This window comes from Jeotgalicoccus nanhaiensis, from assembly GCF_015235105.1.
Lineage (GTDB): Bacteria > Bacillota > Bacilli > Staphylococcales > Salinicoccaceae > Jeotgalicoccus > Jeotgalicoccus nanhaiensis.
In genome coordinates this window covers 1-98,508 of sequence record NZ_JADGLW010000007.1, presented here as the reverse complement: position 1 = coordinate 98,508, position 98,508 = coordinate 1, and the positions used below count along the sequence as shown (strand labels likewise).

Below are 98,508 nucleotides of genomic sequence, written 5' to 3'. Positions count from 1 at the left end.
AATCCACCTTCGCCATTTAAATAATCTGTTACGACTGTTAACTTAAATTCAAAACTATGTTTATTATTTTTCATACAAAAACTCCCCTTAAGTTGAATAGTAAGTACAACTTAAGGGGAGCACGTCATTTTGAGAGGCTTATTTTTTAACTTCTATTTCAACCTTGCCAAATCCTTCAAATACTCCTTCATATTTTCCGGCTTCCAGCTTGACCGGCAGAATAAAAGTACCTGACGAAATAAATTGTCCCGCTTCAAGCCCTTTTCCCTGACTGCTGAGTTTTTCTATCAGCCATTTTACAGCATTAACCGGATGCCCCATTACTTCTGATGATTGTCCCCGTTTAATTTCTTCGCCGTTAAACAAAAGCCTGCCCGTGATATTATCGAGATCCTCGTAATCGGCAGATTTCGCTTCACCGATCACCACCGCTCCAGCCACCGCACAGTCAGCAACCACTTCATATTTCGATATATTCGGGAACCAGTTATTATATCTGCCGTCAGGAAGTTCAAGCGCCGGCGCCACAGTACATTTCGATAAAATACTTTCTGCATCGTCTGTGACACTCAATTTTTCGTTTACATAGAAAACCAGTTCCAGCTCCGCAAGCGGACTATTATAATCTGCCAAACTCATTTCAGTAATCACCTGGTCCGCAGTAAACGGACCGTAAACCGGTTCATTACTGTCAAACAGCGCCTGTGTTTCCGGGCTTGTCATACTGATTTTATAACCTTTTACAGTTTCATCCTGCATATTTAAAATTTCAGTCTGAATATTATAAGCCTCTTCAACAGTATCCGTTTTGATATCCTGTCCCGGCTTTAAAACAGTCCCGTATTTTCTTGCCTCATATAATCTTTCTGCATCTTTCATGCTACCCCTCCTGAATATTGCAATACAGTAAATATATCATAATATTCAGGTAATTCTAAAATATTATTGCCATCATTTTCAAAGGGGTATCTTCTGTATTTACCAAACCATGCGACTGTCCTTTCGTAATCACACAGCAATCCCCTTTTCCAACCGGTTTAAATTGTCCGTCCGAATCTTGAAATTCACCTTTTCCTTCTATTATATGATAAATTTCACTGTCATCGATATGCTGGTGGTAACCGATTGATGCATGAGCTTCAAGTTCAATTTCCAATACTTTACGAATTCCTTCGAAGTCTCTTTCCTTTATATAGGATGTTGAAAAAATACTGCCTTTACCATCAAATCTATTTTTTAATTCTATTGTTTCTTCCGGCTTAATAATCATTCAATCCGCTCCTTTATTTAAGTAAATTAGGTAAGAATGTTGAGATTGAAGGGATGAATATAATCAATACCACCATAATTCCTACAATTAACAGTACATGCAGTATATAAGGCAGCGTTTCTTCAATTCCCATCTTTTTATCTGTTACAGATGCGCCGGCAATCAATGAGAGCCCGACCGGAGGTGTAATATTCGCGAGGGCAAAGTTCATAATCATCACCATGCCGAAATGGACCGGATCGATACCGAATTCCATTGCAATCGGCATGAAAATCGGTGTTAAGAGCACAATCAGCGATGTGACTTCTGTCAGCATGCCCAATATTAATAAAATCAGTGACACGAGAAGCAGAAAGACCAGCGGCGAATCCGCAAAATTCAGGAAGAATCCGGATACTGCATCTGGAATATGATTCACAGTCAATACATATGTAAAGACATTAGCCATGGATATAATAATTAAAATTGTTGCCGATGTGACCGCTGAACCTGCCATAATCTCCTTAACCTTAGTCCAGTTCAGCTCTCTGTAAAACAGCGATAAAACAAATCCGTAAACGACCGCGATCACTGCTGCTTCTGTCGCTGTTGCATAACCTGAAAAGATACTGCCGAGAATAAATATAGGCGTCAGGAGCGGGAAGAACGCTTCTTTGGTTACTTTCCATAATTCCCGGCCGGATATTTTTTCCGTCCGGACTTCGCCGAATCCTTAAACCAGACATAAATACATAAGGCGAGCGCCAGCAGCACACCCGGTATAATTCCGGCAAAGAACAGGTCGCCGATGGAAATATTTGCGGTAATTCCAAGAATAACCATGGTGATACTCGGCGGAATAATCAGCCCGAGTACACCGGCCGGTCCGATAATACTCGCTATAAATGAGTTCGAGTACTTCTCTTCTTTCAATCTTGGCACAAGCACGGAACCGACAGCATAGGTGGTCGCGACTGTAGACCCGGAGACAGCTCCGAACAGAGCTGAGGTGACAACAGTCGTAATCGCTGTGCCGCCCGATAATTTGCCGACAAAAGCATTGGCAAAGGCCATCAGACGTTTCGTCAGACCCCCTTTCCCCATAATGTCTCCCGCCAGAATAAACAACGGAATTGCTAAATAAGAAAAATTATTAACTCCGGCAAAGCTGCGCTGAACAATAATTTCAAGCGGCACTCCGCCGATGAGCAGCATGACAAGACCGACAATACCGATAACAAAAGCAATCGGCATTCCGAGAAACAGCAGCAGAAAGAACAAAATAAGCATACTGACTGCGAGCATTATACCGCCTCGCTTTCATTCTGAGGTTTCCAGGCATTTAAGATTAAAAAGTACAGCGACAGCAGACTGCTGACCGGTATCGCCAGATAAAATACCGTCATCGGCAGCTGCAGCGTCGATGATGTAAAGTCGAGTGACTGATAAGAGAATATAAAGCCGTACACTGTCAGCACCAGAAAGAACAGGCCGAGCAGTATATTAACTGTTAAATATAAGTAAGGCCGCAAACTGTCCCCTGCGCGTTTTACAAAGAAATTTACCGCCAGATGCCCACGTTCATAAACAGCGACACTCATTCCAAGAAAAGTCATCCAGACCACTAAAAGACGGGACAGTTCTTCAGTTCCCGGCATGGAGTAATCAAAAAATCTCGATACGACCTGCGTCAGTACGATCAAAGTAAGCAGTGCAATCACAACTGCACATGCAATATATAAAACTTTCACCAATGCTTTCGTCATATTATTCATCTTCCCCCCATCCGGAATTTCTGCGGTACATATCCATCATTTCCTTGCCGAATACTTCCTCTTCCCATTTGTCATATACAGGCATCATTGCTTCTCTGAAGGCTTCTTTATCAACATCATCGTTAACTTCCATCCCATTTTCGGCAAGAAACTCTATATGCTCCGACTCTGTTTCGTCATTCGCTGCTTGAATTCCTTTCGAAATTTTATCGATTTCATCTGTGAGTATTTCCTGATCTTCGGCACTGATTTCCTCCCAGGTTTCTCCGTCGATTACAATCATGACCGTGTTATAAAAATGGCCGGTCAGCGATAAGTAGTCCTGTACTTCATTAAAACGCGGTGCAACGATATTCGCGAGCGGATTTTCCTGCGCATCAAGCGCGCCCTGCTGCAGTGCCCCGTATACTTCACTGAAAGCCATAACTGTCGGCAGGGCTCCGGCTTGCTCAAACGTATCGACGCGAAGTGCTGTTTCCGCCACTCTGATATTCATTCCCTTTAAATCTTCCGGCTGGACGACCGGTCCCTCATTGTTTGTTACGTGGCGGAAGCCCCATTCTAAATATCCCGCCGTATGCATACCATATTCTTCAACAATATCTGCTATGTACTCTCCAAATTCACCGTCATAAGCATCTCGCGCTTCCTGCTCGCTCGGCCACATGTACGGCAGATCTTCTATAGCCAGCCTCATATCCATAGTCTGCATAGAACCGACCATTACCGCAAGGCCGTTCATTGCCCCGACATCGACCTGCTGGAGCATTTCCGTTTCACTGCCGAGCTGTGAATTCGGATAAATTTCAAATTTCACCCTGCCCTCCGTCTCTTCTTCCACTGCTTCAGCCATTTCGTTGATTTGCATTGCCTGATTCGTATCCGGCGGCAAAGCGTGTCCAAACTGCAGCGTGATACTGCCGTCGTCCTTGCCGCATGCCGCAAGGAGCAGTAAAAATGATAAAACACCTGCCAGTAACGTATATTTTCTCATGACCCTGTCAGCTCCCCTTAGTTATTTTCTAATAATTATAAATTAAAATGCAATATTATACAAATAAGAATTCGATTTGCTTTTTATTAACTGAAAATTCTATAATAGATAGAATAGTTCATTATAGGAGTGAAACACATGCCAGAATTAAATCCGCGTGCGACAGCTTTATCCATCCCGGGAATCAGAGTCTTTTCAAACCAGGTTCAGCTTTTTCATGACGGTGTCAATTTAACCATCGGACAGCCTGATTTTCCTACACCTGAAAGTGTGAAGGAAGCGGCGATTACAGCCATCAGCAATAATAAAACCGGTTACTCTTTAAACGCCGGTATCGTCGAACTGCGGGAGGCCGCTGCAGACTTTTTTGCAGAGAAGTATAATGCGCATTACACTGCTGATGAAGTTGTCATTACAAACGGCGCGAGTGAAGCACTCGACTCAGTCCTCCGCACGATTTTAACCGAAGGCGATGAAGTCATTATTACCGCCCCTGCATACCCAGCCTACGAATCGCTGATTAAATTGAATGGCGGTGTTGTTAAATATCTCGATGTCAGCGATACACAATTCATTCCGGATATTGAAAAGCTGGAGGCTTTAGTTACTAATAACACTAAAGCTGTGCTCTTAAACTATCCATCTAACCCGACAGGCGCATCTTTATCGGAAAAAGACGTAAAAAATATTGCGGATTTTATCAGCAGCCAAAATCTTTTCCTCATCAGCGATGAAATTTACAGTGAAAATGTTTATGAGAATCAGCATATTTCGTTCGGCAGCATAGAAAATATACGCGATAAAACGATACTCATTCACGGTGTGTCGAAATCACACTCGATGACCGGCTGGAGAGTCGGCTATACATTATCACCAAGACATTTAAGCGATGAAATATTGAAAGTGCATTTAAATAACTCAATCTGTGCAGCGGTGCCGAGTCAGTATGCAGCACTTGAAGCACTGACGAATGCCCGCGATTATCCGAAAGTAATGAATAAAGAATTCTTGAAACGCCGTGATTATGTTTACAGCAGACTCATCAAAATGGGATGTACAGTCGAAAAACCGGGTGGTGCTTTTTACATCTTCCCCGACATCTCGTTTACGGGAATGGACGACTGGGACTTCGCGACAGCATTGCTGAAAGAAAAACATATGGCAGTCGTTCCGGGCTCCGCCTTCTCCGAACACGGCGCCGGCCACATCCGTATCTCATTTGCGAGTTCAATTGAAACACTTGAAGAAGGCATGAACAGGCTGGAAGCATTTGTGGAGAATTTAAGCTAATAAATACAAAAAGGTTCACCGGAAACTTTCGGTGAACCTTTTTGCGATTAAATAAGTCTATATTTCTCACGGCGGCGCGAGAATATGTGCTGTGTGCCGCCGCGGGGTTCTCGGTGGCACAAGATCACTCATTGTGTGCCGCCGTCAGTTTTCGGTGGCACGAACATTTAAATTAATAATTTTTTTAACTAAATTTGGAATTAAAACGCTGAGCAATTTCTTTTCCTATTTCAATTGAGCATGTTGCCGCAGGTGATGGTGCATTCAGCACATGAATACTGAGATCATTTTCTTCAAAGTAAAAATCATCCAGCAGTGTGCCATCCGGTTTCATTGCCTGAGCTCTGACCCCTGCTTCCATAGGTGTTATCTCACTCGCTTTAATAAGAGGTATTAATTTTTGTGCTGCTTTAACAAATGCTTTTTTATTAAACGATCTGTAATATTCTCCAATTGCTTCTTTAACGTTCTTTAATCCCATTCGATAAAGTCCAGGGAATGTTAATATTTCCAGAGTCTCTGATTTATCAAAACCGATTTTCTTGTAGGCTTCTTTTTTAAATCCAAGCACAGCGTTCGGACCTACATCCACACCCCCGCCAACCATATTTGTAAAATGCACTCCGAGGAACGGCAGTTCAGGGTTTGGTACCGGATAGATTAATGTTTTAACGTACTTCTCCACATCTTTATGCAGCTTAAAGTACTCTCCTCTGAACGGGATTATCTTAACGTCAGTATCAATCCCGCTCAACTTAGCTAGTTTGTCACTGTACAGACCTGCACAGTTAACAAGGTAATCTGCTTCATAAACGGTTTTGTTCGTCCTCACTTCAATCGTATCTGCGTTATTTTTTACCGCTTCAACTTTATTATTGTAATGAATTTCCCCGCCGTTATTTATAAATAGTTCACCAAATTTCTCAGTGACTTCACGGAAATTAACGATACCAGTATTTTTCACATGAATACCGCCGACAGTATTAACATACGGCTCGATTTTGCGTACCGTTTCTCCATCCAGCAGTGTAACATCCAGACCGTTTTCTACACCACGCTTATATAAATTTCGCATCCGGTCCAGTTCTTCTTCCTCAGTTGCTACGATTACTTTTCCGCACTGGTTATACTCTACATTATGTGTTTGACAAAACTCTATCATTGACGCCGAACCATTTTTCGCAAATTCCGCTTTATAAGAGCCCGGACGGTAATAAATACCGGAGTGTATTACTCCGCTATTATGTCCAGTCTGATGTTCGGCAGCTCTCGACTCTTTATCCAATACAATAATTTTTTTGGCAGGGTTCAATTCAGATAATTGATATGCCGTACTCAAACCAATTATCCCTGCACCCACAATTAAAATATCTGCTTTCACTTATTCCACCCCGCAAGCTTCTGCAATGACTTCTACTATGTGTTTCACTGCGATTTCGTTACTCAATCCTTCGCGTTCTACTCCCAGCTGCATCTGAATATGACAGCCCGGATTCGAAGTGATTATTAAATTCGGTTTTGATATTTTTACATTATTCATTTTTAAATCTAAAATCTGCATGGATTCATCGAAATGCAAAATATTATATATCCCTGCAGACCCGCAGCATAAAGATTTTTGAGGCATTTCTATATAATTAAGCTGCGGAATTTTGTTGATCAGTTTTAACGGATCGTTGAATACTTTCTGGACATTCTCAAGATGACATGAAGGCTGATACACTGCATTTTTATCGATACCATGGACTAGATCCAAATCGATTAATGCCATAATCTGCGAGATGTCTCTAACTTTATTCGTGAATTCCACGGCACGTTTATGCCAATCAGTTCCCGGCTCAAAAAGCTTATCGTACTCTTTTAAAGTTGCTCCGCACCCGCCGATAGTATTAACAATATAGTCAAAGTCATATTTTTCGTATGCCGCGATATTCTTCATGGCAAGTTCCACTGTCTGTGCCGTCTCTCCTGCATGATGCTGAAGTGCACCGCAGCATCCCTGTTTCGGTATATTCGTTACCTGTACATAGTGTTTCTTCATAATCTTAACGGCAAGTTCATTAATGTTTGCAAAGAATGAGTCCATGATACATCCCTGAAAAAAGCCAATCGATAAATCATTACGCCGAAACGGATTAATATTCCGTGTAATCCTTTTACTCAAAATAACATCCGGCATCGCTTTATTCATTTGGTTAAATTTCTTAACCGGCTTGAGCAGATTATAATTTTTAACGACTTTCTGCATACCCGATACCTGATAAGCGTACAGTCCTTTATTGATAATTCTTAATACGTTTTTGTTTTTCAAAGCAAACTTAAAAGCTGCTGTTCGATTAACCTTCTCTATGACACCCATGTCTTTATTCTCTTTTAATACTTCTACAGCAGACATCAGTATGTCTCCATATCTGACATTAGTCGGGCAGACTGTTTCACAGGCTCTGCAGCCTAAGCACAGATCAATCCCTTCCTGCATATCTTCAATGGTTATTTTACCTTTCGCAGCCATTTGAACAAGATTAATTCTACCTCTCGGTGAGTGTTTCTCTTTTTTGAACGCTATATATGTCGGACAGACTGGAAGGCAGTAACCACATTGCACACAGTCATAAGTAGCTTCAATATCCAGTTTATTCAATAATGCATTAGCCATTTCGCAACACTAACCTTTTTTCTCCTTTTTCAGGGAATATTTTGCCTGGATTTAAAATATTTTTTGGATCCAGGGCTTTTTTAATCGCTTTTTGAAAATCTAGACCATCATCGCCAACTTCATTTAGCATAAATGCTTTCTTCATCGTCCCTATCCCATGTTCTCCCGATAGCGTACCGCCAAGCTCAATCGCATAGTTAAATATTTCTTCAACTGCAAACTCAACTCTTTTCACTTCTTCTTCATCTCTCATATTTGTGTTGATTGTAGGATGTAAATTACCATCTCCTGCATGTCCGAAAACAACAATATTAAGATTGTACTTGTTCTTTATTTCATCAATTTTCTTAAACATATCCGGTATTTTACTTAGCGGTACTGTTGCGTCTTCAGATATTTTTGTATATCCGCTTGTCACAATTGCAGGAGAAACCAGTTTGCGCACCTGCCACAGTTTTTGTTCCTGCTCTTTATTTTCTGCAACCTGAACATTAGAAACTCCAATTTCTTCTAACGCTTTTTTGATAACTGCAAGTTCTTTCGGCAGAACTTCAGGATCGCCATCCACTTCAACAAGGATAATTGCTGCTGCATCTCTTGGAAGATTCAACTCTGCATAATCTTCTACTTTATTTATTGAATTTTGATCTAGAATTTCCATTTTAGAAGGTCTTACACCTGCAGTCAGTATTTTAGAAATTGATTTACCTGCGGTATATAAATCATCAAAAATAACCATAGCAGTCATCGTATCCAAAGGTTTAGGTATTAAGCGCAAAGTCGCTTCAGTAATAATTCCAAGAGTTCCTTCAGAACCGATAAGCAATTTGGTCAAATCATAGCCCGTCACGTTCTTTACAGTGCTGCCGCCTGTTCTAATCAGCTTTCCTGCAGCAGTAACGACTTCCAGACCGATAACATAATCTTTTGTCACACCATACTTCACGCCTCTCGGTCCTCCAGCGTTTTCAGCCAGATTCCCACCAATAGTACAAATCGAAGATGATGATGGATCTGGAGCGTACATTAAATTATAATGTTCAGCCAACCTATGAATATCGCCGGTTTTCACACCCGGGCTAACCTTTATAATCAAATCATCTGGATAAATCTCAAGTTTTTGAGTCCACTGGGAGAAATCCATCACGATACCGCCGTGAACTGGCAGAGGCCCGCCGGATAAACTGGTACTCGCTCCTCTTGGATAAATTGGAATTGCAAATTCATCAGCAATTTCAACAGTTTTTTGTACTTCTTCAGCACTTAATACCTGAACCACTAAATCCGGTATATGCTGGCCAAAAGAAGCGTCATAACTGTATGAAACTCTTTCGTCTACCGCCTTTAGCAATCTTTCTTTAAAAATCTTATTTAATTTATCTATTATTATCTTTTCCATATAAACCACCTAAATTCTATCGTCACCGAGTTTTCTTCTCATATTAAATAAATGTTCTTTCATTAAATTGGCTGAAAGTTCCGGATTCTGTTTTTTAATAGCATCATAAATAATTGCATGCTCATCATAAACCTGTTCTCTTTTTCTTGGTTTTCCGACATTTAATTTAAGAGAAAACTCAAGTGCATCACGGTGTACTGATTGCAGATTCTTAAATGTCTGAATCAGGTAATCATTCTGGGTCGAAATAACCACAGCTTTATGAAAATCATAGTCAGCTTCCATACCTATAATCTGCTGATTAGTAGTGATTTTCCTAAAATGATTTAAGGCTTCTTCAATTTTTAAAAGATCATCTTCAGTTCTGCGTTCTGCTGCGAAATATGCTGAGCGGACTTCTATTACCGTTCTCATTTCGAGTAAATCAAAGAGCTCTTTTTTATTGAAAGTTCCATAAGTAAATTTTTTGACCTGTTCCGTAACAGATGTATTTTTCACATACGTTCCTTTACCTTGGCTTGATTCTACATAACCAATGGAAATTAATTTACTTAATGCTTCCCTGATTGGTACCCGGCTGACCTTATAAAAATTAGCCAGTTCATTTTCGGAAGGGAGCTTATCGCCAATCTTATAATCCCCCCTTTTTATTTGTTCGACAAGGTTGCCGAATATCAAATCAGATAATTTCTCTTTTTTAATAGGCTCCATCGCTCGTTTCCACCTTTTTTCTGCTTCTTGCATAATGAATAATCATAACTGCAACGAATAAAATGATACCTATTACATCCATCATAGTATCAGTTGTAATCAATAAGAAAGCTACTGCTATCATTGCTATTTGTTCAACGATATTTAATCGTGTTTTAACAAATTTGCCTAAACCGACTGCCAGTGCATAAACCCCAATTAGAGCTGTAATAATAACGATTAACAGTCTAAAATAATCAATAGGCCCTTCTGTAGTATCCAGTAATAAAATAGGATCATACGCAATAATAAAAGGTATTATAAACCCTGGTAAAGCTAATCTGAGTGCGGTCCACGATGTCTTCATCGGATCAGAGTTGGCTATACCCGCCCCTGTATATGCTGCTAATGCAACTGGAGGAGTTACGTTTGACATTGCACCGAAGTAGAAGACAAAGAAATGTGCTGCAAGCGGTGTAATTCCTGCCTGAACAAGTGCCGGTGCTGCTGTTACTGCTACAACGATATATAAAGCCGTCGATGGCAAACCAAAACTAAGTACGATACACGTTGCCATTACCATCAGGAGAATAAGGAATAAATTCCCTCCAGCTATATCAATAACGTTATATGCCAGCATTGAACCAACACCGCTCATTGAAACTACGGCAATAATGATTCCTACAGACGCACAGGCAATTGCTACCTGCACTGATCCTCTCGCACCATCATTAAGTGCTGCAAAAAACTTGGTAATAGTAATTCTGTTCGATTTATCTCTCGTTAAATACGAAGTAATTATTGCAGCAATTATACCTGCAAATCCTGCCATTATTGCAGTACGTCCTGTAAGCAGCACTGCAAATACAACTAAAATCGGTATCAGCAGAGCTCCTCTCTCAAGCAGTACTGCTTTAACAGCAGGAATATTATCTTTACTTAAACCTTTCAGACCTAATTTCTTTGCTTCAGTATCCACAGCAAAGATTAGTGCAATATAATACAGCAATGCAGGAATAATACCTGCCACTACTATTACTGTGTAAGGCACACCTAAAAATCCTGCCATAATGAAAGCAGCTGCTCCCATAATAGGAGGCATAATCATACCACCTGTTGAAGCTGCTGCTTCAACACCTGCGGCAAAACGAGGTTTTAACCCAATGCTTTTCATTAAAGGGATCGTGAATGCTCCTGTTGTCGCAACGTTAGCAACAGCACTTCCGTTCAATGTTCCTGTTAATGCGCTCGTGATAACTGCAACTTGTGCCGGCCCGCCACGTCGCTGTCCTGCAATTGCAAGTGCTAAGTCATTAAACAATTTACTTGCTCCACTGGCGCTTAAGAACGCTCCAAATAATATAAAGAGTACAATATAAGTGGAAGCAATAGATAAAGTACTCCCGAAGATACCGTTTGATGTCATGTAAATTCTATATAACAGTCGTTCCAGACTGAAACCGGAATGTGCAAAATCTATTGGGAAGTAAGCCCCGTAAACTGCGTATATCATTGCAAGTACACTTAGGATTGGTATAAACCATCCGATTGAACGACGTGTGATTTCAAATAGTACTGCAATACATACTACGGCAAAAATGTAGTCTAAAGTGCTTGCTTGCGACATTCTTTCCACATGCAAATTTGTATAGTTTAACGTAATATATCCAATCGATATAATACCAAGTACAGCTAATCCTAAATCTAAATATGAAAATTTTTGTCCCGGTTTTTTCTTGTTCATAGGATAAATGAAGAAACCGAGAACGACGATGAGAATAAGAAAAATTGTATTTCTGTAAAACTCTTGTATATTTAAATAACTCGATGTTATTAATACAAATAGCGCAAGTATGATTCCGATAATTGCTGCTGCTTTAGCTGGCCATCCTTGTAAACGTCTTTCTCTGTATTCTTCAGGTGATATTTCTTCCGTTACAGCTTCTTGAATTTTACTCATCTTTCTCAGCCTCCTCTTCTAGTTCAGCAGGTTTTAGGTTTTCCGGAATGTCCAGACCCTGCTCTTCAAAGTACTTGTAAGCACCTGCATGAAGTGGAGTATTTAATCCTTCAAGTGCTGTTTCAACTTTCATTTCTCTCGCTGAGTTATGAACGCCAATCATAAACTCCTGATTCTCATAAAGAAGTTTCGTTAAGTCATAAACAAAATCTGTTTCCATCTCAGGTGTTGCAACAAGTACGTTTGGCTGGGCAATAGTCTGAATATCTTCTTCCTGCCTTGGATAAGTACCTGCTTCAATCGTATATGGATACCAGGCGTTAGCCACAGAGTTTATCTGTTCAAGCTGTTCGTCAGTTACTTCTAAAATACTTGCCTGTAAATTACTCGCAAACATGTCTGTAATTGCGGAAACCGGAGTTCCTGCCGGTAACGAGCCGCCGTCTAAGCGTCCGTCACGCATAGAAGAAATAGTATCATCATACCCGAGATACTCCGGCCTTATATTGCTCTTATCTAGTTCGATACCTTCCATCATGGTCAAGGTGGATTGTTCAGTACCGCTTGCTTGCGGACCAACAGAAAAAGAATTGCCTTCAATATCAGAAATGTTTCCGGAATCGATTTTATTGTTCATAATGACAAAGTGTTCAACATTCGGCCAAATCATTCCAATTGCCCTTAAGTCTTTATATTCGTTTCCTTCAAAAACACCGCTGCCTTCATAAGCTTGTGTCGAGATAAGATTCTGCAAAATGGACATATCAGCTTCTCCATTTTTCATTAAATCAATATTTTCAACCGATCCCGCTGATGATTGTCCATTAAATTTAATGTTCTGATCGCGATAATGTTCTGTCCAGAGCTGTCCCATGCCAACTCCTATTGGATAATAAGTTCCTCCTGTTGATGCTGTGGCAATATTATAAATTTCTTTCTTCTCAAAATTACAACCTGTCAGAACACTTAATGTTAGAAACAGAATCGTAATTATTGATAAACCTTTTTTCATAAGATTTATCCCCCCTTTTTTGTATGCGCTTACACTTGTAATACAATATGACAATCTTACAATAAGCTTTCAAAAAACTCAACCTGTTTTCTGACAATTCTTTTAATTATTTATTTCACAAAAAAACTCTTGGGAATTTACCCAAGAGTTTATCTTTTTTCATTATTTCCTCTTCCTATAAACAATAATACCGGTAATCACTGCCGCTATTACCGCAAGTCCTGCAACTATTTTTATAATCGTACTCTGCAGTTCCTGTTTTCTCGCTTCTTCAGCGGCTTTTTCACGTTCTTCCGCTTCAAGCTGCTCCTGTTTCTCTCTTTCCAGTCTTTCTTCTTCGGCTTTACGCTCTGCTTCTTCACGGGCTTCCTGTTCTTCTCGTTCCCGCTGTTCTTCCGCTTCGCGCTGCGCTGTTTCATCAGCTTCCCATGCTTCTTCCAGATTGCTGTTTAAATTATCGACTTCATCCTGTTTCAAATTGTAAACATCAGAAATATAACTTTTCGAATTAGCCAGGGCCCGGGTCAGTGATTCACCCATATCACGATTCTGATACGCTTCTTCAACTTCCGAAATCGTCGCTTCCAGTTCTGACGTATCCGCATCCGCAACACTGCCTGTCAGCGCCGAGCGCGTGTATGAAGTATACAGTTCCTGACCATTTCCATCTTTGGCGACAACATGAAAGTCATAAGTAGTGTCTGTATTTAAACCTTCAATTCTGAAGCTGCTGCTTGTCGTCGTTCCAACGGATTCTCCATTTCGGAACATTTCATACTCAGCCGCATCTTCATGAGCATCCCAGTACATCGTTGCGGTATTGCCTGTGACTTCTCCTGTCGATAAAATCCGGTGGTCAAAATCTTCGAAGAAAGCATAGGTTTTCGGTGCTTTCCCGGCTAATTCAGAACGTGAGTCATCAGTATAATAATACATCGCAAATGCTTCCCCGAAATACTCTTCGGCCATATTGTAATATTCACGCTGCGAACTGCCGCCGAACAGCTGGTCCACCTCTTCTGCATGTATGGCTCTGAATTCTTCAGTCTCGCTGACCTGGACTCCCACTGTAAATGAATCGACAACATGGCCGTATTCATGGAGTTCCAAGTTAATTGTCGAATGTCCTTTGCCGTATTCACTGTAGCCGATACGCGCCATCGAAACGTGGCCGCCGGCTCCCGGAATCTCATCCCAGGAACTTGTATGTCCTCTCGGCACCACGCCTTTTAAGTGGGCGAATTCGGGCTGATCTGTAATCGGTGTATCCGCTAAAATAAATACTGCACCATTATTGCTCGTCTGATATAAGATACTGTTTTCAACGTGATTCATACGGCTGATCATTCTCTGTGCTTCCTGCCAGCTTTCATCAGATGATGCCCGTACATCGACCATATTCTGCAAATACGGATTGATTGCCTCTTCGGCGTGAATCCCCGGCGCCCATAACAATAATATTCCCGCTATTAATAATGTAATTCTCTTTGCTGCATTCATCCTTATCACTCCGAACTTTTAAAACTCGTAATTTGTTTCCATATCCCATTCATAAATTTCATAATCTCTCGCCCCAAGCGAAATGTAGGGATCCTGCTTTACGAGTGCGACCGCTGACTCCGTGTCTTCTGCACGATAAATTATAAGACCGCCGGCACCGTCGGTGAACCGCCCGTTCATCAGTACGCTGCCCGCTTCTCTCTGACGCGCTAGGAATTCCAGATGCTCCGGTCTATGTACACGCGATAATTCTTCATCTTTCATCGATAAAAACACTGCGAAATACTTCATTGCTTCATCTCCTTAACAGTAATATACACTAAATGAAAACAGACTGGAAACTCCAGCCTATTTCAATGACTCTATTCTTTCAGTTAATATTCTGCTGATTTCTTCTTTGCTCTGGTCTGCCGGCTTATATTCCGTGAGGTGTTCCCCATTAATAAATACTGTCGGAACGATTTTCAGCCCGCGTTCATTAAAATCTTCAAGCACTGCTTCACCGCGTTCATAGGCTGCCATTTTTTCAGGCAGTCCGAGTGTATCTTCACACATTTCAAGTGTTTTCCTGAAGCTCTTCACCCAGGATTCCTGTGTCTGAAATAACTTTTTCAGCGCCTCAAATCCTTCTATCGGATCATCGTGATCGACGTAGTTATTAGCAACTGTTCCGCGGAGCAGCCGGTCTTTAGTCCGGTCAACATGCTTAATAACAAACTTTACATGTCCGCTGTCTGTATAAGGTTTAATCACTTCAGAGGCAATTTCAAAAAACTTGGCACTGTATGGACAGCCGAGGTTCACAAAAGCTTCCACTTCAATTGATGCATGCTCAAGTCCGACTGTTAAGTATTCAATATCCGCACTGTATCTGTTTTTCACAAAAACTCCCCCAATTTTTATTTCGCTTAGTACTAAACATACCCAAATTTCCTAGTGCGCAATCTCATTAATAAAAAGAAAACAGGCACCTTCCCGGGTGGAAAGTGCCTGTTAAGGGGTTATATATTTTAAAACAGCTAAGCAAATTTAATTATCTTCTAAAATATCATTCATTCTTTATTAACGTCAATACTTTTTCTGAAAATTCAGTCCCTTTAATTTACATCTAAATAATCATAAGCAAACTGGCTGAGTATCGCCGCTCCGTAATGCAGCGCATCTTCATCTACGTTGAATTTCGGGTGGTGGTTCGGATACGCGGTATCTTCACCGCCATTTGTTCCCAGTCTGAAGAATATACCGGGGACTTCACGTGCAAAGTAAGAGAAATCTTCGCCGCCCATGCTCGGATTAACATCGAGCAGCTGTCCTTCTCCTAGTATTTTATCGACTGTTGTTCTGAGTGTCGGAATTAAGGCCGGATCATTAAATACTGACGGATAACCGTATGTGTATTCCAGCTCATATGACGCTCCCATCCCGCTCGTGATACCATTTAAGTATTCATGCATTGTTTCTTTTACTTTCGGACGGAGTTCAGGGTTTAACAAGCGTACTGTGCCTTCCAGTGTAACTTCAGGCGCAATGACGTTTCTTGCAAAGCCGCCTTCAATTCTTCCTATCGTGAGCACAATATTTTCAAGCGGATCGATATTTCTGCTGACAATCTGCTGCAGAGACGCAATGACCGTTGAAGATATTGCTATCGGATCAATCGATAAATGAGGGTGTGCCGCATGACCGCCTTTGCCGATGATTTTAATGTCGAAAGAATCTGTACATGCTGTCGCAAACCCTTCTGTGATTGAAGTTTCACCGGTTTTAATCGTCGGATGGACATGCAGTCCCGCTACAGCATCCACATCGGGATTTTTCAAGGCGCCTTCCTGCACCATCACATCAGCTCCGCCGTATCCTTCTTCCGCCGGCTGAAACAAGAGCTTGATGTTGCCCCGTTCCGGCGGATTTTCACTGATGATATGAGCAGCTCCGAGCAGTATCGCTGTGTGAGCATCATGACCGCAGAGATGACCGACACCGTCCACGGTTGATTTATATTCCGTTTCGCCTTCTTCCTGAATCGGCAGAGCATCCATATCCGCACGCAGCGCGACCGTCGGCCCTTCAATTTTCCCTTTTAACGTCGCAACCAGTCCTGTTTTCGCTACCGGGTACTCAATTTCAAAATTGAGCTTCTCCAGTTTTTCTTTTACAAATTCCGCTGTTTTGTATTCTTCAAATGATAGTTCCGGGTGCTTATGCAAATGTCTGCGCCATTCTATGATTTTATCTTTTAACTCTTCTGCCTGAGATAAACTAGTGTGATTACTCAAATACTGCATCCCCTTTAATATTAATTTGACTTAAACCTACCTTAGGCGAATAATCATGTCAAACAATAGTCTGAATAATCCATCAAAAAGAAGAGTGAGATTTTACGGCTGCATTCCAATTCCGAGAACGAAGAGCCAGACCGGCAGAGCTATCAGGCTTAACAGCGTGGTGATAAAAGCCCCGAGGGAGACGGTGTCAGGCTTCGTATTGTATGCCGCAGCAATCATCGTAGCATTCGCAGCGACCGGCATCGCATTCAGGATAATAAATACAAGTTTAAACGTATCATCAACCGGCATGAAAAGCGTCAGTCCCATCGCAATTAAAGGTGATATTGCCATACGCATAACAACCAGACCCGTAACTTCTGTCATTCCGCTGTGGCCGAGTTTCATTTCGGCAAGCTGCATACCTAAAATCAGCATAACGATTGGAATGGATGCCGCACCGATCATTTCTATAATTTCCATAAAAGCTGCCGGAATTTCAAAGTTTATCAGCTGAAAGATAATTGCTGTTAAGACCGCATATATCACCGGCACGCGCATGACGCTCTGGACAGCTTCCCGCACGGTAATCGCCGCGCCGCTGCCGTAAGACGCAATAAAAATTCCAACGGTGCTGATAATGAATGTGTGAATGACGGTAAGCATAATGGCATAGTCAAAAGCCGCGGCATTAATCGCAAACAGTACCACCGGTGCTCCGTAGTTGCCGCTGTTTGGGAAAAGCACGCCGAGCAGCATGGCGCCGATTTCCGCTCTGCCGTACTTCAATATACGAGCGATTATAATAGTGATTACTGTTAAAACCAGCATTAATAACAGTGAATAAAATAAGGCATATAAAAATTCTCCGTCCAGCGGACTGGTGTAAAAGGTCGTAAAAGCCAAACAGGGAAACAATATGTAAAGCGAGACAGACGAAACTGATTTAATGTCCATTTTCAAAAGTTTCTGCGCGGTAAATCCGACTACAAAAACCAGGAATACAGGCACTACAATCATTAATAATGACAGCATTGGCATTCCCCTTCTATATAATATGATTATTTTATTCTAACATCCTTGTCAAAACGTAATGAAATTAAAATTCCTTAAATTTCATATTTGTATTTAATTTTTATAATTAAATTTCAGTTAATTATTTCACAATGATTTACAGAATACGCACATATGAACATTTCCTATATGTGAAAAAATATAGCCACCTGAAATACTCCTCCTACTATGATATAGTTATATAGTATAAATTTGCTCAACTTTATAAAGTAAAGGAGACAACTATGCTAAGTATTAAAAACCTAACTAAGATTTACGGCGGCAGTAAAAAAGCTGTCAACGACATTTCCCTCGATATTCAGGAAGGTGAATTTATCGCATTTATCGGTACGAGCGGCAGCGGAAAAACGACTGCACTCCGGATGATTAACCGGATGATCGAACCGACTTCCGGCACGATTACGATAAACGGTGAAGATATCACAAAGAAAAATCCGGTGGAACTCCGCCGCAGTATCGGTTATGTAATCCAGCAGATTGGCCTGCTTCCTCACATGACGATTAAAGAAAATATTACTCTGGTTCCAAAACTTTTAAAATGGTCTGAAGAAGACAAAGATAAGAAGGCGCGGGAACTAATTAAGCTCGTCGACCTGCCGGAAGAGTTTTTAGACCGCTATCCATCCGAGCTTTCAGGTGGACAGCAGCAGCGTATCGGTGTTGTCAGAGCACTCGCAGCTGAACAGGATATTATACTTATGGACGAGCCTTTCGGAGCGCTCGACCCAATTACGCGCGATACATTACAGGACCTGGTCAAAGAACTCCAGCAGAAACTCGGCAAGACTTTTATTTTCGTTACCCACGATATGGATGAAGCGATAAAACTCGCGGACAGAATTTGTATTATGAGCCACGGAGAAATCGTCCAGTTCGATTCGCCCGATGAAATTCTCCGCAATCCGGCAAACGACTTCGTCCGCGACTTTATCGGTGAAGGACGCCTGATTCAGGACAGGCCGAATATGCGCACCGTTGCTGATGCAATGATTACTCCGGTCAGCATTACGGTCGACAAATCGATTAACGAATGCATCGCTTTAATGCGCGAAAAACGTATTGATACAATTCTCGTTACCGACAGCCATAAGAAGCTGCTCGGTTTTATAGATATCGAAGATATTAATGAAGGCTACCGCAAAGGCATGGATATTGTTGATTTAATGGGCCGGGATATATACAAAATCGGCATCGATTCAAAACTTCAGGATTCAGTCAGAACCATCTTAAAACGGAATGTCAGAAACATTCCTGTAGTCGATGACAATAATACATTAATCGGATTAATTACACGCTCGAATCTGGTGGATATCGTGTACGATACAATCTGGGGCGAGGAGCCTTCCCGGGAGCTTGCGTCAGGAGCTGATGAAGCATGATGGAATTTTTAAATGCGAATGGCACGGAACTTTTCATTAAAACGTGGGAACACTTTTACCTGTCTATAATTTCATTATTTATCGGTATTCTGATTGCCGTGCCGCTCGGTATGGCTATCGCCAACACAAAAAAGCTCAGCGGCTATGTCCTGACAACCGCCGGTGTGCTGCAGACAGTGCCGACACTTGCGGTGCTTGCACTGATGATTCCGCTGTTCGGCGTCGGACGCATACCGGCAATTATTGCACTCAGCGCGTACATTCTGCTGCCGATTTTAAACAATACTATTATCGGCGTTAAAAATATTGATCCCGACGTAAAAGAAGCAGCAAAAAGTATGGGCATGACCCGCATGCAGCTGATCTGGCATGTTGAACTGCCTATCGCGGTACCGCTGATTTTAAGCGGTATCAGATTATCGTCGGTCTATGTCATTTCGTGGGCAACACTTGCGAGCTACATCGGTGCCGGCGGTCTCGGAGACTTCGTCTTTAACGGATTGAACTCGTACCAGCCCGAACTGATTATCAGTGCGGCAATTATGGTAACCCTGCTTGCGCTGATTGCGGATTATATTTTATCGCTGACTGAAAAATGGGCAACGCCTAAAGGCTTAAAAGTATCGAGATAGGAGGAGTATCATGAGACAAATAAAAAAATTATTAGCCGTCACACTGGTATCTCTGACTGTCTTAGCCGGGTGCAGCCTGCCCGGTCTCAGCAGCAGTTCCGGCGACGGTATCGCAATCACATCAATGACGACGACAGAATCACAGATTGCTTCCCATATGTCACGCTTAATGATTGAACATTACAGCGAAGGAGAAATTGAGCCGGTAATGATTAATAATCTCGGTTCATCGACAATTCAGCACAACGCCCTGCTCTCGGGAGATGCTCAGATATCCGGTGTCCGCTATACCGGCACTGACTTGACAGGTGTATTAAATCAAGAACCGGAGAGCGATCCGGTTACTGCTATGGAGCAGACACAGGAAATATTTGATCAGGAATTCGATATGAAATTTTACGATTCTTACGGTTTCGATAACACCTATGCTTTTATGGTAACCCGTGAAACGGCAGAAGAATATAACCTCGAAACAACATCGGATCTCGCGGAATATACAGATGAATTCGCAGTAGGCGTTGATACTTCCTGGTTCAACCGTCCCGGAGACGGCTATCCTGCCTTCCAGGAAGCTTACGGTTTCTCTTTCGGCAACATCCGCGCTATGCAGATCAGCCTGGTCTATGAAGCTCTCAGCACAGGCAGTCTGGACCTCGCGCTCGGCTATACGACGGACGGCCGCATTCCGGCTTATGATTTAGTCGTGCTGGAAGACGACCTTCAGTTCTTCCCGCCGTATGATGCATCACCGTTCGCGACCCATGCAGTTATTGAAGAATATCCGGTAATTGACGAGGCGCTGTCCCGTCTGACAGATACAATCTCAACCGAAACAATGCAGAACTTAAACTACCGGGCGGATGAAGAAGGTATTGAGCCGGCACTCGTTGCGGAAGAGTTTTTAGAAGAACATAACTACTTTGAAGAGGAAGGTGAATAAGATGACAGGTAATTTATTAACGGATTTATATAATTATTTCGTCAACAACTTCGCCTATCTGCTGAGTCTCTTTACAGACCACCTGCTGATGAGTGTTTACGGTGTACTCTTTGCTGCAATTATCGGCATACCGCTCGGGATTTTTATCGCGCGCTATGCGAAGCTGTCAGGTGTAATTATTACCATCGCGAATATTATCCAGACCATTCCGGCCCTTGCCATGCTGTCGATTTTAATGCTCGTTATGGGGCTTGGTACAAATACTGTTATTCTGACGGTTTTCCTGTACGCGCTTCTGCCGATTATTAAAAATACGTACGCAGGTATTACAGGTGTCGATAAAAATATTACCGATGCCGGGAAAAGTATGGGCATGACACGCAATCAGGTATTGCGCATGATTGAACTGCCGCTTGCCCTGTCGGTTATTATCGGCGGACTCCGCATTGCACTCGTTGTCGCGATTGGTATCGTTGCAATCGGGTCGTTCATCGGCGCGCCGACCTTGTCGGATTTAATTATCCGCGGGACGAACGCTACAGACGGCACGGTGTATATTTTAGCCGGTGCAATTCCTATTGCCCTGATTGCGATTATTATCGACTTCGCGCTTCGTTTCCTTGAACGGAAGCTCGATCCGACATATAATCCAGACGATAAAACACCGAAAGCTCAAACAGTTAACGATTAAATTTATGCAGTCCTGCCATTTTGGCGGGACTTTTTTATATTTATTAGTGCAAAATAAAATCAAAATTCACACTGAGTTATATTTTCCTCTTATATATTCGGACCGTACAGCCGTTTCGAATCGTCGACTGTTTCGCCGGAGAGCAGTTTATCGAGTGTGGCTTTCCAGCTCGGCGGTGTGTATTCACAATCCCTGAGATTCTCAAGCAGGCCGATATTGTCACGGTTGTGGTACAGCACTTCATTCATCCGGTCAATCGTCCACTCCGGGCACGGACGTTCAAGCAGTTTAAATGTATCTCCCGCCTGGATATTCCCCTCTTTAAGCACACGGAAATACCAGCCGGTGCGCCCCGTATCCTCAATTTTTTTCGCGAGATCAATATCGCCGTGACGCCGCGCCGGTTTCCAGCACGGGCGCCGCGGCTGAGACACCTGAATCATCGCGCCGCCAAGTTCATATATATCCGCGATATGTACGGTTGTTTCATCCATATGCATTACAGAAATATTCTCTCCGTTGCCGCCAGCCGTAATGTCGGAATTTCCGAGTTCACGCTGCCATTTATCGTAATGTGCGAGACTGTAAGCAAACAGCGCTTTTTCCGGCCCTCCGTGATTTTTCTTATCCGCACATTCATCGCCGGCGAGACCTTCTTTAGATAAAAAGACCGGCTTGTCCGTTTTTTCTTTAAACGCGCCTGTTTTCCACTGCTGATTCATCTTATTGTCTGCATCAGGATTTCCAACAGTTTTTATTCCTCCAGTATAAAGAGTATGAACTTTTCCATATATCGACATTAAACATCATTCCTTTTTAAAATGATTTGTCAGACGACCGAGCGTTTCTATTTCCACCGTCACTGTATCACCGTCTTTAATCCACGGTTTATCCGCTGTTTTATAACCTGAAGCGACACCTTCCGGTGTACCCGTCAGAATAATATCTCCCGGTTTCAGCGTCATATATTTTGAAATGTGACTGACGAGTCCTCTGCTCTTAAATACCATATCATTCGTGTTTGAATCCTGGCGCAGCTCGCCGTTGATATATGTCTTTATACGCAGCTTATGCGGTTCACCGATTTCACCAAGCGTTGCAATATAAGGGCCTACCGGGCAGAAACCGTCATAAGTTTTTCCCGCCAGCCATTGACTCGTCGCAAACTGCGAGCTTCTTTCCGAAACATCATTCGCATTAGCATAGCCGAACACATAATCCATCGCGTCTTCACGCGGAATATTGCGGCCCTCTCTGCCGATAATAATCGCAAGCTCTCCTTCGTAGTCAATCATATATGTGTCTTTCGGTATTGTAATCGTACTGTTGTGGGCGGTCAGTGTGTTATTAAACTTCGAAAAAATCACCGGCATCTCCGGTATATCTATTTTCATTTCTTCGGCGTGCCTTTTATAGTTTACACCGACACAAATAATTTTCTCAGGATTTGGCACAACCGGACCGAGTACCAGTTCATCGACACTCTTCAGTTCAATATAATCCGCTTCCAGATAGAATTCAATTAGCGCCTCTGCCTTGTCTTTGTTCGCCATGACCTCCTGCAGCGTTTCAAAATCCCCAGAAATATCCAGCACACCTTTCTCAGTCAGTACACCAAGCTTATATTTCCCGGTTGTTTCATCTACAAAAGTCAGTAATTTCATGTTCATTTTGCCCCATTTCTAATTGCCTTCTTTCTCTATCATACCCTTTTAACCAAAAACGATAAACTCCTTTGAAAAATTGCAGATAGAGAATGATATAATATCTTTAAGTTATTTTTAGGAGGAAATTTCATGAGCGTTTATGTAGCAGAAAAAGAAATCCAGATATTATATGCAGATACCGACATGATGGGCGTTATTTATCACGGCAGCTATATTAAATGGCTGGAACTCGGACGCATGCAGCTGATTGAAGATATCGGCTATGATTATTTAAAAATGGAACGGGAAGGATACCTCGCCCCCGTTCATAACGTCAACATCACTTATGCGAAATCATTAAAATACGGTGACCGCGCCTTCGTCCGCACCTGGGTCGAAGAAAACACCGGTGTCCGTACAATTTACGGGTTCGAAATCGTTAACGGTGACGGTGAAGTCTGCACGCACGGCACGACCACCCTGATTGTCGTTAAAAAAGTCGACGGCGAATTCCGTCCTGTTATGTTTAAACGCGTTTTCCCCGAATGGCACGCGAAATACGAAGAAATCAAAGTGAAAAAATAATATTTTTTGTGGAACGCGCCGGTCCGGCGCGTTTTTTTGCTAATGATTGGGTGGGGTGCGAGCTTGGTGGCGCGCAGTCCCTCTTCTTGTGCCTCCGTCGTTTTTCGGTGGCGCGCAGTTCCTCTTCTTGTGCCACCGTCGTTTTTCGGTGGCGCGCAGTTCCTCTTCTTGTGCCACCGTCGTTTCTCGGTGGCGCGCAGTTCCTCTTCTTGTGCCGCCGTCGTTTTTCGGTGGCGCGCACAAGTAGGTAATCCTAGATTTTAATCATATGATTCTTATACCTTCTAATATATTCATGATTTTCTACCACATCTTCGTAATTTTCATAATTAAACTCATAATAAGTCGCATTCCCCGCGCCAAATCGAGTACAATATTTACTCAGCATTCTTACAATCGTACGCGGACTGACTTTGTAATCGATAAATTCCAATAAGCGTTTTCTCGTCAATTTTTCGTTCGTAAATAATGCAGTATAATCACTTAGCGCGCGAATAACATGAGATTCTTTCGTTTCTCTGGATTTGCATGCAGTACAGAAGAAATGATATGCCCATGTTTCAACCTCAAAACCCCCGCAATTCCCGCAGTACAATCCTTTACGCACTGAATCAAAATTCGCGCTCTTATCAAAAAATGGATTATCAATAATGTGTGAAGACACCGCTTCCGCAATTCGTTCCGCGTACCGGCCGGCATACTCGTTCGAAAATCTCTTTAAATAATCACGCAGCTCGGATCTCATCACCAATCTCTCACGCACATCCTGATTATCAAAATTCAGCCGGAAATCTATATGCGGAAAAACAACCTTCCCCTCTATATCAAAATTCAACCGGTGAATATACTGCAGTTTGAGCAGCTTATTCATAGCGCGTTTCAGCTGCGCCGGGGGATCATCCGGCACCTCAAAGTTTCCGGCATACCATTTTCCTCTCTCCACACGATAAAAACCCGAGTAGTTTTTTATCTCATTCACTGTTATTCCCGCATCGCTCACAATCAGAGCGTCGTACTGCGCTGTACTGTCCTCGATTCTCAAATAAATATCCCGGAAGACAAATACCGAACTGTGGCCCTCTTCATCAAACACTTCGTCATAAATACGTTCTCCCTTATAACCGCGCTCCAGCACCGACAATTTTTTCGCATCTTTTTCTTCCAGACAAAAGCGGGAACTGAGTGCTCTGTAAAATGCCAGTTCTTTACTGATTTTCCGTTCTGATATAATCATTGATTTCCTCCTTAAAAGTCCTCTCATACTATATATAGGGAAAATCAGCGATTTATTTTTATTTCGTACAAGTTATTTTAATTTCCTGGATAGATACAAAGAATTCCCAGAAAAATACAAAAACCACCGGAAAAGGTGGTTGATGGTTCTCTTATCAAATTTCTATAACCTGCAAAGCGTCCCGCATCTCGTGCACAATATCTTTTGTCCGCCATTCACGTTTATAACCGAGACAGGCACAGATGTAATCCGTACCATTTTCTTCAACCTGATGCCTAAAATGAATATGCCCCATAATACTGTAGCGGATATCATATTCTTCATAAAAGCGGTCAAAGTCCGATGTGCCGATGAAGGCGTTATAATAATCGAACAGGCGATTCGGCATCGGCACCCTGAATGCTTTGTGAGTCGCGACATGCGTCATCAGGATAATTTTTTTATCACGGACCGCTTCAAGGTCAGCTTCGGCGCGCTCCGCCATCTCTCTGGACACTTCCGGATCAGTCATTCCCCAGTTAATTTTCACTTTATCCTGCCACGTGCCACCGTAGTATTCCCGCTCGCTTAACCGTTCCAGGGAAAACCGGTCGCTTGCATACGTATAATCATACCAGGCCGGGTTCATCACGAGTGCCCAGCCGTTGCCAAGATCAATCGGCGAACCTTCTTTAAAGTATTTCGTCTCTTTAAAAAATTCATATATTTCCCGGGTGCTTTTCGCATCCCCGCTGAAGTTCCAGAAATCGTGATTACCCGGCACGAAGTAAATCGTCACACCGGTCATCTGTTCGAGCTCCTGCATAAAGCGGTAAGAGCGGACATGATCGTTTGAAATATCGCCGGCAATCAGCAGAATATCGAGCGCCTCTCTCGACACTTCGTTGGCAAGCGTAAGAGAAAAATCCTTCTGTTTCAGCGTTTCACTATTATAACGGTCAATGTGCAAATCTGAAATAACACCAATTTTCATTACTTTTTCGCTCCCGCATCAGTTTATTGATTCAATGCTACCACAACTTTTATCCTGTATAAAAAATTCCACCTGCCGCTTCTCTATAAAAACAGAATTTATAATTTTTCGATAAAATACGCTAAATCATAAAAATAGTGCCGCCTGAAACGGCAGCACTTCATAATTTTTACTGATCTTCTTCAGTTCCAGCGTCTTCAACTTCATTTTCTTCTTCGTCATCATCCGAATCATCAAGTGCATCTTCTTCGACTTCGTTCTCATCTACTTCCGTTTCATCGACACCCGTGTCGCTGCATGCCGCGAGTGCAAGCACACCAATCAGCGTTGTCACCACTGTCAATTTCTTCATGTAACCAGTCACTCTCCTTAAGTCAGATTAATACTTATATACCCTCGATGTGATAATTTAACACTGTACACGATAAAAAAGTGCCGCCGGCTTTAACCGGCGGCATTTCAAGCATTTTTTAAGCTCCATCGTCTTCTGATTCAGTATCTTCTGTTTCTGTATCTGTTTCAGTCTCTGTACTTTCTGTTTCTGTTCCTTCAGTGCCGGTTTCTTCTGTCTCTGTTCCTTCTTCAGTGTCTCCGCCGCACGCTGCTAATGCTAATACTCCGACTAAAGATCCGATTGTTAAAAGTTTCTTCATTATAGATTTCCAGCTCCTTAAAAGTAAGATAGTATTCAGACTGATTCATGGTGTTAAATCTACAATACCTCAAAGAAAAACTGACTTATACATTATTTACCGACCTTTAACAATTTTGAAAACTTATTAATAATTATAACCGTTTATACACTCACTTTAATCGGCCATTCTTCCCGGTTTTCACACATATCCCAAAACATATATTCATAGAGACTGGTCTTCACGACAATCTCTTCAAGCAGAGCCAGTTCACGTTCAGGTTTTCCTTCAGCGAGCTTATTCAAGAGGGTCATTGCCGTCCCGTTTAAACTGGTGAAATCTTCACCGGAATATGTTTCTACCCACTGCTTGTACGGATTATTTTCCTGCTCCGGATATTTATCCGACAGAGACCTGCCGATGTAATTGTAGCTCCAGGCGCAGGCGAGAAGACATGCAGCAACAGCCGCTGCATCTCCCCGCTGCGCGTGGTTCAGCATATAGCTCGTGTAAGCAGTGTTCACTGCGGATGCTTCGGTCAGAAGAAGTTCCTCTTCTGAAATACCAAACTCCGCAGCGTAACCTCTGTGCAGCTCCATTTCTCCGAAGAGCGTGCCGTGCAGCATTTCAGAAAACATATTCATCGTTTCTAGGTCCGGCGACTTCTCCGCCCCAATCGCCATCAGCCGGGAATACTCAACAAGATATACATAGTCCTGCTTCAGCCAGTGCTGAAACTTCTCCTGCTCGAGTGTTCCGTCCCCTAAACCGGTCACAAACGGATGTTCAAGATACCCGTTCCAAATACTTTCCACGCTGTCCCATAATCTGTCTGTAAACTTCATTGCCTTATCTCCTTTGTATTTCGGCCAAAGACGATAAAAACTCGAACCTTATGAGAGGCCCGGGTCAAAAAATATACAAACTTCCGCGTATATATCGACACAGACTTCCCTGCGCAGGTCCTAACCTACAGGTTCAAAGGGTCGATATTATCTCTCAGCACATCAGTGCGCCCCCAGCCGTTTATATTTGCTTTACAATTCCACTGTACTACAGTTTAAAAAATATTGCTCCGGGAATTAATAAATTGTATGAATCTTTTAAGGAGGAATTATATATGGCTCACGAACAGAATCAGCAGCTGCTTAAAACTCTGCACGAATGTATGGAAGCGTGCAATCACTGTTTCGACGCTTGCTTAAAAGAAGATGATGTAAAAATGATGGCGGACTGTATCAGAACAGACCGTGAATGTGCGGATATGTGCGCATTTTTAGAACAGGCCGTCACAAGAAATTCTCCTTTCGTTAAAGAACTTGCTGGCGTTTGTGCCACGATTTGCGAAGCGTGCGGCAAGGAATGCCAAAAGCATGACCACGATCACTGTCAGGAATGCGCCAAAGCCTGCTTTGAATGTGCGGAAGCATGCAGGGCAGCAGCGTAAAAGAAAGAAAAAGACATGCAGAAATTTTCTGCATGTCTTTTTTATGTACGGACGGTCCTAAAGGCAAAACTTTCCGTCCGGAAGTTTTTGGGAAATCCCCGTCGAAATCAGGTCATCAGCACAATTGTGTTTCGTGTCCAGCATCCGCATTCTTAAATCGTAATCAGATAAATAAACCGTAAATTGTAATCCATCAAATTATCATATAAGAAAGGAACCTGATTTCTGCCGAAAATTTTTATATCGTTTTGAGTTTTACTTCAATTGTTTCCGTACTGTTGAACTTATCGATCAGCATGGATTTGCGGTTTACCTTCACTTCAAGCGCCTCAATATATTCGAGTACTTCTTTTTCACTAATGATACCTTCTTCAACAATACCCACACCAGCTACAGTTTTAATACGCTCACGATGGTAGCCGAAAGCCGTATTATTCTGCAGATTATTGACGATATCCCGTTCCAGTTTCAGTGATTCCAGCACTTCGGATGCCGTATATTCAGCACCATCAATCGTAAGCTTCCCTGTTGTATTCTTATGATGAACAGCAGCTTTCAGCGTAATAATATCGTGTTTCAGCTGTTCAATCTTTTTAAGAGAATCTTTTACATCCGCTGCCTTGCCGTCATTCACGATACTTTCGTTATTTACGGCAACCGGCACGCGATATTCAGTATCGAATTTCGCATATTCCTTATTAAGCTGATTACGGAGATTGCTGACTGTAAAAATTGCTTCCTGCAAAGTGAGTTCTGTCATAAGTGCCTCCCTGGTTTTTAAAATTTAACTCATATACTTCTTAAATATTTTACCCATTTCATTCAGGAAATATTTGCCTTCCTGATTTGTCGGCCAGTTGTCTGAGAAAATAGAGAATATCAGCTGTTTGCCGTTCAGCTGAATCATGCCGAATTCATGCTCGAGCGCTGTCACCGATCCTGTTTTCGAGGCGATAAACTCCGCCTCATGGTCTTCATCGATATTAAAAAATCCGCCGGTTCTGTCGTTAATCTGCTGTTTTTTCATGACATCAAAGAAGTTCTGTCTGATGTCTTCCGACAGCACATCGTTTTCCTGAATTACGTACTCCATGGACGTAAACATATCAGCGGCTGATGTTGCGTTGCGCTTTCCTTCATTAATACCCGTCGTATCATAGTAATTGCGCGCGAGCGTCGTGTCGTGGAGACCGAGTGCCGTAAACCCTTCGTTAATCCGGTCGATGCCGATATTATCGATGAGCATGTTTGATGCGGTATTATCAGAAATAATAATCGCAAGCACAATCGTATCCCATAAAGTCAGGCGCTTAACGCTCTCGAGCGTATGAAGCACGCCGCAGCCTCCGACTTTCTTACCCACTGTAAGCGAAATGTCTTCGTAATTATGAAAATGCTGCTGCAGATTAATCAGCGCGATCGGCACTTTTATCGTGCTGGCTGAAGGATACACTGCATGTTCCCTATGTACATACACCTGATTATCAAATTCAATCTTATAAGAAATATCTTTTGTCGGCTGACGTTCAATCAGCGCCTGGATTTCATCTTTAAACATCTGGTCATCCCCTTTGCCCGTGTTTAAATAAAGAATATCACAACTTACTGACGGTTTGCACTTAGTCTATACGGGGAATAAAGAAATAATTACTAAAACGATGGAGGTCCGGTATTATGGGGCAAATTGAACTGATTGCGAACGAAGCACATTTACATGAAAGACTGGAACATTATACAGGGACGGGAATACCTGAACATAAACTGACGGTCGTATCCACTCGCGGCTATGGAGATTTTCTGACGGATTATCCGGATGTAAACGAACGGATGACCGGTGCCGAAAGTATCGAAGAACTGCTCGCACAGCTCGACGGCAGCCAGCGCCTGACGATGACGAATGCAGAACGCGATAACTATACGAACGCTCTGAATAATGGAGAACTTCTTTTATATATTGATGAATCCGGTCTTGAAACACTGCAAAATGAAGAAACGATGGAGCTTCGCGAAGAAAGGCTTGCTGTAAGTAAAGAAAAAGTTCAAACAGGAGAAGTCGTCGTTGAAAAATATACGGATTCGAAGGTTGAAGAATTTGATGTGCCGGTGAATATGGATAATGTCACTGTGGAACGCCGTCCAGTCGAAGGCGAACCGCTGTTTGAAACCTATAATAATACAGAAGACGGCGATGACGATCTCGGCATTATCAGAATTCCGGTGACGAAAGAACGAATCAGAGTCATTAAAGAACACGTTGTCACTGAAGAAATTGTAATTACAAAAGAAATCGTTGAGAAGATGGAACATGTGTCGGGTACAGTGAAACATGATGATATCAGAGTGAGTGAAGTGAAAAATGAAGATGCTAATGTCAGAGAAGTAAAGAATATAGATATTGATAAATAACCAAAAATCCGGACCTCTTTGAGGACCGGATTTTTCTCTATTTCTTCTTATTATTCTTATTTGTATAGTTGGAAATAATCGGCTTAACATAATTTAATACTTTTTCTCTTTTAACAGGATCTTTCATCGTTTCCTTAATTACTCTAATAATTAAGTTCTTCATATATTGACCTTCAATCTTTCATTTAAATTTTTAACCTTATCACGATTATACATTAACATAAAAGATTGCTTACTCAGGACGCTGATTCTGCACTTTTAAATTCAGTCCGAATACGATGAGTGAGATAATTACAATGATTAACATTACTATGCGATAGACTTCAAATGAAGGTTCTATTCTCATAATCATGAATAATTCAAAGAAAAACCAGCCGCCTGTGACTGTAAGAAAAGCTCCTTTAAAAGCTCTCGCCAGCATCTTATCTCTGACAGCTTTAGTGAGATCAGTGCTTTTAAAAAACTGGACTGCATTCACAATCGCATAAATTAAAACGATCAGGAGCACTGCACTTATAACAATCATGTTGAGCATTCTCCTTTAAAATAAGCCGACAGCGAGAATCGAACTCGCATTGCAGCCTTACCATGGCTGTGTTCTGCCATTAAACTATGTCGGCATATGTTTCCAATACATTTTACTATAGTATAATTCATAAAAAAATTCCAGTCTTTTCGGCATATTCTTATTAAAGAGGTTCTGATACTTCCTGGTACAGATTAAAAGTTCAATCATAATAAATATACCGGAACCGTTCACACAGTTCTGGCAGCTTTTTATTTTCTTACGACTTTCGCCAGTATCGTCCCGATTAACAGCGCCCATACCGGTGCACTGACATAAAATATTGAAATTCCCGATACAGAAATAATATAGGTGAAAATAACTGCCATTTGGTATTTCGAATTTCCAAAGCTTGTTCTCATCGTTGAAGCAAATACACCGATTAAAACAAAACCTGCAAGCATGGCCATCAGCGCCTCAGGCAACTCAAACATCAGCGGCACAAGCGCCCACGCGAACAGTCCGAAGATCAGCATAATAATACTCGAAATCACAGAAGCCACATAACGTTTATCTGTATCGCCTGACTCTTCATCGGAAGCAATTGTCGTCATCATTCCCGCAACGTTTGCAGACTGGCCGCCGAAGAAACTGGTGAATATCGATAAAATACCGCTCACAGTTAAGATATTATTCGTCGGCACTTTGTAACCGCTCCGTTCCAGCGCCCCGACAGCCGGTGTGGCATCGTTGCTTAAAATCATCAGAGCAAGAGGAATTGAAATCGAGATTGCACCGGCGAGTGAAAAGTCCGGGGCATGCACAATCGGCAGGACTACTTCCGTCCCAAGTGCAGACATATCAAAGTCATAAATCAAAAAGAAGACGATGATGCTGGTCAGCACCGAGCCGAGCATCGGCGGGATTCTTAAATTCCATTTCGTTAAAATAAAAAAGACGGTGATGGCACTGATTCCAACGATCGGCAGCTCCTCGGCCGCTGGGATTAATCCGACAACGTAGCTCGTTATAATACCTGCCAGCATGGCGGAAATAATCTCCCTTGGAATCCAGCTCATCACTTTTTTAAATATGCCTGAGATACCAAACAGCATAATAATAATCCCGGTGATGATAAAACCGCCGACCAGTTCTGAATATGTAAAATGCGGAGTGACTGTGACTAAAAATGCGGCCCCTGTAATAGAATGGGCGCCGACAATCGGCATCCGGTAATAAAATGCCATAATCAGACCGAATAAAGCGCCGAAAAACTGTACAGCGTAAAACCATGAGATAGTCTCGATGTGAGTAAACCCGCCCGCTGCCGCCGCTTCAATGACGATAATCGGAGCGCCGACAATACCGAGAGTCCCCGTTATAATCCCCGCGGATATATTCTGTGTGTTTAAATCGTTTATAAATCCTCTGTTATACGTTTTGTTCATATGACTGTCTCCATTAGCTTAAATATGTCTACTCTGATGATACCACGACTTATTAATATATAAATATAAGCCTTTCAAACAAATGAACCCCTGAAGCTGCTTAAATACTTCAGGGGATAGTTTATTTATCTAATGATTTCAAAGTTTCCAGCATGATATTCACAGCGTTTTCGATGTCTTTCCAATCCGACTTTTCGGCAGGATTATGACTGATACCGTCGATACTCGGCACAAAAATCATACCGGTATCCATGAAAGGAGCCAGTGTATTCGTGTCATGATTCGCCCCGCTCAGCATACGCATCGTCGGCAGATCCAGTTTTGCACCCGCCTGCTCGATTGTTTCAATAATTTTATCAGACATAGCATTAGTCGGTTTCGTTACTCCCGGTTTGATTTTCACGTCATAATTTTCTTTAATCCAGCTCAGAACCTCTTCCGGAAATGTCTCCAGTCTTCCCTTGTTTCCTGAACGCACCTCAAATGTCATTTCCACCTCGCCGGGAATAATCGTCGCGGCGTTGGGTCTGACTTCAAGCTGCCCGACAGTCGCGACAGTGCCGTCATCCAGTTTTCGGACCTCGCTGTTGATGTACTGCACAATCTCACTCGCCATTACCAGCGCATCTTTCCGGTATTCCATCGGCATGGTGCCTGAATGACCCGCTTCACCAAGTACAGTAATATGATTTCTGACAATACCCGCGATATTGGTTACAGTGCCAGTCTTGTTGCCATTATTCTCAAGCACTGTACCCTGTTCAATATGCAGCTCGATAAAACCAGCATAATCCTGAATTGTATTAGAAGCATCTTTAATCTGTTCTTTGGTCAGATGTGCAGCTTTTAAAATATCATCGTCGAGATCATCACTATTTACCTGCCCCGTAATGACACGGCTGCCGAAAGTCCCCCCTAACGGATTACCTTCCTCGCCGACAAGACAGACGAGTTCATAAGCTGTGTGTTGAGAATTTTGTCCTTTAAGCTGAAGCAGGCATTCAAGCGCGGCCATTACACCTAAGGCACCGTCATAGAGCCCGCCGTTCTTAACAGTATCAAGATGGGAACCAAAAGCATATACCGGTTTATCTTCAGGACCAATACGCGCAAATAAATTGCCGATTGAATCCCGTCTGACACTGATACCGTTTTTCTTCAGTTCCCCTTCCAGCCAGTTAATCGCATCTTTCTCTTCTTTTGAAAATGCCAGACGGTTATACCCCTCTGAACCGCTGTTGAAAGTATTGCCAACGTATTCAAGGTTTTCTTTAATACGGTTTATGTTGATCGACATTCTGAAATCAGCTCCTTAATAAATTTTAATATTAAATAAATCCAGATCACTATATCCTTAAATTTTGAGATGTCCATTATTATAAATAATATTATATGCATTAATAAAATCGTGAACTCAATTAAAGTTATCATTTGTACTATTTGTTCTGACTTCGCTATAAATGCTAGCTTCATTAGTTCTGGCTTTTATTACCTTATTCAGAATATATACTCATATTAGAAAAATTATTACTAATAATATTATATTTCATATTTCTAAAAAGTTATAACATTAAGTAAGAATATTTCATTATTTTCTCTATTCTTTAATAATAAACTCTCAGTATGAATTTCATTCTATAAGTTACTATTATAACTACTTAAATTTTACAAGTTTGGGACAGAAAGTTTAAAGTTATCTTCTGTAGGTGAAAATATTTACTTGGTTATAGAATATAATGATACAGATCTTTAAATGTAGTGTATCTTTCGATATATTGGTATATATGAACTTGGAGGCGTTATGATGGAAAATGCTAAAATATCATCTCTAAACAAATCAGTGTCAGAATTACTACTAAGTGGAAATATTGTATTCAGAATTCCTGATTTTCAACGAGATTTTGTATGGACAGAAAACGAAATTAAAGATCTCATTAATGACTTTGATGAAGATTCGCGTAACTTTGAACAGGAGACTGATGAACTGTCGGGTTACCTGCTCGGAAATATTGTTCTAATCGGACAAGGGAAAGATTTTGAAGTTATTGATGGACAACAACGGCTGACTACATTAACTATAATTTTTAAAGCTTTACAAGCCTATGCCAGCAATAAAGCCAACGATTTATCAGCTAAGTATCAGGATCGCTGGAGAAGCTACAGTACAAACTTATCTAAGGGCTTTAGTCTGACAAGTGATTTAGGAGATTACAAAGGGTTAAAAATCAGACATGATTCTTCTCTTTCATTCGGAGATTTTTATAGAAGATTAATGGAAGACGATTTAGATGTTGATCATGTACCAGATAAAGAAACCGATAAAAACATCCAATCAATTTACGAATATGTAGTGAATTTTTTCGACAGTGAAAATATGACTGAAGAAAAAATGATTCGCTTTATAAATTATCTAACAGAAAATGTCTTTTTAATCATGACTACTGCTCCAAATGAAAGTAAGGCTTTTCAATTATTTGAGGTTTTAAACGATAGAGGTAGATCATTGGAACCGTTGGATCTGATCAAAAATATGTTTCTTAAGATAATTACTAAAAACGATCCAGATAATACACAAAAGAAAGAATTCCTTCGACATTGGAGTAAATTCAGTGATAATCTTGAATATCCAATGATTAAAGATAAAAGAAGAAGTAAACTGTCTTCTTCAAGTTTCTTAAGCAGTTATATTTTAGCTTTTGAAGGTGAAAATATTCGTAAAAATGATCTTTTTGAATACTTTAAAGATCAACATGATAATCTTTCTTCAAAAGAACTAATTGATTTCGCTAAAAATGTAAGCAGGGTATCGGAAGTTTATTCAAGACTTTCTATGAAAGAGTATGGAAGTTACTTGAGAGACAGCCATAAAGAAATGACGATATTTTACGAAATTTTAGGGAATGAACAGTCTAAAGCTATGCTAATGCCTTTTTATTTCGTTGATGATGAAGATAAAAAGAAAGTTCTCGATGCTACTAATCGATATGTAGCTTCCATTTTATTCAGCTTTACCCAGGCTAATCAAATTGAATCTTTTATACCTAAAATGATTCAACAATATAAGAGTAATCAGGATATCGATAAACTTGTAGCATTCATTAATAAAGAAACAGCTAAATATGCCGTAGATATTAAAGATTCGTTACCCACAAGAAGATTAGAAAACAAGAATGGCACAGTAAGCAAAAAAGCGACTACAATGTATAGATTTTTGGAAGGTTATTATTGTAACAGAGTAGATGCAATCACCTCACAGACAGGAAAGAGGTTTTCTATTGAACATATCATGTCTAAAAAACTGACTGTCTATGATTATTCCGCTATGGGATTCAAAGATAAAGAAGAATTTGATCAATACCTTAATCGAATTGGAAACTTATCCTTGATTTATACTACAGATAACTCTTCTTTAAGTAATAAACCATTTGATGAAAAGATTTCACATTATAAAGAAATTGATTTCTTGCTAACTAAAAAATTAGGTATGACTCTTACAACAAGCGTTATCGATGGGAAAGATACCAAGTTAATCAATCAGATTAATAAAAGTATCAGTACTCCAAATTTGAAAAGTAAACAACACTACTTTACCAAATCAATGATCGATAAAAGATCAGATGAAGTATCGCAATTCCTTGCTGATATATTAATACAGAAGATATAGAAAATGCCTCAGATTATTCTGAGGCATTCTTTATTCTTCATTATAATAAAGAGATAAAGCCAATTTCACTTGTTCTTTAAGATCATCTTTTTCCATAAAAGGGGATAAAATTACAGGATAATTCTTATTTAACTCAAATATTACCCTACGACCGTATCTTTCATCACTCCCCAGATCTGATCTGTCCCTAATTCTTTTTTTGAATATAGAACTATAATTTTCTTCTTCAATTATATCCAGCAAGTTTATTAGAAACTTAGCATTTCGAAAAATTTCATACTTGATGATATAATTAAAAACATCTAAATTATCATAAATTAAGTTTATGTACTTTTCTTCTTCGTTAGTACTAGATAATTCTGCATCGGCGATATATTCTGCAGCTAATACACACTTATAAATGTAATTTTCCCAATCGAACTTCTTAAGAATAATATTGTAAAATTCTTTTTCACTTTCAATTTGTGGATATTTCTCTATTAAATAATCTCTCTTAGAAGTAATCAATAGAGAGTGCCAAAATTTTCCATTAAGATGTATATCTCTCGGTGTCTCAATATAATGTGTTCTAATCACTTTAACCGCTTTTATAAACTCTTCTTTTTTGTATCTTTCTTTACCTTTTCCCATATATATAGGAAAATCTGGAACCTTCGCTAATGATACATACTCGTCTGAAAAATAAGGCTCTTCTAGATTAATATTGTTATTTTTAAAATCTTCGAATAAATGATTACTTTTCATATAACCATCAGCTAGTAACCTAATATTCATAATTATTTACCTCTCTAACTGCTTCAACATATTTCCCGACTATATTGTCCGTAATTTTATAAATTATTTCATCAATTTCTTCTAAACTAATATGATCCACGTTCTTACTTTCTAGTAATTCAAATAGCTTTTGATCTAGTACATCTAAGTTTGATGAAGATAAACTTTCCAAATCAACGTACTCTTCATCTTTTCCGTAATTATTAATAAACTGTATCAGTGATTGACTTAGACCAGCATAGACATACATATTTGAAAGGTTTTTGTTAAATTCTTTCATCCGATATTTTTCATCTTTAAAAACCAATACAATAGTCTCTGGTCTTAAATCAACTTTAAATTCACTTTTCAATTCAGGATCAGTTTCATATTCAAAAAGAAGTAATGGTTTATTGCCTTTTCCATCATATCTTACTGTATTTGAAAACCCTAATAACGAATTCTTAGGAACTACTATATCTTTTTTGAATTCATTATAAAAAGTAGTTAATTCTTGGGTCTCTGAAAAATATACTTCTTGTTTACTTTGTATTTGCAACTGGACTTCTGTTTTTTTATTTAAACTTAAACGGTTTTTAGGAATTTTTATCATTGTTTCATTATAGTTAATTCTTGAGAAAAAATTGTCATTAGACTGAATGATTATATTTAAATACGCTTGTTCATTTCTCAGTAAGTCCATAATAAATTTTGACTGTATTTCGTATTCAAATGTGAAAATATAATAATTTTTGTCTTCACTCAAATTGAGTACATCGAATTCAAAAAAACCCTCTTGGTAACTCGATGTATTCTCATAATAAACGGGGTGAGGAAATGATGCTCCTTTCTTATAAATCATTAATTCTCACCTCTATTTTATATAAATATTTTAAAGTATCTTTTATAGAACTATGTTTTATTAAGTTTATTATGGATGTATTATTTTTAATTTTTACATTGTTTATTTTATAATCATTGAATGTGTAAGTATCATTACTTGCAGCATCTTTTATTAACATGTAATTATCAGTTAACCGCGCTTCATTTTGATGTTCTTGCCCCATTCCATCTACTACAACAAATGTAATATCACATTCCTTCCAATTTTTCGATTCCTCTATATTATTAAAATCAAATTTAATGATTTCTTTATCATTCAAGGAGATTCTTTCAACTGAAGAATTTGGTAAAATTAATGCCTCGTAACCTTGTTGTTCTTCAGTACCAGGTTTGAGTTTCCGTGGTATTCTTTTTTGTTTTTTCTTCCCTGGCTGAGGATCTACAACTCCTTTTCTAGACTTTCTTCTCTCTTTAGGTTTTTTCTTTAGTAGCTCAGTCTTAGAATCAATTTGTACTTTCTCTGATGATCTAGATAAATTCTTACTAAATGTTGAATCAAGCTCTGAAAGTATATGGCTTGTGTCAAGTTCACCACTGCTTACACTATTTCTATTGATAGACTCATCTATAATCTTCTGCATTTGAGTGGTTAAATTACGTAGGAATTTTTTCGCGTTTTTCTTGCTATTAGAGTCTTTAATATTGTCAGACGATATTTGAGTGTGAGATTCATTTTCCATACTTTTAAGAAAGCCATCTTCCTTAGGTCCACCAATGAGAACAGCATTATATGGTCTTCTTATATATCTTTCAACCTTATAATCAACTATTTTCATCCCCATTGATCGTACGATCCCAACTCGACCAACTGGTAATTCTTCATCATATTTAAAATATAAATCAAACTCATAAGTCTCGTTTAATGATTCTACTATTAACTTCTCCGGTGTTCCAATCTCTTGAAGTGTCTGTACATACAAAGGCGTGAACACTTTCTTTATATTAGGTTTATTATTCTCATAATATTTTTTATCATTTATAATTTCTACTAAACTTTCCTTATTAATAACCATATCTGTATTTTGAGTTTTATCGATTATTTCAACTTCAACCTTTTCATTAAGAATAGCCACGAAAAAATTATCACAAACAGCTTGAACTATCTTTTTAAAATCTGTAAATTCTTCACGTAAATATGGAATTATTATTTTAAGTCCTCTGTTATCTTTATTGAAAATCTTACTATATCCCAGATTTTCAAAAGGATATAATCGGTTATCTTCATAGTTTTTTCTGGAAAAATATCCTGTTGATCTGTAATACTGATCTTCATATCTATGTTCGATTAAATGAATACTTCCTCCAACATGTTTTTCACCTATCCCATCACAATTTGCAAAATACATTAAATTTATATCAGAAACAGCATTATTAGAAATTTTACCAATACCATGCGAACCTCCACGCGATATTTCTGCTTCTTCATTTTCATTTCTATTATGGAAACCTTTCCTATAAGCGTACGAACCAAATGTATCTTCGGAACGACCAGATTGTCCATTCTTCGCTCCTGATAGTCCTTTTGTATTTAGGTCTTCTATAGTCAGGACATTAATTGAATTTTCTTCTTTTTTACTCTGCATATACTGAATTTTTTCAACTGTATATTCATTCTTTCCTTCCATGGAATCTATATGTTTAAATACTTCATCAATTCCAGGCAAATCGGATTTCCCTATTTTCCCCAAAACAATTTCTATCTTTACTTTTTCCTCATTATCTAGTTTTGCGTCAATGGAATTTTGAATGTTCTCTCTTATAGTTCCTTCTATCCCTTTTTCGTAGAACGAGTCTAAAGAACCATCAAACGTAGTATTTTCAATATATTCAATTTTCGCAAATTGAAAATCATTATTTTTCAATTTAATCCTCCAATATCAAGTTAAAATATTAACTCAAGAAATATTTAATATGCTAATTCTAATCTATATTGTAGATAATAATCAATTTGATATAAAATTCTTTGAAATTAAATAACAAATAAACTGTAAGAATACATAGTTCTCACAGTTTATTGCTCTCCATCTATAAATCGATACATATTATAATCAACAGGATGTTCTAAAATAAAATTCATCTTCGCTACTTTGTGCTTGTTGTCCATCAGCCCAATCGATGCATTTTCTATAGATTTTAAATCGATACCGACTTCCCCCATATAATAATGATAGACACCTTCATCGTCGTCTCGTTTAACAAACAGATGTATAACTGTGTCGTCATTTTTGTAGTCTTCAATAACTTCTCTATTAATCTTCGAGTTTAAATCCGTTCCTTTTCTCGTATACCATTGGAAGACATGCGAGTCTAAAAATCGGTCATCATAACGGACTGATTCATCAATATCATCACTTTTATTATAATTCACAAATATTGGCGTTGTATTATGTTTATTTTTATATCCATAGATCGTGCTAGCCTCATCCTTCTCCCAATTCAACAGTCTACATACATCTGCCCTACTGTACTTCTCATTAATTGTTAATTGAGTAGATTGATCATATTCTTTAGCGTTTAATAAAGCTAGGTCAATTAAATCTTCTACCTGTTTTTTAAAATATTCATCTTTCAGTGAAGTCCTAAACTCTTTCGTCAGATAAATATTTTCACCTCTAATTTCTATAAGAGGATATTTATATTTCTCAGTTTTCTGCATTGTATAAAATTCTAAGGTAAACATTCTTATGATTGATTTCATCGTTTCATCAGACATATAATATTTTTTCTCATTCATATCCCACTGGAATTCTGCTTTATTTACAGGTCCTTTGAAAAGTTGCTGAAGTAACAACACTTCGGTCACACGCTTCCCGTCAACTATTTCCTTAGATAAGAAAGTTAGGATACGATCTTGCCCATTCGTTAACGGCTCTGTTTCTTCTTTTATCTTAGATAAAAATTCAATATAGTGATCAAACTTATTTAAAACTAACATTGGATTCATCGAATCTTGATCTATTTGCAGGTCGACTAAAGTCGGAATATGCCCTAGCTTATTTTTTGTATAGTGATACATTCTTTTTAAGTTCGCCATTGAATCCAAAGTAGCTTTTGAAATAGATTTAAAAATTCTATCCTGTGCAATTCTCTCAAAGTTAATCGTTGATTCACCAGTAATTAAACTTCTATCAACTACATCTTTACGTAATTTATCTTTATTAAAAGATTTATCTCCAGTTAAAGCCACAGGAATTAAATAGTTATTTTTATAGTTACCGATAAAATCAATCACTGTAAGAAATTCTTTATCCTCATGTTTCCTTAGACCCCGACCTAATTGTTGGACAAAAATAATACTCGATTCTGTTTGTCTTAACATTACAACTTGGTTTATTGAAGGTATATCCACACCTTCATTAAAAATATCTACAGTAATTAGATAGTCTAACTTATTACTTTCGAGTAATTTAACCGCTTCCTGACGTTCTTCTTGAGAATTCATCCCTGTCAGTGCTTTTGTTTTATAATTTCTTTGATTCAGTAGTTCGGAGAGTCTATATGCTTCCTCTCTATTAGAAACAAACATTAAACCACGTACTTCTTCGCCTGCGTGAGAGTAATAATATAATTTATCAATAATATGTTGAATTCTATCTTGATCTAGTAAATCGCTCAAAGAACTCGTGTCGTTAATAATCTCCCCGTTTACAACATAATCCGTCACACCAAAGTAATGAAATGGAGATAAAATTTCTGCTTCTAATGCTTTTTGTAGGCGTATCTCATAAGCAATATTGAAATCAAATAAACCAAAGATTTCATTATTATCTGTACGTTCAGGAGTCGCTGTCATCCCTAATAAAAACTCAGGTTCAAAATAATTAATAATCTTAGTATATGAACTAGCACTGCTTCGGTGGGCTTCATCTATTATAATATAATCAAAAGCATCTTTAGGAAATTGTTCTAAATGACTCTCTTTTGAAAATGTTTGAACCGTCGCAAACATATACTTAGCATTAATATCTTTTTTAGAGCCGCTATAAATGCCGTAATCACTTGGATCTCCTCCAAGCAAATCTCTATAATCATTCAATGATTTCAATAAAATTTGCTCTCTATGTGCTATAAACAATACGCGTTCTGGATTTACATTCTTTACATCAAATGCAGATAAATAAGTCTTACCAGTACCAGTCGCTGAAACAACCAATCCTTTTCGTTCACCAGTTAAACGTAGATTTTTCAAGGAATCTAATGCTTCCTCCTGCATTAAATTTGGTGTTATTTCTTTAGGATCGATATTGTCATAACGATAAGGCTTTTTCGTTTCTATTAGCTGTAGTACCTTATCATCATGTTTAGTATCTGCATATATTTCATCATATTTTCTAATCCATTGTTGTGTTAATAATGTTGAATTAATCCATAAATCATCAAACTGTGATTTAAAATACTGAATAACCTCACCATTATCTAGCGAAGTCAATTTTAAATTATATTCATAGTTCTTCTTTAACGCGGCATCAGTCAAATTAGAACTACCAATGAACATAATAGAATAATCTTTTTTATCGAATACGTAACCTTTGGCATGGAAGCCTGATTGATCAGTAATATGTACATCTAAATTTGGTATCTTCAGTAGCTCTTTGAAAACTTTTGGTTTATTAAAATTTAAATATGTAGATGTGATAATCTTTCCACGTATACCACGTTTGTTAAGCTCATATACCACCGTTTTAAGAGATGCGATTCCACCTTCAGTAATGAAAGCCACTGATATCACGAAGGACTCACAAGATTCCAATGCATCGAGCATAGGTGACAATACATTCTCTTTCTTAGAATTTATAATTAATTCTGGTGGATAATGAGAAGTTTTCGTTGTAAAGCGGTCAATAAAACCACGTTCATAAGCGTTTAATAAGTTTGCTTTTCTTGACTCCATAACATCCCTCTTGATCTGTTGATATTACTTTTATTATATGGAAGGTAAACAGAGAAAGAAAGACTAAGAGGTAGATAGGATAAACCTAGTTATTTCTATAATTTATTGAAAGCATCTTCAATTTTATAATATTTTATTTATAACTATCATCATTACAGATCGATTACCTAAAATAATGAGGAAAATCTCGAGAAGTTTATCTTCTCGAGATTTTCCAAAACTTACCTAACTATCAAACTCTCAATATCTCTCGGATACTCCGTAATCAATACCGTGCCGTCGTCTTCCAACACCACCGTATCCGAATGTCTAAAACCTCCTACTTCGGGAATATAAATTCCCGGTTCAATACAAAATACCATCCCCGCTTCAAGTTTCAAGTCATTATCGAATCTCAAACTCGGCTCTTCATGCACTCCAATTCCAATTCCATGACCTGTACGGTGTACTACATATTCCTGCAGTCCCGCTTCCTCGATCACATCCAGTGCCCGCTGGTTTACTTCTTTGGCTGTTACCCCGACCTTTATAAAATCTAAAGCTGCCTTTTGTGCTTCCACCATGACATTAAAGACTTCCCGCTGTTTTTCCGTCGGTTCTCCTATAAACATTGTTCTTTCACATTCTGCTCGATATCCATTAAGTCCAACCTGTCTGCTATGGATAATAATATCTTGATCTTCTACCTTTCTTGAATTTGAAAATACATGCGGCGTATTCGTTCTTTCCAGCCCCGAAGGCGACATGACAAAATAATCAAAGGTCGAATCCGGATATGTTTTCGATACTTCTTTAAATAAGTATTCATTTCCGAAGTAATCCATCTCAAGTTCGCTCATTCCGCTTTTCACATTTTCTACGGATTTTTTTAAAGCATGACTGACGAGTTTTCCCGATTCTTTAATCATCTTAATTTCTTCTTCACTCTTCACTGCACGCATCTGCACAATTTCTTTTTCTATATTGATATAATCCAGTCCTGTTTCTTTTAACATCAGCGTAATTTGTGTCGGCAGTGAATTATATTCGATACCAACGTGTGATCCTTTATTGATTGTTTTTAACAGTGTCTCCACTTGTGCATGATATGAATGTTCACCGTCTTTTTCTTCGACTTCATGGTAGACGTACAAATAATCTGCATCCGTTTTATGTTTCGCATGATTTTCTTCAAGTGTAGGCAGCACAATGCTCATTTCATCTTTCGTCACAAGGAGCAGAATTGGTCTCGAATACGTAATCGCTTTCAATCCACTGAAATAATATTGATTTTCAAAGTTTGAAATTAATACTGCATCCAGCGACTTCTTCTGCATGATTTTTCTAAGATTAGCTATTCTTGTTTTATAGTCCATTATTAAATCTCCTTTAGTACACTATTTTTTAACGTAGACGGATTCTCCCTTTGCAATAACTTCTCTGACAGAATCTAGATTTTTTAAGCTACCTAACGGATTTTCCTGAAGTATGACAAAATCCGCTTCGTATCCTTCTGAAATCATTCCTATTTTTCTTTTTAAAATCTCTCCTGCTGTGACTGTTGCTGTTTTTAAAGTTTCCTTATTATCTTGAATCGTCTCATTCAAGGCATACATTTCATCTTTCAACGCATCATGACTTACACCCGGTGAGCCCGCGTCAGATCCTGCTCCAATTAAAATATTGCGTTTATAATATTTTAATTGGAGCAGGATCATGAATTTTTACAATTTCCCGCGCTTTTGCTCTCGCATATTCTGGAACACCTTGGTGTTGCGCAACTTGCCGATATACATACAAGGTCGGATTCCAGGCAACTTTGTGTTCTTCCATTAAATTCATGAGTTCATCATCCATATAATGTCCATGTTCGATTGTATCTACACCTGCAAGTATAGAGTTCTTAATACTTTCCCTGCCAATGGCATGTGAAGCAACAGTTAAACCAAATTTATGTGCTTCATTACAAATTACAGTCAGTTCCTGCAGACTCAGTTCTGATTGTCCGGCCGATTCCCCTTCACTTCGGCCATAGACACCGCCTGAGGCACTGACTTTAATTACTGTTGCTCCTTTATAGATTTGTTCACGCACTCCTTTTAAAGCTTGCTCTTCACCATCTACAAAACTAGCCCAGAATGGATCGTGCCCACCGGTCATCGTTAATGTTTTCCCGCTTGTAATGACTTCAGGTCCTTTTACGATTCCCCTTCTTATCGCTTTGGCTATATGAATAGAAATATCGTCTATAGATCCTATATCTCTTACAGTAGTAATACCATGTTCTAAATAATGATGACCATTAGCAACTGCCCGAATCATCATCTGTTCATAACCTTCTTGTTCAGTCATACTGACCGGATCTTCTGAGCCATCCCACATCATGTGTACATGTAAATCTATTAAACCGGGTATTAAATATCCCTTATTACCGTCTATTACAACATTTGCTTTGTGCTTGCTGTTTGGAGTGATGTTGGTAATCTTTCCATTCTGAAACCATACCTCATGTTCTTCAATCAAATCTAAATTTGTCCCATATAAAATATTTACATTTCTAATTACACCATTCATTTACCGTACCTCCGAACTTATAAAACTATTCCGCGGTCTGTACTTCTCTATTTTGTTTTTGAGTTAACAAACTTACGATAATCAATGCAGCGACTGATAATGGTAATGCAACGATGACACTATTCCAATCATTTGGACGATTCAAAGCCATCTCCCAAATAAGTGTCGAACCGCCGCCAAGCAGCATAGATGTTAACACACCAGCTGTCGTCGCTTTTTTCCACATTAGAGCTGCTAAAATCGCCGGTGTAATTGATGCTCCGTACATAGTGTATGAATACATTTGAATTTCTAAGACCGTCGGGAAGAATCTGCCTAAAACGTAAGCTAAAAGGCCAATGATTACGACTGTTATCCGGCTGAACCAAAGTGTCTGTACTTTTGTTAAAGGTTCTTTATCTCCGCGTATAAAATAGAAGAAGTCATATACAATATTTCCTGATGCTGAAAGCAGATACGATGTCGCAGTCGTGATAATGAATGCAACTGCTGAGCACAATATTAATATCCCTATGAACATCGGTAACCCCTCAACAGCCAAAGTTAAAATTGCTGCATCCGGAGCAATCTCCGGGAAGAGTACAATGGCAGTTGTCGCAAGTATAATTGTTAAACCTACCACCAAGAAATTACCAGCAATAAAACCAAGCACAGAATTTTTAGCTACCTTAGCATTTTTAGAAGCGGAAAATCTTTGATACATATTTTGATCTCCCAGCACTAATAAAAATAGTGGCAGGAAAAATCCTAACAGCTGTATAAATGATAGTCCCCCGTTCCAAGTTTTTGTGTGCTCGGGCAACGATAATGAGAGCCCTTCAAAACCACCTGCTGAATTAAGTGCAAAAGGTACACCGATTATAAATCCGAGAATAATCAGTACGGCACTCAATGCATCAGAATAGGCCACTGAAAATAACCCGCCGCTCATGGTAAGAAATATCACCAGCAAGCAGATAACGATGGCTCCCCACTCTAATGACATACCTGTTGTAAGTTGAAGTACATAGGCACCGCCGGTAAATTGATATGCTGTTATTCCTATAAATGCAAATAATATTATAATAGAAGCTATAAATCTGGTCACACGTCCGAATCTTTTCTCCATAAGTTGCGGTACTGTATACATTTCGTGGTTACGTACCTTGTCGGCGATGAAATAAAGAATTACAGCACCCACGATTCCCCCTGATAAATTAAATATCGCGGCAAATGGACCATACTGATAAATAAAGCTTGCACCGCCGACAACAGTCCCTGATCCGACAAAGGTTGCTAATAATGTACCGATTACTACAAATAATGGCAGGCTCCTGCCTGCTACCATAAAGTCATCACTATCATGAATAGAATTTTTAGCAAAGTAAACACCCAAACCCGCCATTATTAATAAATAAACAATGACTGCAATTAAATATATATTCATTACACCATCCCCTTTTAAATTTTTACTTTACAACTGTTCCATGCTTGATAATCAGTTTATCTTCTTTTAAAATTTCTAGATTTTCAAGCGGGTTCTCATCGACTATAATTAAGTCCGCTTTCCTGCCATTTTCAATTGCTCCAAGGTGATTCGCATCAATGCAATCTGCGGCAATACTTGTAGATGCTTTAATGACATCCATAGGACTTAGTCCCGCTTCCTCCATAATTAGCATTTCATCAAAATAATAATGTGGTGGAGTCATCGGTCCTCCGCAATCTGTACCTGTAGCAATCTTCACGCCTATATCCACTGCTTGTTTCAGCATTTCAAAATGAGGCTCAATGACCTGCTGTGCTTTTTCCAGTGCCCAGTCTGGAATATCAGGACTGCTCGTCAGCTGTCTCATAACTTTCATCGTAGGAACAAGATATGTCCCCTGATTTTTCATGATTTCGAGAGCATTTCGATTCGCATAAATACCATGTTCTATCGTATCAATACCGACTTCCAAACAATTCATAATTCCTTCAATACCATCTGCATGAGCTGATACTTTTTTATTTTTTTTAAGTGCTTCTTCTTTAGCTGCACTGAGTTCATCAAGATTCAACTGTACCGACCCCGGCTCTTCCCCTTCAGTGTATATACCTCCGGTCGCCATTACTTTCACTAAATCCGCCCCTTCTTTTAAAACCCGTCTCGTGTTTTTTCGAACTTCACTGTCACCATCGGACTCATAGCCGAGATAATGAACATGACCTCCGGTCATAACAATTGGCGGACCAGAACATATTATCGTTGGTCCGGGAAGTTTATTGGCATTGATTTTATTTCTCAGATTCATTACCGTTCCGCGCGGCGCCCCTAAATCACGAACGGTTGTAATACCTAGTCTCAGTGTGTCCATGGCATGTGAATATGCGTCTAAAATTATGCTTTCATCCGGTTCATGCTCAATAATCGCTTGTGGATTCGCACTGCCATCCCATACTAAATGCACATGACAATCAATTAAACCCGGCAATATGTATTGTCCCGTGCAGTCTATTACTTCGTATTCCTCAATACTATCCGGAAGTTTTTTTGTTACTTCAGTTATACTGTCTCCATTTATAAATACGTGAACATTTTCCTCGACCCCATCTGCAATGCCGTCAATTAGATTTCCGTTTTCCAATAAAATTTTACTCATAGTAATACATCTCCTCTTCTTATATTTTAAATATTACTAATAGACTGACTATTATCCATTGATTTTTTCTACAAAAAATAAGCCATCTTGTTGTAAAACATCAACAAAATGACTTTAAAGAAATTAATTATTCTTTTCATAAAGCTTTACAGCCAGTACTAACAATGCAAAATTTGAACTTTTATTTATATCCATATTTAACAATTCATTAATTTGTCTGAGACGATACCTCACTGTATTTGGGTGAATGAACAATTCTTCTGCTATAGCTTTTACGTTGAAGAAATGTGTTAAACAGCTATTTAATGTTTTTAATAAATCACCGTCTTTTTTCAGGTCATATTCTATAATCGGCAGTAAGAGTTCGTTATCTAATGATTTCAGCAGCGGCAGTTCTTCAATATTATATGCCACTTTTTCTATCCCAATATCATTCCACGACGCCATTAATTTACCATTATCTTTTGCAGATAACATAGCTGTCCTGGCTTGAGTATTCATTTTACTTATGTCAGCCAAGGAAATATTTTCTAATTTAGCGCTGAGTCCGATTGCATGAGCATTATACATAGACAGCACTTCCAAAAACTCATTGACATCGTCCTGTTCTTCCAAATATGCGATTTGAGTATCATTATAAATCCATGTTAAGACGTTCGAGCTCTTTTCCATAAAAACTGTACTAATTGTATTAAAGGATTCGTTAAGAACTTCATCATTTAAAAATTGTACTCGTATACAGTAACTTATTTTAGATACAGGTATGTAAAAGTCATTTTCTTTCAGGTTATTACTTTCATTTTCAATTAAAGTTTCAAATTTTTTAATATCTTTAAGTTTTAGATGGTTCTCACTGATAGATCTTTTACTTCCCATCATACTGATTGCTTTAATGCCCATTTTGATTACTTCATCGTTATAAAGATTCGTTAATATTTCTTTACTAAATATCAGATATCCGATGAATGATTTCTTCGAAATATTCGAAGTAATAGGCGTAACATTTAAAGTGATGTTTTTATCAGCTATAGCTAACTGTAGATCTCTTTTTAAAAAACGTGACTGGAGCAATTTCTCTTTATACTTCGAAGTTAATCTGCTCGTTAAATAATCCATATATTCCTGACTATGCGCAGGGTCTTTCCAGACTGCTTTCACCTTCATATAAGGATCCAACAAAATAATGTTTTCCTTAATATAGTTACCTATTAAATTGATAATATAGCCGGAATCCTTTCCCATAAAAACAGATTCCAAGATTTTGTCATTCAATTTATAAATTTCATAGCTCCTCAAGTTCAGCTGCTCATTTTCGAGCTGGTTAAAAATATCGAGAATTTTATGATAAGGAATATTCACAGGAATACTGAATAAGGGCATGTTTAATTCCTTACAATGCTTTATTACCGCTTTAGGTACTTCTTTGTAATGTGCCTTATGAAAACCTATAGCCAGAATACCAAGTTTTTTTAGCCAGCTGATTTGCTCACAAATATCATTTAAACTCTTAAATGATTGAAAAGTGCTTAAAACTAAACCCTGCGGTTTAAAATTATAATTTTTCTCCGGCAACTCTAAAATCGTTATATAGCTTACTTTACTCTCTATATTGTCCTTGCCTGTGATGAGTTCGATTCCCAGTTTTTCAAATTCCCCCGACATTTTGCTGATTTCTATCATAATTGAGTCCCCTTTAATTATGAAAATCAAAATTTACTAAGTTAGAATTAGTTATAGCCAATATATCAACAAAAAATGATTTTATTAAGTATATTAAAAAAACCAGACCCTTTTAGAGTCTGGTTCAACGTACATTTATTTCACCAACACAGGTTTCCCTTGCAATTCTTCTACAATTTCACCATTCTCCATTACAGTTACACCATTTACAATAGTTGCGACTGGTTTACCCGTAATTTCTTTTTCATCATAGGCAGTTACCTTACTCTTACTGTGCAGCTTTTGTTTATCAATCTTCCACTTTTGATCCATATCGACAATAGTAATATCCGCATCACTACCTGTTTGTACTGTTCCTTTTTGCGGGTACATACCGTATTCTTTCGCAGGGTTGAATAATAATATGAGAGATTAGCCTTCAATGACGGACCAATCTCTCAGCTTAATCAGCATCCTTTTTCTTGTCGAAAGTAAAGTTTCAGCTCCGATACCACATCACATGCTCATTATTCTCTTCATCAAACTCCTGCTCTTCAAATCCCAGCGACCTGAGCAGTGTTCCCATCACTTCGTTTCCTTTCACATAATCTGCAATGAGAACATCAAACCTGTCATCGCTTTCAAACATCTCCATCACTTTTTCAACAATCGCTCTGCCGTATCCCTTACCCTGATAGTCTTTATCCACCATCATCCGCCAGATCATCAGTTCTTTCTCTTCTGCATCTTCATCCAGCAGTATAAAGCCTACAACTGCTTCACCGTCTTCAACCGCATACGGGAACACATCCCCTGCTTCCCGGTAGAGATACGCATCTGCGATCGACCGGACATTCGGCGCAATGAATTTACTCTTATCCTGTTCATCTGTAATCTTCAGCTTCAATACTTTTTCATAATTATCTTCATTAATTTCCGCAAATTTTATCATAAAAATTATACCCCTGCTGTTTACTTATTATATTCAGTCCTTAGACCGCTTCACTCACCGCAAAATAATTATCCTGTCCGTCAAAAAAATTAAACGTCTTCATGGCCGGTATTTCCACCAGTTCTCCGACATATACGTCTCTTTCCTTCAGGTCTTCATATACTGCTTCAATATTTTCTACTTCAAACATCAGCGACGGCGTTTCAAGACTCACTTCGGGGCTGTATTTTTCGATAAAAGCGATCGGAAATATTACCAGCGAAGTTTCCGAATTTTCGTCCGGCGCCACTTTATAACCTTTAAAGTTTTCCATTAGACTCAATTCTTCTTTCACCGTAAAGTCCATCTTTTGTGTCCAGAATTCCAGCGCACTATTAGTATCTTCCACATACAGCATTACATTTTTCAGTTTCTTTAGCATGCCATCAGTCCTTTTAAAGATTTAAACTCTGCGGTATTTCTTCAGTCCCAGTATATCCAGCAGCACAAAGACCGCAATGAATACTGCCAGAGCGAGCAGGTCTTCCCATATATACATAAATCCATTACCCTTAATCATCACTTCCGTCAGCGCATCTCCTGCGTATCTCAGCGGAAAGGCATAGCCGATTACACTGATCCAGTCCGCGATATTATCGAGCGGAATAATACCCGAGAAAAATATCTGCGGCACGATAATCAGAGGAATAAACTGCATCATCTGGAACTCCGTATTCGCAAATGTCGAAATAAACATACCGATAGCGAGTGCGCTTAAGGCCAGCAGTATATTAATAGCAAGCACCCAGCCGATGTTCCCTGCAATATTCATATCCAGCAGGTAAATCGAATATAAGACGATGATAATCGTCTGCAGCATCGCGAAAATCCCGAATCCGCTTAAATATCCGATGATAATTTCACTCCGTCTCACCGATGTCGCAAGCATTCTCTCCATCGTTCCCATCGTCCTTTCACGAAGCAGAGCAATGCCGGAAATCAGAAAGACAAAAAAGAATACAAAAAAACCAATTAGAATCGGAAACATCTTATCAAAGAATGTACTGTCTTCGCTGCCGTACAAATAAGTTTCTTCCATACTCATAACCGGCAATTCAGCCTCTTCAGGCAGCGCCCCTAATATCCCTTTCAGCTGTTCATCCTTCATTTCCTCGAGACCTGCACGGATGACCTGTTTTACCGCGCCCGTTTTCGACGGATCTTCATTTTTATAGGTCACATCAATCTTTTCATCCGTTATATTTACAAAAGCATCCAGCTGATCATTATCCAAGAGAGTACTCATGGTCGGAGCCAGTTCATACGGCACCACTTCCACATCATCCGGCAGTCCTTCAACAAAGGTCTGATCAATCGTATCCGGCACACCGAGACGTATATCCGCTTCATTATTCACATCGAATATAAAATACATCAGTGTAATCACAACGAGCGGCGCCAGCATCATCAGCACTAGAGTACGGATATCCCGGAGCAGCTCCCTGATTATTTTTACAATGATTGCACTGAGACGCGTCATGAATCCACCTCCATATTGATGAATACTTCCTCGATTGAAGCCGCCTTAAATTCAGTCATCAGTTCTTTTGGCGTGCCCTGTGCAAAAATTTTCCCTTCAACCAGCAGCGCCACCCTGTCGCACTTTTCCGCTTCGCTCATCACATGTGTCGTCACAATAATTCCCGCACCGCTGCCGGCGAATTCCCGCAGCTGCTGCCACACCGAAAGTCTGAGCTTTGGATCAATCCCAACCGTCGGCTCATCCAGTACGATAAAACCGGGACTGCCAAGCAGGGTGATTGCGAGTGACAATCTCCTTTTCATACCCCCTGAAAACTTTGAGACCGTTTTACCGCCTGTATTTTCCAATTCAACGAGTTTCAGGTTTTTATCGATTTCTTTTTTCAGTTCTTCTCCTTTTAAATTTTTCAGCCGGCCGAAAAATACCATATTTTCATGGGCAGTCAATGTTTCGTAGAGCGCCGTTTACTGACCCATATAACCGATTCTGTCCAGCACTTTCCGCTTTGGCATCTCCTCATTCAGCACCAACGCTTCACCTTCAGTTAAATCTTCCATGCCGAGCATGCAGCGGATGCAAGTTGTCTTCCCCGAACCGCTCGGTCCAATCAGCCCCAGTATTTCCCCGCTTTGCACCTTTAAATTAATATTTGTCAGCACCTGATTAAAGAAAAATTTCTTACCTGCTCCGTGCAGTGATGCAATTATCTCAGCCACAATTATCACGACCTTTATGTATACACTTTTGCTCTCAAATACCCGTTTCTCTATCCAGTTAAGCATAATCGTTCATAATATTGAATACAAAAAAACTGCATGATGCGGGCACATCATACAGCATTTTTACAATTAATGATTCCGAGTGGGATTGAACCACCGACCTCTTCGATGTCAACGAAGCGCTCTCCCGCTGAGCTACGGAATCGTAATTTGTTTACTTATACAGCTTACGTCATCCCGTATTAAAAATCAACTTAATACTGAGATAATCAGATCCATTTTCTATTAATGCCTGAATATTATAATTTTTATAGGCATGAATTTTAATCTGTGCTAATCTATAGCCATACAAAGGGGAGGTTTACTATGGATAGAAAATTGAGAAGAAAAGTATTATCAGCAAGTTTAATCGGTTCATCAATTGAATGGTTCGACTTTTTCCTGTACGCAGCGGTTGCGAGCATCATCTTTAATACGCAGTTCTTTGTGACCGACGATGCATTTCTGTCGACTATACTTGCCTACTTCGGGCTTGCTTTATCATTCTTTATCCGTCCTTTAGGGGGAGTCATCTTTGCACATATCGGTGACAGAGTGGGACGGAAGAAAACATTAATTATTACACTCAGCCTCATGGGGCTCGCCACAGCGGGTATCGGCTTACTGCCTACATATGCTCAAATCGGTGTTGCCGCACCGCTTCTTTTACTCCTGTTCAGATTGATTCAGGGCCTCGGCATCGGCGGCGAATGGGGCGGCGCCCTTCTGCTCGCCACCGAATACGCGCCGAAAAACCAGCGCGGGCTGTTCGGCAGTTTCCCGCAGATGGGAATTCCTATCGGCCTTGTGCTTGCTTACGGCTTTTTCTTTTTACTGACCTGGATTATGCCTGAAGAGATGTTCCTCGCATGGGGGTGGAGGATTCCATTTATCTTCAGTCTGCTGCTCGTTATTGTCGGACTGCTAATCCGTAAAGGGCTCGACGAAACACCCGCCTTTGTGGCCATGCAGAAAGAAGCTGCAGAGAAAAATGAAGTCAGAAGACTGCCTATCATTGAAATATTTAAGAAACACCCGAAAGAAGTGCTTATTACGACCGGGGCGAAATTTGTTGAAACCGGCCCGTTCTATATCTTTACGACCTTCATTGTCGGTTACGGGGTCGCAAGTCTCGATGTATCATTTGAGTTTATGATGCTGTCGATTATGGCGGTATCCGTGCTCACAACGATTATGATTCCCGTAATGGGCAGTCTGTCGGACAGAGTCGGCCGGAGAAAAATGTTTCTGATCGGCGCGGCGGCGATGCTGCTTTATGCGTTTCCGTACTTTTTTATCGTCAATACACATGAACCGATACTCGTTATTTTAGCAACCTTTATCGGACTGGTTGTAATCTGGCCGCCGATTACAGCGATTCTCGGTACGATGTTCTCCGAGTCATTCAGCAAGGAAGTACGTTATACTGGTGTAACACTCGGTTATCAGATTGGTGCCGCAGTGGCTGGAGGATCTGCGCCGCTGATTGCGGAATTTCTGATGAATCAGTTTGACGGCTCAAGTATACCGGTATCGCTTTACATCATTATGACAGCCGTCGTTTCGCTGATTGCGGTATTTGCACTGCAGGGAGAAACGGCGCAGGATAAAGAGGATAGATTAATCAGCGAAGAAAAATTAATGAACGCCGAATAATAATAGATGGAGTGAATACATTGATTACATTGACAGACAAAGAAATAGAAGAGAAATATAAAATCAGCCATGCAATCAAAGACGTCAACGCGATTTTAAAAGATTATAACGAAGACAATATTGTGGAATCCATTCGTACCGTATTGCCTGCAGGAGAAGACAGCTCGATGCTTTACATGCCGTGCATCAGCTTAACTCAGCAGGTATCGATAATTAAGACAGTGTCTATTTTTCCTAACAATAAAAACCTGCCGACGACGCAGGGGAATATTTTAGTAACAGACCTGACAGACGGCGCCCACAAGGCGACGATGGACGCATCGTATTTAACGAGACTCCGCACCGGCGCGATGACAGCCATCGCCACTGATAAACTGGCACGTGAAGATGCCAGAACACTCGGTGTAATCGGGACGGGCAATATGGCCTTCGAACAGGTATTAGGTGTTGTGGAAGTCCGCGATATCCAGAGAATTTATCTCTATAACCGTACACCGGAAAAAGCTGAGCAGTTTAAGGAACGGCTCGAAACATTCGGTATCTGGGCTGATATCGAAGTGATGACGGACGTGGATGCACTCGTTGAACAGAGCGATATTATCAACTGTGCCACGCAGAGCAAGACTCCGGTGTATAATGGTGAACTTCTTAAAGAAGGCACTCACGTTAACGGTGTGGGGTCATTCACCCATGAAATGAAAGAAATGGACCGCACCGCAATTAAACGTGCCGATCATATTTATGTCGATGACATGGACGGTGTGAAAGACGAAGCCGGAGAACTGATTGATGCGGTGGAAGCCGGAATAATCAGCTGGGATGACATCAAAGGTACACTCGCTGAAATATACGACCAGGGCTATTTGCGCCAAAACGATACAGACATCACGATTTATAAATGCGTCGGCGCAGGCTACTTTGATTTAGCAGTGGCAGGTGGCGTTATGAAGATGTTTGCTTAACAAATCTATAATAGGACAGGTGAATCCGAGAGGATTTGCCTGTTTTTTGTTTTAAGAGATAGAAAAAACAGCAGCCTCTCTTCCCGTTTATTCCGTAATGTATCTCCTGCAAAAGATGATGTATAATTTAAACTAAGAGAAAACGTTTATTCATTACACACATATAACCAATAACAAATAATTTCCTTTAGGAGGAAAAACTATGTGGCTACTCATTATTATACTCGCCGGTATTTCTGCCGGAGTAATTAATAATTATTTTAACCATCGTAAAGATATGGAAAAACTTAAATTAAAGCATATCGATAAAGAAATTGAACTCCAGCGGCTGAAACAGGAGAATTATCTGCTGGAAAATGAAGAGATGAGAACTGTCCTTGATAGGATTAAAGAAGATAACAGACGGCTGGAAGCGGAAAAAGACAGCCCATGGCTGATTCAGGAAACCCGAGAGCGTCAGCTTGGGAAAACCGAAGAATAATTCCGATGGAATTGATTTTATTTACTATGAAGAAAGCGTGAAAAACATGATTGAATTTTTACAGCGCCAGTCCCGCCATTTATACCCCGGCTATTTTGCAATGGTAATGGCGACCGGCGCTTTATCATTATCCTTATGGTATTTGGATATTTTATTCGCAGCAGAACTGCTTATGTATTTTAATGTTTTTATATTCGTGCTGCTGCTCGTATTGAACGGTTTAAGATTACTGTTGAATACCCTTGATTTTATGAAAGATCTAAATGATAACGGTAAAGGGCCGGGATTTTTCACTTTAATCGCCGCTTCAGGCGTTTTAGGCAGCCAGTTCGTCATTATAAAAAATATGACTGAGACAGGTTTTATATTCTGGCTTGCGGCTTTTATAATCTGGATAATATTGATGTATACATTTTTCACTTTAATCATTATTAAAAGAGTAAAACCGCTGATTGATGAATCGGTAAACGGCGGCTGGCTCCTCGTCGTCGTATCTACACAGTCACTTGCCGTGCTTGGCACCCTGGCGGCAAATAGTACTGATTTCGCTGAAGTGATGATTTTTATCTCGTTATGCCTCTTTCTTTTAGGCTGTGCTTTATATTTAAATATCATCGCATTTATTTTTTATCGCCTGATGTTTTTAAAAATCGAAGTAATGTCGTTAACCCCGCCCTACTGGATCAGTATGGGTGCGCTTGCGATTACAACGCTCGCCGGTTCTGTTCTTGTTCTTAACGGTTCAGGCATCGTTCCGGAACTGGAAATCTTCATTAAAGGATTTACACTGTTCTTTTGGGCACTTGGCACCTGGTGGATTCCTCTGTTAATTATACTTGGTGTATGGCGTCATATAGTAAACCGCTATCCCCTGTCCTATACTCCTGAATTGTGGGGCATGGCGTTCCCGATTGCGATGTATACAGTCGGCACGACGAATTTGTCGATGGCATTGGAGCTCGAATTTTTAATGATTATTCCGCATGTGACTATTTTTGCAGCGGTACTTGTCTGGCTGCTGATTATGGCCGGCTTAATAAGTCATCACGGGAAAAGGCTGCGGAATTGAATTAGGTGATGGTGATGAACTCGCTTCTTTGACCGAGTAAACGTTCTGCCAGGACAAAGAACTCGCTTCTTTGACCGAGTAAACAGGTTTCCCCCGATTTTAAACGGGTATATCAGGTCATACACTAAAAGAGGAGTGTGACCGATGAATTTATTTGATTATAAAGTACATCACAATGCCAATATAAAATTAAAAGATCATCAATGTTCCGACGGAAAAAAGGAAGAGAACGATTATATAGAACAAAATATTATTCCTCCGCTGGTGGAGAAACTGAAAGAACTTCACCTGAAACTGCATGCCGAAGGAAAAAATGGTATTATGGTTGTCCTTCAGGCGATTGATGCCGCGGGGAAAGATGAAGCAATTTCCTATATTTTTTCAAATTTAAACGCCCAGGGGCTTAAGGTGACTACTTACGGCAAGCCGAGTGAAACCGAGCAGAAGCATGATTACTTGTGGAGGCTTCACGACGGTGAGCCAGAACGCGGGCAGATTGCGATTTTAAACCGGTCCCACTACGAAGATGTGATTGCTACCCGCATTCATGATTTATTGGAAGATGATGACGATGCCGAGATTCAGAGACGCTACCGCCAGATTAATAATTATGAGCAATATTTATCTGAAAATGGATTTTCAGTCGTCAAATTTTTCTTTAATATGTCGAAAGATGAGCAGAAAGAACGCTTTTTAAAGCGGATGAAAAACCCCGATAAGCATTGGGAGTTTTCATTTTCGGATATCGATGACCGCGAAAAATGGGAGGAATATCAGGAAGTTTTTGAAGATATGCTGAACAATACTTCTACAGAACACAGTCCGTGGTATATTCTTCCGGCAGATGACGAATGGCATACGCGCAGGATTATAACAGAAGCGATGATTCATACACTGGAAGATATCAACCCCCGGTTCCCGAAAATCTCCGGAGAAGATAAGAAGAAGCTGGATGAATATATTAAGAAACTCGAGAATGAATAAGAAAAATGCTGACTCCATTACGGAATCAGCATTTTTTTGAATTTAAAGAAGCACGGTGGCACGCGATCATACTTTCTGTGCCGCCGTGGTTTCTCGGTGGCACGCACCCACACTTTCTGTGCCACCGTGGTTTCTCGGTGGCACGCACCCACACTTTCTGTGCCACCGTGGTTTCTCGGTGGCACACAATCATACTTTCCGTGCCGCCGTGGTTTCTCGGTGGCGCGCACCCACACTTTCTGTGCCGCCGCGAGCTCAAATTTACGGTTTCATCACTACTTTAATACAACCGTCTGCACGGTCGTTAAACATCTTGTACATTTTTTCCGCCTGTTTTAAAGGCACGTTATGCGTAATAATGTCCGTCGGATCGACTTTGCCCTGTTCCACCATATTATACAGCTCCGGCATATAGTGAATCACCGGTGCCTGGCCTGCTTTGACTGTTACGTTGCGTGTAAAAATCTTGTGGATTGGATATCCCGTCGCTGGCGTACCGTATATACCTGTCAGCTGGATGGTGCCGAATTTTTTCACCATATCTGTCGCCATAATAATCGGGTCAATCGTACCGACCTGGCCGCCGAGCGTCTTGATGCGGTCTTTACCGGTAATTTCACCGTCCATGCCGACACAGTCGATAACGACTTCAGCGCCGCCTTTTGTAATTTCATGAAGATGTTTGCCGAGGTTATCAAATTGTTTGTAGTTATATACCTCTACATTGTTTGTCTGCTTAGCGTGTGCGAGCCTCATCTCATTATTATCGACAGCGATAACACGATTTGCGCCTTTCATCCAAGCAAACTTCTGTGTCATCAGTCCGATTGGTCCGGAGCCTAATACAATTACTGTATCTCCGCTTTTAACACCGCTGCTTTCAACACTCCAGTAAGCTGTCGGCATTACATCCGACAAGAAAAGCACGCTTTCATCTTCCAGTTCACTTCTTTCCGGAACAACAAAAGAAGTGAAATCAGCGTAAGGAACTCTTAAATATTCTGCCTGATCGCCCGGGTAGTTTCCGAACTGCTCTGAAAACCCGAAATAACCGCCTGTATCCTGATGCGGATTGGAGTTATCACACTGGCTTTCCATCTGATTCTCACAGAAGTGGCAGTGTCCGCAGCTTACGTTAAACGGAATAACAACACGGTCTCCTTTTTTAACTTTCTTCACTCCGGGACCGACTTCCTCAACAATTCCCATAGGTTCGTGACCGATAATATAATCATTCGTAATTGGCATGTTTTTGCGGTATAAGTGAAGGTCTGATCCGCAGATTGCGGTCGACGTCACTTTTATAATCATATCTGTACCCTGCTGGATTTCCGGCGCCTTCATCTTTTTGACTTTGACTTTGTTTTTTCCCTGTACAGTAACTGCTTGCAAATTAGACACATCCTTTACATGATTGTTTGTTATCAATTCCCCACCTCTAACAAGATAAACACAGACAGCAAAAAGCGGTCCCTCTTCTGAGAGACCGCTGTATTACAAAGCCGGTTTTATGCCTATTCCTATTTAGAATTAATTAAAAATTTCTTCTCTGAAGAAATGAAATAATACAAGCGGCAGAATCGCTGCCTGCGGTAGATAAGGCATGATAATTCCCGTAGCAAGGAAGGTATCCCAGTTGCCCTCTTCTTCGGTAAATAAAACTTCACCCCGCCGAATTTTATCTTTAAAACGTGCGAGTTCTTCGTCTTCAAACATCTTAAGTTTTTCTTTAATGTAAGATTTGTGCACGAGCCGCTTCGATATCGCATTAATAATCTGAGCCCGCGTGCTGTACTCTTCCAAATCTAGATCCAGATTTTCTGCAACCAGATTCATATGATCTTCAGTTAAAAGCAGTTCATAAAACTCGATAATCGGATAATCCAGCAGATTGACGGTCGTCGTATATTCCGCGTTATTTAAAGTAACGTTTGATACACTGATGCCGTCAGGCAGCGGCGCCAGATGAATGACCGAACCGAAGTTTCTTAAAATACCGTCGATTACTTCCTCATGCATAACTGCCATACCGTCACCGATATACAGCAGATGATGATTATAGATTAAAAACGGATTCTCATCCGGATTGAACGGCATAGTAATAATATTATCCCCGGTCAGTGCATTTGAATATCGCTTAATCAATTCAATTTCTTCCATTCTTAAACTGTCACCGAGAAGCGTCAAATAGTCATCTGAACTTGCTTCCTCTATTTTTTCTTCTATCAGCTTCTCGAGCCGGGATAAGGATTCACCTACTTTGTCCAGATGTAAATACGTTAAATAAGTTTTGTAGAAGGTTTGTAAATCCATCGTTATCCTCCTTAAGTGATTGGATTGCCTCTGTTGAACAGCCGTGCGAGTTTCTTGTTCACCGCACTGACGGGATAGCGTTCCCGGTAGTTCTTCTGGCGTGCATGGGCGTAGACATTTACGTAGTCCGGATGGTTTTTATCTTCTAGAATGTTTAAAGTTTCGATGAGTTTAGTAACACCGCCGATATTTTCAATTGGCACTGCTCCCCCGTAGCTCACAACTTCCGGAATCGGCTTCGTTATATTCGTCACGGTATCGAGTATAATGTCCACGACGTAATCATCCTCAGAATCATACAGGTACTGAGTATATTCATTAATTAAATATACATCAGTCATCAGAGCATTTTTGTGTGCACCCGCTTCATCATACGCGATTAGATTTTTATCTGTTATGAACTGGCCGCTGCCGATATTATTCCAGCCGAATGCTTCGCAAATAATAATTTCAAGCTCAAGGAAATTCAGGCGTGTTGGAATAGCAATCGTCCGGAAAATTTCCTCACAGCCATTAATCGTACATGTAATGTGATAAGCATTGTAATTCTCGGGCGTTTCCGCTTGTACTTCTTTTCCAATTTTGCTGAAATTCACTTTTTTAAGCGCGCGAAGCACATCCCGGTGCATAACGAGATAATCCTGATGCACTTTAACGAGGAGACCGGTTTCCAGCGCCGTTTGCCAGCGCGGATGATTTTCATAGACCGAGTAATCTTTTTTAATGTTATCTCTGATTTGAGCATAGGCCACTTCATCGAGATGATTCAGAGCGACCGGCAGATATTCCGGCGCCGTGAGATGCGCAATGACTTCATTTAAATAATCATCTTTATACTGTCCGATTGATTTGATGTTCAGTTTTGACATCACATTGCGGAGATCTTTAAATGTTAAATTATTGTAGAGCCAGTAAATCGGCCCGTTATATATTTTATCCAGTTTTGATACATCCTGCGGCCCAATCGTTTCGCTGTCAGGAATCGACATCGGCGTATAGGGAAATATACCGGTTTCCTGCAGTGCGCTGTTCAGCACATTGACCACTTCCGCATGAATAACCCCTTCTGTGCCATTATCCTCCAGAATATACTGATAGTCGATCAGTGTCGGATACTTTCCGGGGAGATACGACACCCTGTGCACATTATCAAATGCAGTCTCAGTCGATAAACGTCTCAAAAGCTTCGCTTCCGCCATCGACAGATGCTCGAACATTTCATGCAAAGCGGACTGTGACTCCAATTCATCCACCTTATATTTTATCAGTGCATCATTCGTCGCAAAATTGCCCGAGTTGAACAAACTTGCCCGTACAAGCTCATTTTCACTTAAATACGTTTGATAAAAAGTCTGTATATCCATGCTGTCTGCCTCCCTGCCCTCTTCATTATAATCATTACTTCTATTTTACACGTAAACCGGGAGTAAATGCATCCCGTGATGCTTATTTGCCCGTGGAGTACGAGGGTGGCGGCGCTGGGGTTGGTGTGAGCGGGTGTCATGTGTATCCCTGACGCGCGGGGTTGGCATGACAGAGTTTCATATGTGTCCGAGACGCGCTGGGGTTGGTGTGAGCGGGTGTCATGTGTATCCCAGACGCGCGGGGTTGGTGTGAATGGAGATCATATGTATCCGAGACGCGCAGGATTGTCATGACAGAGTTTCATATGTATCCCAGACTCGCGGGGTTGATATGAACGGAGATCATATGTATCCGGAGCACAATACTCTCTCTTTCATAAAATTTTTAATGCTGTTCTCCTTCCTCCAAAAAGAAAGATTTTACATTTAATGTTATATTGATATTTACAATAAACTTAAGGGGATGCTTTTATGAACAAAATTTTGCTGACAGTACTAAGTGTTGTTCTTTTGGCAGTGGCGGGATGCGGCGGTGAAGAGTCTGAACTCGATGATAAAACTCTGGGGCTTACCTCACCTAATCCGACTGTTTCTGAGGAAGATGCTGAGAATAAGGAAGTTAAATTTACATCCAATACACCGGTACTCGATTTTGAATCAGCAGGCGATGTCACATTAACATTTAACGGCGCTACATATCCAGGGGAGTATTCTTTAGAAGAAAATAATTTATCAATTACTGTCGAAGATGGGGATGCTTCGATGATAATTGATTTTACTGAATTTGAAGAAAGTGATGATGAATATTTTTTGTACAGCGGAACAGTATCTGATGGTGAATTAAATGAAGGTGACGAGACAAGTCAACTGACGAATGTTTATAAAAACTTTGGCCTCGGTGAGCACTACCTCTTTTTAGAAGAATAATTTAAATTAAAATCTCCCGTGACTCCCCGGGGAAAAGCATCTGCTGAAGACTGCAGGCTTCAGGAATGCCCCGGGTAAGTACGGGAGATTTTTATCTGGCTAAATAATCTTAACTTATTTCGGCAGTTTCGATACGCCGATATTCGTCATTTCAAATGCGTTCAGCACGTGATCAAGCTGTTCTTCTGTAAGAACTTCATGCTTAGAGCACAGCTGGCGGACCGGAGCACCTGTCTGGATGGCTTCTACTGCAATTGCTGATGCTTTTTTGTAACCGATGTGAGGTACAAGCGCTGTAATTACACCGATGCTGTTCTCAACGTAAGATTTCATCTGTTCTTCGTTTGCAGTAATGCCCGCGATACATCTTTCAGTGAAGACTTTGAAACCGTTGTTCATAATGTCGATTGACTGAATCAGATTAAATGCAAGCACCGGCTCCATTACATTCAGTTCGAATTGTCCGGCTTCTGACGCCAGACTGATTGTATTGTCATTGCCGATCACCTGGAAAGCAATCTGGTTTACCACTTCAGCCATAACCGGATTGACTTTGCCCGGCATGATTGATGAGCCCGGCTGGCGCGCAGGCAGGTTAATTTCATATAAGCCCGCTTTCGGTCCTGATGCCATCATACGGAAGTCGTTTGCGATTTTCGACATGTTAATCATACAAATTTTCAAGGCTGAAGAAATTTCCGTATATGTATCAGTATTCTGCGTTCCATCTACCAGATTTTCAGCAGATCTCAGCTTATATCCTGAAATTTTGCTCAGCTCTTCAACTACTGTATCGATGTATTTCTGGTCCGCGTTTAAGCCTGTCCCTACCGCGGTTGCACCGATATTAATTTCATAAAGATTTTCAAGCGAGTTCGACACGCGGCGGATGTCTCTCGACAAAACCTTCGCATAGGCGCTGAATTCCTGGCCGAGACGGATCGGCACGGCATCCTGAAGGTGCGTGCGTCCCATTTTAATAACGTGGTCAAATTCAACAGCTTTTGCTTCAAATGCCTGGCGCATTGTATTCATCGTCTCAAGCAGTGATTCTGCATGAATTAAGAGACCCACGTGCAGGGAAGTCGGGAAGGCATCATTTGTCGACTGGGACATGTTCACATGGTTGTTCGGGCTGATAAAGTCATAGTCGCCTTTTTCGCGTCCCATAATTTCAAGTGCACGGTTGGCAATCACTTCGTTCGCGTTCATGTTCGTCGAAGTGCCTGCCCCGCCCTGAATCGGATCGACGATAAAGTCGTCGTGCCACTGGCCTGCAATGATTTCTTCACTCGCCTGCACAATCGCATTCTTTTTATCCTCTTCCAGCACACCGTTCGCGAAGTTTCCAAGCGCCGCGGCTTTCTTAACCATCGCCAGGGCGCGGATTAAATCAGTATTTAAACGGTAACCTGTGATCGGGAAGTTTTCTAAAGCGCGCAGACTCTGCACCCCGTAGTATGCCTTATCATCAATTTCTTTTTCTCCAAGAAAATCAGCTTCAATTCTTGTTTTGTTTGTCATTTTTGCTGCAGCTCCTAAATTAATTATTTAATAATCATCGATTCAAAATCTTTTGGAAAACTATTAAAATTATAAGTTGTATCTTCGTCAATATACAGCATATCTTCGATGCGTACACCGCCGATTTCAGGTATATAAATACCCGGTTCGATCGTAATCACATGGCCCGCTTCAAGCTTGTCCGTGTTATCGCCGTGCACTGACGGCGCTTCATGCACATCGAGTCCGAGGCCGTGGCCGATACGGTGCATGAAATATTCACCGTAGCCCGCTTCTTCAATTACAGCGCGCGAAGCACGGTCGATATCTCCCATCACCGTACCTTTTTGTGATGCTTTAATACCTTCGAGATTTGATACCAGTACAGTTTTATAAATTTTTTCCTGTTCCGCGGTTGCCTCTCCGACAATAAACGTACGCGTCATATCCGACACATAGCCTGTATCTGAAACGACACCGAAATCAATCAAAAGGAAGTCTCCGCGCTTGATAACATCTGTTCCTGTATCACCGTGCGGCATGGCGGATTTTTTACCGGCAAGCACGCTCGGACCGAAACTCGGACCAGCTGCACCGTACGATTTAAACTGCTTAACAAGAAAGTCCGAAATTTCCATTTCGGTTTTACCTTCGACAGTAATCGTTTTTAAATCTTCCAGCGCTCTTTCTGTCATCTCGACCGCGCGCTGAATTTCCGCTTTATCGTGTTCATTCTTTTTGCCGCGGAGATAATTCACTTCATTATCGAGTGTTGAAATATTTTCCGGCGCATATTTTTCAATCAGCCGCAAATATCTCGAATAAATTAAATGTTCTCCTTCAACCGCAATTGTCTTATTTTCGGCTATTGTATCAAACACATACTGAAAAGCATCATCCTTATCGTCGTGCGGCAGGTAGGTTGTCAGTTTGGTATTGGCTCTGACAGTTTCTCCATCAAGTGCCGGGAAAATCATCGCTGTCTCGAGTGTCTTATTATCGACGACGAGCAGCAGCAGTCTTTCATGCGGGTTTAAGTGCACCCCTGTAAAATAAAAAATATTTACCGGATCGGAAATAAGAGAGTAATCTGCTTTAACGCTCTCTGCGAGCGCTTCGATTTTACTTGTCATACATATCTTCCTCCCATTAATTTTGAATTAAATACTGATCAAACCAGCGCACGATATGAGACAGCCGCTGCATTTTCAAGCTCGGTTTCCCTGAGCGCGACAGTTCATGAGAAGATTCCGGGAAGCGGATAAATTCTGTTTCCTTCTCATGAGATTTCAGCTCGATAAAGAGCTGCTCCGCCTGTTCAATCGGACAGCGGATATCTTCTTCGCCGTGCAGAATCAATAACGGTGTTTCGACATTCTTCGCATATTTCAGCGGCGAATGATGCCACAGTTTGTCGAGATTATCGAGTCCCGCTAAAATCTGCCATTCCGTAAAGTAGTAACCGATATCGGAAACTCCTCTGAAACTGATCCAGTTGCTGATTGAGCGCTGTGTAACCGCAGCTTTAAAACGGTTCGTTTGTCCGACAATCCAGTTCGTCATGAAACCGCCGTAAGAGCCGCCGGTCACACCAAGATTATCTTTATCAATCCAGTCATACTTATCCGTAATGTAATCTACAGCACTCATAATATCTTTGTAATCGCCGTTGCCGTAGTCGCCGCGGACAGCATCAACAAACTCCTGGGAGTAGCTGTGAGAGCCTCTCGGGTTAATGAATAATACTGCATATCCTTTTGCTGCGAGCAGCTGCATTTCATGGAAATACGTATTTGCATACAGCGCATGCGGACCGCCGTGAATATTTGTTACCATCGGATAGTTTTTACCTGCTTCGTATCCAGCGGGTTTCATAAACCAGCCGTGAACGGTTGTGTCGTCAAAACTTGAAAACTCAACCGGTTCCGGTTTAACAAGTTCTGTATCTGTCACGTAATCATAATTAATTTCTGTCAGCTGCGATAATTCTTCAGTTTTAAAATCAAACTTATACAGTTCGCTCGGTGAGACGTGAGTCGAAATCGTTAAGTAAGCCGCTTCACTGTCCGCATCCATGCCGAAAATATTATGCTCGCCGCGGAGCAGCGGACGGATATTTCCTTCTACATCACCTTTATATAAGTTGACGCTGCCGAATTCTGAAACGAGAAATACATATTCATTATTTGAGATCCATTCTGCTGTATTGCCTTCGGCATTCTGCTGAGTATCCTGTGCCACCAGCCCGCCGACCGGCTTATCCAGTTTCGTCGTGACGTCGATGCTCTCTTCTGTCTTTATATCATAAACCTCGATATGCGGATGCGTTGCGTTTTTAAACTTGCGCGTCATGAGCGTCATTAAAATATGTTTTTGGTCTCCGGAAATTTCCGCTTTCATAAAACTCGCATCATCGCGAATTAATTTATCTTCTCCGCCAGTACGCAGATACAGTTTTTGCGCGAAATTAAAATCCGGATTTTCGCTCTTATCTGTCGCATATATAAAACCGCCTTCAAACACATCGTACAGTGTAAAGTTTTCGTCACCGGAAAGCACAGTCTCAGTCTCGCCGGATTGAATATCGATTGATTTTACCGCAGTATATTTTTCTGTTAGTACGCCATATGGCCCTGGGCCGCCGTCACTTTTATATTTCATGCGGGTAATCACTGCCGCTTCAGGCTTTTTATCTTTATCGTCTTTGTCATCTTCATCTTTTTTGTCTGCAGAATTCTTCTCACTTGAAACATGATAAAACACCGACTGGCCGTCGTGCGAGAATTGAGCGCCGAATACCCCATCGTCTTCGTGCGTCAGCTGCTCGCGTTCACCGCCGGCGTGTCTCAGTATAAAAACCTGTGATTTTTTATCGTCATCCGGTGCTGTAAATAAAGTCATCGTTCCGTCATGCGAATGAGCGACATTTGTTACCGTCTCATCCTTATATGTAAGCTGGATATTACCCCTGCCGTCGAAATTATGAAGATAGGAATAGTAAGTATCCTTTTCCTCATCTGTCTTTGTCACAAGGTAAGTGACTTTGCCGGTATTTGGAACAGCTTTCGGCGATGACACTGATTTAATTTTGAAAATATCTTCTATTGAAACTTTATTCATCAAATCTCCCCTTTTTTATAAATATAACATTCTTTCACGCGGGTTTACTAATTAATCAGCAATATTCTGTCAGAATATTTAATCATCATCCCGCTAACGTGCGTTCACGAGAATACGTTTATAAAGAAGAAATATAAAAAGCGGGACGGCCGACAGCATGACCATGACTCCTGTCGGAATCTGCAGCGGCGCAATGAGCGTCCGGCCGAGTGTATCGACGATAAGAACGTACAGTCCGCCGATTAAAACCGACCGTTTCAAGAGAGGCCGGAAAGCCATCGGTTTAACATATAAAATAATCTGCGGAATAATGATGCCGACAAGGGCAATAATGCCGGTGTAGCTGATGGCAACGAGCGGCGGCACAGATGCCGTAATCAAGAGGGCCGGCCGTATTACACTGACATTGACACCGAGCGCATGCGCTCTTATATCGCCAAGTTTAAGCAGGTCGAGCACCCGGCCGTAGCGTTCCAGAATAATGAATGCCGCCGAGGTCAGTATAAGCAGCACCGATATCCGGCTAAAGTCTGCTCCCCCAAGCGAGCCGAACATGTAGCGGGCAATATTCGCAGTATCTTCCGGAAATAACAGAATAATAATATACAGTACACCTGATAATAAGGCGCCGAGCAGAATACCCGTAATAATCAGTGTTTCCGGCCTGTAAGTTAAATCAAGCTTCCGCGCAATCAACAGAACAGCGAGCAGGCTGGCAAGACCGAGCACGATACTTAAAACCGGCGCAAAAGCTGCGGGAATCACTGTAACTACAGTAACCGCCGCACCGAGCACCGCACCATTTGCCATACCCAGGGTAAAACTGTCGGCCATGGGGTTTTTTAAGATAATCTGAAAAACCGCACCGCTCATGGCAAGCGCCGCTCCTGTTAAGACTGCCATCAGCGCTCTCGGCAGCCGTACATCAAGCATAATAGTGAAGGCCTGCATATTATTAATATCTCCGAGATTTACCGACCCGGTAAATATGCTCAGCACCACACTGATAATCAGCAGAAATACGAGTATACAGTTGGTTTTATTCATACACGCACTCTGCGATCGCAGTCAGTCCTTCAGTAAATCTCGGTCCCGGACGCGAGACCAGATTCGGATCCGGTGTACACTGGTTTTCTTTTTCAGTTATTGCTGCGCCTTTTAGACCGGAAATTTCATCAAGTGCATGGGTGAGTTCTTCGTTGCTGATACCGAGTGTTGAAAGTACAATTTCCGGTTCGCGGGCTATCACATCTTCCGATGTCACCGCCGGATAGCCCGTCACATCTTCGAAAGCATTATCAATATTTAATGTATCCAGAAAATCATCGATAAAAGTATTCTCTCCTGCAGTGTATATATCCGGCGCCGTAGAAATCAGAATAAGCGTTTTATCCTCTGTTTCCTCTCCGCCATATTGATTGTGAATTTCCTCAACTTCCTGCTGCAGTGATGCATTCAATTCTTCTGCCGTTTCTTCTCTCTCGATAAAGCTTCCAATATCGGTAATGGTGCCGTAAATCTCATCGATTTCCTCGGCATCATCAACAACGAGGACCTCTGCGCCGGTACTTTCTGCGGCTCTTGTGATTATATCCGCATTTGCGTCATGACCTGAGGCATGTGAAATAATATGCGTCGGGTTGAGTGCCGTCATCGCCTCTTCATCGAGTGCGAAGGTATCGAGACGCGTCAGGTCTTCGCTCAGGTTTTCAGGATAATCGTCGACTGTTGTAATACCGACAAGACTGTCCGTTTCCCCAAGCTCGGCGATAATTTCAGTATTGCTCGGCATCAGTGAGATGATGCGCATTTCTTCGCCGCCTGACATTTGAACTTGTTCGTCGTTTTCATTGCCGCAAGCAGTGAGTAAAAGTATCGTGGCCAGTAATATACAGAGTTTTTTCATTGATGTTTCTCCTTTCAGTCATTTGGATGCCATCGTGATACATTACCTTCATTATATTAAAGTTCTCCGCTCTTATACAGAGTGAATGCCTAAACAAAAAGCCCGAACTTTACAGTTCAGGCTTCAGCTTATTAATTTTACATCTTTTCAGGTGCTGATACGTCAATCAGACCGAGTGCGTTTTCCAATGTCTGACGTACTGCTTCAATCATCAATATATAAGCGCGTGTTTTATCGGCATTTTCACCGAGTACTTTTTCTGCGTTATAGAATTTGTGGAAGCTTGCAGCGAGATCGTGAATGTAGTTCGGAATACGCTGAGTTGCGCGTGATTCTGCCGCACCTTTCACGATATTCGGGAATTCCAGTACTTTTTTCAGCAGCTCAAGCGCCTGCTCCTGCTCAATAATATCAACCGGGTTTTCCTTGTCGATTTCAAAGCCCTGCTCTTTTGCTTGGCGTAAAATGCTGCAGATTCTTGCATGAGCATACTGCGCGTAATACACAGGGTTATCGCTTGATTCGCTGCGTGCAAGGTCTAAGTCGAAGTCGAAGTGAGTGTCCGTTGAACGCATAATCATGAAGTAACGTGCTGCGTCCACGCCAATCATGTCGATCAAATCGCGCAGTGTAACTGCTTTGCCTGTACGTTTACTCATCTTCACTTCTTCGCCGTTTTCAATTAAACGGACCAGCTGCATAATCTGAATTTCAAGCTTGTCAGGATTTTCGCCGAGCGCGCCTAAGGAAGCTTTCAGACGGTTGATGTAACCGTGGTGGTCTGCACCGAATAAGTTGATCAGCTTGTCATAGCCCCGTTCAACTTTGTCATAGTGGTATGCGATGTCCGGCATTAAGTAAGTCAGGGTGCCGTCGCTTTTTACAAGTACGCGGTCTTTATCGTCTTTAAAGTCTGTCGTACGCAGCCATGTTGCATCATCTGCTTCGAAAACGTAGCCGTTGTCTTTCATCTTCGTCATCGCTTCATCGATTTCGCCGCTTTCGTAAAGCGCTGTTTCACTGAACCAACTGTCAAATTTAATGCGGAATTCTTCAAGATCTGCTTTCAGTTTACGCATCTCATATTCAACACCTAAATCACGGAATTTGGAAATACGTTCTGCTTCTTCAAGATCTTTATATTCAGGGTGCTCCGACGCCAGTTTCTCGCCGATCACTTTAATATCTTTACCGTTGTAGCCGTCTTCAGGCATATTCAGCCCATCGCCGAGCGCTTCAAAATAACGCGCTTCAATCGATTTTGCCAGGTTGTTAATCTGGTTTCCGGCATCGTTAATATAGTATTCACGCGTTACATCGTAACCCGCAAAATCCATAATATTCGAAAGCGTTGCACCGACCGATGCGTTTCTCGCATGTCCGATATGCAGATCCCCCGTAGGGTTCGCGCTCACGAACTCAATCAAAACCTTTTCAGCTGTTTCACGCTCTGTGCGGCCGTAATTTCCTTTCTTATCGAGGACAGTATAAATAACATTAGCAAGCTCCGCTGTCTCCATTTTAAAGTTGATAAAACCCGGTCCTGCGATGCTGACTTCTTTAATGCTTGCCGCTTCCTTGTCGATGTTTTCAATAATCGCTTCTGCGATGTCGCGCGGATTTTTACGTGCAAGCTTTGTCAGCATCATCGCTGCATTCGTTGAAAAGTCCCCGTTTTTCTTATCTTTTGGAACTTCAACTTTGATTTCAGGAACTTTATCTACTAATTCCGCTTTTTTAATCGCGGCTTCAATCGCTTCTTTTAACTGCTGTTTTAAGTTCATAATTAAATCCTCTCCAAAGTGTATTTATATTTGCCTAGCAATACGCCGCTTTCAAATAAATCATATTTGACCGTCAGTGTTCCGTCGCCGGTTTTAAGTTCATGTGTCACTATTTCAAAATGATGCCTGCCTGCCGGAGAGTCATAAAACGTATCCGTCTTCACACCTTCTTCGAAATAAAAGTTCATATTGATCAGACCCCGCCGCTGGAGCTTAACGAAATTATCTCCCAGTCTCACTGTCACTTTCAGTTCATGCTCATCGAGCGCTTCTGTGTAGCGCAGATAAGTATCCCCTTTTTTAATTTCTGTGACCTTGAGTTTCTGTTCGTATTTAGTTTCTTCTCCGTGCATGAATACCAGCTGGGTTAAATTGCAGTCATGCGTTATAGTTTCGGTCATTTTTATCACCTTCAGTATCGTAAATTATATCATAACAGGCGCCTTATTGGTCTTAAGAAAAATAAAAAAGGCAGGGCAACTGCCCCGCCTTTATGTCCTAGTTATATGTCTATAACTACTCTTTATTTTATCCATAGATGACCTAATGTGCAATGTCTAATCTAAAAGACACAAAAAAGACATATATTTTAAAGCTGTTAATTATACTTATCTACAGCTAATATTGCCTCGGCAACTTGTTCCGGTGTAATTTCCGGATCTAAGTTTTTCAATGTTTCACCGTCTCCTGTCGCCAGCTTGCCGACTTCAACTAAATCTTCTAAGGAAACGTCAGTTAAATGCATTGCAGCTAATGTCGTTGGCATTTCCAGCGCTTCGTAAAAATCTACATACTCAGCTATTTCATTTCCTGGACGACCTTCCAGTACTAACTGTACAAGCGTACCGTATGCTACTTTCTCACCATGAGTTAAGTTGTGAATATCACCGTGTAATGCAGTGAAACCATTGTGTATAGCATGCGCTCCTGCAAGCCCGCCATTTTCAAAACCTAAACCTGACAGCAGTGTATTTGCTTCGATTACTTTTTCAACTGCCGGAGTAACAAGGCCGTCTTTAGCGGCTTCATAAGCTTCGATACCGTACAGGAATAATGTTTCTTCAGCTTTTTCAGCGATTGCCTGTGATGCTAAAGTCGGTTTCCCGCCAGCCATCGTATCCCCATTGCGTCTGACTGTTGCACTTGCTTCGACTAAGGTTGCCATTGCATCTGCAATGCCTGAGGCAAAGAATTTTGGCGGTGCGCCGATAACAATTTTACTATCCACCAGCACGAGATCAGGATTTTTATCATAAAATTTATATCCTTCAAAGACACCTTCATCTGAATAGATTACGGATAATGCACTCGTTGGAGCATCCGTAGATGCAGTAGTCGGCACTATTATAGTTGGAACATCCAGCTTATCTGCAACTGCCTTGGCTGTGTCGAGTGTTTTACCGCCTCCGAGACCAATAACTACATCGCTGCCGAAATTCTTCCCTTCGCCAGTGATACGCTCGATTTCATTGTCCGACGCCTCACCTGAAAACTGTATATGATTATATTTAACATCTACATTCTCGAAACTTACTTCTACTGATTTCCCAGCAATATCCCAGACCACTTCATCTGCAATCAGTAAGATTTTTTTACCAATTTTTGCCGTTTCATGACCTAATTCACTAATTACACCCGTACCCTGTACATAACGACTTGGAGATTGAAATACTAATTTAGCCATGTTTAAATCCTCCTAAAATATTATGTTTAAAATTCATTTTAACAATGGTCTTTTTATATTGCTAATTATTGAATGCTTCCTGCATTTTTTGTGAAATATTCCACATTTCTTCGTTATGATTAATCAGAAACTCTTTAAGCGTTTCTTTAGAACGTTCATCGAGCAGGTCCAGCTTAATGCGGCCCTTCATTGCATCGTCGAGACTGTTGACATGTTCATGCATCATTTTATAACCGCGGCGTTTTTCCTTGTTTACCATCAGGTAGCAGGCACCCAGACCGTTATAAACCGGGCCTGCCTCCGCACGTTCCACAGCTATCCAGACGAGGAAATATTCTTTCGCATCAGGGCCTTCCGCTTCTTTCTTATCTTTAATCCATTTCACACGTTTTTCGACTTCTGCTTTGCCGTGCAGCCCTCCGATATCGAGCACTGCTTCCTGCGTTTCGATATTAATATAGACAGGCGCAATATTCTCGAGGCTGATCGCCCCGAAGTTCTGTCCTCTATGGCCGTCAAGCGGGTCATTTTTAATAATATTAAACTGGAAACCCGGCTTCTTTTTTGGTTGTTCTTCAGCCAAATTTATACCTCCTAATCGAGTTCATTCAGTAAATTAATAATCTCTGATTTGACGCTTAAATCTTTAATCGCCAATATTTTTTCTTTCGGATAATACAATCTTGAACCTAAGCGGTGAATGCCGGTAATGGAGTTAATAATTGCCGACTGCGAACTGATTTCTTTAATTTCACCGTTCGGCCGCAGCAGGTGAATCGGTCTTCTGTTTCTATTCTGTCCGGGTCGGTCGTAATCGTATGGCAGATCTGAATAACTGTCGCTGAAAACGTAATAATCCGGATCTATACCTGCTTTTTTGTACAGTTCATTAAGTTCTGTAATCGTAATAATAGAACCGTCAAACGGCAAATATTTAAACAGGTCTCTGTTCACAAACCGTCCGGCAAGGTCGCTCAGTATCTCATCTTCTTCACGTACCCATTCCTGTAGATAAAAATTCACGACCATTTCATCGAGCCTCAGATAATCGTGCACTGTAACGTCCTCGTTGAAAAAAGGAATGAAGTATGTCGGCTGCTGTTTAAAATTATAGCCCGATTTATACAATGCCTTCGCTCTCTGCATGACAAGGTTCAGCATCACTTCTCCGCCCCGCGATACAGGGTGGAAGTAAACCTGCCAGTACATCTGATAACGGCTCATTAAATAATCTTCCACGGCGTGCATGCCGCTTTCTTTAATCAGCACTTCATCTTTTGACGGCCGCATCACACGCAATATGCGTTCCATATCGAAGTTGCCGTAGCTGACTCCGGTATAAAAAGAATCCCGCTGCAGATAATCCATACGGTCCGCATCGATCTGACTTGAAATCATACTGGTGACAAGTTTATTCGGATGCGTTTTGTTAATAACTTCCGCAACTTCTCGCGGAAACTCAGGAGACACTCTCGATAATACTTCGTTGACTTCAGTATCTTCCAAGATAATTTTCTTCGTATATTCTTCATGATCCGTATGAAATATATCTTCAAAGGTATGGGAAAACGGTCCGTGACCAAGATCGTGCAGCAAAGCTGCAGACAAAGCCAAAAGCCGGTCGTTTGAGTCCCATTCGGGATATTCTTCAAAATTCTCAATCATCCGCCTGACAATTTCATACACGCCGAGCGAGTGATTAAATCGCGAATGCTCCGCGCTGTGAAATGCCAGATATAAAGTTCCGAGCTGCTTTATTCTGCGGAGCCGCTGAAACTCTTTCGTTTTCACCAGATCCCAGATGACCTGGTCGCGGACATGAACATACCGGTGGACCGGATCTTTAAAGACTTTTTCTTCCTGTAATTGTTTCTTGCTGTAGTCACTCATCGTCACGCTTTTACGCCTCCCTTAACACCCCAATAATATCATAAAACGGCCGGGGAAGCCGACCGTTTAGTTTAACTCTCAGTATTTGATTGTGCGCCGCGTTTTCCGACCATCATCATATAAAAAACACCTGCTAAAATAATCGGCACAATCAGCCACAGGTACATGCCGCTGTAGCCGACAAAGGGCACGATCAGTCCTAAAAACACCGGGCCGAAACCGAGCCCGATTTCCAGAATAATAAAGAAAGTCGATGTTGCCAGACCGACATTCTCCTTCGGCGCCACGTTAACACAAATAATTTGCGCAGCCGACTGGAAATTCCCGAAACCGAGCCCGATAATAAAGCCGGCAATTAAAACGACAGTTCCCGCTGAAGTGCTCCCGAGCAGGAAGAATCCGATTGCCATCAGGATAAACGTCGGGTAAATAACGACGTTCGGCCCTTTCTGGTCGATGATGCGTCCTGTAAACGGACGCGTCGACAGCACTGCCGCCGCATAGACGATAAAGAAGAAACTTGCTGCTGTAACTACATCGATTTCAATAGCGTAAGTGTTCAAAAATGACAGCACACTTGAATATGCCAGCCCCATTAAGAAAATCGGCATCAGCATCCGGAGGGAATTTTTTTCTATCAGCACAAATTTTTCAGGCTTGACCGCCGTTTCTTTTGTGACGTTATTTATTTTAATCAGCGGAATCATCAGAACGACAAGCAGCATTAAAATACCAACATAGATCAACATCGTTTCAAATGAAATCTGCTCGAGCAGCAGGAACGCCATAAATGGACCCACCGCACTCGCAACCACCATGCTTAAACTGAAATAGCTGATTCCTTCACCCCGACGTTCTTCAGGCACGGATATCGTTGCCAGCGTATTCAGCGCTGTACTGATCATCCCTGTTGCGATACCGTTTAACAGCCGTGTCACGATTAAAAATGTTAAACCGAAGTCAAAGAAGTATAAAATATAAGTTAAAAAGTAAAGTACTGTTCCGCCGAGCATAATTTTACGGGCGCCGAGATGATTAATCTGATAGCCTGTGACTCCGCGGCCCACCAGTACACCAACGATAAAAATACTGGCTACAAAGCCCGCGATGCTCGGATTGACATCGTATTTTTCAATCGCATAGTTTCCGACTGTGACCAGAGTTGAATACATTGCACCCATTAAAATAAAATGGAAGGCAAAAATTGCTGTAAATTCTTTCGTCCATATTTTAGGCGCATAAGAACTTGTCGACATGTTATTCCTTCTTTCATAAAAATTAAAAAACCAGTATTAAAAATATACTGGTTAGTCAAAAGTTACGTATTTTTTATTACGCTCTTTCATGTTTCCGATGAATCGTTCGTACCGTGCTTTCTGCTCCTCATTCAGCACCGGATAGTCCTTCAAAACAGCACCTGAGTCACGGAGCGCATTCAACGCCCGTTTTTCAACTTCTTCAATTGAAAAATCGGCATTCAGCAGTTCGTTTAAAGAAGCCATATGATCCGGGTTAATAACCGGATATGTAAACTTCGTGCTGTCACCTGCATGCGCATGGCGGTAAAATTCTTTCATCTTTAAGGCCCGCTCCGAGCCGCTGCCTGTGACACATAAGTATATCTGCACTGCCACACCGTCTTTGATGCGGCGCTGTGAAATACCTGCAAACTTTTTGCCGCCGATGCTTAAATCATAAGAACCGGGACAGTAGCTTGCGGAAATTTCGTACGCTTCAATCTTTCCTTCCGGAAACATTTTTTTTACCAACTCTGTCATTATATCATAGCCTTTTTCTATGTAAGGAAAATCTGCCTTCGGTAAAATCAAGGATATATTCAAGATGCCCTCATCAAGAACAACACCTAGACCGCCGCTATTGCGCACGATATAGTCGAAACCCGCATCAGAGATATAATCCAGGCCGTACGTCAGTTTCGGCAGCCTCGCATCCTGCAGGCCTAATATAATATAAGGCGAATGTACCCAAAAGCGTATTTTAGGCACATTGTCTTCACTGATCTGATGCTGCAGAAAGTCATCAAAAGCAAATGACTCAAACGGATGCCGGGTCCGCAGCCTGCCGATGACTTCCACCGTCCCGTTAAACAATTCAGCTGTCATGACGATTCGCCATTACCTGTGTTGCTGTAAATAAAGCAAGATTGTATACTTCTTCAGTCGTCGTACCGCGCGACAGGTCGTTAACCGGTTTGTTCAAGCCTTGCAGAATCGGTCCGTAAGCTTCAAAACCGCCTAAACGCTGAGCAATTTTATAGCCGATATTACCTGCTTCAAGCGACGGGAAGATAAATACATTCGCTTTTCCTTCAAGCGGTGACTTCGGAGATTTTTTCTCTGCCACACTCGGAACAAAAGCTGCGTCAAACTGCAGCTCGCCGTCAATCAGTGTATTCGGAAGTTTATCCTGTGCGTATTCAGTCGCGAGACGAACTTTTTCCGCTTCTTCTGTTTTCGCAGATCCTTTTGAAGAAAAGCTTAAGAGCGCAACGCGCGGTGTAATTCCGAAACTCATCGTCGTTTTTGCCGTTTCAACTGCAACTTCCGCAAGCTCTTCGGCAGTCAGGGTCGGATTTATTGCACAATCTCCCATTACATACAGTTCATCGCCGCGGCGCATAAAGAAAATACCGCTCGTTTTCGATACACCTTCTTTTGTTTTAATAATCTGCAGCGCCGGCCGCACCGTGTCCGGTGTCGAATGCATCGCTCCTGACACAAGACCGTCGGCATAGCCCGTATGTACCAGCATGGTTCCGAAATAGTTTACATTTTCAATAATATCTTCAGCCTGTTCAAGCGTTACCTTGCCCTGTCTGACTTCAGAAAACTCTTCTGCGAGTTTATCGCTTAAATCCGATGTTTTCGGATTTAATATTTCCAATCCTTCTATATTAAGATTTTCTTCGTCCGCAATTTTCTTAAGTTCATCAGCATCCCCGATCACAATCGGATGCACGTAGCTGTTTTTTAAATGCTCTGCCGCAGCAGTCAGAATTCTTTTATCTGTTCCTTCCGGAAATACAATTTTGATATTTTCACCATTTAAGTTATTTTTAAGATCCGTAATGAATTTACTCATTATATCCTCCTTGGCTACTTTACTTTAAATATATTATACGTGTTTTGTCACATCTTTTAAACAGAATCTCTTGTTAAAACGTTTTCTATTGGTCTAGAATAGAAGTAATGACTTAATTAAGGAGAGAGTAAGATGAGTGAACCGGTAAGTACTATAGATGGCTGGTACAGCTTACACCTGCTTTACAGCGTGGACTGGGCAGGTTTGCGTGTACTGGACAAAGATGAAAGAAATGCGCTGACAGAAGAACTTCAGACATTTTTAAACAGACAGGAAGAAGTGCATGAAAAACACGAAGGTGACTATGCATTTTACAACATCATGGGTCATAAGGCAGATATTATATTCTGGCTGCTGCGCCCGACTGCGGACGAGCTGATCAAGCTTGAACTTGAAATTAATAAACTCAGAGTTGCGGACTACTTAATTCCAACCTACTCATACGTATCTATTATTGAAATGAGCAGCTACCTCGGCGGTAATAAGACGCCTGAGGAAATGATGGAAATCCCGCACATTCAACAGAGATTATACCCTTCACTGGAAAAATCTAAATACATCTGTTTCTATCCAATGGATAAAAAGCGCGACCTTCAAGACAACTGGTACATGCTGCCGATGGAAGAACGCAAACAGCTGATGCGCGACCATGGCATGATCGGCCGCAAATACGCAGGCAAAATCAAGCAGTACATCACAGGCTCACAAGGTCTCGATAAATATGAATGGGCAGTAACACTCTTATCAGATGATATGCTCGAATTCAAAAAGATTATCTACGAAATGAGATTCGATGAAACAAGCGCGCGCTACGGCGTCTTCGGCGACTTCTACGTCGGCGGACACATCCCGAACGACGCAGTTGCTGACTATTTCGGATAAATTATATTATTTTGAAGCGGCTCCCGATGGCGGGGCCGTTTTTTTGCTCATGTAAATCTGTTTTTCTAACTGATTAGTTTTACGATATGAGATAATGGTTATATATAAGTATCTATCATTTAGGAGGTAAACTTATGGGACGTTTACTTAAACGTGCGGCAATTTTTATCGCACCAATTATTATAAATAAAGTTGTACAGAAGTTTCTTAACAAAGATGACAAATCTTCTTCAAAAGGGAAGAAAAGAAAATAAGACAAGATAAAAACCACCTAACTCATGTTAAGTGGTTTTCTGTATGTCTGTATAAAGGAAGATAAATATGCTCACTCAAATATCACCAAACGTTTATATTCTGCCGTTCGACAGTCACCGCGACCGTCCGAATCTCGGCTACATACACGGCGAAAAATACAGCGTGCTCGTCGATGCCGGCAATTCAGAAGCACACCTCACGGCAATGCTCGTGGCCATTGAAGAAGCGGGTCTGCCCGCACCGAAAATCGCTCTGATTACCCACTGGCACTGGGATCATACTTTCGGAATGCACGCTTTTCCCGGCACGACAATGACTCATATCAATACTAACGAAATCCTGAACACAATCACTGAATGGGAGTGGACGCCTGAAGCAATGGCAAAACGTCTGGAGACCGGTGAAGAATGCGAATTCTGCGATACCCATATGAAAATTGAATACGATAATGTTAATGACATTAAAGTCGTGACAGCGGACATTGAATTCAGCGGCAATTTAACACTGAATTTGGGCAGGGTCACAGTCGAAGTAACACCGGTCACTAACCCGCATTCCGATGACGGGGCCGTCGTTTTTATTCCGGAAGATAAAGTGCTCTTCGCCGGTGATGCCGACACGGGCGACTTTTACAAACTGGACGGCCGATATGATGCAGACAAGTTTTACTCTTACATTAAAACCGTCGACAAAGTGCCTTATGAAACTTATATTCACGGGCATCTCGCTCCGATGACGCGTCAGGAAGTCTCAGAGCTCAGAAAAGAAATTGAAGAAACAGAGTTATAGGCTTATTTACGTTCCATCACAAAATACAGGACCGGACCGACAATATTAAAAACGATGACAATAATTATCCAGACCGCTCTGTTTAAATATTTAAAACGCCGCTGCTGAATAATCATTGTTAAGGCGGAAATCATTAACAGCAGCTGGAGTATCATTAACGGAATTAGAAATGGCAGCAGTTCCTTAACATTTATAATCATGTTAATCCCCCATTACCGTTATTTAATTATGTAAAATTACTTATAATTATATATTACCCGCTATTAAAATTATCATACATAAAATAACAAAAGACGCAGAATTCCACCGGAATTTCTGCGTCTTTTAAAACTTATTCCTTCCACTTCAATTCGACCAGCGGCCGCGTTAATGTCACCACCGGTCTGCTCGACAGCAGTATAACGATTAAAGCCGACAGCAGCACGAGCCAGAAAGTCTCATACCAATGGTTATACCAGAGAATGTCAAACTCCCTGAACGGCTGAATGATAAAACCGTGCAGCAGATATACATATAATGTTTTCTCGCCGATTTTCGTCAGCCAGCCGAAATCGCCGGAAGGTATTAAGGCAATCATGCTCACAATTAAAAGAGCAGCAAGAATATAAATAATGAGGCGCATCAGCCCTCCGCTGATTTCCGCTTCCAGACGGCGATAAGCTACCGCCCCGGACAGCCAGTCCGTGTCGAGTGTCACATCCACGTTGATAAAGAGATAAATAAAAGTAAACAGCGCAAGCATAAAAATAATTCCTGCGATACTTATGCTTCTGGTTTTTATCAGTTTCACGTGTTCCTTCGTCATAAAGTAACCCGTTAAAAAGAACGGAAAGAAGACGAAGGTGCGCGACAGACTGAGTCCTAATCCCGACAGGTCAATATAGCCGATCGCAATACCGATTAACACCGCAAGCAGAATACTTAAGGTCGCCGGAATTTTTTTAAACAGAACAAGCAGAATGTGCCAGCTGAACAGACTGACTAAAAACCACATCGCCCACTGCGGGTGCAGTATGCCGTTGTACCACTCTTCGCGTCCGAGCAGAAAATACAGCAGCGTATACAAGCCCTGGAACATCAAATATGGAAGCAGCAGCTTTTTTGCCAGATTTAAAATGTATTTCGGTTCGCCAATCCCTTTGGCAAAGAAACCCGCCAGCATGATAAACATCGGCATATGGAAGATATAGATAAATGCATAAATTGAATTGACCAGCTGCGAGTCAACCGCAAAAGGCTGAATCAGATGGCCAAACACAACGAGAAAAATTAAGATTACTCTCGCATTATCGAAAAACGGCATGCGGTTCATGATTAACTTCCTTTCGCTTGATTAGTTTCAACATTGCGTCATATGTTATTAAAAATTTCCGGTAAATGAAAGTGATATCCTTTTGTTCGTTACAGCTGTATAAAAAAAAGAACCTCAATTCATGAGATTCTTTAACATATATTATGGCGATGCAGGTTCTTCACGCGCATCCGATAGTTCTTCTTCGAATTCCGCATCATTCCACGGTTCTGCAGTTTCAATGACTTCTTCTGCAATTTCTTTACGCTGCCCTGACCAGCGGATTAAATGATGCTGATATTTCTTCATCATCCAGCCGGTAATTTTTCCGATAAAATAGGCAGCAATCAAGGTGCCGATACCGATTGAACCGAGTGACTGAATAAAGATCAGACATATTAAGCCTGCTGCGACAACGTTTAATAAATCACTGGTAATTTTAGCTTTACTGAATTGCATCTTAAATTTCTCACTGATAACGTGTGTTAATTCATCATACGGCATCAGCGGGAATTTCGCGCTGAAGTACCCGAGCAGTCCGATAGATACAACAAATAAACTGATTGCTAAAAATACTGCTTTCATCATCCATGTTTCAGGTGCCGGCAGTATTTGTACAAGAAATAATGTAAAATCCATCATAAAACCAAACAGAAATGCAATCAGCAGCTGAACGATTGATTCTCTGAAATTAAATCTTCTGCTTAAAATAATTTGAATAATAATAAATAATACGTTAGCGGCTATGGTCATCAGACCGATAGATAGTCCTGAAGAAAGCGTAAATGCATAAGCGAGTGAGGAAACGGGTGACACACCCAGACTTGCCTGAATAGAAAAGCTTACGCCCAGAGAAAGAAAAAACAAACCGATAAAATATAAAAATAAGCGTTTAACAGTTGTATTTATATGGTCTATAGTTATCATTCCTTTCTAAAAAGTCTCAGTATATAATTATACGCCTTATACTGTTATATTAATAATATATATATATTTAATATAATCATATGTAATTACATATGAGAAGGAGGATTGCTATGGATGTTCGCCAGCTGCGGTATTATAAAGAAATTGTAGACCAGGGAAGTATTTCAAAAGCTGCTGAAAGACTGCATATTGCACAGCCGCCTTTAAGCCAGCTTTTAAAAAAACTGGAAGATGATTTTAATACCGAGTTAATCCGCCGCTATCGTCAAAAATGGGAAGTCACTGAGTCAGGTGAGCTACTTTACCGGTATGCAGTACAGATTCTCGGACAGATGGCAGAGGTTAAGAAAAGAATTAACGAAGTTGAAGAAGGTTCCGCCGGGTCTGTCAATGTCGGTGTATCTTCGGCCTGCTACAATATGCTGATCGATTATATTGCAGAGTTCAGAGCACAGTTTCCTAAGATTAAAATCAGTATACATTCCGGTGATTCCGAAACTTTACTAAATAAGCTGAAACAGCAGGAAATTGATCTTGCACTGCTGATCAGACCGGGCAATACAGAGCAGTTCGATACAAAATCACTGGACCCTGAACAGAGTATTCTCATTGTTCCGGACAGCTGGGCACCATCACTGCCGGCTGAGCCTGCACTGAAAGATATTGGTCATCTGCCATTTATTATGCTCGGCGAAATGGAAGATTATTCATTTCACAGCAGCCTTCTCAGAATATTTAAGGCACATCATATTGAGCCTGACATCGTTATTGAATGCAAGGATATTCCAATACTCGTTGCGCTCGTTAACCGGGGACTCGGTATTTCTATTATTCCCCGGATGAATTATAAATCGCTGTTTGTCGAACATTTGAGAATATATGAATTTACCCAGTTCGAAGCCAGCGTGGAACCCGTCGTCATGAAATTAAGAGATGTCCCTGTTTCAAAAGCGGCGGAAAAGTTCTGGAATATTGTTCAGTAATCACTTATGAAAAAAGCGGAAGCTCAAGAATGAACTTCCGCTTTTTATCAGCCGAATTTTACCGGTATATTTTTAACGACTCTGTAGGCCAGCCAGCTGTAGAGAGCAGTCAGCACGAGCAGTATTACGAAGCCAAGGTACACGGCCATATTGCCGATTGTTCCGAAATAGTTCAGCAAATCTTCATTGAAAATCAGCAGCATGATGGCCGCAATTCCGGCTAGAACAGAGAGCATGCCCGGCCAGAATCCTCTGTAAAACGCAGCTGCAATCAGAACACCCGCAGCCCAGAATAAGAGTCCGCTTAAGAAGTGGAATATCACATGTTCAAAGTCTGTTAAATGTTCAATATTTTCCGCGAACAGATAATCACCGGCGAAAGGTGTAAATGACAGTCCGAATGAGACAATTCCGACAACCGCCGTTATAAATACTGCGGTTACCAATCCCGTAATCATCATCGACTTATAAAATGTTTTTCTCGATATTCCCATGTTCACTGCCCACTCCATAAACATCAGCACTGAAATAATTGCCAGGACGAACAGATAAGTGCGGTTGGCAGTCATGCCGAAACCGAAAAATGCTGACATTCCCTCACTTGAAAAGATATGCGAGATAATATAGATAATCAGCAGAATACCGATATACCAGAGCGACCATACCGGAAAAATGCTCGTGAAAATTTTCGTCGTTTCTTTTAATTTAGCAGTCATAGTATCACTCCTTCTCTTTCTTTTTATCTGTCAGGCTGATAAACATCTCCTGCAGTTTCAATGGCGATATATCCAGATGGTCATCCTCTGCGATTTCCATCTCTTCAGGCGTTATTTTGCCCAGCACCGTATCAATCTGCAGCGCGCCTAAAAACTTTACATTGATTACATGCTTGTTTTTGGTAAACGCTCTGACTCTTTCCGCTTTACCTGCGACAGTATATCCTTTCTCAAGGAGTTCATATGTCGGCTCCTGCAGCATAATCTGTCCTTCATGCATCATAATAATTTCATCGAATAAGTGCTCCATTTCTGAAATAATGTGCGTTGAAAGAATAATAATTCGTTCCTCGCGTCCTTTTGCTTCAAGCACTTCGCTGTAAAACAATTCCCGGGTCGGCGCGTCCATACCGTTGGTGACTTCATCAAAAATCGTTACTTTAGATAATGATGCCAGACCAAGCGTTGCTGTCACTGCGGCCTGCTGTCCCTGCGATAAGGCGCTGTATGCTTTTTCTGTATCAATATCGAATTTTTCAAGCAGCCTATAGGCATATTCTTTGTCGAAATCATCGCGGAAAATAGAGCCGGATTCAATATATTCCGTCACCTTATCGTTTTCTGCCGAAGTATCTTTCGGGTTATACAGGAAATTGATGTGCTGCATCACTTCGTCCTGCTCGTACACCGTTTTTTCATCCAGGGTAATACTGCCCGCAGTCACTTTTCTGTACGATGCAATCAGCGACAGCAGGGTCGTCTTTCCTGCACCATTCCGCCCGAGCAGGCCGTATATTTTCCCGGGTGCGAGTTCAAGATTAATGTTGGTCAGAATAGTATCTTTTTTAATATCTAAATCTACGCCCTCTATTTTTAAGGTCATTATTTTTCACTCCTGTTCATATCAATCATTTTTTGTATATCGCTTTTGCTTAAATCCAGTTTCCCCGCTTCTTCAAGCAACGGCTTTAAATATTCTTCTACAAATCCTTCTCTTCTCTTTTCCAGCAGTTTGCCGCGTGCATCTTCTGAGACAAACATTCCTACACCTCTTTTTTTGTATAATACGCCTTCTTCCACAAGTTCTGTTACACCTTTTGATACGGTTATATGATTCACTTTAAAATACGTGACAATCTCATTTGTCGACGGCACTTTGTCGTGTTCAACAAGTGTTTCGTCAATAATCTGATCAGCCAGCCAGTCCCTGATTTGCTCATAAATCGGTTTCTTCTCATTCAGCAGCTTCGACACATCGCAGCCTCCCTTCTATTCCTAGGTTCCATCTTTATATTTTTCTTATTAAGTCATCTAGTTATATATCTATGTATATAACTATACAACCATTAGCGTAATTTGTAAACATTTTTGTTTAAATTAATTTAGAATATTGGATAGTGAAGACGATAAACGCCGCGGATTCCTATGAAACAACTTCATCGAACTTCCAGACGCTACAGATTCTCGAAAACACAAAAAAGGGGCTGGGACAAAAGCCCTGAAGCAATAAGAGAAACGGCTGGGACATCTTGATTTTAAGATGTTCCAGCCGTTTTTTAGTGGTTTAAGTATAGTAAACACAGATTGCCGGACGAGTTTTCTCAGGTTCACCGCCATTAAAGCGATGCCCAATTCGTTACGGACCGGAGTATTCCCCCGAACAGACATCCGAGTGAATCTCAAATTCGCCTTCAAGTTTCCAAAAGTCGTTTCGACATCGATTTTGCGTTGCGCGTATCGACGTCGACCTTCCGGGCTTGAAAGCGTCTGGTTCACCTGAGCTTTGAAATACTCCAGGTTCATATTTTTTTGAATTCGTTTCGGCTGATCCGGTGCAGATGTTTTACACAATGCCATCAACGGACATGCCTGACAGTCCTCGCATTCATATATTTTAAATACCCGCTGATAACCATATTTGTCCGTTCGAGTCGTATGCCGTTTCAAAGGTAAACGGCGGTCATTCGGACAGACATAGTAATCATCGATTGCGTTATATTCCCAATGATTCGGGTGCATCTCATCTGTTTTGTACCGTTTCTTTTGTTCTTTATAGTACGTATTGTAAGGAATCAATGCCTGACGTTCATATGTGTCGACGACGCACTCATAATTGGATTCACTGCCATACCCGGCATCGGCGACAATATATTCCGGCAGGTGCTGGAACGTGTGCTGCATCGTATGGAGAAAGGGATCGAGCGTGCGGGTATCGGTGGGATTCCAATAAATATCATATCCCAACACAAACTGATTATTGGTCGCAATCTGTAAGTTATAGCCGGATTTCAACTGGCCGTTCTGCATGTGATCATCTTTCATGCGCATGAATGTCGCATCAGTATCGGTTTTGGAATAACTGTTACGGTCTCTCATCAGCGCACGTTGGGTTTGATAGTTTAAGCGCCGGTCCAAATAATCTTTCATGGCTTTCTTGGATTTGCGAATCTCTGAACGCTCTGTGCGAATCGCTTTGCGGGTGGGTATATCTTCAGTGCGTTCAATCTGTTCAGTGAGTTCGGTTTCAGTGTCTGTCAGTTGCGTATGAATATGCGCCAGTTCCGATGCCGTCAATGGCCCCTCCGATTCCCGAATCATTTCTGGAATCACTTCTGATTCGACCAGCGCTTCATATTTTGCTTTAGATTTTTCCAACACCGCCGACTCGTGTCGGTCGATATTCTTTCTAAAGACAAAGGTATACTTATTGGCATTCGCTTCAATTTTTGTACCGTCTATAAAAATCGCATCCGACTCAATTAAGCCATTCGATTCCAGCTGAGTTCTAAACTGGATGAAGGCAGACTGAAGCAGCGCCGCCATCTTCGGATGCGCACGGAATCGGTTAATCGTTCGATACGAGGGGGTTTGATTTTGCGCCAGCCACATCATTCGGATACTGTCCTGCAGTAACGCTTCAATCTTACGACCGGAGAATGCGGATTGACTGTAGGCACAGAGTAAGATTTTCAGCATCATTTTGGGATGATAGGACGACGCCCCTTGAGATTGTCCGAACTCATCAAACACATCTTCCGGCATACTTTCGACCAGTGTATGTACCGCTTTCGAGATATCATTGTCTGGAATCAGGATTTCTGTTTCGAGTGGCAGTGTGATTTGGTTCATGTTATAATTTTTATACATAAGATTCCTCTTTTCATTGTTTGTGTCGTTACTTACATTGTATCTGAGGGTCTTATTTTTTTGTAGAGATATACGTATATTTCCATATAAAAAAGCGCACTTGACTCCTAGGGGAGTAGCGTCTGCGTGAGACTACAGGCTCACGCGACGCCCCTGGAAAGCAAGTGCGCTTTTTGATTTAGAGGCTGGACTTATGTCCCAGCCCCTTCACGAATAAATACTATAATTTTGCGATTCCAATAATAACAAGTGCCCAGCTGATCAGGAACATTACTCCGCCAATCGGTGTGACTGCACCGAGGATTGAAATGCCTGATAATGCCAGCACCATAAGTGATCCGGTAAAGAAGACAATTCCCGCTGTCATGAACCATCCTGCTGCAACTAGGAATTGCGCGCCTGTAACCTGAATTAAAATTCCAATCGCGATAAGTCCAAGTGCATGGTAGAACTGGTATTTAACTGCAGTTTCCCACACACCAAGGTAGTGTTCACTGAGTTTTCCTTCCAATAAATGCGCACCAAATGCACCGCATGCGACTGCGATAAATGCATTGACTGCGCCTAATATAATAAATAATTTCATGTGACTAATTTCCCCCGCTTTTTTCTCTGTTTTTAATAAAAATAAGATACAGCGAACTTGAATAAAGTATCAGACTGAAAATAAACAGCCAGCCGCCGAATTTTAAGATTTGCACTTCGGGCACATACAAAAGCCCTGCAATAATTAGTGCCAGTGAAGTATACCTCATATATTTCAACGCTTTATTCCACGCTTTTATATGCTCTTTCCGCAGCTTTTTTCTATACCTGCCGAACACAAACGAAAGAATGAAAAACACTGCACCAACGATGATGAATACTAACATTAGGTGAAACGACCTCCATTAAAAATCAAAAATATCTCTGCCGTTACCATCATCATCCTCGTCCACCGCCCGTTTGGCAACAGGGGTGCGGCGGATTGTCATATTATCTTCTAATTTCGGCTCCGGATCCGGCTGTTTATCATCTGAATCAGCCAGTAGCCCAAGTAGCTTCTGCATGGCGTAGGCATGCTTGGATACCTCGATACCCGCTTCTATAAACTCTAATTCTCTTTTTAATTCTGTTGCAATCTGCTTATTCATGCTGTTCGCTCCAGTCAATCGGTCCGCGGCCGGCAGATTCTAGATAAGCATTTGTCTGGCTGAACGGTTTTGAACCGAAAAACCCCCTGAATGCAGAGAGCGGGCTTGGATGAACTGAAGTAATTATTTTATGTTTATCAGTGTCGATTAATTTAACTTTTTTCTGCGCCGGTTTCCCCCAGAGAATAAATACAACATGCTCAAGTTCCTCTGAAATCGTACGGATAATATCGTCCGTGAACTGTTCCCAGCCGAGTCCGCGGTGAGAGTTTGCATCTCCCGCATCTACTGTCAGCACAGTGTTTAACAAGAGGACGCCTTCTTCGGCCCAGTCCGATAAGTTACCGGTTGTTCTGACGATACCGAGGTCGCTCTCGAGCTCCTTATATATATTTCTGAGTGAAGGCGGAATTTTAACGCCTTCGTTCACTGAAAATGCAAGACCGTGCGACTGGCCTTTCCCGTGATATGGATCCTGTCCCAAAATTACAACTTTAATACTGTTAAATGGTGTTAATTCAAAGGCGGTGTATACCTGTTCTTCCGGCGGATAAACTTCGCCCTTTCTGTAGCGTTCATTTAATGTCTGTCTCATCGTTGTGAAATCATGATTATTCGTAATGCTGCGAAAGATTTCTTCCCAGTTTAAATCTGCCATTTTTAACGCACCTCCATACTAAAACTTCATTATATCATCGTTGTAAGCAATGCTCTAGAATTACACCGCTAATTATAGTAAAATGACAATATCTATCAGTACAATTAGGGGGAAATATAATGGCACTTGCAAAAACGTTAACAATAGCCGGGACAGACGTCAGCGGCGGCGCTGGAATCGCAGCAGATTTAAAAGCTTTCCAGGAGCATGAAACCTACGGCTTCAGTGTTTTAACCACTGTAGTTTCAATGGAACCATCAACCTGGTCTCACCGCGTGAGCCCAATACCAATAGAAGATGTTAAAAATCAGCTCGAAACAGCACTTTCTTTAAATCCCGATGTCATTAAAACAGGGATGCTGCCTTCAGAAGAAGTTGTAGAACTTTCGAAGGAAGCTTTTTTAAATTCAAATGCCAAACATTTCGTTGTCGACCCTGTTATGGTTTGTAAAGGAGACGATGAAGTCCTGAACCCCGGGCTTGTCGAATCAATGATTGAGAACCTGATTCCGAATGCAACAGTCGTCACACCGAATCTGGTTGAAGCGGGACACCTCGCGGGCGTTAAAACTCCGCGCACACTTGATGAAATCAAAGAAGCAGCTAAGGCAATTCATGCTAAAGGTGCGAATTATGTTGTCGTTAAAGGCGGCACGGGCATCGAGGGTGATTCTGCAATTGACGTCTTCTACGACGGCACGGAACTTCACCTGCTCGAATCAAAAAAATTCGATACTGCTTTTAACCACGGCGCGGGATGTACATTTGCAGCATCCATCGCAGCTAACCTTGCCAACGGCAAAGAGCCGCTTGAAGCAGTACAGCTGGCAAAAGCTTTCGTCACCAGCGCAATTAAAAACGGCTGGCAGATGAATGAGCATGTCGGTGTTGTCAGACATGGCGCTTACAATTCAGTAGAAAAGATCGAAGTTGTAGATAAAGTATTGAACTAAGAAAGAGATAGCTTGCTATCTCTTTTAATATGGTAGCTGATATTATAATTATAGGAGTTTTCTATTCATGGAAATGAAGAAAATAGTAAAACAGGATGTTCAGAAAATCTTAACAGAATATGAAAATACACCGGTCTACTTGCATGTTGAAATAACAAGCGGCATGTACGCGAGTCATCTGGATGACAATATCTTTAATGCGGGAACCTTCCTGCGCAATATTCAGGTTGAATTCATTCAGGCAACTATCCGCGGCGGCAACCGCTCAAAAGAGCACCGTGTCGGGCTAAAGCTCGCTAACGGCGGCTGGGTTTACGTTCTCGGCTTAACGCATTATATCGAGGGCGAGAACGGGGAGTTTATCATGCACGGCTTTAACGCCGAAGGCAAACTCGCTTCAGCGCTTGAAATTTCAACGAAACCATTCTTTAAGTAGGAGGAAATCACATGGATTTTTCACAGGAAAATCACGTACTTGTTGTTTTCCCGCATCCCGATGATGAAGCATTCGGTGTCAGCGGAACAATAATGAAATACAGAGAAGCGGGAGTCCCTGTCACATACGCCTGCCTGACTTTCGGCGATATGGGACGGAACCTCGGCTACCCGCCGTTTGCAACGCGCGAATCGCTCCATTCTATCCGTAAAGCCGAAGTTGAGGAATCAGCGCGTATTATGGGTGTTGATGATCTCCGCCTGCTCGGATTCAGAGACAAAACTCTCGAGTTCGAAGAACATGGTAAACTTAAAGGTGTCATTACCGATTTAATCGCCGAGCTCGCACCGACGCGTATTATTACATTTTATCCGGGCTATTCAGTCCATCCGGATCACGAGGCTACTGCAGATGCTGTAATAGAAGCACTGACGGACATCTCTCCGGATAAACGTCCGGCGCTCCAGCTTGTCGCCTTTGATAACCGGACTTTCGACGATCTCGGCGAACCGGATATCGTTATCGATATTGACGGCTATACAGAACGGAAACTGGATGTTATGGCCGCTCATCGTTCACAAACAGGCAAGCTGCTCGAAGATCTTGCTGCAGATACCCAGCAGGGTGACGATGCCAGAGAACGGTGGATGAGGTACGAGAACTTTTACAGTTACGAAATTGATTAAGGAGCATTATAAATGGAAGAATTTGACTTGACGACAAGAGAAGGTCGTTTTAAATATTTTGGTTCAGTTGACCCTATTGAAGGCACTAAACCAAAAGTTAAAGAAGATATGGCAGATTTACAAAACTCACGTAAAGACTTCCTTTTTGAAGTCGATTCTGTCGGCATTAATAATTTATCTTACCCTGTAGTCATCGGTGATTTCCAGTCAGTCGGCAACTTTGAGCTGGCAACCAGCCTTGAAAAAGATGAAAAAGGCATCAATATGAGCCGTTTAATCGAATCTCTGGAAACTGTCAACAGCGGCGGTGTACCACTCGATTTTGACACAATTAAAGAACTCCTGTCGAAATTGCGCGGACGCATGAAACAGAATTCAGCAGAACTGACTGTCGACGGTAAATGGTTCTTTAACAAGCCCTCGCCGGGTACCGGCTTAAATGCGGTGGCAAACGCGGATGTTGTGTATTCTGCAGCATTCGACGGAGAATCATTTACTCGCAAGCAATTCGGCATGACAGCCCAGGTCACTACACTGTGCCCATGTTCGAAAGAAATCAGTGAATACAGTGCACATAACCAGCGGGGCAATGTTAAGGTTCTCATCGATATCGATGACAGCGCGGAGCTCCCTGCGACTTATAAAGAAGATTTATATGAAATTCTTGAAATTAACGCATCGAGCCAGCTCTATCCGATTTTAAAACGTACAGACGAGAAAATGGTCACAGAACGCGCTTATGAAAATCCGCGCTTCGTCGAAGATTTAATCCGTCTGGTGGCATATGACTTAGTCGAGCTCGACTGGGTGAAAGGCTTCGAACTTGAATGCCGCAACGAAGAAAGCATCCACCAGCACGACGCATTTAGCCGATTAAAATATCAAAAATAGTTTGATCGTGAGACCGGAACCTTTGAGTTTCGGTCTTTTATTATGGGGAGGGAGTGAATGCTTGAAACCCGCAGAAGCTGACGAGACAAAAAACTCCCCGAGTCCGCAGACAGCGGTCTCAAAGGGAGTTTTTCTTCTTCTTCATGCGTAAGTTTCTAAAGAATGTCTTCAGCATCTCACTGCAGTCTTCCTGCAGCACACCGCTTACCACATCTGCACGATGGTTAAACCGCGGTTCGTCCAGCAGATTCATCAGGCTGTCGACGGTGCCGCCTTTAGGATCCGGCGCGCCGTAAACTACGAGAGGCACCCTCGACATTATTATCGCGCCGGAGCACATCACACATGGTTCCAGCGTGACATATAATGTGCAGTCTTCCAGCCTGAATGAGCCGACCGCTTCAGATGCTGCCTGAATCGCGAGCAGTTCTGCGTGAGTTACGGGATTCTGGGTGGTTTCGCGCAGGTTATGTGCTCGGCTGATTATTTCATCGTTTTTGACAATAACTGCCCCAATAGGCACTTCTCCTAAAGCTGCTGCTTTTTTGGCTTCTTCAATCGCAGCTTTCATAAATACTTCATGCATCGAGAATGAACTTCCCGTCTGCATCGTACAGATCCATAATACTGTCGACTATCTTATCCGCTCCAGTCAGGTGTTCAAGCTGACCAGTGCCGCTCAGCACGCCGATGGTGTATAAGCCTTCATCGTAGCCGAGCATGGTATCTGCAGCGTTATCCCCCACCATCACAAGATCTTCAATTGCATATTGGTGTTTATCGATAAAGTCTTTAATAAAACCGAATTGCGGTTTGTGATAATCGTTATCGTCGCCGCAAATTACATCAAATATATACGGCTGCAGCTCGAATTTCTCGATAAATCTAAGCGTCGAATCCCTGCTGTCACTCGTCACGATTACATTTTTATAACCGTTGTTTAAACCGTGTTCCAGCACTGTTTCAACACCGTCGATCAGCACCATATCATCAGCGAGCATCTGAAGATTGGATTCATAAAAAGATTTCGCCCATTCTCCCCCGCCCTGTCTGAATGATTCAAAGACTTTGTGAATATCGCTGCCGGTGCCTGAGGCAATTGTCGAGTTCGCTTTAATTTCCTCATCGATGTAGCCCAGTTCCTCGGCAACTTCCGACTTTATATCATGTGCATTAAAATCTTTTGCAAACTCGTCTATGCATTTTTTTGCATACGGTGTCCACAGTTTATGAAAATTTAACAGTGTCCCATCCTTATCGTATAAAATGATACGGTCCATTCGTCACCCTCCACGAACCGGACGGGACATTTCTTAAATTCCCGCCGGGTTCTTCTCCTGTATCGCTTCTATCATTGTATCAGTCATTTTATCCAAATCAAAAGATGCCTTGAAATCCCATTGGCGTTTCGCTTCCGCTGCATCGATATTATCCGGCCAGCTTTCTGCGATGCCCTGTCTGACAGGATCAACATCATAGCTGAGTTCAAAGCCGGGATAATGACGGCGGATTGATGCCGCCACCATTTCCGGTTCGAGGCTCATACTCGTTACGTTAAAGGCATTGCGGTTTTCCAGTTTGCTGCTGTCCGCTTCCATCAGGTCAATAATGGCCTGAATCGCATCGTCCATATACATCATATCCATAAAGGTATCTTTACCGATAAATGATGTATATTTACCATTTTTCACCGCTTCAAAATAAATTTCCACAGCATAATCCGTCGTACCGCCGCCCGGTTCTCTTACGTGCGAAATCAGACCAGGGAAACGCACCCCGCGCGTATCCACGCCGAATTTATCGAAGTAGTAATCGCACAGCAATTCACCCGATACTTTGTTCACCCCGTACATCGTAGTCGGACGCTGAATGGTTATCTGAGGCGTATCTTTCTTCGGTGTCGTCGGACCGAAAGCGCCAATGGAGCTCGGTGTAAAGAACTGCAGATTAAGTGTGCGGGCTGTTTCCAGTGCATTAACCAGTCCGCCCATATTAATATTCCATGCAAGCATCGGATCCTTTTCACATGTTGCGCTTAAAAGTGCGGCCAGATGCATAATCGTATCCGCCTTAAATTCTTTGGCAATACGCTCCATCGCTTCGCGGTCCGTGACATCCAGAATTTCGAAAGCTTTGCCTTCGAGCGGTGAATCCACAGGTTCTTTAATATCTGTCGGCAGAACATTGTCCTCACCGTAAATTTCTCTTAATTTAACGGTTAACTCTGTCCCAATCTGTCCGAGCGCCCCTGTAACTATAATTCGTTCCATGATTGTTTCCCCTTATCGAAAAGTTTATGTTTTAGTTAATAATTCCCATTTCCCGGCCGACTTTCGCGTATATTTCAAGCGCCTGGTCGAGCATTTCTTTCGTGTGTGCCGCTGTCGGCATGTTTCTTACGCGTCCCGTACCCTTCGGCACTGTCGGGAAGACGATTGATTTTGCATAAACGCCCTCCTCTTTCAGACGTTTTGAAAATTCCTGAGCTTTTTTCTCGTCACCGATAATACAAGGTGTAATCGGTGTTTCCGAGTTGCCGATTTCAAAGCCTAAATCTTTCAGGCCGGCTTTCAGATAGTCGCCGTTTTCCCATAATTTATCGTGCAGCTCAGTTGAAGCCATTAAAGTTTTAACCGCTTCAGTGATTGCTTTCGTATCTCCTGGAGTTAACGACGTCGAGAATAAGAACGGACGTGCCGCGACTTTCAGGTAATCGATTAAATCCTGTGACCCGGCAACATAACCGCCGACAACACCGATTGCTTTCGATAATGTACCCATTTGAAGATCGATTTCTTTTTCAAGACCGAAATGTTTAACTGTACCGGCACCTTTGCCCATTACACCTGAACCGTGCGCGTCATCGACATATGTGATTAAGTCGAATTCTTTTGCGATCTCGACGATTTCAGGCAGTTTCGCCACATCGCCGTCCATTGAGAATACACCGTCTGTAATGTACATTACTTTTTTATAAAGTCCTGATTCCACCGCTTCTTTTGCTTTAGCACGGAGATCATCCATATCAGAATGGTTTACACGGATAATTTTAGCTTTAGATAAGCGGCACCCGTCGATAATTGACGCGTGATTTAATTCATCAGATAAAATCGCATCTTCTTTATTCATAACAGCTTGAATTGCCGCCATATTACAGTTAAAGCCTGATTGGAAAGCAACTGCTGCTTCAGTTCCTTTGAATTCTGCAAGCGTGTTTTCCAGTTCCACGTGAAGATCCAGCGTACCGTTAATTGTACGTACCGCTCCAGCGCCTACACCGTGTGATTTAATTGCTTCTATCGCTGCTTCCTTTAATTTTTCATCCGTTGCAAGACCTAAATAGTTATTAGACGATAAGTTAATCAGGCTTTTGCCTGCTACTGTAATTTCAGGACCGTTTGCACCTTCTACTACATCTATCTCATTGTACAGACCGTTGTCTTTTAAATATTCCAGATTTGTTTGTAAATACTGTTCTAATTTTTGTGACATATACGTCCCCTCCTTACCTAACATTTTAGCATATCTAAGCGCTTTCTTTGAACGATATCAAATTGTTTATATTGTTGTAATTTTCTCACTTTTAAGCTTTATATATTTTAAACTCAGGCTCGCTCTGATAATATGAATAGAAAACAGTTATGGAGGTTCAATCATGAGTATTAGAGATATCGCATCATCAAAACTTCCCGGGATGGTCACGGCGAGACGCCACATGCATATGCATCCGGAAGTATCATTTAAAGAGAAAGAAACATACCAGTTTATTCTAGGTAAGCTTAAACAGTACCCTGAATTAAACATTCGTGAAAATGTCGGTAAAAACGATGAAAACGAAGGTGCCGGTATCGTTGCCTCAATCGGCTCGGGCAGTCCGCACATTGCCGTCCGTGCTGATTTTGATGCACTTCCGATTGAAGACCAGAAAGATGTGCCTTATAAATCGCAAAATCCAGGGGCTATGCACGCCTGCGGTCATGATGGTCATACGAGTACCCTTTTAGGCCTTGTGGACGCTGTAATGGATAATAAAGACAATTTAAGCGGCACTGTATCTTTTATCTTCCAATACGGCGAGGAAGAACAGCCGGGAGGCGCCAAGGCAATGGTCGATGACGATGCGCTCGCCGGTGTTGATAAAGTCTACGGCCAGCATTACTGGAGTCAGTTCGATACACATGAAGTGCAGACGAAACCGGGCGCAATGATAGCGAGCCCCGACGGTTTCTACATAACGCTCCAGGGTTCCGGCGGGCATGCTGCATATCCGGACCTGACGGTTGATCCGATTGTCGTCGCCGCAGAACTGATTACCAATTTACAGACCGCGGTAGCACGCCAGATTTCGCCGATTGAGAATGCAGTCGTTACTGTAGGCAGCGTGCGCGGCGGAGACGCGTTTAATGTCATTCCTGATACTGTCAGAATTACGGGTACTGTCCGTACGTTTAAACAGGAAGTTAAAGAAAAAATTTATGAAATTTTCAAACAGGAAGTGGAATATACAACTAAAAAACGAGGCGCTTCTGCAGATATGGAATATAAATTCGGCTATCCTGCTGTAATTAACCATGAAGAAGAAGCTCAGCTTATTGCCGATGCTGCAAAAGAGCTCGGACTTCCTTACAAAGAAGCCGATCCTTTAATGATCGGTGAAGATTTTTCTTATTATATTTTAAATAAGCCGGGTGCTTTCTTCTACACAGGTACCGGCAATGAAGAAAAGAAAACAACACCTGCCCATCATACAGATATGTTTGATATCGACGAAGATGCAATGGAAACAGCATTGATGATGTTCATGAAAATTTTAGAAAAAGAATCGGTGATTAAATGGACGTAAAATCAATTGAATCTGCAGTCGCCGAGAATTACAACGGGATGGTCCAGCTGCGCAGGCATCTGCATATGTATCCGGAGTTGTCGTTTAAAGAAGTTCATACACCTGCCTATATCGCAGATTATCTGCGCAGTCTCTCCATCGATGTCCGTGAAGGTGTCGGCGGGCGCGGCGTGGTCGGCAGACTGATTGTGGATGAATCGCTTCCGACCGTCGCATTAAGAGCGGATTTCGATGCACTGCCGATTCAGGACTTAAAAGACACACCGTATAAATCTACAGTTCCGGGCGTGATGCATGCATGCGGACACGATGCTCATACGGCGATTGTACTTACCGCAGCTAAAATTCTGAGCGGCATGAAAGATACATTGAAAGGCAATATCGTGTTCATTCATCAGCACGCCGAAGAAGTAGATCCCGGCGGAGCCATTCAAATGATTGCAGACGGCTGCCTCGACGGCGTCGATGCCATCTTCGGCCAGCACGTGACTACATCACTTGATGTTGGAAAAACCGGTTATAAATACGGCACTGCGACCGGTATCCCCGATGACTTTACCATTACTTTAAAAGGACGCGGCGGCCACGCTTCGCGTCCGCACGATACAATTGATCCGGTCGCAGCCGGCATTGCGCTCTGCAATCAGCTTCAATATGCTGTAACAAGACGCACAAATGCCATGGACTCTGTCGTTTTGTCGATTACGATGTTTAATGCCGGCAATCAGCATAACGTCATTCCGGATGAAGTAACTATCGGCGGAACCATCCGCTCGTTTAATCACGACATGCAGGAAACTATGATTAAAGAGCTCAACAGGACACTTGAAGGGCTGGTCAGAACGACTGGTGTATCATTCGATCTCGACTATATGAAGGGCTATCCGCCTGTAGTCAATGATGACAGAATGACAGATATCGTAGTAGAAAGTGCGGACAAAATTTCCACTGTCAACGAAACAATCAGACTTGAACCGGATCTTGGCGGCGAAGATTTCTCTTATTATCTGCAGCGCGTTCCGGGAACATTCTTCTATACCGGCGTTAAAAACTCAAGCTTTAAAGCAGATTTCCCTCATCACCATGCTCATTTTGATATCGATGAAAAAGGAATGGTCAATGCGGTAAGCGTCATGCTTGAATCTGTATTTACGTATTTAGAAAAGGAGTCACGATAATGGATATAAAAAAACTAATCAACGACCGCTATGATTCGATGGTGGATCTTCGCAGATATATGCATCAGCATCCTGAAATCTCTTTTCAGGAAATGAATACGAAAAAATGGATTTACGATCAAATAAAAGATCTCGGTCTCGATATCAGACAGGATGTCGGAGGAAACGGGATCGTTGCAAGGCTTCAGGTAAACGATGAGTTTGAAACGGTCGCACTGCGTGCAGACTTTGATGCGCTGCCGATAAACGATGAAAAAGACGTGCCGTATAAATCAAAAATTCCCGGTGTAATGCATGCATGCGGACACGATGCACATACAGCTATGCTGATTACGATGGCTAAAATTTTGTCAGAACATAAAGATGAGCTGCCGGTCAACGTCGTATTTTTACATCAGCATGCCGAAGAGCTGCTGCCGGGCGGAGCCAAGGCTATGATTGAAGATGGTGCGCTCGACGATATCGATTATGTATTCGGTACACATGTTTCCACTAAGTTTCCTGTCGGTACTATTAAATATAACTACGATACGATGTACGCGAATGCGGACTCGTTTAAAATTACCGTTAACGGGCTCGGCGGACACGGTGCGACACCTCAGGTGACTCATGATCCAATTGTTGCCTCGGCATCGCTGATTCAGCAAATACAGACGATTGTATCACGTTCTGTAAGCCCTCTTGACTCAGCAGTTGTGACAATCGGCGCATATAATGCCGGCTCAGTGTTCAATGTTATTCCCGGCAAGGCAGAAATTAAAGGAACCTTCAGAACTTACACTGAGGACGTAAGACAAACAGTAGCTAAACGACTGGAACAGATCTGTCTCGGCATCAGCGCAAGTTTTAATGTTAATGCCGATCTCGAAATTATGTACGGCTATCCGTCGATGAAAAACGATCATGCTCTCTTAGACTACGTTACAGGTAATGTCAGGGAAGATGCAGCGTTCGTTTCAGGGGTTGAAGAAGTGGGGCCTGCAATGGGCGGAGAAGACTTCTCCTACTTCATCCAGGAAAAACCCGGCTGTTATTTCTACACCGGTGTCAGAAACAGCGAGAAAAAAGCCGATATCCCTCATCACAATCCTATGTTCGACATTGATGAAGAAGGAATGAAAACAGGGGTTGAAACACTGCTGAAAGCAGTACTGAAATTCGATAAACGTTCAAAATAAAATAAGGCACAAAAAAAGAGCTGAGATAAAATCTGACGTGCTCCCCTTAAGTTGTACTTACTATTCAACTTAAGGGGAGTTTTTGTATGAAAAATAATAAACATAGTTTTGAATTTAAGTTAACAGTCGTAACAGATTATTTAAATGGCGAAGGTGGATT

At 41.4% G+C, this 98,508-nt stretch carries 100 protein-coding genes, 2 tRNA genes, 1 pseudogene and 1 riboswitch; of the genes and pseudogenes, 25 read left to right on the top strand and 78 right to left on the bottom strand.

Going from position 1 to position 98,508, the window contains the following annotated elements; genetic code table 11:
• Positions 1-138 precede the first annotated feature (138 nt).
• Genes IR135_RS09485 through IR135_RS09465 form a run of 6 tightly spaced genes read right to left on the bottom strand, consistent with a single transcriptional unit; the run spans position 139 to position 4,018 of the window.
• Positions 139-879, bottom strand: a complete 741-nt coding sequence (locus IR135_RS09485) for a 2-keto-4-pentenoate hydratase (protein ID WP_135098912.1) — start codon at positions 877-879, stop codon at positions 139-141.
• 55 nt (positions 880-934) lie between these two features.
• Entirely contained in the window at positions 935-1,270 is a 336-nt protein-coding gene (locus IR135_RS09480) for a cupin domain-containing protein (protein WP_135098910.1), read from the bottom strand.
• Positions 1,271-1,283: 13 nt separating this feature from the next.
• On the bottom strand, positions 1,284-1,904 hold the full coding sequence (locus tag IR135_RS11695) for a TRAP transporter large permease subunit (RefSeq protein WP_265588379.1): 621 nt from the start codon (positions 1,902-1,904) through the stop codon (positions 1,284-1,286).
• Between the two features lie 23 nt (positions 1,905-1,927).
• A complete protein-coding gene (locus tag IR135_RS11690; protein ID WP_265588378.1) occupies positions 1,928-2,554 on the bottom strand; it encodes a TRAP transporter large permease subunit in 627 nt (208 codons plus the stop codon).
• Positions 2,554-3,015, bottom strand: coding sequence for a TRAP transporter small permease (locus IR135_RS09470; RefSeq protein ID WP_135098908.1), 462 nt, complete (start codon positions 3,013-3,015; stop codon positions 2,554-2,556). Before IR135_RS09470 ends, IR135_RS11690 begins: the two co-directional genes overlap by 1 nt.
• Position 3,016: 1 nt before the next feature.
• Positions 3,017-4,018, bottom strand: coding sequence for a DctP family TRAP transporter solute-binding subunit (locus tag IR135_RS09465; RefSeq protein ID WP_135098906.1), 1,002 nt, complete (start codon positions 4,016-4,018; stop codon positions 3,017-3,019).
• Between the two features lie 138 nt (positions 4,019-4,156).
• Between IR135_RS09465 and IR135_RS09460 the strand changes: the two genes are divergently transcribed.
• Positions 4,157-5,308, top strand: coding sequence for an aminotransferase class I/II-fold pyridoxal phosphate-dependent enzyme (locus tag IR135_RS09460; RefSeq protein ID WP_135098904.1), 1,152 nt, complete (start codon positions 4,157-4,159; stop codon positions 5,306-5,308).
• A gap of 184 nt (positions 5,309-5,492) precedes the next feature.
• Here IR135_RS09460 and lhgO read toward each other — a convergent pair whose 3' ends face one another.
• The 11 genes from lhgO to IR135_RS09405 all read right to left on the bottom strand — a co-directional run bounded on the left by lhgO (position 5,493) and on the right by IR135_RS09405 (position 17,824).
• Positions 5,493-6,689 (bottom strand): L-2-hydroxyglutarate oxidase, encoded by a 1,197-nt coding sequence (gene lhgO / locus IR135_RS09455; RefSeq protein WP_135098902.1) that lies wholly within the window; start codon positions 6,687-6,689, stop codon positions 5,493-5,495.
• The gene (locus IR135_RS09450) at positions 6,690-7,964 is read right to left on the bottom strand and encodes a (Fe-S)-binding protein (protein WP_135098900.1); all 1,275 of its coding nucleotides are present in this window, start codon (positions 7,962-7,964) and stop codon (positions 6,690-6,692) included.
• Positions 7,957-9,363: an FAD-binding oxidoreductase gene (locus IR135_RS09445; protein ID WP_135098898.1), complete on the bottom strand. Its 1,407-nt coding sequence runs from the start codon at positions 9,361-9,363 to the stop codon at positions 7,957-7,959. Before IR135_RS09445 ends, IR135_RS09450 begins: the two co-directional genes overlap by 8 nt.
• A gap of 9 nt (positions 9,364-9,372) precedes the next feature.
• On the bottom strand, positions 9,373-10,107 hold the full coding sequence (locus IR135_RS09440) for a FadR/GntR family transcriptional regulator (protein WP_135098896.1): 735 nt from the start codon (positions 10,105-10,107) through the stop codon (positions 9,373-9,375).
• The gene (locus tag IR135_RS09435) at positions 10,061-12,013 is read right to left on the bottom strand and encodes a TRAP transporter permease (protein ID WP_135098894.1); all 1,953 of its coding nucleotides are present in this window, start codon (positions 12,011-12,013) and stop codon (positions 10,061-10,063) included. Before IR135_RS09435 ends, IR135_RS09440 begins: the two co-directional genes overlap by 47 nt.
• Positions 12,006-13,025 carry a TAXI family TRAP transporter solute-binding subunit gene (locus IR135_RS09430; protein ID WP_135098892.1) on the bottom strand — a complete coding sequence of 340 codons (1,020 nt, stop codon included), beginning with the start codon at positions 13,023-13,025 and terminating at the stop codon, positions 12,006-12,008. Before IR135_RS09430 ends, IR135_RS09435 begins: the two co-directional genes overlap by 8 nt.
• Before the next feature lie 162 nt (positions 13,026-13,187).
• Positions 13,188-14,525, bottom strand: a complete 1,338-nt coding sequence (locus IR135_RS09425; protein WP_135098890.1) for an anthrax toxin lethal factor-related metalloendopeptidase — start codon at positions 14,523-14,525, stop codon at positions 13,188-13,190.
• 18 nt (positions 14,526-14,543) lie between these two features.
• Entirely contained in the window at positions 14,544-14,816 is a 273-nt protein-coding gene (locus IR135_RS09420) for a YciI family protein (RefSeq protein WP_135098888.1), read from the bottom strand.
• 57 nt (positions 14,817-14,873) lie between these two features.
• Positions 14,874-15,407 (bottom strand): thioredoxin domain-containing protein, encoded by a 534-nt coding sequence (locus IR135_RS09415; protein ID WP_167753406.1) that lies wholly within the window; start codon positions 15,405-15,407, stop codon positions 14,874-14,876.
• A gap of 215 nt (positions 15,408-15,622) precedes the next feature.
• Positions 15,623-16,801: a M20 metallopeptidase family protein gene (locus tag IR135_RS09410; protein WP_228063482.1), complete on the bottom strand. Its 1,179-nt coding sequence runs from the start codon at positions 16,799-16,801 to the stop codon at positions 15,623-15,625.
• A 102-nt stretch (positions 16,802-16,903) separates the two neighbouring features.
• Positions 16,904-17,824, bottom strand: a complete 921-nt coding sequence (locus tag IR135_RS09405; RefSeq protein ID WP_228063481.1) for an AEC family transporter — start codon at positions 17,822-17,824, stop codon at positions 16,904-16,906.
• Positions 17,825-18,087: 263 nt separating this feature from the next.
• Between IR135_RS09405 and IR135_RS09400 the strand changes: the two genes are divergently transcribed.
• The 4 genes from IR135_RS09400 to IR135_RS09385 are packed head-to-tail and all read left to right on the top strand — an operon-like array spanning position 18,088 to position 21,505.
• Positions 18,088-19,242, top strand: a complete 1,155-nt coding sequence (locus tag IR135_RS09400; protein ID WP_135098882.1) for a betaine/proline/choline family ABC transporter ATP-binding protein — start codon at positions 18,088-18,090, stop codon at positions 19,240-19,242.
• A complete protein-coding gene (locus tag IR135_RS09395) occupies positions 19,239-19,874 on the top strand; it encodes an ABC transporter permease (protein ID WP_135098880.1) in 636 nt (211 codons plus the stop codon). Before IR135_RS09400 ends, IR135_RS09395 begins: the two co-directional genes overlap by 4 nt.
• A gap of 10 nt (positions 19,875-19,884) precedes the next feature.
• Complete coding sequence (locus tag IR135_RS09390) at positions 19,885-20,814, top strand: osmoprotectant ABC transporter substrate-binding protein (protein WP_135098878.1); 930 nt, start codon at positions 19,885-19,887, stop codon at positions 20,812-20,814.
• A 1-nt stretch (position 20,815) separates the two neighbouring features.
• The gene (locus IR135_RS09385; protein WP_135098876.1) at positions 20,816-21,505 is read left to right on the top strand and encodes an ABC transporter permease; all 690 of its coding nucleotides are present in this window, start codon (positions 20,816-20,818) and stop codon (positions 21,503-21,505) included.
• Between the two features lie 89 nt (positions 21,506-21,594).
• Here the strand turns inward: IR135_RS09385 and IR135_RS09380 are convergent, their stop codons facing one another.
• Together IR135_RS09380 and IR135_RS09375 are read right to left on the bottom strand one after the other, a co-directional pair.
• Positions 21,595-22,227, bottom strand: a complete 633-nt coding sequence (locus tag IR135_RS09380; protein WP_228063480.1) for an MOSC domain-containing protein — start codon at positions 22,225-22,227, stop codon at positions 21,595-21,597.
• Between the two features lie 84 nt (positions 22,228-22,311).
• A complete protein-coding gene (locus IR135_RS09375) occupies positions 22,312-23,169 on the bottom strand; it encodes a fumarylacetoacetate hydrolase family protein (RefSeq protein WP_135098872.1) in 858 nt (285 codons plus the stop codon).
• A 132-nt stretch (positions 23,170-23,301) separates the two neighbouring features.
• Here IR135_RS09375 and IR135_RS09370 point away from each other — a divergent pair, with 132 nt between their 5' ends.
• Positions 23,302-23,736, top strand: a complete 435-nt coding sequence (locus tag IR135_RS09370; RefSeq protein WP_135098870.1) for an acyl-CoA thioesterase — start codon at positions 23,302-23,304, stop codon at positions 23,734-23,736.
• Between the two features lie 253 nt (positions 23,737-23,989).
• On the opposite strand, the gene IR135_RS09365 is transcribed toward IR135_RS09370, so the two are convergent.
• The 5 genes from IR135_RS09365 to tenA form a co-directional block, all read right to left on the bottom strand.
• Positions 23,990-24,970, bottom strand: coding sequence for a nuclease-related domain-containing protein (locus IR135_RS09365; RefSeq protein WP_167753405.1), 981 nt, complete (start codon positions 24,968-24,970; stop codon positions 23,990-23,992).
• Positions 24,971-25,124: 154 nt separating this feature from the next.
• On the bottom strand, positions 25,125-25,943 hold the full coding sequence (locus IR135_RS09360) for a metallophosphoesterase (RefSeq protein WP_135098866.1): 819 nt from the start codon (positions 25,941-25,943) through the stop codon (positions 25,125-25,127).
• A 169-nt stretch (positions 25,944-26,112) separates the two neighbouring features.
• Positions 26,113-26,295 (bottom strand): hypothetical protein, encoded by a 183-nt coding sequence (locus IR135_RS09355; RefSeq protein ID WP_135098864.1) that lies wholly within the window; start codon positions 26,293-26,295, stop codon positions 26,113-26,115.
• 118 nt (positions 26,296-26,413) lie between these two features.
• Positions 26,414-26,596, bottom strand: a complete 183-nt coding sequence (locus IR135_RS09350; protein WP_135098862.1) for a hypothetical protein — start codon at positions 26,594-26,596, stop codon at positions 26,414-26,416.
• A 143-nt stretch (positions 26,597-26,739) separates the two neighbouring features.
• Positions 26,740-27,420 carry a thiaminase II gene (gene tenA, locus IR135_RS09345; protein ID WP_135098859.1) on the bottom strand — a complete coding sequence of 227 codons (681 nt, stop codon included), beginning with the start codon at positions 27,418-27,420 and terminating at the stop codon, positions 26,740-26,742.
• 89 nt (positions 27,421-27,509) lie between these two features.
• A riboswitch (TPP riboswitch) is annotated at positions 27,510-27,605 on the bottom strand.
• A gap of 90 nt (positions 27,606-27,695) precedes the next feature.
• On the opposite strand from tenA, the gene IR135_RS09340 reads away from it, so the two are divergent.
• A complete protein-coding gene (locus IR135_RS09340) occupies positions 27,696-28,022 on the top strand; it encodes a four-helix bundle copper-binding protein (protein WP_135098857.1) in 327 nt (108 codons plus the stop codon).
• Between the two features lie 238 nt (positions 28,023-28,260).
• Here IR135_RS09340 and IR135_RS09335 read toward each other — a convergent pair whose 3' ends face one another.
• Both IR135_RS09335 and IR135_RS09330 read right to left on the bottom strand, forming a co-directional pair.
• Positions 28,261-28,782, bottom strand: a complete 522-nt coding sequence (locus IR135_RS09335; RefSeq protein ID WP_135098855.1) for a hypothetical protein — start codon at positions 28,780-28,782, stop codon at positions 28,261-28,263.
• 24 nt (positions 28,783-28,806) lie between these two features.
• On the bottom strand, positions 28,807-29,580 hold the full coding sequence (locus IR135_RS09330) for a serine hydrolase (protein ID WP_135098853.1): 774 nt from the start codon (positions 29,578-29,580) through the stop codon (positions 28,807-28,809).
• 116 nt (positions 29,581-29,696) lie between these two features.
• Here IR135_RS09330 and IR135_RS09325 point away from each other — a divergent pair, with 116 nt between their 5' ends.
• Positions 29,697-30,428, top strand: a complete 732-nt coding sequence (locus IR135_RS09325) for a YsnF/AvaK domain-containing protein (protein WP_135098851.1) — start codon at positions 29,697-29,699, stop codon at positions 30,426-30,428.
• A 37-nt stretch (positions 30,429-30,465) separates the two neighbouring features.
• Here IR135_RS09325 and IR135_RS11685 read toward each other — a convergent pair whose 3' ends face one another.
• The 5 genes from IR135_RS11685 to IR135_RS09305 form a co-directional block, all read right to left on the bottom strand.
• Positions 30,466-30,591 (bottom strand): hypothetical protein, encoded by a 126-nt coding sequence (locus tag IR135_RS11685; protein WP_265588377.1) that lies wholly within the window; start codon positions 30,589-30,591, stop codon positions 30,466-30,468.
• A 69-nt stretch (positions 30,592-30,660) separates the two neighbouring features.
• Positions 30,661-30,954: a hypothetical protein gene (locus IR135_RS09320; RefSeq protein WP_135098849.1), complete on the bottom strand. Its 294-nt coding sequence runs from the start codon at positions 30,952-30,954 to the stop codon at positions 30,661-30,663.
• A gap of 23 nt (positions 30,955-30,977) precedes the next feature.
• Positions 30,978-31,048: transfer RNA gene (locus IR135_RS09315), tRNA-Thr, on the bottom strand.
• Positions 31,049-31,205: 157 nt separating this feature from the next.
• Complete coding sequence (locus tag IR135_RS09310) at positions 31,206-32,381, bottom strand: benzoate/H(+) symporter BenE family transporter (protein ID WP_135098847.1); 1,176 nt, start codon at positions 32,379-32,381, stop codon at positions 31,206-31,208.
• A 121-nt stretch (positions 32,382-32,502) separates the two neighbouring features.
• Entirely contained in the window at positions 32,503-33,678 is a 1,176-nt protein-coding gene (locus tag IR135_RS09305; RefSeq protein WP_135098845.1) for a M20 family metallo-hydrolase, read from the bottom strand.
• 507 nt (positions 33,679-34,185) lie between these two features.
• Between IR135_RS09305 and IR135_RS09300 the strand changes: the two genes are divergently transcribed.
• The gene (locus IR135_RS09300; protein WP_167753404.1) at positions 34,186-36,045 is read left to right on the top strand and encodes a DUF262 domain-containing protein; all 1,860 of its coding nucleotides are present in this window, start codon (positions 34,186-34,188) and stop codon (positions 36,043-36,045) included.
• A gap of 30 nt (positions 36,046-36,075) precedes the next feature.
• On the opposite strand, the gene IR135_RS09295 is transcribed toward IR135_RS09300, so the two are convergent.
• The 16 genes and pseudogenes from IR135_RS09295 to IR135_RS09225 all read right to left on the bottom strand — a co-directional run bounded on the left by IR135_RS09295 (position 36,076) and on the right by IR135_RS09225 (position 52,823).
• The gene (locus IR135_RS09295; RefSeq protein WP_135098841.1) at positions 36,076-36,819 is read right to left on the bottom strand and encodes a hypothetical protein; all 744 of its coding nucleotides are present in this window, start codon (positions 36,817-36,819) and stop codon (positions 36,076-36,078) included.
• The gene (locus tag IR135_RS09290) at positions 36,809-37,660 is read right to left on the bottom strand and encodes a hypothetical protein (RefSeq protein ID WP_135098839.1); all 852 of its coding nucleotides are present in this window, start codon (positions 37,658-37,660) and stop codon (positions 36,809-36,811) included. Before IR135_RS09290 ends, IR135_RS09295 begins: the two co-directional genes overlap by 11 nt.
• Positions 37,650-39,563 (bottom strand): hypothetical protein, encoded by a 1,914-nt coding sequence (locus IR135_RS09285; protein WP_135098837.1) that lies wholly within the window; start codon positions 39,561-39,563, stop codon positions 37,650-37,652. The genes IR135_RS09290 and IR135_RS09285 overlap by 11 nt, the downstream gene beginning before the upstream one ends.
• Before the next feature lie 149 nt (positions 39,564-39,712).
• Positions 39,713-42,592: a DUF3427 domain-containing protein gene (locus tag IR135_RS09280; RefSeq protein ID WP_135098835.1), complete on the bottom strand. Its 2,880-nt coding sequence runs from the start codon at positions 42,590-42,592 to the stop codon at positions 39,713-39,715.
• 221 nt (positions 42,593-42,813) lie between these two features.
• Positions 42,814-43,947, bottom strand: a complete 1,134-nt coding sequence (locus tag IR135_RS09275) for a M24 family metallopeptidase (RefSeq protein ID WP_135098833.1) — start codon at positions 43,945-43,947, stop codon at positions 42,814-42,816.
• 21 nt (positions 43,948-43,968) lie between these two features.
• Entirely contained in the window at positions 43,969-44,289 is a 321-nt protein-coding gene (locus IR135_RS11680; protein ID WP_265588376.1) for an amidohydrolase family protein, read from the bottom strand.
• Positions 44,261-45,145, bottom strand: a complete 885-nt coding sequence (locus IR135_RS09270) for a metal-dependent hydrolase family protein (RefSeq protein ID WP_265588375.1) — start codon at positions 45,143-45,145, stop codon at positions 44,261-44,263. The genes IR135_RS11680 and IR135_RS09270 overlap by 29 nt, the downstream gene beginning before the upstream one ends.
• Before the next feature lie 25 nt (positions 45,146-45,170).
• Positions 45,171-46,571 (bottom strand): sodium:solute symporter family protein, encoded by a 1,401-nt coding sequence (locus tag IR135_RS09265; RefSeq protein ID WP_135098831.1) that lies wholly within the window; start codon positions 46,569-46,571, stop codon positions 45,171-45,173.
• 22 nt (positions 46,572-46,593) lie between these two features.
• Positions 46,594-47,766: a metal-dependent hydrolase family protein gene (locus tag IR135_RS09260; protein WP_135098829.1), complete on the bottom strand. Its 1,173-nt coding sequence runs from the start codon at positions 47,764-47,766 to the stop codon at positions 46,594-46,596.
• A 123-nt stretch (positions 47,767-47,889) separates the two neighbouring features.
• Positions 47,890-49,446, bottom strand: a complete 1,557-nt coding sequence (locus tag IR135_RS09255; protein ID WP_135098826.1) for a helix-turn-helix domain-containing protein — start codon at positions 49,444-49,446, stop codon at positions 47,890-47,892.
• A gap of 135 nt (positions 49,447-49,581) precedes the next feature.
• Positions 49,582-49,851, bottom strand: coding sequence for an amidohydrolase family protein (locus IR135_RS09250; protein WP_318272341.1), 270 nt, complete (start codon positions 49,849-49,851; stop codon positions 49,582-49,584).
• A gap of 73 nt (positions 49,852-49,924) precedes the next feature.
• Entirely contained in the window at positions 49,925-50,377 is a 453-nt protein-coding gene (locus IR135_RS09245) for a GNAT family N-acetyltransferase (RefSeq protein ID WP_135098822.1), read from the bottom strand.
• Between the two features lie 40 nt (positions 50,378-50,417).
• Positions 50,418-50,798 carry a VOC family protein gene (locus tag IR135_RS09240; RefSeq protein WP_135098820.1) on the bottom strand — a complete coding sequence of 127 codons (381 nt, stop codon included), beginning with the start codon at positions 50,796-50,798 and terminating at the stop codon, positions 50,418-50,420.
• A gap of 21 nt (positions 50,799-50,819) precedes the next feature.
• A complete protein-coding gene (locus tag IR135_RS09235; RefSeq protein ID WP_135098818.1) occupies positions 50,820-51,896 on the bottom strand; it encodes an ABC transporter permease in 1,077 nt (358 codons plus the stop codon).
• Positions 51,893-52,615 (bottom strand): annotated as a pseudogene (locus IR135_RS09230) (ABC transporter ATP-binding protein). The gene IR135_RS09235 and the pseudogene IR135_RS09230 overlap by 4 nt, the downstream one beginning before the upstream one ends.
• Positions 52,616-52,751: 136 nt before the next feature.
• A tRNA-Val gene (locus IR135_RS09225) sits at positions 52,752-52,823 on the bottom strand.
• 161 nt (positions 52,824-52,984) lie between these two features.
• Between IR135_RS09225 and IR135_RS09220 the strand changes: the two genes are divergently transcribed.
• From IR135_RS09220 to IR135_RS09200, 5 genes are all read left to right on the top strand, one after another.
• On the top strand, positions 52,985-54,313 hold the full coding sequence (locus IR135_RS09220; RefSeq protein WP_135098816.1) for an MFS transporter: 1,329 nt from the start codon (positions 52,985-52,987) through the stop codon (positions 54,311-54,313).
• A 20-nt stretch (positions 54,314-54,333) separates the two neighbouring features.
• The gene (locus IR135_RS09215) at positions 54,334-55,275 is read left to right on the top strand and encodes an ornithine cyclodeaminase family protein (RefSeq protein WP_135098814.1); all 942 of its coding nucleotides are present in this window, start codon (positions 54,334-54,336) and stop codon (positions 55,273-55,275) included.
• A 202-nt stretch (positions 55,276-55,477) separates the two neighbouring features.
• Entirely contained in the window at positions 55,478-55,756 is a 279-nt protein-coding gene (locus IR135_RS09210) for a hypothetical protein (RefSeq protein WP_135098812.1), read from the top strand.
• On the top strand, positions 55,737-56,825 hold the full coding sequence (locus tag IR135_RS09205; RefSeq protein ID WP_228063479.1) for a tellurite resistance/C4-dicarboxylate transporter family protein: 1,089 nt from the start codon (positions 55,737-55,739) through the stop codon (positions 56,823-56,825). The genes IR135_RS09210 and IR135_RS09205 overlap by 20 nt, the downstream gene beginning before the upstream one ends.
• Positions 56,826-56,969: 144 nt before the next feature.
• Complete coding sequence (locus tag IR135_RS09200; RefSeq protein WP_135098810.1) at positions 56,970-57,809, top strand: PPK2 family polyphosphate kinase; 840 nt, start codon at positions 56,970-56,972, stop codon at positions 57,807-57,809.
• 261 nt (positions 57,810-58,070) lie between these two features.
• Here the strand turns inward: IR135_RS09200 and IR135_RS09195 are convergent, their stop codons facing one another.
• The 3 genes from IR135_RS09195 to IR135_RS09185 form a co-directional block, all read right to left on the bottom strand.
• Positions 58,071-59,201 carry an alcohol dehydrogenase catalytic domain-containing protein gene (locus tag IR135_RS09195; RefSeq protein ID WP_135098808.1) on the bottom strand — a complete coding sequence of 377 codons (1,131 nt, stop codon included), beginning with the start codon at positions 59,199-59,201 and terminating at the stop codon, positions 58,071-58,073.
• Positions 59,202-59,339: 138 nt separating this feature from the next.
• Positions 59,340-60,122, bottom strand: coding sequence for a hypothetical protein (locus tag IR135_RS09190; RefSeq protein WP_115885211.1), 783 nt, complete (start codon positions 60,120-60,122; stop codon positions 59,340-59,342).
• A gap of 11 nt (positions 60,123-60,133) precedes the next feature.
• Positions 60,134-61,486: an IS1096 element passenger TnpR family protein gene (locus IR135_RS09185; protein WP_135098806.1), complete on the bottom strand. Its 1,353-nt coding sequence runs from the start codon at positions 61,484-61,486 to the stop codon at positions 60,134-60,136.
• A gap of 471 nt (positions 61,487-61,957) precedes the next feature.
• Here IR135_RS09185 and IR135_RS09180 point away from each other — a divergent pair, with 471 nt between their 5' ends.
• Entirely contained in the window at positions 61,958-62,413 is a 456-nt protein-coding gene (locus IR135_RS09180) for a hypothetical protein (protein ID WP_135098802.1), read from the top strand.
• 114 nt (positions 62,414-62,527) lie between these two features.
• Here the strand turns inward: IR135_RS09180 and aspA are convergent, their stop codons facing one another.
• The 13 genes from aspA to pta all read right to left on the bottom strand — a co-directional run bounded on the left by aspA (position 62,528) and on the right by pta (position 77,402).
• Complete coding sequence (gene aspA, locus IR135_RS09175) at positions 62,528-63,937, bottom strand: aspartate ammonia-lyase (protein WP_135098800.1); 1,410 nt, start codon at positions 63,935-63,937, stop codon at positions 62,528-62,530.
• A 23-nt stretch (positions 63,938-63,960) separates the two neighbouring features.
• Complete coding sequence (locus tag IR135_RS09170) at positions 63,961-65,049, bottom strand: aminopeptidase P family protein (RefSeq protein ID WP_135098798.1); 1,089 nt, start codon at positions 65,047-65,049, stop codon at positions 63,961-63,963.
• A 16-nt stretch (positions 65,050-65,065) separates the two neighbouring features.
• Positions 65,066-67,036: a S9 family peptidase gene (locus tag IR135_RS09165; RefSeq protein WP_228063478.1), complete on the bottom strand. Its 1,971-nt coding sequence runs from the start codon at positions 67,034-67,036 to the stop codon at positions 65,066-65,068.
• Between the two features lie 93 nt (positions 67,037-67,129).
• Positions 67,130-68,083, bottom strand: a complete 954-nt coding sequence (locus IR135_RS09160) for a FecCD family ABC transporter permease (protein WP_135098794.1) — start codon at positions 68,081-68,083, stop codon at positions 67,130-67,132.
• The gene (locus IR135_RS09155; RefSeq protein ID WP_135098792.1) at positions 68,076-68,942 is read right to left on the bottom strand and encodes a helical backbone metal receptor; all 867 of its coding nucleotides are present in this window, start codon (positions 68,940-68,942) and stop codon (positions 68,076-68,078) included. The genes IR135_RS09160 and IR135_RS09155 overlap by 8 nt, the downstream gene beginning before the upstream one ends.
• Positions 68,943-69,079: 137 nt before the next feature.
• Positions 69,080-70,726 carry an arginine--tRNA ligase gene (argS, locus tag IR135_RS09150; protein ID WP_135098790.1) on the bottom strand — a complete coding sequence of 549 codons (1,647 nt, stop codon included), beginning with the start codon at positions 70,724-70,726 and terminating at the stop codon, positions 69,080-69,082.
• 2 nt (positions 70,727-70,728) lie between these two features.
• Entirely contained in the window at positions 70,729-71,127 is a 399-nt protein-coding gene (locus IR135_RS09145) for a DUF1934 domain-containing protein (RefSeq protein ID WP_135098788.1), read from the bottom strand.
• Between the two features lie 197 nt (positions 71,128-71,324).
• Entirely contained in the window at positions 71,325-72,410 is a 1,086-nt protein-coding gene (locus IR135_RS09140) for a glycerol dehydrogenase (protein WP_135098786.1), read from the bottom strand.
• A 61-nt stretch (positions 72,411-72,471) separates the two neighbouring features.
• Positions 72,472-72,993, bottom strand: a complete 522-nt coding sequence (locus IR135_RS09135) for a YwhD family protein (RefSeq protein ID WP_135098784.1) — start codon at positions 72,991-72,993, stop codon at positions 72,472-72,474.
• A gap of 11 nt (positions 72,994-73,004) precedes the next feature.
• Positions 73,005-74,300, bottom strand: coding sequence for an HD domain-containing protein (locus IR135_RS09130; RefSeq protein ID WP_228063484.1), 1,296 nt, complete (start codon positions 74,298-74,300; stop codon positions 73,005-73,007).
• 71 nt (positions 74,301-74,371) lie between these two features.
• Positions 74,372-75,556: an MFS transporter gene (locus tag IR135_RS09125; protein WP_135098780.1), complete on the bottom strand. Its 1,185-nt coding sequence runs from the start codon at positions 75,554-75,556 to the stop codon at positions 74,372-74,374.
• A gap of 51 nt (positions 75,557-75,607) precedes the next feature.
• Complete coding sequence (locus IR135_RS09120; RefSeq protein ID WP_135098778.1) at positions 75,608-76,423, bottom strand: lipoate--protein ligase family protein; 816 nt, start codon at positions 76,421-76,423, stop codon at positions 75,608-75,610.
• Complete coding sequence (pta, locus tag IR135_RS09115) at positions 76,413-77,402, bottom strand: phosphate acetyltransferase (RefSeq protein ID WP_135098776.1); 990 nt, start codon at positions 77,400-77,402, stop codon at positions 76,413-76,415. Before pta ends, IR135_RS09120 begins: the two co-directional genes overlap by 11 nt.
• Before the next feature lie 132 nt (positions 77,403-77,534).
• On the opposite strand from pta, the gene hemQ reads away from it, so the two are divergent.
• Positions 77,535-78,284 carry a hydrogen peroxide-dependent heme synthase gene (gene hemQ / locus IR135_RS09110; protein ID WP_135098774.1) on the top strand — a complete coding sequence of 250 codons (750 nt, stop codon included), beginning with the start codon at positions 77,535-77,537 and terminating at the stop codon, positions 78,282-78,284.
• A 321-nt stretch (positions 78,285-78,605) separates the two neighbouring features.
• Positions 78,606-79,328, top strand: a complete 723-nt coding sequence (locus tag IR135_RS09105) for an MBL fold metallo-hydrolase (RefSeq protein ID WP_135098772.1) — start codon at positions 78,606-78,608, stop codon at positions 79,326-79,328.
• Between the two features lie 2 nt (positions 79,329-79,330).
• On the opposite strand, the gene IR135_RS09100 is transcribed toward IR135_RS09105, so the two are convergent.
• The 3 genes from IR135_RS09100 to IR135_RS09090 form a co-directional block, all read right to left on the bottom strand.
• A complete protein-coding gene (locus IR135_RS09100) occupies positions 79,331-79,528 on the bottom strand; it encodes a PLDc N-terminal domain-containing protein (protein WP_209307411.1) in 198 nt (65 codons plus the stop codon).
• Positions 79,529-79,659: 131 nt separating this feature from the next.
• Positions 79,660-80,640 carry an acyltransferase family protein gene (locus tag IR135_RS09095; RefSeq protein WP_135098768.1) on the bottom strand — a complete coding sequence of 327 codons (981 nt, stop codon included), beginning with the start codon at positions 80,638-80,640 and terminating at the stop codon, positions 79,660-79,662.
• Between the two features lie 141 nt (positions 80,641-80,781).
• The gene (locus tag IR135_RS09090; protein ID WP_369891472.1) at positions 80,782-81,537 is read right to left on the bottom strand and encodes a YczE/YyaS/YitT family protein; all 756 of its coding nucleotides are present in this window, start codon (positions 81,535-81,537) and stop codon (positions 80,782-80,784) included.
• Positions 81,538-81,656: 119 nt separating this feature from the next.
• On the opposite strand from IR135_RS09090, the gene IR135_RS09085 reads away from it, so the two are divergent.
• Positions 81,657-82,529 (top strand): LysR family transcriptional regulator, encoded by an 873-nt coding sequence (locus tag IR135_RS09085; protein ID WP_135098766.1) that lies wholly within the window; start codon positions 81,657-81,659, stop codon positions 82,527-82,529.
• 47 nt (positions 82,530-82,576) lie between these two features.
• On the opposite strand, the gene IR135_RS09080 is transcribed toward IR135_RS09085, so the two are convergent.
• The 8 genes from IR135_RS09080 to IR135_RS09045 form a co-directional block, all read right to left on the bottom strand.
• The gene (locus IR135_RS09080) at positions 82,577-83,245 is read right to left on the bottom strand and encodes a hypothetical protein (RefSeq protein ID WP_135098764.1); all 669 of its coding nucleotides are present in this window, start codon (positions 83,243-83,245) and stop codon (positions 82,577-82,579) included.
• 4 nt (positions 83,246-83,249) lie between these two features.
• Positions 83,250-84,128 carry an ABC transporter ATP-binding protein gene (locus tag IR135_RS09075; RefSeq protein ID WP_135098762.1) on the bottom strand — a complete coding sequence of 293 codons (879 nt, stop codon included), beginning with the start codon at positions 84,126-84,128 and terminating at the stop codon, positions 83,250-83,252.
• The gene (locus tag IR135_RS09070) at positions 84,128-84,499 is read right to left on the bottom strand and encodes a GntR family transcriptional regulator (protein ID WP_135098760.1); all 372 of its coding nucleotides are present in this window, start codon (positions 84,497-84,499) and stop codon (positions 84,128-84,130) included. The genes IR135_RS09075 and IR135_RS09070 overlap by 1 nt, the downstream gene beginning before the upstream one ends.
• Positions 84,500-84,622: 123 nt before the next feature.
• Positions 84,623-86,392 (bottom strand): IS1182 family transposase, encoded by a 1,770-nt coding sequence (locus IR135_RS09065; protein WP_228063476.1) that lies wholly within the window; start codon positions 86,390-86,392, stop codon positions 84,623-84,625.
• Positions 86,393-86,612: 220 nt separating this feature from the next.
• The gene (locus IR135_RS09060; protein ID WP_135098758.1) at positions 86,613-86,978 is read right to left on the bottom strand and encodes a DUF423 domain-containing protein; all 366 of its coding nucleotides are present in this window, start codon (positions 86,976-86,978) and stop codon (positions 86,613-86,615) included.
• Between the two features lie 4 nt (positions 86,979-86,982).
• Positions 86,983-87,264, bottom strand: a complete 282-nt coding sequence (locus IR135_RS09055; protein WP_135098756.1) for a DUF423 domain-containing protein — start codon at positions 87,262-87,264, stop codon at positions 86,983-86,985.
• Positions 87,265-87,282: 18 nt separating this feature from the next.
• Positions 87,283-87,525, bottom strand: coding sequence for a hypothetical protein (locus tag IR135_RS09050; protein ID WP_135098754.1), 243 nt, complete (start codon positions 87,523-87,525; stop codon positions 87,283-87,285).
• Complete coding sequence (locus IR135_RS09045) at positions 87,518-88,183, bottom strand: uracil-DNA glycosylase (protein WP_135098752.1); 666 nt, start codon at positions 88,181-88,183, stop codon at positions 87,518-87,520. The genes IR135_RS09050 and IR135_RS09045 overlap by 8 nt, the downstream gene beginning before the upstream one ends.
• A gap of 119 nt (positions 88,184-88,302) precedes the next feature.
• On the opposite strand from IR135_RS09045, the gene thiD reads away from it, so the two are divergent.
• From thiD to folE2, 4 genes are all read left to right on the top strand, one after another.
• Positions 88,303-89,136, top strand: a complete 834-nt coding sequence (gene thiD, locus IR135_RS09040; RefSeq protein ID WP_135098750.1) for a bifunctional hydroxymethylpyrimidine kinase/phosphomethylpyrimidine kinase — start codon at positions 88,303-88,305, stop codon at positions 89,134-89,136.
• A 73-nt stretch (positions 89,137-89,209) separates the two neighbouring features.
• Entirely contained in the window at positions 89,210-89,572 is a 363-nt protein-coding gene (locus tag IR135_RS09035; protein WP_135098914.1) for a DUF1806 family protein, read from the top strand.
• An 11-nt stretch (positions 89,573-89,583) separates the two neighbouring features.
• On the top strand, positions 89,584-90,258 hold the full coding sequence (gene bshB2, locus IR135_RS09030; protein WP_135098748.1) for a bacillithiol biosynthesis deacetylase BshB2: 675 nt from the start codon (positions 89,584-89,586) through the stop codon (positions 90,256-90,258).
• Between the two features lie 12 nt (positions 90,259-90,270).
• Positions 90,271-91,149, top strand: a complete 879-nt coding sequence (folE2, locus tag IR135_RS09025) for a GTP cyclohydrolase FolE2 (RefSeq protein ID WP_135098746.1) — start codon at positions 90,271-90,273, stop codon at positions 91,147-91,149.
• Between the two features lie 118 nt (positions 91,150-91,267).
• Here folE2 and tadA read toward each other — a convergent pair whose 3' ends face one another.
• From tadA to IR135_RS09005, 4 genes are read right to left on the bottom strand one after another with little or no spacing between them, the layout of a single operon-like run.
• Positions 91,268-91,735, bottom strand: a complete 468-nt coding sequence (tadA, locus tag IR135_RS09020) for a tRNA adenosine(34) deaminase TadA (protein WP_135098744.1) — start codon at positions 91,733-91,735, stop codon at positions 91,268-91,270.
• Complete coding sequence (locus IR135_RS09015) at positions 91,728-92,429, bottom strand: HAD family hydrolase (protein WP_115885247.1); 702 nt, start codon at positions 92,427-92,429, stop codon at positions 91,728-91,730. The genes tadA and IR135_RS09015 overlap by 8 nt, the downstream gene beginning before the upstream one ends.
• A gap of 33 nt (positions 92,430-92,462) precedes the next feature.
• The gene (locus IR135_RS09010; RefSeq protein ID WP_135098742.1) at positions 92,463-93,419 is read right to left on the bottom strand and encodes an NAD-dependent epimerase/dehydratase family protein; all 957 of its coding nucleotides are present in this window, start codon (positions 93,417-93,419) and stop codon (positions 92,463-92,465) included.
• A gap of 31 nt (positions 93,420-93,450) precedes the next feature.
• Positions 93,451-94,641: a glycine C-acetyltransferase gene (locus tag IR135_RS09005; protein ID WP_135098740.1), complete on the bottom strand. Its 1,191-nt coding sequence runs from the start codon at positions 94,639-94,641 to the stop codon at positions 93,451-93,453.
• Positions 94,642-94,804: 163 nt separating this feature from the next.
• On the opposite strand from IR135_RS09005, the gene IR135_RS09000 reads away from it, so the two are divergent.
• Genes IR135_RS09000 through IR135_RS08990 form a run of 3 tightly spaced genes read left to right on the top strand, consistent with a single transcriptional unit; the run spans position 94,805 to position 98,348 of the window.
• Positions 94,805-95,992, top strand: coding sequence for a M20 metallopeptidase family protein (locus tag IR135_RS09000; RefSeq protein WP_135098738.1), 1,188 nt, complete (start codon positions 94,805-94,807; stop codon positions 95,990-95,992).
• On the top strand, positions 95,983-97,170 hold the full coding sequence (locus tag IR135_RS08995) for an amidohydrolase (RefSeq protein WP_135098736.1): 1,188 nt from the start codon (positions 95,983-95,985) through the stop codon (positions 97,168-97,170). The genes IR135_RS09000 and IR135_RS08995 overlap by 10 nt, the downstream gene beginning before the upstream one ends.
• Positions 97,170-98,348 carry a M20 metallopeptidase family protein gene (locus IR135_RS08990; protein ID WP_135098734.1) on the top strand — a complete coding sequence of 393 codons (1,179 nt, stop codon included), beginning with the start codon at positions 97,170-97,172 and terminating at the stop codon, positions 98,346-98,348. The genes IR135_RS08995 and IR135_RS08990 overlap by 1 nt, the downstream gene beginning before the upstream one ends.
• Positions 98,349-98,508 lie beyond the last annotated feature (160 nt).

What these genes read in the sequence shown, in the direction of transcription:
- folE2 (WP_135098746.1), top strand. Translation starts at nt 90,271, where the DNA reads ATGGAAGAATTTGACTTGACGACAAGAGAAGGTCGTTTTAAATATTTT.
- aspA (WP_135098800.1), bottom strand. Translation starts at nt 63,937, where the DNA reads ATGACAAACAAAACAAGAATTGAAGCTGATTTTCTTGGAGAAAAAGAA.
- IR135_RS09470 (WP_135098908.1), bottom strand. Translation starts at nt 3,015, where the DNA reads ATGACGAAAGCATTGGTGAAAGTTTTATATATTGCATGTGCAGTTGTG.
- IR135_RS08990 (WP_135098734.1), top strand. Translation starts at nt 97,170, where the DNA reads ATGGATATAAAAAAACTAATCAACGACCGCTATGATTCGATGGTGGAT.
- IR135_RS09260 (WP_135098829.1), bottom strand. Translation starts at nt 47,766, where the DNA reads ATGAGTAAAATTTTATTGGAAAACGGAAATCTAATTGACGGCATTGCA.
- IR135_RS09365 (WP_167753405.1), bottom strand. Translation starts at nt 24,970, where the DNA reads ATGATTATATCAGAACGGAAAATCAGTAAAGAACTGGCATTTTACAGA.
- IR135_RS09270 (WP_265588375.1), bottom strand. Translation starts at nt 45,145, where the DNA reads ATGAATGGTGTAATTAGAAATGTAAATATTTTATATGGGACAAATTTA.
- IR135_RS09065 (WP_228063476.1), bottom strand. Translation starts at nt 86,392, where the DNA reads ATGTATAAAAATTATAACATGAACCAAATCACACTGCCACTCGAAACA.
- IR135_RS09075 (WP_135098762.1), bottom strand. Translation starts at nt 84,128, where the DNA reads ATGACCTTAAAAATAGAGGGCGTAGATTTAGATATTAAAAAAGATACT.
- IR135_RS09235 (WP_135098818.1), bottom strand. Translation starts at nt 51,896, where the DNA reads ATGACGCGTCTCAGTGCAATCATTGTAAAAATAATCAGGGAGCTGCTC.
- IR135_RS09355 (WP_135098864.1), bottom strand. Translation starts at nt 26,295, where the DNA reads ATGAAGAAATTGACAGTGGTGACAACGCTGATTGGTGTGCTTGCACTC.
- IR135_RS09035 (WP_135098914.1), top strand. Translation starts at nt 89,210, where the DNA reads ATGAAGAAAATAGTAAAACAGGATGTTCAGAAAATCTTAACAGAATAT.
- IR135_RS09045 (WP_135098752.1), bottom strand. Translation starts at nt 88,183, where the DNA reads ATGGCAGATTTAAACTGGGAAGAAATCTTTCGCAGCATTACGAATAAT.
- IR135_RS09330 (WP_135098853.1), bottom strand. Translation starts at nt 29,580, where the DNA reads ATGTTTAAAGATGAAATCCAGGCGCTGATTGAACGTCAGCCGACAAAA.
- IR135_RS09120 (WP_135098778.1), bottom strand. Translation starts at nt 76,423, where the DNA reads ATGACAGCTGAATTGTTTAACGGGACGGTGGAAGTCATCGGCAGGCTG.
- IR135_RS09000 (WP_135098738.1), top strand. Translation starts at nt 94,805, where the DNA reads ATGAGTATTAGAGATATCGCATCATCAAAACTTCCCGGGATGGTCACG.
- IR135_RS09480 (WP_135098910.1), bottom strand. Translation starts at nt 1,270, where the DNA reads ATGATTATTAAGCCGGAAGAAACAATAGAATTAAAAAATAGATTTGAT.
- IR135_RS09005 (WP_135098740.1), bottom strand. Translation starts at nt 94,641, where the DNA reads ATGTCACAAAAATTAGAACAGTATTTACAAACAAATCTGGAATATTTA.
- IR135_RS09105 (WP_135098772.1), top strand. Translation starts at nt 78,606, where the DNA reads ATGCTCACTCAAATATCACCAAACGTTTATATTCTGCCGTTCGACAGT.
- IR135_RS09295 (WP_135098841.1), bottom strand. Translation starts at nt 36,819, where the DNA reads ATGAATATTAGGTTACTAGCTGATGGTTATATGAAAAGTAATCATTTA.
- IR135_RS09170 (WP_135098798.1), bottom strand. Translation starts at nt 65,049, where the DNA reads ATGACAAGTAAAATCGAAGCGCTCGCAGAGAGCGTTAAAGCAGATTAC.
- IR135_RS09420 (WP_135098888.1), bottom strand. Translation starts at nt 14,816, where the DNA reads ATGAAGTATTTCGCAGTGTTTTTATCGATGAAAGATGAAGAATTATCG.
- IR135_RS11690 (WP_265588378.1), bottom strand. Translation starts at nt 2,554, where the DNA reads ATGCTCGCAGTCAGTATGCTTATTTTGTTCTTTCTGCTGCTGTTTCTC.
- hemQ (WP_135098774.1), top strand. Translation starts at nt 77,535, where the DNA reads ATGAGTGAACCGGTAAGTACTATAGATGGCTGGTACAGCTTACACCTG.
- IR135_RS09220 (WP_135098816.1), top strand. Translation starts at nt 52,985, where the DNA reads ATGGATAGAAAATTGAGAAGAAAAGTATTATCAGCAAGTTTAATCGGT.
- bshB2 (WP_135098748.1), top strand. Translation starts at nt 89,584, where the DNA reads ATGGATTTTTCACAGGAAAATCACGTACTTGTTGTTTTCCCGCATCCC.
- IR135_RS09375 (WP_135098872.1), bottom strand. Translation starts at nt 23,169, where the DNA reads ATGAAATTACTGACTTTTGTAGATGAAACAACCGGGAAATATAAGCTT.
- IR135_RS09145 (WP_135098788.1), bottom strand. Translation starts at nt 71,127, where the DNA reads ATGACCGAAACTATAACGCATGACTGCAATTTAACCCAGCTGGTATTC.
- IR135_RS09350 (WP_135098862.1), bottom strand. Translation starts at nt 26,596, where the DNA reads ATGAAGAAACTTTTAACAATCGGATCTTTAGTCGGAGTATTAGCATTA.
- IR135_RS09055 (WP_135098756.1), bottom strand. Translation starts at nt 87,264, where the DNA reads ATGTTAGTATTCATCATCGTTGGTGCAGTGTTTTTCATTCTTTCGTTT.
- IR135_RS09275 (WP_135098833.1), bottom strand. Translation starts at nt 43,947, where the DNA reads ATGGACTATAAAACAAGAATAGCTAATCTTAGAAAAATCATGCAGAAG.
- IR135_RS09185 (WP_135098806.1), bottom strand. Translation starts at nt 61,486, where the DNA reads ATGGATATACAGACTTTTTATCAAACGTATTTAAGTGAAAATGAGCTT.
- IR135_RS09085 (WP_135098766.1), top strand. Translation starts at nt 81,657, where the DNA reads ATGGATGTTCGCCAGCTGCGGTATTATAAAGAAATTGTAGACCAGGGA.
- IR135_RS09385 (WP_135098876.1), top strand. Translation starts at nt 20,816, where the DNA reads ATGACAGGTAATTTATTAACGGATTTATATAATTATTTCGTCAACAAC.
- IR135_RS09210 (WP_135098812.1), top strand. Translation starts at nt 55,478, where the DNA reads ATGTGGCTACTCATTATTATACTCGCCGGTATTTCTGCCGGAGTAATT.
- IR135_RS09425 (WP_135098890.1), bottom strand. Translation starts at nt 14,525, where the DNA reads ATGAATGCAGCAAAGAGAATTACATTATTAATAGCGGGAATATTATTG.
- IR135_RS09290 (WP_135098839.1), bottom strand. Translation starts at nt 37,660, where the DNA reads ATGATTTATAAGAAAGGAGCATCATTTCCTCACCCCGTTTATTATGAG.
- IR135_RS09265 (WP_135098831.1), bottom strand. Translation starts at nt 46,571, where the DNA reads ATGAATATATATTTAATTGCAGTCATTGTTTATTTATTAATAATGGCG.
- IR135_RS09370 (WP_135098870.1), top strand. Translation starts at nt 23,302, where the DNA reads ATGAGCGTTTATGTAGCAGAAAAAGAAATCCAGATATTATATGCAGAT.
- IR135_RS09465 (WP_135098906.1), bottom strand. Translation starts at nt 4,018, where the DNA reads ATGAGAAAATATACGTTACTGGCAGGTGTTTTATCATTTTTACTGCTC.
- argS (WP_135098790.1), bottom strand. Translation starts at nt 70,726, where the DNA reads ATGAACTTAAAACAGCAGTTAAAAGAAGCGATTGAAGCCGCGATTAAA.
- IR135_RS09125 (WP_135098780.1), bottom strand. Translation starts at nt 75,556, where the DNA reads ATGTCGACAAGTTCTTATGCGCCTAAAATATGGACGAAAGAATTTACA.
- IR135_RS09160 (WP_135098794.1), bottom strand. Translation starts at nt 68,083, where the DNA reads ATGAATAAAACCAACTGTATACTCGTATTTCTGCTGATTATCAGTGTG.
- pta (WP_135098776.1), bottom strand. Translation starts at nt 77,402, where the DNA reads ATGAGTAAATTCATTACGGATCTTAAAAATAACTTAAATGGTGAAAAT.
- IR135_RS09390 (WP_135098878.1), top strand. Translation starts at nt 19,885, where the DNA reads ATGAGACAAATAAAAAAATTATTAGCCGTCACACTGGTATCTCTGACT.
- tadA (WP_135098744.1), bottom strand. Translation starts at nt 91,735, where the DNA reads ATGCATGAAGTATTTATGAAAGCTGCGATTGAAGAAGCCAAAAAAGCA.
- IR135_RS09165 (WP_228063478.1), bottom strand. Translation starts at nt 67,036, where the DNA reads ATGAATAAAGTTTCAATAGAAGATATTTTCAAAATTAAATCAGTGTCA.
- IR135_RS09405 (WP_228063481.1), bottom strand. Translation starts at nt 17,824, where the DNA reads ATGCTGTCATTATTAATGATTGTAGTGCCTGTATTCCTGGTTTTTGTA.
- IR135_RS09060 (WP_135098758.1), bottom strand. Translation starts at nt 86,978, where the DNA reads ATGAAATTATTTATTATATTAGGCGCAGTCAATGCATTTATCGCAGTC.
- IR135_RS09200 (WP_135098810.1), top strand. Translation starts at nt 56,970, where the DNA reads ATGAATTTATTTGATTATAAAGTACATCACAATGCCAATATAAAATTA.
- IR135_RS09015 (WP_115885247.1), bottom strand. Translation starts at nt 92,429, where the DNA reads ATGGACCGTATCATTTTATACGATAAGGATGGGACACTGTTAAATTTT.
- IR135_RS09190 (WP_115885211.1), bottom strand. Translation starts at nt 60,122, where the DNA reads ATGGATTTACAAACCTTCTACAAAACTTATTTAACGTATTTACATCTG.
- IR135_RS09095 (WP_135098768.1), bottom strand. Translation starts at nt 80,640, where the DNA reads ATGAACCGCATGCCGTTTTTCGATAATGCGAGAGTAATCTTAATTTTT.
- IR135_RS09240 (WP_135098820.1), bottom strand. Translation starts at nt 50,798, where the DNA reads ATGCTAAAGAAACTGAAAAATGTAATGCTGTATGTGGAAGATACTAAT.
- IR135_RS09325 (WP_135098851.1), top strand. Translation starts at nt 29,697, where the DNA reads ATGGGGCAAATTGAACTGATTGCGAACGAAGCACATTTACATGAAAGA.
- IR135_RS09450 (WP_135098900.1), bottom strand. Translation starts at nt 7,964, where the DNA reads ATGGCTAATGCATTATTGAATAAACTGGATATTGAAGCTACTTATGAC.
- IR135_RS09080 (WP_135098764.1), bottom strand. Translation starts at nt 83,245, where the DNA reads ATGACTGCTAAATTAAAAGAAACGACGAAAATTTTCACGAGCATTTTT.
- IR135_RS09400 (WP_135098882.1), top strand. Translation starts at nt 18,088, where the DNA reads ATGCTAAGTATTAAAAACCTAACTAAGATTTACGGCGGCAGTAAAAAA.
- IR135_RS09380 (WP_228063480.1), bottom strand. Translation starts at nt 22,227, where the DNA reads ATGAATCAGCAGTGGAAAACAGGCGCGTTTAAAGAAAAAACGGACAAG.
- IR135_RS09255 (WP_135098826.1), bottom strand. Translation starts at nt 49,446, where the DNA reads ATGATAGAAATCAGCAAAATGTCGGGGGAATTTGAAAAACTGGGAATC.
- IR135_RS08995 (WP_135098736.1), top strand. Translation starts at nt 95,983, where the DNA reads ATGGACGTAAAATCAATTGAATCTGCAGTCGCCGAGAATTACAACGGG.
- IR135_RS09140 (WP_135098786.1), bottom strand. Translation starts at nt 72,410, where the DNA reads ATGGCTAAATTAGTATTTCAATCTCCAAGTCGTTATGTACAGGGTACG.
- IR135_RS09435 (WP_135098894.1), bottom strand. Translation starts at nt 12,013, where the DNA reads ATGAGTAAAATTCAAGAAGCTGTAACGGAAGAAATATCACCTGAAGAA.
- IR135_RS09430 (WP_135098892.1), bottom strand. Translation starts at nt 13,025, where the DNA reads ATGAAAAAAGGTTTATCAATAATTACGATTCTGTTTCTAACATTAAGT.
- IR135_RS11685 (WP_265588377.1), bottom strand. Translation starts at nt 30,591, where the DNA reads ATGAAGAACTTAATTATTAGAGTAATTAAGGAAACGATGAAAGATCCT.
- IR135_RS09305 (WP_135098845.1), bottom strand. Translation starts at nt 33,678, where the DNA reads ATGTCGATCAACATAAACCGTATTAAAGAAAACCTTGAATACGTTGGC.
- tenA (WP_135098859.1), bottom strand. Translation starts at nt 27,420, where the DNA reads ATGAAGTTTACAGACAGATTATGGGACAGCGTGGAAAGTATTTGGAAC.
- IR135_RS09485 (WP_135098912.1), bottom strand. Translation starts at nt 879, where the DNA reads ATGAAAGATGCAGAAAGATTATATGAGGCAAGAAAATACGGGACTGTT.
- IR135_RS09130 (WP_228063484.1), bottom strand. Translation starts at nt 74,300, where the DNA reads ATGAGTGACTACAGCAAGAAACAATTACAGGAAGAAAAAGTCTTTAAA.
- IR135_RS09010 (WP_135098742.1), bottom strand. Translation starts at nt 93,419, where the DNA reads ATGGAACGAATTATAGTTACAGGGGCGCTCGGACAGATTGGGACAGAG.
- IR135_RS09300 (WP_167753404.1), top strand. Translation starts at nt 34,186, where the DNA reads ATGGAAAATGCTAAAATATCATCTCTAAACAAATCAGTGTCAGAATTA.
- IR135_RS09445 (WP_135098898.1), bottom strand. Translation starts at nt 9,363, where the DNA reads ATGGAAAAGATAATAATAGATAAATTAAATAAGATTTTTAAAGAAAGA.
- IR135_RS09440 (WP_135098896.1), bottom strand. Translation starts at nt 10,107, where the DNA reads ATGCAAGAAGCAGAAAAAAGGTGGAAACGAGCGATGGAGCCTATTAAA.
- IR135_RS09320 (WP_135098849.1), bottom strand. Translation starts at nt 30,954, where the DNA reads ATGATTGTTATAAGTGCAGTGCTCCTGATCGTTTTAATTTATGCGATT.
- IR135_RS09395 (WP_135098880.1), top strand. Translation starts at nt 19,239, where the DNA reads ATGATGGAATTTTTAAATGCGAATGGCACGGAACTTTTCATTAAAACG.
- IR135_RS09335 (WP_135098855.1), bottom strand. Translation starts at nt 28,782, where the DNA reads ATGACAGAACTCACTTTGCAGGAAGCAATTTTTACAGTCAGCAATCTC.
- IR135_RS09310 (WP_135098847.1), bottom strand. Translation starts at nt 32,381, where the DNA reads ATGAACAAAACGTATAACAGAGGATTTATAAACGATTTAAACACACAG.
- IR135_RS09155 (WP_135098792.1), bottom strand. Translation starts at nt 68,942, where the DNA reads ATGAAAAAACTCTGTATATTACTGGCCACGATACTTTTACTCACTGCT.
- IR135_RS09360 (WP_135098866.1), bottom strand. Translation starts at nt 25,943, where the DNA reads ATGAAAATTGGTGTTATTTCAGATTTGCACATTGACCGTTATAATAGT.
- IR135_RS09460 (WP_135098904.1), top strand. Translation starts at nt 4,157, where the DNA reads ATGCCAGAATTAAATCCGCGTGCGACAGCTTTATCCATCCCGGGAATC.
- IR135_RS09245 (WP_135098822.1), bottom strand. Translation starts at nt 50,377, where the DNA reads ATGATAAAATTTGCGGAAATTAATGAAGATAATTATGAAAAAGTATTG.
- IR135_RS09100 (WP_209307411.1), bottom strand. Translation starts at nt 79,528, where the DNA reads ATGATTATAAATGTTAAGGAACTGCTGCCATTTCTAATTCCGTTAATG.
- IR135_RS09280 (WP_135098835.1), bottom strand. Translation starts at nt 42,592, where the DNA reads ATGGAGTCAAGAAAAGCAAACTTATTAAACGCTTATGAACGTGGTTTT.
- IR135_RS09340 (WP_135098857.1), top strand. Translation starts at nt 27,696, where the DNA reads ATGGCTCACGAACAGAATCAGCAGCTGCTTAAAACTCTGCACGAATGT.
- IR135_RS09050 (WP_135098754.1), bottom strand. Translation starts at nt 87,525, where the DNA reads ATGAATAAGCAGATTGCAACAGAATTAAAAAGAGAATTAGAGTTTATA.
- IR135_RS09180 (WP_135098802.1), top strand. Translation starts at nt 61,958, where the DNA reads ATGAACAAAATTTTGCTGACAGTACTAAGTGTTGTTCTTTTGGCAGTG.
- thiD (WP_135098750.1), top strand. Translation starts at nt 88,303, where the DNA reads ATGGCACTTGCAAAAACGTTAACAATAGCCGGGACAGACGTCAGCGGC.
- IR135_RS11680 (WP_265588376.1), bottom strand. Translation starts at nt 44,289, where the DNA reads ATGATCCTGCTCCAATTAAAATATTATAAACGCAATATTTTAATTGGA.